Genomic DNA, 115,343 nt, shown 5'->3' with positions numbered 1-115,343 from the left:
CGTATGCCCGGTGGCGGTGATCTTGATGAGCAGATCGGTGCCGCTTCGTGAAAACTGGACGTCGCCGCGGTTCAGGCCGACGAGTTCGATACGGTCCGTTCCGCCCGTGCTGCCTTCGACGATGACATCGTTACCCGCGCTCGCGCTGATACGATAGACATCGGAGCCGCCGTAGCCGGTCAGCGTTTCATTTCCCGTTCCTGCTACGAAAGTGTCGGCGCCTTCGTTGCCGGTCAGCGCTGCGTTATCCGTGCTGCCAATGATCAAATGGGGATCGAGGTGGCTCAGAATATCCGATCGGCTCCACGTCGTGTTGTCGGCAAATCTGATTTCCTCGAGACCGGCGCCGGGTAGATTGGACAACTGATCCTGGAGGACGATGGTTTCGCCATTTGCGAGCCGAAGCACCACATCGGAATTGCCAAGGGACGAACGGCCAACGATGACGCTCGAAGGATCGATGCCGGCCCCAAGGACCAGCCGATCGGTGTCGGAAGCCCCGCCGGTATCGACGATGCGGTCGCTTCCGTCGCCTGCGTTGTATCGATACTCGTCGGCCCCACCGGCTCCCACGAGGCGATCGATGCCGGCGCCGCCGACGAGTACGTCGGCTCCGGCATCACCGGTCAGGACGTCGTTGCCGGCCGTGCCCGTCAGCGTTTCCGTCTGATCGACAATGTGGATGGTCATCGCGGAGGTAACCGACAACCCATCGTCATCGGTCACCTGCACGCTGATCTGGTGCTGCGAGCCGGCCCCGAAATCAACGTTGGCGCCGGCCTTCACCCGAATTTCGTTGCCGACAATTTCGAAGAGATCGCCGCTTCCGATCAGGCTGAAAGTGTGCGTTCCGGCATCGCCGGCATCGACCGCGGCCAATGTGGCGACGACTGTGCCGGCCGCCGCGCCTTCCGCCACCGATCCGCCGGCCACCGAAATTGCCGTCGGCGCCTGGTTGTCGAGCCGGCGGAACTCAAAATTATCCACAACCACTGCGGACAATTCTGAATTATGCAATGTAAGATTGAAACCATCGCCGAGCGAAATAACGACATCGGAGCCGACCTGGCTGGCGTTGGCCAGCACCGAGGCAAAATCGCCGAACATAGCCCGATCGAATCTGATGACATCGTGATCCGCGCCGTTTCCGGCGACGAAATCGGTGATCGTGTCCGAGCCTGAGCCCGGACCGAAAACGAACAAGTCGGCTTCAGTTCCTCCGGTCAGCACATCGTCGCCGGCGCCGCCAATCAGCATGTCGGTTCCGAGGCCTCCGTTCAAAACGTCTGAACCATCGCCGCCGTCGAGCAGGTCAGCCCCCATTCCACCGGTCAGGGTGTCGTTGCCTGTACCGCCGAGGACGGTGTCGTTGCCGGAACGGCCATCGAGAACGTCCGCACCGCCACCTCCGGTCAGAATATTGCTTCCGGCGTCGCCGGAAATCTGGTCGGCATACGCCGTGCCGGTGACGTTTTCGACCCGCGCGACATCGGCGACGTTCCGCCATGTTCCGGCGGTCAGATCGGCTTGATCCGTTGTTCTGACTTCCGCCCCATTCGTTACCAGATCGACCCACGCGGCGGCGCCGAAGCCGGACAAGTCCAGCGTATCGGTACCGACACTGCCATCTACGGTGACGGAATCGCCTGGCGCGTTGACACTGATCAGGAGCGTATCGTCGCCCCGGCCCCCATAGAGCAGGTCGTTTCCGCCGAGCCCGTCGATGCGGTCGTCACCGGCTTCGCCGTACATGTTTTGGGAGACAGAAGACCCGACAAGAATGTCGTTGCCTCCCGTGCCCGCGATAAATGGCGCGGAACTCATTGCGACGCTGAGAATCGACTCACGATCCCACTGATCGCCGTTGGCAAACTCGATGTATTCCAGACCCGTGCCGGGGCCGTCCGCAGGTTCGGTGAATTGCCCCGAGACGGTGATCGTTTCGTTCGTCGAGATGATCTTGATAATGAGGTTCCCGCCCGAGCGGCTGAGCTGGACATCGGAGCGGTCGAGATCCCTAAGCTTCAGGATATCAACGTCCGTCGGTCTGAACCGGTTCGCGGGTTCCCCGTCGATGACGTCGTTGCCATCGCCCCTCGAATACACAAACGTATCACTGCCATTTCCAGAATGAATCAAATCGTCGCCCCGCCCGGCTTCAACGGTATCGTCCCAGTGATCAAGGCTGATGACGTCACGCCCATCCGTGCCGCGAAACCATGCATTCTGCAGGATCTGCTGACGTCCCCATTGGTCGCCGTTGGCGAAGCAGATTTTTTCCAGGCCCTTATCTGGAGCGGAGAACGGCGAATCGAATTGCGACAGAACAGTCACGACCTCGCCGGTCGCGATGATTTTAATCAGCAGGTCGTCGCCTGAACGACTGAGCTCGACATCGGCAGCGTTCAAATCGGTCAGTTTCAGCGTATCGATCGCTGTCGGCCCGTATAAATTCGTTGCGCCGTCCGAGATGACGTCGTTGCCGTCGCCACTGGCGTAAATAAAAACATTGCTGCCCTTGCCCGCCTGGATGACGTCGTTGCCCTTTCCGGCATGGAACGTATCGTCTTTCTGGCCGGTCGAATTATTTTCGAGGACGTCGCGACCGTCGGAGCCTCGAATCCATGCCGCTTCGAAAATCTGCTTCCGGTCCCATTGGCCATCCGAAAAGCGGATGAATTCCAGGCCGTTGCCGGCGGCGTAGTCGTTCGGATATCGACCCGTGAAGTGGGAAACGACGGTGATGATGTCCCCGGTCGATTTGATCAGGACGAGAAGGTCGTGTCCCGAGCGCGTGAGTTGCACATCGGAGATTTCGATATCCGTGAGAACCAGAACGTCGGTCTCGTCTGCCGAGTCGTTATTGCCGGATTCATAGATGGTATCGCTGCCGTCGCCTTTCGAATAGATGTAGGTGTCGCTGCCCGACGTGCCGGAATCGTTGCCGATAAGAACGTCGTCGCCAGCACCGCCGACAAAGGTATCGTCGCCTACGGAGCCAAAGATGTAATCCTTGCCAGCCCCGCCGGAGAGATAGTCGTTGCCGGTCTTGCCGAAGATCTGATCCATGCCGCCGCCGCCATAGATCGCATCGTTGCCGTCGCCGCCATCGATGACGTCATTGTCGCCGAAGACTTCGTCATTGACGCCGTCGCCGTAGAGGATGTCGTCACCGCCGCGGCCGTTGACGACATCCTTGCCGTCGCCTGCGGCCATGATGTCGTTGGCGTCAGAGCCGTTCACCGTGTTGTTGCCGAAGCTGACGAATGGCTGCGGATTCATGCTATCGGGTCCGCCGAGGGCGCCACCGAACCCACCCCAGGCACGGGCATTCCAGATGTCGTTGAACCCGCCCGCAGGTGCATTATTGCCAACGATGTTGCCCGCGTGCCCGAACTCGTCGATGAAATACGCCCATTGGACCGAACCCGCGACGGTAAGGCTGTAAACCTGCGGCTTCCACCCCAGGAATTGGGCGCCGGAATTATAGATAATGTGCTGCCGGTCAATGGTGGTGCCGTCGGCGAACTTGATGACATCGATGCCGATGTGATTATCGCCGGCGCCGGTCAAGAGATCGGTCACGCCTGAATAGAAATTCGAAACGGTAATCTGCTCGCCGGTTGAATTGATGGTGAGGACCAGCGTGTTGCCCTGATAGGAATAGGAAACCTCGCCCGCCAATACGTCCTTCAGCCAAAGCGTATCGACATCGGCGTTGTTGGAATCGCTGATCGTCGATGAGGAATCCGAGATCTGGTCGTTGCCGTCGCCCTTCTTCCAGACGAAGGTGTCGCTGCCGTAGCCCCCCTCCAGGACATCGTCGCCCTTTCCTCCCTCGATGGTGTCGTTCAGCTCGGCGGCACCGATATTGTCGGCGCGATCGGTTCCGCGATACCAGGCGTTCTGCTGGATCTGCTGCCGGCTCCACACCTCGCCATTCGCGAACTTGATCTCGTCGATGTTGCGCGCCGTCGTGTTCCAGTCACCGGTATTCACCGGGAAGAAATTGGTGAAATCAACATACTCGCCGGTCGACTTCACCGTCAGGATCAGATGACCGCCAACCCGCGACAATTGAATGTCGCTCGCGTTGAGATCGGTGAGCACGAGCGTGTCTTGCTCGGTGAGCAAACCCGATGAATCGTTGACGATATCGTAGCCGTCGCCCTTGCCGTAAAGGATCTTGTCGTTGCCGGCGCTGATCTGGATGTAATCGTCGCCCTGACTGCCATGGACGACGTCATCGGAGGCAGAATCGTAAATGGCGTTGTTGTGGCCATCGCCACGAAAAACGCTGGCGTCCTTGATCTGGCTGCGGCTCCACTCCGTGCCGTCGGCAAACCGCAGCACCTCGATGCCGTTACCCGCGAAGAAGCCCGTGACCGCGATCGTCTTGCCGGTCTCGGTGACCCTGATGAGCAGATCGTTACCGATCCGATCGAGCGTCACATTGGCCGCATTCAGGTCGGTGAGGACGAGCTTGTCGCTGTCGGCGGGGGCTTCCCCTTGGTCCTTGATCCAGAGATTGCCGTCATGCTTGGCATAGACGTAGATGTCGCTGCCTGCGCCACCGCTGACGACGTCGCCACCGCCCCCGCCGATGAACACGTCATTAGCGGCGGTGCCGTTGAGGCCTTCGGCGTGGTTTGACCCAAGAAGGGCCGTGCCGTCGATAATGTGGGTTGCTATCTCATGGATAACTGGATCGGTGATGGGAGCGAGATGGGGCAGAACGGCGGCTGAGTAAGCTGCGCGGTCGCCATCAAATGCAATGAACACTACAGGTTCCAGACCGGCTAATGCTTTTGAAAGAAAGTCTGCGGCGGCGCCGTCGGTCAGTGGCGCCTGGAGTACAATGATATCAACAACGGCGCCAATATTGGCAGGAGTTTCGGGTGCATGTTCGGGATCATGACTGAGATCTAGAAGACCATAGGCAAAGTAAGGATTGCTCTGGGCAAGCTCTGCATTGTCAGCCCGCGCAGCTACGCTGGCGCCAACTTGCATAAGAAACAGCATTTCCAACAGACCTGATATCTGGCGGAACGAATTCTCTACGCTTCCTCCAAAAGCTGCCGTGCTTGGGTAAGTACGCAACTCTTCATTACGTTGAATCTCTCGATAGGTCTCCCCGAAGAACCTTTCTACGAAAGCAAGGTGCCTCGCATCTACATAGGGGCCTCGACTAGCAGCATCGACCGCGTCGACATCCGCCCATTGAAGCAATAACGCCCGAAACTCTGCACGCAGATCAGCTACACTCTTATTCGCCGCGTTATCCGTAAGCGCCGTCCATGCGTCCCGAAAGCTGGAGTCATTGGTCGCCTTGTACGCAATACTATCGATTAAGCCCGACCCTGGGAGCTGCGGTAATTTCTTAACAGCGTCTGTCGGCGTAAATTCAGGCGTGTGATCCGCCACCGATCGCCGGCCGTCTGTCTGGAAGTAGATGGTTTGCGCCGCACCCGTACTGCCGTCGGCCCGAGTGAACAAGGCCTCATAACCAACACCGTTGCCTTGATTTGTTCCGTTCACAGCGTCTCGATTGAGCGAAATCGATGCTACACCCGCATCGTTAAGCGTGCTCAGCTCCCCAGCGTCAGAAATTCCGTTCTGATTCAGATCCCGCCAGATCTTCAGCTTGCCAAAATCAACATCTTGAGCGTCGATCTTGCCGTCGCCGTTCGTGTCCAGCTTTTCAAGTACGGCGAACCCATCCTGCGTTGATGAGCCAAAGAGCTCGAGACCATTATCAATCGCACCATTCTCATTATCATCGATCGCCAGAATGCCATCGTCACCGGAGACCCAACCGGTCTGTTCGGCGAAGCCGTCCCCCGCGTAATCAAAATGAACTGTCGAAGAGATAAGGGCAGATAATTCAACACCGTCACCATCGAGATCGAGAACCAATGGATCCTTGTTGATATTCAAGAGTGGGCTAAGGAAGTTCGAAATGTCGTCGTAACTGGCGAGTGGATACTTTTCATCTATGCGCACTCCGGTAAAGTATGGCGTAGTCGGATCGTTCCCCACTGGAAAAGCGACAGTAAATGTAAACTGGAAAAATGCACCGTTTTGGTCGAAACCAAACCCCGTAAAGACTCCGGTCCTTCCGCCATATGTGTCGTAGTTACCAAAACTCCTTCCGAGACCAAGCGCCGCACTCCACTCTCCTGTTGTGGGATTGTAAGCGCCGCGGCCAGAATAGATGCCATACGACAACTCTCCCGCAGCGCCAACATCACTTCGAACACGCACTCCTATGTTGAGTGACCCCAACGGGATGTTAACACCACTTTGAAGCACGGCAGTCAGGCCATCTGGGAGTGCGGACATTCAAGACTCCTGAGGAGGGTTCAAATTTCACTATCGACTGATGAGGACGAGAACGAAGCCGAGCAAAGTCATGGCGATACTCAACGGATACAATTGTTGAAGTTTGATCCTAGGCGGAATGGGCGCGTTGTTGTTGTCGAGTTCATAACCAAATCTGACTTCCGAAAACTCAAACCCGAAGTTATGTCGATACTTTCCTGAGAGATGGGCCAGCAGATCATTTATCAAAAAGCAAAACTCAACCAGAATGAACGCAGGAAACATGTAAAGCACTAGCTCTGAGTTCATTTTTCGAATTATCTCGCCAAGCTCCATCTGGAGGATGGCACAGAAGACGAGCATCAGAAGCGATACGGTTGCAGCCATCGCGCAAGCAAGAAGCACTCCTAGCTTGAGGAGACTCTTCATGTCGGATTCTTCTCTACCCTGCCGCGCGTGTCAGCGCTCATGACTCATCGCTTCTTAAAATTTTGATGGACCGCAAGACATCAGTATTTGCGCAGAACTGAACCTCAAGGCTCTCACAATGAGCGCTCGAATGCTCAGGGCACGGAAGGGGATCGTCAAGAAGCAGAATGACGTCATAGTTAGAAGCCAGTGAACAATTTAGGATTCGGCGTCGGATAGATTCGACGCTCGCCTTGGCTTGATAGCGCTCTCGCTCGATGCGCCAATCCGGTTCTGATGGAAGGGGAAAAACTTGGCCGTCGATGGGGCGATTCGCCAGGATAGCGGAGCTCGAGAAGCGCAAATTCCCAATCATTAGGAACTCCAAGTGCCGTAAGAGGCTGCCCGCACGCAGACTCAACGACTACCTGTATTCGTAAGTCACACTTCCTGACGTTGCAAACAAAATCTTCATGACCAATCGAATTTGAAATAGTTTTTGTGAATTCCTCATTTGGTGCGCGATCGCACTCCGCACGCTCGATCAATCCAGAAGCCACGCCCAAAAGCCACCTTGTCGTTTCGTCCGTGCACGCGCCTTCTCACCGCAAGATTAAAGAGAGGCGAGACATAAGAAGAAAACTGCGCTCTACTGTATCCTCGACGACGGTGGCCAGAAGAGCAACCGCGGAAGGAGAGAAACTTGCGATTTCGTGATCAGGACATCGTCTTCGCCAATGGCGCCAGGGGACAGAATTTCGAAATTCCCACGGTTACCCCCCTCAACTACTTTCACGTCATCAGCCGTTCCGCCGAACTGCCTGGATTAACGATCGACGGCAAGCTGTTCCTGCCGCCGGCGGATCATCGCAAGGCCGGCGGAAAATTTCCGCTGGTCATGGTGGTGCCGGGCAGCCTCGGCGTCGCGCCGTCGCACCTTGCGCATGCCGAGACGGTGGTCGGCGACGGCTTTGCGGCTTTTGTGCTCGACAGTTTTGGCGCGCGCGATGTGACGTCCACGGTCGCCAACCAGACCCAGTTCTCTTTTGCCGCCAGCGCCTATGACGTACTGGCGGCCTGGCAGGTACTGTCTGTTCATCCCGAGATCGACGCCTCACGCATCGGCGCGCAAGGCCACAGCCGCGGCGGCTCGGCGGTGCTGACAGCGGCCACGCGCCGCTTTGCCGATGCGGTGGTCGGCGCCGGCGCAGGCTTTCGCAGCGTGCTCGCCGCCTATCCCTGGAGCGGCCACCAGTTCCTCGATCCATCCGTCGATGAAACCGAAATCCGCGTCATCATGGGCGATGCGGATGAATGGTGCTCGCCGATGCAGGTGCAGGGCCATTGCCAGGCCATCCGCCTCTCCGGCGGCAAGGCGACGATGCGGCTGATCGGCGGCGCGCAGCACAGTTTCGACCGCGGCACTGATATCGAGAATGTTCCCGACGCATCCGTCTCCCCTGCTGCACCGACGGCCTATATCGGCAATGACGGCGCCTTCATCCATCCGCTCACGGGCGTCGCCGACGGCAAGCTCGTCGATCGCGACCTGATGATTTATGCGCTCAAGGCCGGCTACGGCCGCAAGGGCGCGAAGATCGGAAGCCGCGACGGTGACGGCGAATTGTTCAAGGCTGATATGCTGGCGTTCTGGCGAAGGACGCTGGGCTGACGCGCCGATGTGTTCCCGTCATCGTACCGACTTCAGGTCCGGCTATGATCGGATCTGAAAGGAAGGCTGCATGTCCGAATTTCGCCTGACGCAAATTTCCGATACCCACCTCGCGCGCCGCCTGCAGAAACTGACCGACAATTTTCATCGCGTCAGCGAACATATCGACGCGACGCGGCCCGATCTGGTGATCAACAGCGGCGATATCTCCTTCGACGGGCCCACCAGCCGCAGCGATCTCGAATTTGCGAAAGAAATGCATGACGCACTGCCGGTGCCGTGCAGGCTTTTGCCCGGCAATCACGACATCGGCGACAACCCGACGGCGATCGGCCCCGTACCAAAGCAGCCGGCGACCGAGGAAGAGCGGCGGAAATATCTGTCCATGATTGGCGAGGATCGTTGGCGTTTCGACGCGGCCGGCTGGTGTTTTATCGGCCTGAACTCGCTGATCATGAACACCGGGATCGAGAGTGAGGCCGAGCAGTTCGGCTGGCTCGCGTCAGAACTCGGACGCATCAACGGCAGGCCGGTCGCGCTGTTCCTGCACAAGCCGCTTTATCTAAACACGCCTGATGATCCCGAGACGGAAGGAACGGCGATCCGCTACGTTCCGCAACCCCGGCGCAGGGGCCTGATCGAGATGTTTTCGGCGGTCGATCTGCGGCTGGTCGCCTCCGGCCACGTCCATCAGCGCCGCGACTTCACCTATGGCCACACCCGCCATGTCTGGGCGCCTTCCGCAGGCTTCATCATTCCCGATCGGATGCAGGAAGTGATCGGCGCCAAGGAAGTCGGGCTGGTGGAGTATCGTTTCCAGCCCGACAGTTTTGAAGTCCGGCACGTCAGGGCGCCGGGACAGACCGATGTTGATCTGGATTCGCTGATTGGCAGGAAATCCCAGAGCGGGTGACTTTTTCAAATTGTCACCCGCTCCATCGCTTTGATTTGAGCATGACCTTCCCGAAAGAGTTTCGGATCATGCTTCACGCGTCAGAGCGCATCACCACTGGCGCTCAACGAGACCATAGGAGGAGGAACCATCGCTCCACGGCGCGGTCGCAAAGGCGCCGACGCGTGGGGCTGGGTGAAACCGGTTACCGTAATAGTAGCCCGGTCCGGGCGTTGCCCTGACACCGTAGCCTCCCGTGACGTAAGCGGAGTTCGGGTAGTTAAAGCCCATCACGCCGGGTTCCTGAATGACCTGTTGAGCCATCACAGGAGTAGCCAGCATCGTGGCGGCAACCAGGCTGAGCGATAGTTTCTTGCAGTTCATCATTTGGCTTCTCCATTGGATGTCAAAACCAAACGATGCTTTCGGAGGGACGTTCCCCTATCAGTCTCAAGTGACCGTGAGGTTCACCTTACGTGTTCCCCACGATCCGGCGGCCAGCCTCAAACCTTGTCCGGCCCGACGCGGACGAGCTGCTTGCCGAAGTTGGCGCCCTTCAGCAGACCCATGAACGCGGCCGGCGCGCTGTCGAGACCTTCGGTGACGAACTCCTTGTGCTTGACCTTGCCCTCGCGCACCCACTGTGACATGTCGCGCAGGAAGTCGCCGTGACGCGCGGCGAAGTCGCTGACGATGAAGCCGCGGATGGTCAGACGCTTGGTCAAGACACTCCGCATCATCGCCGACGCCCATTTCGGCGCCACGGCCTGCGTATCGTTGTAGTGCGCGATCAGGCCGCAGACGGGAATTCGCGCAAAGGCATTGAGCAGCGGGAACACCGCTTCGAACACCGCGCCGCCGACATTCTCGAAATAGACGTCGATGCCCTTCGGACAGGCGTCCTTCAGTTTCGCCGCCAGATCCGGATCGCGATGATCGAGGCAATCGTCGAAGCCGAGCTCGTTCTTGACATAGGCGCACTTGTCCTTGCCGCCGGCGATGCCGACCGCGCGTGCGCCCTTGATGCGTGCGATCTGGCCGACTGCAGAGCCGACCGCGCCGGAGGCCGCCGCGACGACGACGGTCTCGCCGGCCTGCGGCTTGCCGATGTCGAGCAGGCCCGTATAGGCCGTCATCCCGGGCATGCCGAGCACGCCGACCGCGGTCGAGATCGGCGCGATCTTTGGATCGATCTTTGCCAGCCCCTTGCCGTCGGAGATCGCGTGCGTCTGCCAGCCGGCGCGCGACAGCACGATGTCGCCCTTGGCAAAGGCGGGATTGTTCGAGGCAATAACCTCGCTGACCGTGCCGCCCTCCATCACGCCATCGATCGGCACCGGCTGCGCGTAAGACGGACCGTCGCTCATACGGCCGCGCATATAGGGATCGAGCGACAGCCAGATGGTGCGCAGGAGGATCTCGCCGGCGCCCGGTGTCGGCACCGGGCAATCTTCAAGACGGAAGTCGGAAGGTTTCGGTTCGCCGACGGGGCGCGAGGCGAGGACGATGCGTTTGCCTTGGGACATGATGGTTCCTCCGAATGTTATTGTTCTTCGTCATTGCGAGCGTAGCGAAGCAATCCACAGCTCCGCAAGCTGTGAAATGGATTGCTTCGCGGAGCCTGTCATCGGGCGCGCATTCGCGCGACCCGTTGGCTCGCAATGACGGCTTGAATTCCGCCAGCCGGACTACAAGCCTCACACGCCGCCCGGATAATTCGGGCTTTCCCGCGTAATGGTCACGTCGTGGACGTGGCTTTCTCGCAGGCCTGCGCCGGTGATACGGACGAACTGCGCCTTCTCGTGGAATTCGGCGAGGTTGCGCGCGCCGACATAGCCCATCGCGGCGCGCAGGCCGCCGGCGAGCTGGTGCATGACGTTGCCGACCGGGCCTTTATAAGGCACCTGGCCCTCGATGCCCTCGGGTACCAGCTTGAGCGTGTCCTTGATGTCCTGCTGGAAGTAGCGGTCGGCGGAGCCGCGCGCCATCGCGCCGACCGAGCCCATGCCGCGATAGGCCTTGTAGGAACGGCCCTGCCACAAAAACACTTCGCCCGGCGTCTCGTCGGTGCCGGCGAGCAGCGAACCGACCATGGCAATGTCGGCGCCGGCGGCGAGCGCTTTCGCCAGATCGCCGGAATATTTGATGCCGCCATCGGCGATAACGGGTACGTCGGCCTTCTTCGCCGCTTCCACCGCATCCATGATCGCGGTGAGCTGCGGCACGCCGACGCCGGCGACGATGCGCGTGGTGCAGATCGAGCCCGGGCCGATGCCGACCTTGATCGAATCCGCGCCCGCATCAATCAGCGCCTGCGCGCCCTCTTTCGTGGCGATGTTGCCGGCGATCACCTGCACGGCGTTCGAAAGCCGCTTGATGCGGTTGACCGCCTCCAGCACGCGGGAGGAATGGCCGTGCGCGGTATCAACCACGATCAGATCGACGCCGGCATCGATCAGCCGCTCGGTGCGCTCGTAGCCGCCCTCGCCGACGGTGGTTGCCGCGGCCACCCGCAGGCGGCCATGCGCGTCCTTGCAGGCCAAGGGATGCGCGACCGCCTTTTCCATGTCCTTGACGGTGATGAGGCCGACGCAGCGATACTGGTCGTCGACGACAAGCAGCTTTTCGATGCGGTGCTTGTGCAGCATCCGCTTCGCCTCGTCCTGGCTGACGCCCTCGCGCACGGTGACGAGATTTTCGTGCGTCATCAGCTCCGACACTTTTTGCTTCGGGTCGGTCGCAAAGCGGACGTCGCGGTTGGTGAGAATGCCGATCAGCTTGCCGGGCGAATTCTTGCTGGCGCCGGTGACGACGGGAATGCCGGAAAAACCGTGATCCTTCATCAGCGCCAGCGCGTCCGACAGCATCGCATCCGGGCCGATGGTCAGCGGATTGACCACCATTCCGGATTCATACTTCTTGACCTGCCGGACCTGGGCGGCCTGCCCTTCGGGATCGAAATTGCGGTGGATGACGCCGACGCCGCCGGCTTGCGCCATCGCGATCGCCATGCGCGCTTCGGTTACCGTGTCCATCGCGGACGCGATGATCGGGATGTTGAGCGGGATCGCACGGGTGACGTGGGAGCGGATATCGGCCTCAGAGGGCAGGATATCCGAGAGACCGGGTTTCAGAAGCACATCGTCGAACGTGAAGGCTTCACGGATACCCTGAAGTCCCTGCGCCATTGCCAACTCCTTTCGGCGGCTCACCGCCGCGATCAGTTCTTATGGATGAACGCCGTCTCCGGCGATGCTATCGGCATCGCCGTCGAATCGAAGCCCATCGGTGGGGTTGACGGTGGTCGATAGCATGGCAGCACGCCGAATCAAAGGGTTTGCCAGCTATGCACAGGCTTTTCGGGAAAAGCCGCAATCCCAAGGGGTTAGCGACCGGCCTTAAGGCCGATATCCCGGCGGCGGGCCGTGCTGGCGGATCGCCTCCACCACCTCGCGGTGCCGGCGGTCCTCCCGCTTCATGTGGACCGCGATCAGCGCATGCGCTGACGGCACCAGCAGCAGGACATGGAAAATCAGCCCGAAAACCAGGCAAAACACGATCAGGACCAGGTTGAAGATCGCCGAAAACGGCTGCCCATTCAGGAGCAGCCCGAGCGGCGGCAACAAGGCAGCAAGCACGTAGATCATGCGGACCTCCAGCGGCTGGCGGTGCATACCAGCGTCACGCAGGATTTAGGTGGTATGCGCGGTTCTGCAATGGCTTGCCTGACGCCCGAATGATACAGGCCCCTTGCCTGCCGCCCCTTGCCTGCCTCTCCTTTTCCGGTCTGCCGATTCCGATGACCAAAGAACGCCTGATCCCGCTGATCGTCGCCACCGCCCTGTTCATGGAGAACATGGACTCGACGGTGATCGCGACCTCGCTGCCGGCGATCGCGGCCGACATCGGCACTAGCCCGCTGACGCTGAAGCTGGCCATCACCTCCTACCTGCTCTCGCTCGCCGTGTTCATTCCGGCCAGCGGCTGGACTGCCGATCGCTTCGGCGCGCGGATGGTGTTCTCGATCGCCATCGGTGTGTTCATGATCGGGTCGATCGGGTGTGCGCTGTCGCAGAACGTGACCCATTTCGTCATCGCCCGTATCCTGCAGGGCATGGGCGGCGCCATGATGACGCCGGTCGGACGGCTGGTGCTGTTGCGCTCGATCGACAAGAGCGCGCTGGTCAATGCGATGACATGGGTGACGGTGCCGGCGCTGATCGGGCCGGTGATCGGGCCGCCGCTCGGCGGCTTCATCACCACCTATTTCTCCTGGCACTGGATCTTCCTGATCAACATCCCAATCGGGCTGCTCGGCATCTTCATGGCGATGAAGTACATCGACCCGATCAAGAGCGAGGATCCCGAGCGCTTCGACCTCTACGGGCTGGTGCTGGCCGGGATCGGACTGGCCGGCATCGCCTTCGGCCTCTCGGTCGCCGGCCTCGGCCTGTTGCCCTGGCCGATCGTTGCCGGCCTCGTCGCGATCGGCACCATCTCGATGACGCTCTACGTGATGCACGCCAAGCGAACCGGCTCGCCGGTGCTGGATTTCTCGCTGCTGCGGCTTTCCACCATGCGCGCCAGCATCATCGGCGGCTTCCTGTTCCGGCTCGGCATCGGCGCACTTCCGTTCCTGCTGCCGCTGTTGATGCAGGAAGGGTTTGGGCTGTCGCCATTCCAATCGGGACTGGTGACCTTTGCCTCGGCCGTCGGCGCCATGGGTATGAAGACGCTGGCCGCGCGCATCATCCGCGCCTTCGGCTTCCGCTACATGATGACGGTCAATGCGGTCATCAGCGCGATCTTCCTCGCCGCCTGCGCCCTGTTCACGGTGACGACGCCGTTGATGCTGATCTTCATCATTCTCGTGGTCGGCGGCTTCTTCCGTTCGCTGCAATTCACTGCGATCAACACGGTCGCCTATGCCGAGGTCGAACCGGCGCAGATGAGCCGAGCCACCACGCTGGTGAGCGTCAATCAGCAGCTGGCGATTTCCGCGGGCGTCGCGGTCGGTGCGTTCTCGGTGGAATCGACCATGCTCTATCATCACGTCACCGAACTGAACGCCGACGTATTCCCGCCGGCATTCATCGTGGTCGCGATCATCTCGGCCGTGTCGGCTTATTTCTTCTGGCAGATGCCCGATGACGCCGGCCACGAAATCTCAGGCCGCAAGGCGGTCGAGATTTCCAGCCGCAAGGGCGCGGAAAAAGCAGCAACCAAGGCCGCCAGCGAAGGCACCGAGGACGCGCGGGATCAGCGGCTGGGCTGACCGCCCGCCCGGTGGGATGTATCGGTCACCTTTCATTTTCGGTACTCGTTTTCGCCGGGAAGTTTCGGTAGAATCCTCTGATAGCGCTCCGCCCGATTTTCTTCACCGGTATTTTGGTAAGAACGATGCGAGCCTTCTTTATTTTTATTGCACTTATTTTCGTCGCCTCTGGCCCGCTTGGCGGGCCCTCCTTCGCTGCCAACCAGAAAGACATCAGCGATTGCGATCAAGACGAGAGTGACGATCTCAGGATCACCGGCTGCACCCGCCTCATCAACGCGCGCGAACTATCTACCCGGTCGATTGCTTCGGCCTACAACAAGCGGGGCATTGCATGGAAGCACAAGGGCGAGTTCGACAAGGCGCTCGCGGACTACGCGCAGGCGATCCGCATTGACCCGAAGCAGCGCTATCCCTGGCACAACCGGGCGCACCTATGGCTATCCAGGGAGCAGTATGACAAGGCCATCGCCGACTTCAACCAGGCGATCAAGCTGGATCCTGCCCACGCGGCGTCCTGGCGCGGTCGCGCCGATAGCTGGGACTACAAGAAAGAGCACGACAAGGCGATCGCCGATTATACCCAGTCCATCAAGCTCGACCCCAACGAAGCCTACGGCTTCAGCGGCCGGGCCGACGCCTACTACGGCAAGAAGGATTACGATCGCGCCATCGCCGACTACAGCGAAGCCATCCGCCTCGATTCCAAAATCAAGACCTTCTACAATGCCCGCGGCAATGTTTACGAAGCCAAGGACGATCACGATCTCGCCATTGCCGATTACAACGCAGCGCTCCGCCTCGATCCCAAATATATCGATGCATTGCGCAATCGCGGCGTCGCGCTGAACAACAAGGGCGAACACGATCGGGCCATCGCCGACTATGACGTCGTCATCCGGCTCAAGCCTGACGACGCCGACAACATCAGGCTGCGCGGCGACACCTGGAACAACAAGAAAGAATATGATCGCGCCATCATGGATTTTGACGCGGCCATCAAGCTCGATCCCAAAAGTGTCGAGGCCTTCAAGGGCCGCGGCAACGCCTGGAGTAATAAGGGAGATTACGACCACGCCATCGCAGACTACGAGGTTGCCGTTCGGCTCGAACCGGAATCTGCGAGCCATTACGTCAGCCGCGGCAATGCCTTCGAGAGCAAGGCCGAACACGACAAGGCAATCGCCGACTACAGCAAGGCAATCAGCCTCGACAAGAACTCCGACACGGCGTTTCACGGCCGCGGCAGTTCCTATGGCAGCAAGTTCGAGAATGACCTTGCAATCGCCGATTTCACGGAAGCCATCCGACTCGATCCGAAATATTCGGGGTCCTACGCCGCGCGCGGCCAGGCGTGGGAGCGGAAGGGCAACTACGCACGCGCACTCGCGGATCTCGATGAATCCATCCGAATAGACCCGACCAGCGCCGACAGGTATATCGAGCGCAGCGCCATGCTGAACAACTACGGCCAGTACGATCGCGCCATTGCCGACATCGCCAAGGCGATATCGCTGGATCCCAAGAATGCCAGCGCCTACAGCACCCGCGCCAATGTCTGGGAGAACAAGGGCGACCGCGCGCGGTCCCTCGCCGATCACAACGAAGCCGTCAATCGCGATCCCAAAAGCGCGTACCCGTATGGCGCGCGCGCCAACTTCTACAGGAATAGCGGCGAATGGGACCGGGCGCTGGCCGATTACAACGAGGCGATCCGTCTCGAGCCGAATTCGCCCAGCCGATACGGGAGCCGCGGCGACCTCTGGAAGGACAAGAGCGACTACGATCGCGCGATGCTGGATTACGACAAGGCGATCGGCCTCAATCCGCGATATGCCGCCGCTTACGATGCACGCTCGCAGGTGTGGAGAATCCGCCGTCAGGTCGATCATGCGATGACGGAAATCAATGAAGCGCTTCGCCTGCAGCCGAAGAACCCGAACTTCCTGACGTCGCTTGCCGACGTTCATCACGAGAAGGGCGAAATAGATCGCGCGCTCGCCCTTTATGGCGAAGCGCTCGCGCTCGATCCGACCCTCTCTTCCAGCTATGGCGGCCGCGGTGTCATCTGGTCCGGGATCGGCGAATACGATCGCGCGATGGCCGATTACGACGAGGCCATTCGTCTCGATCCCAAGTCCACCAGGCCACTCTCCGCCCGTGGCGATCTGTGGCGCCAGAAGGGCGATCTGGTCCGCGCGCTGAAAGATATCGACCAGTCGATCATGCTCAATCCGAACGATTTGATTGGCTATCTCTACCGCGGCGATGCATTGCGCTACAAAGGCGACTTCAAGGCGGCGCTGGCCGCCTACGATAATATGCTCAAGCGCGCGCCCGACGACATTCCGGGCCTGACCAGCGTCGGCCTGACCTACGAGAAGATGGGCGACCTGACGCGCGCGAAAGAGGCATTCCAGGCCGCAGTCGCGTCGAAATCGCAGGAACGTGCCAGCATCAACAATTCGGCCCTGGAAACCGCCCGCGCCCGCCTCGCCGCGCTCGACTCCGGCGCGCTGCAGCCGGCCATTCCCGCAGCCCCTTCCAAGGCGGCGTCCGCAACCTCGATCCCGACGCCGGCCGCCGTCGTTCCGACCGTGGTACCCAGCGCGGTCGTCCAGCAAGGCCGGCGGATCGCGCTTGTGATCGGCAACTCCAACTACAAGCACGTCCCCGCCCTCGCCAACCCGAAGCGCGATGCGGAAGCTATCGCGGCCTCGCTTCGCGCCGTGGGGTTCGAGGAAGTGACGTTGGTCGGCGACTCCGACCGCCGCCGCCTGCTCGATGCGCTGAAGACATTCGCCAGCAATGCCGAAAAGGCCGACTGGGCCATGGTGTACTATGCCGGTCACGGCATGGAGGTCAGCGGCGTCAATTACCTGATCCCGGTCGAGGCAAAGATCGCGGTCGATCGCGACATTCAGTACGAGGCGGTGCTTCTGGACCAGGTCATGACGGCGGTCGAGGGCGCCAAGAAGCTGAGGCTGGTCCTGCTCGATGCCTGCCGTGACAACCCGTTTGCATCCCAGATGCAGAAGACGGCGGCGGCACAGCCGCTGGCGGCCGCCTCCGCCAAGGGAAACAGTACCGCCACCCGCACCCGATCGGTCAGCCGCGGCCTCACCGAGGTCAAGGTATCCGGCGCGACGCTGGTGGTCTATGCGGCCAAGCACGGACAGACCGCGCTCGACGGCGAAGGCGGCAACAGCCCGTTTGCGGTGGCGTTTGCGCAGCGCATCGCGACGCCGAATGTCGAGATCAACAAGCTGTTCCGCCTGGTGCGCGACGACGTGATGGAGGCGACGGCGGGGCGGCAGGAGCCCTACACCTACGGCTCGCTGCCCGGCCGGGAGGATTTTTTCTTTCTGGCGAAGTGATTGCGCGTCGGGTCTGGCTTCGCAGGGTGGGTAGAGCGCAAGCGAAAACCACCCGGGGTGGCATTGGTTAGTTTCGCTTCGCTCTACCCACCCTACGTGGCCCTACCTGGCCTTCACTCTCCGAAATCCCATCGCCAGCGTATAGCGCTCCGAATTCCCCGCCGCGTAGAACATTCCGCGCCGTAAAGAATCTGCGTGAGAGTCAGAAAGCGAACGGAAGCCTCCGCAACTGTCAGCCATATCTGGTTAGACGCGGGGCCGATCCGCGTCGGGACCCCGCTATGACGGGGAATCCTTCCGTTAATTCAGTTTCGATTGAAAGGACGAAGACGCGTGAATCAAGCTAATACGAAGGAAATGAACGCCGACCCGAAAGCAGGAACCAATGAGAAGCGCTTAGGCATGCCGTTCCTTGCGGTGCCGGGCATTTTTGATGGGCTCGCCGAGCAGAGCATGACCCGGGCAAAAGAAAACATCGAGAAGATGAAAATGACCTCGGGAGCGATCAACGACGCTCTCCGGGAAGCCTATTCCGCTAACGCAAAGGGCGCTGCGGACTACGCCGCCAAGGTCATCGAATTCTCCGGCGCCAATACTACCTCCGCCTTTGATTTTCTGACCCATCTCCTCGGGATGAAGTCGCCCTCGGAAATCCTGCAGCTCTCCGCCGCGCAAGGCAGCAAGAGCTTCGCAGCCACGGCCGCGCAGAGCCGGGAGCTTTGGGAGCTCACGCGCAAGGTCGCGAGCGAGACCGCCGATCCGATCAAGAAAAGCTTTGCCAGCGTGCTGCAGAAGGCGGCCTAATTCTTAGTCTAAACCTTTGCAGCCTGCCGGGACCGGCTGGAACAAGCGCCCCCCGTGAGAAGGGCGTGTTCCAGCCGTTGGCGAAGCAATGTGCCGTCGGCACAAAAATCCAGCAACGGAGGAGGAAAAATGGGCATGGTCATGATCAAATGCCCCAGGACCGGGCAAGCTATCCCGACAGGCATGAAAGCGGACCGGGAAAGGTTTCGATCCAGCCCGGTGTTTTTCGCGCGCACCTTTTGCTTGATCTGCCAGGCCAATCACGAATGGTTTGCCCGGGAGGCCTGGGTTCGCGAGCCGGAAGAGAAATGGCGCATGCACGAAGCCGCATTCGCTCTGCAATCGGCGTAGAGCCGTTGGAGCGCTGCAATCCGGTCAATGGCCCCGTGGCCGTTGGCCGGTCGCTCCCTGCGTCGGTGCGCGCCGCCGCACTTCGTCCGCGTCGGCAAACAGGGGAACTTCAGCCCCAAGCGGTGGCGGCTTCATCTCCTCCATCAGGATGATACGATCGATTCTGCGACGCATGAGTTGGTAGCATTCGCATGCCGTCGCTTCGAGCCGCGGCCTGCCAATCTCGATCGAGCTGCGAGCATTGGATCGGATGGCGCCCGAATCGCGAAGCTTGGAAATGACCTGCGTCACCGTCGTCCGCCGCACGCCGAGAAATTCCGCAAGCGTCTCCTGGGTCAGCGGCAGGACATCCCCGTCGGCCCGATCGCGCACTTGCAGCAACCACCTCGCCAGACGCGCCTCGACCGAGTGCAGCGCATTGCAGGCCGCGACGTGCTGGAATTGCGCCATCAGTGCCCTGTTGTTCGTTTGAACCGCGCCGTTCAGGGCTATGCTGCGGCCGAGCGCCGCAAGAAATCGTGTTGGCGAAATTTGCAGCGCGAGCCCCGCCACCCGGACCACCGCTGTCATCGGAGAACGGGAAAACTCCAGAGTCGTCAGGAGGCCTACGGCTGCCTCATTGCCGACGACGGCGGTCGCAACCGTTTGTCCGCTCGGCATATCCATGATGAAAGCGATCAAGCCGCTAAGCGGGAAATAAATCCGTTCTATTGGATCGCCCGACCGCACCAGCACGGCGTCCCGTTCAAGCTCAACCAGTCGGAAATGACGCACAAGCAAATCGAGGTCTGCTGTCGGCAACGCAGCTAACAGTCGATTACCAACCCTGGTCCTCTGCTCCATCACGGGAATACTCCTTCCCAGACGGAGGCGCGGCTTGCTGCAGAATTCCCGGTGGCGTCAGGGCTGCATGCGGATGAACAGACCACGCCTGACTAATGAAATACGCCGTATGGAAGGAAAGTTCCAGGGGATTCGCACAAGACCTAGCGCGCCCGCTTCCGTCCCGCACTACAACCTCTGGGGATACTTAAAGTAATCGCGCCGTAAAGGTTGCACTCAAAGCTGATCGCGATGCCCGCGAAATCCCATCGCCAGCACGTAACGCTCCGAGGAATCCTGACGGCTGGAGGCCGGCTTGACGTGGCGCACGCTGGAAAAATCGCGCTTCAATTGCGCGACCAGTTCGGCATCGGCGCCGCTCTGAAAGGCCTTGGCCAGAAACGTTCCGCCGGGATTGAGCACGTCGGAGGCAAACGCTGCCGCGGTTTCGATCAGTCCGACGATGCGCAACTGATCCGTCTTGCGGTGGCCGGTGGTATTGGGCGCCATGTCGGACATCACGACGTCGGCGCGACCGCCCATCATGGCGATGAGTTTTTCCGGCGCGTCCTCGGCCAGAAAGTCGAGCTGGGCGAAATTGACGCCGGGAACTTCCGGCATCTCCAGCAGATCGATCGCCACCACCTTGCCCTTGCCGTTGACCGCGCCGACGCGCTTGGCGGCGATCTGGCTCCAGCCGCCGGGGGCTGCGCCGAGATCGACCACGGCGATGCCATGCTTGAGGAAATAATACTTGTCGTCGATCTCGATCAGCTTGTAGGCCGCGCGCGAGCGATAGCCGTCCCGCTTGGCCTGCGCCACATAGGGATCGTTGAGCTGCCGCTCCAGCCAGAGTTTTGACGACAGCTTGCGCTTGCCACCGGTTTTGACCGTGACATGCAGCCGTCCGGTGGTGTCTTTTGCCATGTTGATGCTTGTCTTGAAATGTCAGCCGAGATCCGGAGCCTGGAATCAATAGCACGGAACCGGATGGGCGTTGAAGCGAGTATGATGACGTGCCTACCTCGCCATTGCGGAGAATACCACCACGATAACGAGGACGGTTTCAGCAGCGAACATTTGCTCAGCCCCGTGACGTGCGTAGCCAACCAAATTGCGGCAGTTGACGAGCCAGTCTACGGCATAACCGGGACATGCAGCGGTCTTTCCCAGCGCAATTGTGAGGGTCGCGGGAAAAGATCGGCAGGCTTGGAACGGCTCGACAGTGATTGCGTTGCTCGGGAAGGAGCTGGGGCAAGTCATCAACCTGCAATCAGCGGAGAACAAAGATGGCAAACCCACGCCAGGAGGAAAAGTCTACGCAAGGCATGGAAGACGCGGCCCGCCGCGCCGGCGAGAGGACAGCCGAGCAAACCAACCGAATCAGACAAGCTGCTGCCGAGCAGACGGCGCGCGTCGCACAAGCGGCGGCTGAGACCGGAGGGGAAGTGTCTCGGGCGAGTGTAACTCTGCTGCGGCAGAACGCCGAGACGTTTCAGAACGCTTGGCGCTTCGGTCTCGATATGGCGACCACGATCATGGGTCGGTCTACGGACCAATTCAGTCGCGCGCTCGGTTTGTCGGGAGACGGAGTGCAACAGGCAACTGAACGCTCGGCCCGCAACGCCCAAGCGATATTTTACACCAGCACTACTGCAGCCAATGTAATGGGTGGGATGTCACAAGAGTATTTCCAGTTGGTTCGGCACCAGGTCGAAATGAGCATGGACCGGATGACAGAGTTGTGGTCCTGCCGAACTCCTCAGGACGTTGCGGCCGTCCAAAGTGACCTTGTGCGTGAGACCGTCGAAACTGTTCTGGAGAGCAGCCATCGAATGGCCGACATGTCGCTCAAATTGGCCGACGATGCCGGAAAGCAGATCAATCAAAAATTGGAAGAGATCCGGCGTGCCGCCTAGCCCGGCCTCCGGTTCGACTTTGACAATCAACACGCTCTGAGCGCGCCGTCCTCGCGCATCATCTCGACCAGCATGCCCTCGCGCAGCCCCCGGTCTGCGACGCGCAGCCGCGGCAGCGGGAAGGCATCACGGATCGCGTCGAGAATGGCGCAGCCGGCGAGCACCAGATCGGCGCGCTCGACACTGATGCAATTATTGTTGGCGCGCTCCTGATAGCTCATGCCGCGCAGCCGCTGGATCACCGTGGTGACGTCCGAACCGTTCATCCAGATGCCGTCGATGCGACGGCGGTCGTAGCGCGCCAGATTGAGATGGACGCCGGCGAGCGTCGTCACGGTGCCGGAGGTGCCCAGCATGTGCATGTCGCGCAAATCGGCGCCGTGCTCGGCGGCGAACGGCGCGACATATTGCGCGACTTCGCGCACCATTTGCGCATAGGATTCCGTGGTGACATTCCTGCCGCCGAAATGCTCGGCGAGCGTGACGACGCCGAGCGGGATCGACATCCACGCCTTGATCCGCGGCGGCGCATTCTGCTCGGCGGGATCGCGCTCGATCCGGACCAGTTCGGTCGAGCCGCCGCCGATATCGAACAGGATCGCGCCCCGCCCTTTTGCGTCGAGCAGCGGCGAGCAGCCGATCACGGCAAGCGTCGCTTCGGTCTCGCGATCGATCACCTCGAGCCGGATGCCGGTTTCGCTTGCGACACGATCGCGAAAGTTGTCGGCATTGGCGGCGGCGCGGCACGCTTCGGTTGCGATCAGCCGCAGGCGGCGGGCCTTGCGGTAGCGGATCTTGTCGCTGCAGATGCTGAGCGCTGCGATGGCGCGGTCGATCGCCGCCTCGCTGATGGAACCGGTTGCGGAAACGCCCTCGCCGAGCCGGATGATCCGCGAAAACGAATCCACCACGCGAAAACCATCGCCGGCCGGACTGGCGATCAAAAGCCGGCAATTGTTGGTGCCAAGGTCGAGCGCGGCATAGATACCGTTTGCCGTGGCCGCCGCAACCGACCCTGACGGGCTTGCGCAGGCCTCAAGACCTTCGCGCAGCCGCGTATCGTCATTCATCAAAACTGTCTTTCCGCGGCCGCTTCCGGGCCGCCGAAGAAAATTACCGTTCACGGAAACTTTAGCAGCGCCAAGGGGCTGCGCAACAACCCATCACATAGGACTATGCCCAATCAGGCGTTGTCCGGGATGTTACGGTGCGTTATCTGAGCGGGAACCCGCGGAACCGGGAAAAACCAAGCATTTCAGGTGTTTTTCGATGCAAGATCACACGCCAGCCTCGTCCCTGGACAACGCTATCGCACTGCAAAAATACGGTGTGGGGCAGCCGGTGCGCCGCAAGGAAGACGACACGCTGGTACGCGGCAAGGGCAAATACACCGACGATTTCACCCTGCCCGGCCAGGCCTATTGCTGGATGGTGCGCTCCAGCCATGCCCACGGAATCATCAAGGGGATCGGAACGGCGGCTGCCAAGGCGATGCCAGGCGTGCTCGGCGTCTGGACCGGCAAGGATCTCGACGCGGCCGGTTACGCCCCCTTCACCTGCGGCCTGCCGCTGAAGAGCCGGGACGGCTCGTCGCTGTTGCAGACCAACCGTCCGGCGCTGGCGACCGACAAGGTGCGCTTTGTCGGCGACCCCGTGGCCTTTGTGGTCGCGGAAACGCTGGCGCAGGCGCGTGATGCGGCGGAGGCGGTCGAACTCGACATCAAGCCGCTGCCTGCCGTGACCGATGCGGCGGAAGCCGCCAAGCCCGGGGCGCCGCTGCTCTACGATCACATCCCTGATAACGTCGCGCTCGATTATCACTATGGCGATACGGCCAAGATCGACGCGGCGTTTGCCAGCGCTGCGCATGTGACCAAACTCGACATCGTCAACACCCGCGTCGCCGTGGTGTCGATGGAGCCGCGCGTGGCGCTTGCGGCCTTTGACAAGGCGGCCGAACGCTTCACGCTGCAGGTGCCGACGCAGGGCGTCTCCGGCAACAAGGTGACGCTGGCGAAAATCCTCAACGTGCCGAACGACAAGGTTCGCATCCTGACCGCCAATGTCGGCGGCTCCTTCGGCATGAAGAACGTCAGCTATCCCGAATATACCTGCATCCTGCACGCGGCGAAGGCCCTGGGACGTCCGGTGAAGTGGACCGACGAGCGCTCGACCAGCTTCCTCTCCGACAGCCACGGCCGCGCGCAGCTCATGCACGCCGAACTGGCGCTGGACGCCGAGGGCAAGTTTCTCGCGGTGCGCCTGCAGGGTTACGGCAATCTCGGCGCCTACATCACCGGCGTCGCACCGGGCCCGCTGTCGCTCAACACCGGCAAGAACCTCGCCAGCGTCTACCGCACGCCGCTGCTCGGCGTCGACATCAAGACGGTTTTGACCAACACCACGCTGATGGGCGCCTATCGCGGCGCCGGCCGGCCCGAGGCCAACTACTACATGGAGCGGCTGATCGACCGCGCCGCCGATGAGATGGGCATCAACCGTCTCACGCTGCGCAAGCGCAACTTCATCAAGCCGGCGCAACTGCCGTTCGCGGCGGCCTCCGGCGTCACCTATGACAGCGGCGATTTCGCGGGCGTCTTCAACAAGGCGCTGGAGATTTCCGACCACGCCAATTTTGCGAAGCGCAAGAAAGAGAGCAAGAAGAACGGCAAGCTGCGCGGCATCGCCGTCGGCTCGTATCTGGAAGTGACCGCACCGCCGAGCGGCGAACTCGGCAAGATCAGCTTCGAACCTGATGGTTCGGTGAAGCTGACGACCGGCACGCTCGATTACGGCCAGGGCCACGCCACGCCATTCGCGCAAGTGCTGTCGGCGCAGCTCGGCGTTCCCTTCGACAAGATCACGATGGAGCAGAACGACAGCGATCTCGTCCGTTTCGGCAACGGCACCGGCGGCTCGCGCTCGATCACGGCGACGGGTCAGGCGATCGTGGAGGCTTCTGCGCTCGTGGTCGCAAAAGGCAAGCAGGCCGCCGCGCATCTGATGGAGGCGTCCGAAGGCGATATCGAATTCGCACAAGGCCGCTTCACCATCGCCGGCACCGACCGCTCGATCGGCATCATGGAGCTGGCGCAGCGAATGCGCGAAGGCAGGATGCCCGAGGGCGTGCCGCTGTCGCTCGACGTCGACCATGCCACCAAGGACACGCCGTCCACCTTCCCCAATGGCTGCCATGTCGCGGAAGTGGAAATCGATCCCGAGACTGGCGTCGTGAGAATCGTGCGCTACTTCGCCGTCAATGATTTCGGCACCGTGGTCAATCCGATGATCGTCGCCGGCCAGTTGCATGGCGGCGTGGCGCAAGGCATCGGCCAGGCGCTGATGGAGGAAGTCAGCTACGATTCAAGCGGCCAGCCGATAACCGGCTCGTTCATGGACTATGCCTTGCCGCGTGCGGAAGACATCCCGCCGATGGAAGTCGGCGACCATCCCTCGCCCGCAAAATCCAATCCGCTGGGCACCAAGGGCTGCGGCGAAGCCGGCTGCGCCGGCAGTCTCGTCTGCGTCGTCAACGCCGTGGTCGACGCGCTGTCGGACTACGGCATCACCCATATCGACATGCCGCTAACGCCGGAACGTGTGTGGCGGGCGATCCAGGATGCGAAGGCGGCTTGAAGTAATTGAACGTCGCCCGCCAAACGTCATCGCCCGGCTTGACCGGGCGAATCCGCCCAGTATTCCAGAGACGTCAGCGATAGAACCGAGAGGCCGCGGCGTACTGGATGCCGGCCTGCGCGGGCATGACGAGTTGAGGATGTCGCGCCGCCCTGCCCTCTACGCCGCCGCCTGTTCACGCGGCTGGTAGATTGCGATGTGGTGGCAATGCGCCAGCGGCGTCTTGCCGTTGGCGACCACCAGCGCGTCGAGCTCGACGAAACGGTGACCCTTCTTGTCGTAATTTCCGATCACCTTCGCACGGGCCGTGATCACGTCGCCGGCCTTCGCAGCCGACAAAAGCTGCATGCGGCTGCCGACGTGAATCCAAGGGCCCAGGATGGCGTTGTCGGTCAGCGCCCGGTTCATTACCCGCTGCAGCAGGCCGGGATGACCCAATCCATCCTTTGCGTAGATCGGATCGGCTTCCCTGATGTCGGCAAGATATTCGCTCGCCGCCTCACCCGCCCAGTCGCGCGGCGTCGTGCCGAGCCACTTGCCGACTTCATAGGAAGCGCCATTGACCGGCTTGCGCTCTGCCACGGCCGCGACTTCCCTGTAATCGGTAAGCGAGAACGCCGGCGCAGACGCCGGCAATGACGCGGTACCGGTCGCGCAAAGCTCGCCGCGACTCTGAACCTGAATCGACAGCACGCCGTTGCTTTCCTCCGCCGCAACCTCGGCCATCTCGCCGTCATAGACCGGCTCAATGAAACGGGCCTCGATCAGGCCGTGCTCGAGGAACGCGCCGCCCCATTTCGCGACCGGCAGATGCATCATGTAGGCCATCACGTCGACACCCGGGACCAGCCCGCCCGAGAATCCGAACCGCTTTGCCACGGTGTCGTCATGCATCTTGTTTTCGGATTGTTTTGCGGTGTTGTAGGCTTGGACACGATACGGCTCGATGGGCATGCCGGTTTCCTCTTATTCTTGGTTGTTTTCAGCGATTTATCGTACGCAAAGAATGTACCGTGGCAAGCGTGTTCCGCCTCCTGTTTTCCTCGCATTCGGAAGTCGAATAGGCTACCACGCGCGGGCAAGAAAACGCTGCCGAGAATATGCCTGACGTGAACCCAACCCGCATCTATGTCGATGCCGACGCCTGCCCGGTGAAGGACGAGATCTATCGCGTCGCGATCCGGCACGGCCTGCCGGTCAGCGTGGTCGCGGGGAATTTCATCCGCGTGCCGCAGGATCCGCTGATCGAGCGTATCGCCGCCGGTTCCGGAATGGATGCAGCCGACGACTGGATCGCGGAGCGCGCGAAAAAAGGCGACATCGTCATTACCTCGGATGTCCCGCTTGCGAGCCGCTGCGTGAAATCGGGGGCCGAGGTGATTGCGCCGAACGGCAAGCCGTTCACCGAACAATCCATCGGCATGACGCTGGCGGTGCGCAATCTGATGACCGACCTGCGCTCATCGGGCGAAGTCACCGGCGGGCCGAAATCCTATTCCCCGCGCGACCGCTCGGCATTCCTGTCGGCGCTCGACCAGGCCATCCGCCGCATCCAGCGCCAGCGGGCGCAACAGCCCGCGCAAGACCAAGGTTGAATCGAACGATGGCGCCGCCGCTGATCCAGTTGAAAGATATCCGGCTGACGTTCGGCGGCACGCCGCTGTTGTCGGGCGTGGAACTATCGGTTTCGTCGGGCGAGCGCGTCTGTCTGATCGGACGCAACGGCTCGGGCAAATCGACGCTCTTGAAGATTGCTGCCGGCCTCGTCGAGTCCGACGGCGGCAGCCGCTTCGTGCAACCCGGCGCCACCATCCGCTATCTGCCGCAGGAGCCTGACTTCGGCGACCACAAGACGACGCTGGCCTATGTCGAGGCTGGCCTTGGCCCCGGCGACGATCATTATCAGGCGCGCTATCTCGTGGAGCAGCTCGGGCTCTCCGGCGACGAAGACCCCGCGCATGTCTCCGGCGGCGAGGCTCGCCGCGCGGCGCTGGCGCGGGTGCTGGCGCCCTCGCCCGACATATTGCTGCTGGACGAGCCGACCAACCATCTCGATCTCCCGACCATCGAATGGCTGGAAGGCGAACTGGAAAGCCGGCGTTGCGCACTGGTCCTCATCAGCCACGACCGCCGCTTCCTCTCCAATCTGTCGCGCGCGACCGCCTGGCTCGATCGCGGCCAGATCAGGCAGATCGACCGCGGCTTCTCTGCGTTCGAAGCCTGGCGCGACGAGGTGCTGGCGGAAGAAGAGCGCGACCAGCACAAGCTCGACCGCAAGATCGTTAACGAGGAACACTGGCTGCGCTATGGCGTCTCCGGTCGCCGCAAGCGCAACGTCAAGCGGCTCGGCAATCTGCATGCGCTGCGCGACCAGCGGCGCGATTATCGCGGCGCGACGGGGAATGCCAACCTCGCCGCGGCGGAAGCCGACAAATCCGGCAAGCTCGTCATCGAGGCCAAAAACATCGCCAAGGCCTATGGCGATCGCACGATCGTCGATGGCTTTTCGACCCGCGTCCAGCGCGGCGACCGCATCGGCATCGTCGGCCCGAACGGCGCCGGCAAGACCACGCTGATCGAGATGCTGACCGGCGGCAGTGCGCCGGACAGCGGCACGATCCGGCTCGGCGCCAACATCGAGATGGCGACGCTCGACCAGCACCGCGAAAGTCTCGACCCCAAATCGACGCTGGCCGAAGCGCTGACCGGCGGACGTGGCGACCATGTCATGGTCGGCGGCAAGCCAAAGCACGTCGTCAGCTACATGAAGGACTTTCTGTTCGCGCAGGAACAGATGCGCACGCCGCTGGAGGTGCTCTCCGGCGGCGAGCGCGGCCGGCTGATGCTGGCGCGTGCGCTGGCAAAGCCTTCCAATCTTCTCGTGCTGGACGAGCCGACCAACGACCTCGACCTCGAAACCCTCGACGTGCTCGAGGAAATGCTCGGCGACTACGAAGGCACCGTGATCCTGATCAGCCATGATCGCGACTTCCTCGACCGCGTCGTCACTTCCGTGATCGTGCCCGAGGGCGATGGCCGCTGGATCGAATATGCCGGCGGCTACACCGACATGCTGGCGCAGCGCGGCGAGGATTTATCGCGGGAGGCGCCGAAGGTAACCACCGCCGAAGACAAGAAGGAAGCCAGGACGGCCGCGCCTTCCACGGCATCAAAGCGCCGGCTGAACTTCAACGAGAAGCACGCGCTGGAAACCCTGCCGAAAACGATCGCGAAATTGCAGGCCGAGATTGCAAAACAGCAGAAGCTGCTTGACGATCCCGACCTCTACACCAAGGATCGCAAGAAGTTCGACGCGGCCTCCACAGCGATTGCGAAGGCGCAGGAAGAGCTCGCGGCGGCCGAGGATCGATGGTTGGAGTTGGAAGTTTTGCGTGAGGAAATAGAGCAGGCTTGAGCGTAGGATGGGTGGAGCGAAGCGATACCCATCATGAACCAACCGTTGACAAGATTGATGGGTTTCGCTGCGCTCTACCCATCCTACGATTTCGAACAGAGAGAAGAGCATGACAACGCCCCTCGCCGCCAAAATCGCCCGTGAATACGGCACGCCCTGCGCCGTGATCGACATGGACCGCGTCGAGCGCAACATCGCGCGCATCCAGGTGGCCTGCGACACGGCCGGCGTCGCCAACCGCCCCCATATCAAGACCCACAAGAGTCCGCTATTGGCGCAGATGCAGGTCGCGGCCGGCGCGAAAGGCATCACCTGCCAGAAGCTCGGCGAGGCCGAGGTGATGGCGGAAGCCGGGATCGACGACATCCTGATCAGCTACAATTTGATCGGCGACGAGAAGATGGCGCGCCTCGCTGCACTGCAGGCCAAGGCCAACATGACGGTCGCCGCCGACAATTCGACGGTGATTGCCGGCCTGCCGCAGGCCGCCGCCGCTTCCGGCCGCCCGCTCTCGGTCGTGGTCGAATGCGATACCGGGCGCAAGCGCGCCGGCGTCGAGACGCCGGGCGAAGCGATCGCCCTCGCCCGCGAGATCGCGGCCTCGAAGGGGCTGAAATTCGCGGGCTTCATGTTGTATCCGACCGAAACCGGCTGGGCCGAGGCGCAGAAGTTCTTCGACCAGGCGCTAGCCGGTGTCCGCGCGCACGGGCTCGATGCGACGATGGTTTCGACCGGCGGCTCGCCAAATTTGAAGAACCTCGGCAAGCTCAAGGGCGCGACCGAGCATCGTCCCGGCACCTATATCTACAACGACCGCATGCAGGTCGCGGCCGGCGTCGCCGAATGGGACGATTGCGCGCTGAACATCTATGCCACCGTCGTCAGCCGCGCCGGTCCGGACCGCGGCATTCTCGACGCCGGTTCCAAGACGCTGACGTCAGATACCGGCGGCGGGCTCGAAGGCCACGGGCTGATCCTGGAGCACCCGGAGGCAAAGATCGCGCGCTTCGCCGAAGAGCATGGCTTTCTCGATCTCGCCCGCAGCAATACGCGGCCGAATGTCGGCGACGTCGTGCGAATCGTTCCCAATCACGTCTGCGTCGTCGTCAACATGATGGACGAAGTGGTAATGGTGCGCGGCGACGAAATCATCGGCACGCTGCCGGTGGCGGCGCGAGGGAAATTGCGGTAAGATCGTAGGGTGGGCAAAGCGAAGCGTGCCCACCACTGCTTGCGTCGCTCTTGATGGTGGGCACGCTTCGCTTTGCCCACCCTACGCGGTTAGCCACTTCAGCGCACCCCGCCCCGCTGCTGCACCCGTCGCGAACGAACCCTGCAGCAGATAGCCACCGGTCGGCGCTTCCCAATCGAGCATCTCGCCCGCCGCAAACACGCCGGGCAAGCGTCGGATCATGAAATCGGCATCGATCTCGCTGAATGCAATCCCCCCAGCGGTTGAGATCGCGCGCGCGATCGGGGCTATGCCGGTGAGTTCGATCGGGACGGCGTTGATGAGGTTTGCGAGATCGGCCGGCGACATCGACGCCAGCGAAACGCCAGATGCCTTGGCTGCTTCCTGCAGCAAGCCGATCGCGACCGGAGAAAGATTCGCGGCCTTGCGCAGAAAGTTGGACAGGGTTTGCTTTCCCTTTGGCGCTGACACTTTCGCGATGAGGTCATCGATGTTGAGATCGGGCCGCAGCGCGATGTGCAGCGTTGCCGACCCCGACTTGTCGATTGCCTCGCGCAACTCGGCGGACAGCGCATAGATCGCACCACCCTCGATACCCGAGCGCGTTACGATGGCCTCGCCACGAACGTTGTCCGAGCCAAAGTTTAACCCGATGCCCTTGAGCGGCTGGCCTTGGAACCTGTCTCGGAATATCTCCGACCAGCTTACGGTAAAGCCGCAATTGGCCGGTCTGAGCCGGGATATCTGCACACCTCTCGCAGCGAGCGCTTCCGCCCATGCGCCATCGGAGCCCAGCCGCGGCCAGCTTGCGCCGCCAAGGGCCAGCACGGTCGCGCGCGGTTCGACGGCGACTGATCCGTCCGGTGTTTGAAAGCACAGACGGCCCCGCTCGTCCCAACCGGTCCAGCGATGACGTAGCGCCAACTTTACGCCCTGCGAGTCCAGCCGCCGCAGCCACGCCCGCAGCAAGGGGGACGCCTTGAAGGCTTTCGGAAACACCCTCCCGCTGGAGCCGACAAACGTCTCCTGCCCCAGCGCCTCGCTCCATTCGCGCAGGGCGCTCGGCGGGAATGCTTCGATGGCGGCTTTCAGATGCGGCATCGCCTCGCGGTAGCGCGCAAGGAATTGCGGCAATGGCTCGCTATGCGTGAGGTTCAGCCCGCCTCGCCCCGCCATCAGGAATTTGCGGCCGACGGAGGGCATCGCGTCATAGATGGTGACTTCGGCGTCGCCCTGCGCGAGCACTTCGGCCGCCATCAGGCCAGCGGGACCTGCGCCGATGACAGCGACGTTCTTGGGAGATGATGACATGGCGGGAGTGTAGCCGGATCGACGGTTCGTAGGGTGGGCAAAGCGAAGCGTGCCCACCAACCTTTTTTCGACTCAAGAATGGTGGGCACGGCGCAAGTGCGCCTTTGCCCACCCTACGAACACCGGCGCTACAGCTTGATCCCTGCCCGTGCAGCAGCCTGGGCTACGTACTTCTGCGTCTGCTCGAACGCGCCCTGCAACGCCTTGGCCTTGGACACATCATCAATCTCGGCAAAATGCGCGGCGATCGCATCCGGCGTCCAGTCGGACTGAGCGAGATTGACGCCTTCGGTCTCGATGATCTTGATTACCGCGAACGAACCGGCGCCGGCGCCCATGATGGTGCGGGTCGGCGCATCCTCGCTGAGCAGGAATTCCACCGCCGGCGTGATGGCCTCGGGGCGCATCAGGGCGAGCGCCTGCGGCGGCAGCAGCTCTTCCGTCATCCGCGTCGCCGCGGTCGGCGAGATCGTGTTGACGCGGATGTTGTTCTTGCGGCCTTCCTCGGCCAGCACGTTCATTAGGCCGACCATCCCGGCTTTGGCCGCGCCGTAATTGGCCTGGCCGAAATTGCCGAACAGGCCCGATGAGGAGGTGGTCAGCACAATGCGGCCGTAGTTGCGCTCGCGCATGCCATCCCACACCGCCTTGCAGCAGTAAAACGTACCGACGAGATGGACGTCGAGCACCTTTGCGAAGTCCGCGACCTCCATTTTTGCAAACGACTTATCACGCAGGATGCCTGCATTGGCGCAGAGCATGTCGACGCTGCCCCACTCTTTCGTGGCACGCTCCACCATTGCCCTGACCTGAGTGAAATTCGAGACGTCGGCGCCGTCAGCCATGGCGATGCCGCCGGCTTTGCGGATCTCCTCAACCACGGCCTCCGCGGGCGAGAGCGAGCCACCGGTGCCGTCGCGAGCGCCGCCGAAATCGTTGACCACCACCTTGGCGCCGCGGCTTGCCAGCCCCAGCGCATGCGCCCGTCCCAGACCATTGCCCGCGCCCGTGACGATAGCGACGCGTCCGTCAAACCTGATTGCCATGCGAAATTCCCTAGTTTCTTCTTCCTTCTCCCCTTGTGGGAGAAGGTGGCGCGAAGCGCCGGATGAGGGGTTCTTTCGGCTGGCGTGCTTGCGGAGAGAACCCCTCACCCGTCGCCGAACTGCGTTCGGCGCCACCCTCTCCCACAAGGGGAGAGGGTAACACCGAGCCCGCGTTTGACCGTTTTTGAGCAGCGATGGATTGCCGGGTCAAGCCCGACAATGACAGAGAAAGCCTAATTGAAATAGATCAGCCCGATCCAATCGGCCACCAGCGCAGGCTTTTCCTCGCCCTCGATCTCGACGGTGACGTTGGTGCGCGATTGCAGCTCCTTCGGCTTGCGCAGCTTGGCCTCGACAAGCGTAAAGCGGCCGCGGACGCGCGAGCCGGCGCGCACCGGCGAGAGGAAACGCAGCTTGTCAAAGCCGTAGTTGACGCCCATCGCGGTGCCTTCGATGACCGGCATCACTTCGTAGGACATGATGCTCATCAACGACATCGTGAGGAAGCCATGCGCGATGGTGTTGCCGAAGGCGGTTTCCTTTTTGGCGCGTTCCGGATTGACATGGATGAACTGATGGTCCTCGATCACGTCGGCGTAGACGTTGATCCGGCTCTGGTCGATCAGGTGCCATGACGACACCCCGATCTCCTTGCCGACCATGGCCTGATAGGCCTCAAACGAGACCGGCGGCTTCTTCCAGACTTCATTCATTGATTAGCTCTCCAGCCCGGCGGTCCGCACCTTCTGCAGCTCCGGGAATTCGTCTTCGCGGAACTCAGAACCGCGCAGCGTATCGTCTCTGACATTATCATGTTCGAGCCGGCGCAACTGCACGCGGCGGATCTTTCCGGAAATCGTCTTCGGCAGCTCCGTCACCAGTTCGATCTTCCGGATGCGCTTGAACGGCGCCAGCCTTGTGTGCAGATGCTTGAAGATCGACAGCGCAGTTTCCGGCGAACGCTCCACGCCCGACACCAGCAGCACATAGGCCTTCGGGATCGCCAGCCGGATCGGATCGGGGCTTGGCACGACGGCGGCCTCGGCCACCGATTCATGCTCGAGCAGCACGCTTTCCAGCTCGAACGGGCTGATGCGGTAGTCGGACGATTTGAAGACGTCGTCCGATCGGCCAACGAAAGTGAGATAGCCCTCCTCGTCGGCGAATACCACGTCGCCGCTGCGGTAGAGATCGCCATCCGCGCCACTCAGCTTGCCGTCCTCGCCCTGATAGCCCTGCATCAGGCCCGCCGGGCGGTCGGCGCCGAGCACCAGCGTCACTTCGCCCTCCTTCGTGATGGAGCCGTCATTGTCGGTGATCTGCACGCGGTAGCCGGGCAGCGGGCGGCCCATTGAGCCGACCTTGACCTTCTGGCCCGGCGAGTTGCCCGCGAGCGCAGTCGTTTCGGTCTGGCCATAGCCGTCGCGGATGGTGAGGCCCCACGCTGTCTTCACCTGATCGATCACCTCCGGGTTGAGCGGTTCGCCCGCCCCGCAAACCTCGCGCAGGCTGACCTTGAAGTCGGCGAGCTTCTCCTGAATGAACAACCGCCACACCGTCGGCGGCGCGCACAGCGTGGTGACGCCGCAGCGGCCGACGGTCGCAAGCAGTGCCTTGGCGTCGAAGCGCGGCTGATTAACCACGAACACGGTGGCGCCGGCATTCCATGGTGCGAAGAAGCAGCTCCAGGCATGCTTGGCCCAGCCCGGCGATGAAATATTCAGATGAACGTCGCCCGGCTGCAGCCCGAGCCAGAACATCGTCGACAGCGCGCCGACCGGATAGCTGCGCTGGCTGTGCCGCACCAGCTTCGGTTTTGCCGTGGTGCCCGAGGTGAAATAGAGCAGCATCGGATCGTCGGCGTTGGTCGATCCGTCTGGCGCGAACTCTTCCGACGTGTTTGCGGCCTGCTCGAACGGCAGCCAGCCATCGTGCTGTGACGTCGCGCCGACCACGATGCGGACCAGATTATCGCCCCCAAGCCCCGCAAACTTCGCGACCTGATCCTGCGAGGCCACCACCACCCTCGCCCTGCCGCGGTCGAGCCGGTCGCGTAGTTCGTCCGCCGTGAGAAGCGTGGTCGCGGGGATCACGACCACGCCGAGCTTCATCGCCGCCAGCATGGTCTCCCACAGTGGCACGACATTGCCGAGCAGCAGCAAGAGATGATCGCCGCGCCTCAGCCCTTGCGCGCGCAGGAAGTTTGCCACCTGATTGGAGCGGGCCGAGAGGGCCGCGAAGGAGAGCTTTGTTTCCTTGTGGCCGGCATCGACGATCCAGAGCGCGGTGCGGTCCCGACTGTCGGCATTCTCAGCAAGTTCCGCATCGAACCAGTCCAGCGCCCAATTGAAGGGAACCGGATCCGGCCAGCGAAATCCTTTTACGGCCGCCTCGTAATCGGTGCGGTGCTTGAGCAGAAAGGCGCGCGCTTCCTGGAAGGTCGTCATCAGGTCTCCGTTATTTCCCGGCGAGACTCCTAACGTGCTGGATAATCCCGGAAAAATCCACCCCACCATGGCCGGCGGCGTCGAACGCCTTGTAGATCTCCTGCGCGTGCTTGCCCAGCGGCGTCACGGCGCCGGCGGTGTTGGCAGCATCCTGCGCCAGCGTGAGATCCTTCACCATCAGCGCCGAGGCAAATCCCGGCTTGTAGCCGTTGTTCGCCGGCGAGGCCGGCACCGGGCCCGGCACCGGGCAATAGGACGTCAGCGCCCAGCACTGCCCCGAGGAGGTCGAGGCGACGTCGAACAGCGCCTGATGCGACAGGCCGAGTTTTTCCGCGAGCGCAAAGGCCTCGCCGACCCCGATCATGGAGATGCCGAGGATCATGTTGTTGCAGATCTTGGCCGCCTGACCCGCACCCGCCCCACCGCAATGCACGAGCTTCTTGCCCATGTTCTCCAGCACGGGCTTTGCCGCCGCAAAGGCCTTGTCCTCGCCGCCGCACATGAACGTCAGTGTTGCGCCCTTGGCGCCGCCGGTTCCGCCCGACACCGGCGCATCGATGGAGAGCGCGCCATGCTTGGCCGCCAGCGCATGTGCCTGCTTGGCGCTTTCGACGTCGATGGTCGAGCAATCGATGATCAGCGTGCCCTTGGCCATCGCCGGGATCACTTCATTCCAGACCGACAGCACATGCTTGCCCGCCGGCAGCATGGTGACGACGATTTCGGCGCCCTTGACGGAAGCTATCGAATTCTCGGCGATGGCCGCGCCGTCGGCTTTGGCCTGATCGCGCGAGGCCGCCACCAGATCGAACGCGGTGACCTTGTGGCCCGCCTTGACCAAATTGGCCGCCATCGGGCCGCCCATATTGCCGAGGCCAATGAATGCGATATTTGCCATCTCGAATCCTCCGCTTGGAATTTTTCTGGTTTGGTCAGCTAAATCTGAGTTCGTCGGCGCCGATCTCGGCGAAGTAGGGCGCGACCATTTCCGGCGTCACGTCCTCGATCCGCGACGGCGACCATTGTGGATTGCGGTCCTTGTCGATCACCGCGGCGCGCACACCCTCGCGGAAATCGTCGCTGGCGAAGACTTCCAGCGCTGCGCGATATTCCCGCACCAGGCATTCCTCCAGCGAACGGGCCGTACGCGCCAGCCGCAGCAGTTTCAGCGTTACCACCATGCCGCGCGGCGATTTCTCGTTCAGCGTCTTCAAGGTCGCCTGCGCGAACTCTGAACCATCGCGCTTCAACGCCGCAACGATGTCTTCCATGCGATCGTGGGAGAACAATGCATCGATCTTCGCCTGCTGCGCTGCGACCGGCCCGCCCGTCTCTCCGGTCGAGAAGCCGTCAATCAGTTTCCCGATATCCGCCGATGTTGCGCCGAGCTTCACCTTCGTTAGCGCCTCGCGCAGGGCCGGCAGCTTTGATGACGGCACCACCGCATCGGCGAACTTTGCATGGATCGCGTCCGGGCCATTCATGGTCTGCCCGGTCAATCCGAAATAGGTGCCGATCTCACCCGGCGAATGCGACAGCAGCCAGGTGCCGCCGACATCGGGAAAGAAGCCGAGGCCAACCTCGGGCATCGCCAGTTTCGTCTTGTCGGTGACGACACGATGGCTCGAATGCGCCGACAGCCCGACGCCGCCGCCCATCACGATGCCATCCATGAAGGCGACGTAGGGTTTGGGGAATTTCTTGATGCGGGCGTTGAGGATGTATTCATCGCGCCACAGGATCTTGCCGAGATCGCCCTTCACCTTGGAGCTTTCCCAGAGAGCGCGGATGTCGCCACCGGCGCACAAGCCGCGCTCGCCAGCGCCTTCCAGCACGATCACCGCAATATCGGGATCCGACTCGAACGCGTCGAGCGCCTTGTCGATGTCGTGGAACATCTCCAGCGTCACGGCATTGATCGCCTTCGGCCGGTTCAGGCGGAGGATGCCGGCTGAGCCTTCCTTGCGCGCGATCAGGTCGCCCTCTGCCACAGCCGCATCCGTCATCGCGCGCCCTCGATCAGCTTGCGCGACACGATCAGCCGCATGATTTCGTTGGTCCCTTCCAGAATCTGATGCACGCGAAGGTCACGCACGATCTTCTCGATGCCGTATTCGCTGAGGTAGCCGTAGCCGCCGTGCAATTGCAGCGCCTGGTTGGCGACTTCGAAGCCAACGTCGGTACCAAAACGTTTTGCCATGGCGCACAGCATGGTGGCGTCGGCATCCTTGCGGTCGAGCGCTGCGGCGGCACGCCAAACAAAAGTCCGCGCTGCCTCCAGTTCGGTCGCCATGTCGGCGAGGCGGAACTGCAGCGCCTGGAATTCATCGAGCCGCTTTCCGAAGGCTTTTCGCTCCTTCATGTAGGCCAGCGATTTTTCCAGCGCGCTTTGCGCGCCGCCGAGCGAACAGGCCGCGATGTTGATGCGGCCGCCGTCGAGCCCGGCCATCGCGATCTTGAAGCCGATGCCCTCGTCGCCGAGTCTGTTTTCGACCGGCACGCGGGCATTCTCAAAAATCACCGCGCGGGTCGGTTGCGCGTTCCAGCCCATCTTGCGCTCATTGGCACCGAACGAGACGCCGGGCGTGTCGGCCGGAATGACAAGCGTCGAAATGCCACCGGGGCCGTCAGCACCGGTCCGCACCATCACGACATAGAGGTCGCCGCCGCCGGCGCCGGAGATGAATTGTTTCTGGCCGTTGAGCACATAGTGGTCGCCGTCGCGCACCGCGCGGGTGCGCAGCGCCGCGGCATCCGAGCCGGAGCCCGGTTCGGTCAGGCAATAGCTCGCCAAGAGTTCCATCGTGCAGAGCTTTGGCAGCCATTTCTGGCGCTGGGCGTCGTTGCCGTAGGCATCGATCATCCACGATGCCATGTTGTGGATCGAGATGAAGGCCGACACGGTCGGACAACCGGTTGCGAGCGCCTCGAAGATCAGCGCGGCGTCGAAGCGGGTCATGGCGGAGCCGCCGACGTCGTCCCTGATATAGATGCCCCCGATGCCGAGGCTTGCGGCCTCGCGCATCACATCGACCGGAAAATGCTTCTCCTCGTCCCAGCGCAACGCATGGGGCGCGATCTTCTCCGCGGCGAATTCGCGCGCCATGTGGCGAACCGCCGCCTGGTCCTCATTGAGAGCGAACTGCATCTCCGCGCCCCGGCTATGACGCGCTCAATTCATCGTCGGGATCGAGAATTCCGCGCCCTCCTTGACGCCGGACGGCCAGCGCGAGGTGATCGTCTTGGTCTTGGTGTAGAAGCGGATCGAATCCGGGCCGTGCTGGTTGAGGTCGCCAAAGCCGGACTTCTTCCAGCCGCCGAAGGTGTAGTACGCGATCGGCACCGGGATCGGCACGTTGATGCCGACCATGCCGACATTCACCTTGGCGGCGAAGTCGCGGGCGGCGTCGCCGTCGCGGGTGAAGATCGCAACGCCGTTGCCATAATCATGGTCCGACGGCAGCGCCAGCGCTTCCTTGTAGTCGTGGGCGCGCACCACCGAGAGCACCGGGCCAAAGATCTCTTCCTTGTAGATCCGCATGTCCTTGGTGACGTTGTCGAACAGGCAGCCGCCCATGTAGAAGCCGTTCTCATAGCCCTGCATCTTGAAGCTGCGGCCGTCGACCGCGAGCGTCGCGCCTTCCTTGATGCCGATGTCGACATAGTTCCTGACGCGGTTGAGCGCCTCTTTCGTCACCAGCGGACCGTAATCGGCGGAGGGATCGATCGAGGTGCCGATCTTCAGGCTCTCGACGCGCGGGACAAGCTTTTCCATCAGCCGGTCGGCGGTGGTCTTGCCGACGGGCACGGCGACGGAGATCGCCATGCAGCGCTCCCCGGCCGAACCGTAGCCCGCGCCGATCAGCGCGTCGACGGTCTGGTCCATATCGGCGTCCGGCATCACGATGGCGTGGTTCTTGGCGCCGCCAAAGCACTGCGCGCGCTTGCCGGTAGCGGCCGCGCGCTCATAGATATATTGCGCGATCGGCGAAGAGCCGACGAAGCCGACGGCTCGGATATCGGGATCGTCGAGAATGGCGTCAACCGCTTCCTTGTCGCCGTTGACGACGTTGAGGATGCCCGGCGGCAGCCCCGCCTCGATCATCAATGCGGCCAGCATCATCGGCACGCCGGGATCGCGCTCCGAAGGCTTCAGGATGAAGGCGTTGCCGCAGGCGATCGCAGGCGCGAATTTCCACATCGGGATCATCGCCGGGAAATTGAACGGCGTGATGCCGGCGACCACACCCAGAGGCTGCCGCATCGAATAGATGTCGATGCCGGGGCCCGCGCCTTCGGTGTACTCGCCTTTCATCAGATGCGGGATGCCGCAGGCGAACTCGACGACTTCGAGGCCGCGCTGGATGTCGCCCTTGGCGTCGGGAACGGTCTTGCCGTGTTCACGCGCCAGCATGTCGGCGAGCTTGTCGTAATCGCGCTGGGCGAGTTCGAGGAATTTCATCATCACGCGCGCGCGGCGCTGCGGATTGGTGTTGGCCCACTCGACCTGGGCATCCCTGGCGTTCTCGACGGCGGCCCGAACCTCGGCCTTGGAGGCCAGCGCCACCTTGGCCTGGACGTCGCCGGTCATCGGCTCGAAAACATCAGCCGTCCGCCCGGACGTGCCCTTGACCTCTTTGCCGCCGATAAAGTGTCCGATTGAGCGCATAAATACCTCCCTGAGATCCCCGCAGGATCGCTTTGAGCTCTTTTTGACCCGCATTTCTTGGGATACAAGTCCGATATATTGCACCTTAGATGTGCGGAAATGCTGGATCAAGGCACTAAGACGATCGATTGGGATGACTTCCGTTTCGTGCTGGCGATCGTCCGCGGCGGATCGGTTTCCGCTGCCGCCAAGCAGCTATCGGTCGATCATGCCACAGTGATCCGCCGTGTCGACCGCCTGGAACGGCATCTCTCGGCAAAGCTGTTTGATCGCCGCAAGACCGGCTACCTCTTGACTGAGGCCGGCCAGCGCGTCGCCGACAGCGCGGAAGCGATGGAGTCCACCATCGTTGCCAACCAGGAGGCGGTCGGCGGCTCGCGTGCGCATCTGACCGGCACCGTGCGGATCGGCGCCCCCGACGGTTTCGGCAGCCATTTTCTGGCCTCGCGGCTGGTGAAATTCACCGAACGGTATCCCGATCTCGACCTGCAGCTCGTTGCCACCGCGCGGCTGTTCAGCCTGTCGAAGCGCGAGGCCGATATTGCGATCAGCCTGACGATGCCGAAGGAAGGCCGCATCGTCGGGCGCAAGCTGCTCGACTACAACCTCGGGCTCTATGCCGCGCCCTCCTATCTCGACCGCGCGCCGAAAATTGCGAGCCGTTGCGACCTGCCCGCGCACCGCTTCGTCGGCTACATCGAGGAACTGCTGTTCACGCCGGAACTAGACTACCTGCCGCAGGTCTCGCCAAAAATCTCCGCGAAATTCCGCAGCGCCAACCTGATCGCGCAGCTCAACGCCACCATCGCGGGTTTTGGTATCGCCGTGCTGCCGCATTTCATGGCGACGGCGCATCCCGAATTGCGGCCGGTATTGCCGGACGAGGTCAGGATTTCGCGCAGCTTCTGGATGCTGATGCACGCCGACAGCAAGGATCTGGCGCGGATCAGAGCGGTTGCCGATTACATCCACGAGACGGTGGAGCGCGAGCGCGCGCTGTTTGGAGGAAGGTGAATTTGTAGGGTGGGCAAAGGCGCGTAGCGCCGTGCCCACCATCAAACACTCCGCTCGCGATGGTGGGCACGCTACGCTTTGCCCACCCTACGAATTCCACGAATTCAATTCACCTTCGCCCGCGCCTTCTTCGCAGCCAGCTTCGCCTCGGTCCGGCTAAGCGCCGCCTCACGGCCGGCGACGAGAATTTCGTCCGACAGTTCACCGCTGCCGGCCACACGTGACATCACGAGCGTACCCATCATGGTCGCCAGCGTGCCCATGGCCTGCTTGCGCGCTGTCTTTCGCGGCAGATCCGGAATCTGATCGGCCATCACCTCGATCAACTGTTCCAGCTTGGCGCTAAAGGCCTTGCGGGTTTTGGCGCTTTCGCGGGCGATCTCGGCGCCGAGCGTGGGGACCGCACAGCCGCGGCCGGGATCGTCGCGATGCACCGTCGAGACGTAGGAATCGACGATCGTCGAGAGCCGTTTCTCCGGCGGCGTTTCAGCGGCGATCTCGCGCCAATGCTCGACCGAGCGGTCCATCGCATAGGCAAAGGCCTCGATCACCAGCGCCTCGCGGGAATCGAAATGCGCGTAGAAGCCGCCATGGGTCAGGCCCGCCTCCTTCATCAGGTCGGCGACACCGATGCCATGCGCGCCCTTTTCGCGAAGCCGCACCGAGGCCTTTTTCACGATCCGCGCGTGGGTTTCCTGCTTGTGCTCTTTCGAATAACGCATCGAGGCGTCCCATTAAATGTCTGCAGTCATATAATAGCAGTTGCCCGTGGGAAAAGCTGCATCTATTTCGCTTTTTCAACGCCGATCATCGTGAATGTGGCGGTCGCGTGCACTGCAAGATTGCCCGCGCCATCGCGAACGAAGCCTTCGGTATAGCTGGTCTGGCGGCCGAGTTTTACCACTTTGCCTTCCGCCGAGATCGTGCCCGATTGCACCGACAACGGCCGCAGATAGGTCAGCTTGAGGTCCAGCGTGACCGAGGTCTGCCCCGCCGGCTGCATGGTGGCAATGGCGCAACCCATGGCGGTATCCAGCAGCGCCGCGGCGGTCGCGCCATGCAGCAGCCCGATAGTGTTCTCCAGGCTCTCATCCGGATCCAGTTCCATCACGATCCGGCCGGGCTCGGCGATGTGCATCTCAAAACCGATCAATCGCGCCATCGGCGGCGGTGGCAGGATGCCGTCGCGGATCGCGCACATCGTCTCCAGCCCGGACATCCCGAAGGCCGCCTTTGCCACAGGCCCCGGCGCCTGCCATTCCACCACCCGGTGCCTCCGCGTATCGAAGGAAAACAGATCGACGGTCTCGGTCGTCGTCATGGCGACTCCTTTGAATGATGATCGTAATTCTATATCAACGCGCGGCGTGGCGCAACGCCCCTCGCCCGCCCTTGACAAGCCGGCGCAATGTCTTGGAAGTGACGTCAACCGCCAGAACTAGTCCGGGAAAAACAAATGGAAATGCTCACTCCCCATTGCGGCATCGACCGCGACGGCAGAGGCGTCGTTCGCCTGTCGATCTGCAACGCAGGCACCCTCAACATCCTCTCCTCCGCCGTCACCGACGGGGTTCGCGAAGGGTTTGAGAAACTTGCCGGCGACAAGGACATCCGCGCGGTGATCCTCGCCGGCCAGAGCGAGAAGAGCATGATCGGCGGCGCCGACATCAAGGAGATGGCGCGGCTCGACCAGAAATCCGCGGAAGCGTTCATCACGCGGCTGCGCGACCTGTGCGAGGCCGTGCGCAACTTTCCTGCACCCGTGATCGCGCGACTTCCAGGCTGGTGCCTCGGCGGCGGGCTGGAAGTTGCTGCCGCCTGCGATTTCCGGATTGCCGCCCACGACGCCAAATTCGGCATGCCGGAAGTGCGCGTCGGCATCCCCTCGGTGATCCACGCCGCCCTGCTGCCGCGGCTGATCGGTTGGGGCCGCGCCCGCTGGCTGGTCATGACGGCGGAGAATATCGACGCGCCCACTGCGCTCGCCTGGGGTCTGGTCGACATGGTCGCGAAGGAAGGCGGGCTCGATGCCGCGGTCGAGCATACGGTGAAGGCGCTACTCGAATGCGGTCCCGAAGCGCTGCGCGCGCAGAAGGCATTGATGCGGCAATGGGAGGAACTGCCGCTGACGGAGTCGGTCAACTTAAGCGTCGGCGTATTCGGAAAGTCCTTCCTGACCGGCGAGCCGCAGCGGCTGATGCAGGGATTTCTCGACCGCAAGAAATAGACGGAGGAAGGCATGAGACCTGCCGGCAAGGGAGCGCTGGAGTCGCTCTACTTCGACTATCCCCGCTTTGCTGCGCGGCGCGTGCCCGAGCTTGACGGTGCCACGACACGACACCCGGTAATGATCGCGGGTGCCGGCCCGATCGGCATGACCGCGGCGCTGGTGCTGGCGCGCTACGGCATCAAGAGCGTGCTGATCGATCGCAAGGACACATTTAATGACGGCAGCCGCGCGATCTGCATCGCCCGACCGAGCATGCATATTCTGGAACGGATCGGCGCAGTCGCGCCGTTTATCGAAAAGGCGCTCGGCTGGCGGTTCGGCCGCAGCTACTATCGCGGCGAGCAGATTTTCCGGCTGGAGATGCCGCAACCGCCGGGTGAAAAATACCTGCCGATGTACAATCTGCAGCAGCAGTACATCGAAAAATTCCTGCACGATGCGGTCGCGGCCAGCGACCTCATCGACATGCGCTGGCAGAGCGAGCTTTCGGCCATCGAGCGCCACGTGGACGGGGTTTCTGCCCGTATTTCGTCGCCGGAAGGAAACTACTATCTCGACGCTCTCTATCTGCTGGCGGCCGACGGCGCGCGCTCGCCGATCCGGTCGATGCTCGGACTCCGCTTAAAAGGTGACAATTACGAAGGCCGCTATGTGATCGCGGACATCCGCATGGATCATGACTTCCCGACCGAGCGGCGGGCGTTCTTTGAGCCAAGCGGCAACCCCGGCGGCACTGTGCTGATCCACAAGCAACCGGACGATATCTGGCGCGTCGACTATCAGCTTCGCGAAGGCGAGAGCGAGGAAGAAGCCCTCAAGGAGGAAAACATCCGCGCACGCGTCAGCGCGATCCTCGCCGATATCGGCCACACCAAACCGTGGGAACTGGAATGGTGGAGCGTTTACTCCGCCAACACCCTCTGCCTCGACGATTACCGGCACGACCGCGTGTTCTTCATCGGCGATGCCGCGCACATCGTACCGATTTTCGGCGTGCGCGGACTGAACAACGGCCTGGCGGATGCCGAAAACATCGGCTGGAAGCTGGCGCTCGTCCTCCACGGCGAGGCGGACGACCGGCTGCTCGACAGCTATTCGCCGGAACGGCGCGGCGCCACGCTCGACGTGTTCGCCAATGCCACCAAGAGCACGCGCTTCATGACGCCGCCGACGCGCGGCTGGCGACTGGCGCGCGAGGCCGCGCTGTCGCTCAGCTTGAAGCACGACTTTCCGCGAGGCCTCGCCAATCCGCGCCAGATGCAGCCCTACACCTATTCAGACAGCGTGCTGACACCCTATGCCGGACGCGATGCCGGATTTGCCGGCGGGCCGGTGTGCGGCAGCGTCGCGCCGAACGCAAAGCTCATCGATGCAATTCACCTGCTCGATCAGGCCGGCACCGGCGTGACGGCGATACTGTTCTGCGGGGCGCAGCCCACCGCCGAACAGGCGGCATTGCTCGAACATCTCGGCCAGGTCGACAAGCGGTTTGTTGCAATTGTGATTGGCTCAGAGAATTCCATATCCGGCGCAAAGACCATTGCGGACCAGGACGGCGAAATCGCCCGGATATTCGCCGCCGAGCCCGGCACGATCTATCTGCTGCGACCCGACCTTCACATTGCCGGGCGATGGAAAGCTGCCATCCCCTCCGAGATCCTGAAAACCGCCGAAATTTGCCTGGGAGGCGAGACGCCATGAGCGTGATGCCCTTCGAAGAGTTCGAGTCTGCCTATGAGACGCTGGCGATGGCGATCGATTCAGCCGGAGCGGAGCGTGAAGCCCTGTTCTTGACGCGGCTGGCGTTGGTACTCGGCCATGAACTCGGCGACATCGTGGCCTTCAGGAAGGCTATTCAGACAGCGCTCGAGGGCCTGGAATAGCGATGCCTCGCGCGACGGCTTGCCCTCGCGGATCGATCAATTTCTCTCATGCGAATGGGGCAGATTTTTCATGGGATGATCCGTTGCGATTTTCCGCAACGCATAATATTATAAGTATAATTCAATATCGAAGTTGGCCCCGCACGCGGATCAACCGGCAGTAGTTTCGTGTCCTGAAATGAGGGAAGTGCGACATTTAAGTCAGAGTGCCGTCACGTCAGAATGCACACTGCAAACCAGACAGACCTTCCCCCTGAAATCCTCTGAGGATCAATGATCTCGAACTGGCTGTCAGCCGCCCTCGCCCGCCGCAACATCCATTACGGCTGGGCGATGGTCGCGGTGACTTTTCTCACCGCCCTGATCTCGGCTGGCACGGTCGGCGCCCCCGGCGTTTTCATCGTCCCCCTGCAGAAAGAATTCGGCTGGACCACGGCCGAGATTTCCTCGGCGCTGTCGATCCGCTTCATCCTGTTCGGGCTGATGGCACCCTTCGCCGCAGCGCTGATGAACCGCTACGGCTTGCGCAATGTGACGCTGTTGGCGCTGCTGATCGTCGTATCAGGGCTCGTCGCGTCGCTGGCGATGACACAGGTGTGGCAGCTGATGCTGCTGTGGGGCGTGGTGATCGGACTCGGCACCGGAATGACGGCGCTGGTACTGGGAGCGACGATTGCCGCGCGCTGGTTTGCGGCGCGGCGCGGGCTCGTGGTCGGCATCCTCACCGCGAGCGTTGCGACCGGGCAGCTTGCCTTCCTGCCGCTATTGGCAATCCTCACCGATACCTACGGCTGGCGGATCGCGCTGGCGCTGGTCTGCGTGATGCTGGGCGTGGCCGCCTTCGCCGTGCTGATGGTCATGCGTGACCGGCCGAGCGACGTCGGCCTGCGGCCGTTCGGCGACGAAGGCACCGAGCCGCTGCCGACGCCACCGCCGAACAACACGCCGATCATGGCGGCGGCGCTCGGCACCCTCCGCGATGCCTCGAAGTCGGGTGTGTTCTGGATCCTGTTCGCCACCTTCTTCATCTGCGGCGCCAGCACCAACGGTCTGGTTCAGGTCCACCTGATTCCGATGTGCCTCGATTTCGGCATTCCGCAGGTGCAGGCGGCAAGCCTTCTCGCGGCGATGGGCATTTTCGATTTTGTCGGCACCATTGCGTCGGGATGGCTGTCGGATCGCTACGACAATCGGAAGCTGTTGTTCTGGTATTACGGGCTGCGAGGCCTGTCGCTGTTGTTCCTGCCCTTCTCCGATTTCACGCTCTACGGCCTGTCGCTGTTTGCGATGTTCTACGGGCTCGACTGGATCGCAACCGTGCCGCCGACCGTGCGGCTCACCGCACAGCGGTTTGGCGCCGAGCGAGCCAACCTTGTGTTCGGCTGGATTTTTGCGGGCCATCAGTTAGGTGCGGGTGTTGCAGCGTTCGGTGCAGGCCTGTCGCGGACGATGCTGCAGAGCTACCTGCCCGCCTTCTTCGTCGCCGGCGCGCTCTGTATCGTCGCCGCGCTTATTGTGCTGGCGATCTCGCGGCCGAAGCCGGTAGCGGCGGCGTGAGCACTTGTAGGGTGGGCAAAGGCGCACTTGCGCCGTGCCCACCATCTGTCCGCGATCATGATGCTGAATGGTGGGCACGCTTCGCTTTGCCCACCCTACAATCTTACGGCCGCGTCGCCATGTTTGTCGGCGGACCCACATTCCGTATCGGCTCGGCCAATCGCGCGAATTCGCACAACAGCGAGCGCGTCTTGCGGGGATCGATCACTTCCTCGACCCAGAATTTCTCGGCGGAGCGGAACGGCGAGCGGAGCTTGTTGAGACGCTCCTCGATCTCCTTCAGCTTCGCGGGCGGATCATCTGAAGCATCGATGTCGGCGCGGTAGGCCGCCTCGATGCCGCCTTCCAGCGGCAGCGAACCCCAATAGGCCGACGGCCAGGCATAGCGCATCGAATAGCGGTTGGCCGGCTGGTGCACGACGCCCGCCACGCCGAACGCGTTACGCACGATGATGGTGCACCAGGGCACGGTCGACTGGTTGACCGCAGCCATCGCACGCACCCCGTGGCGAATGGTCGCCGACTTCTCGGCCTCGAGTCCGATCATGAAGCCGGGGCAATCCATCAGGTAAACGACCGGCAGATGGAAGGTTTCGGCGAAATCGACCCAGCGCACCACCTTCTGGCACGCCTCCGCCGTCCATGACCCACCATAGTGGAAGGGATCGCTGGCGAGCAGCAGCACCGCGCACCCCTCGAGCCGGGCAAGCCCGGTGATGATCGGGCGGCCGAAATTGGCGTTGACCTCGAAGAAGGACCCCTCGTCGACCACGGCGTCGATGATCGGGCGCATCTTGTAGACCTGACGGCGATTGCGCGGCACCGCCTTCAGCAGCGCTTCCTCCGCGCGCTCCGGATCGTCCGTGCAGGGCGTGGTCGGCGGCAGGTCGTACACCGATGATGGCAGATAGGACAGAAAACGCCTGGCGCGTTCGAACGCCTCCTCCTCGGTGTCTACGGCGTCATCGACACCGCCGGCGCGGGTCTGGATCTCGGCACCGCCAAGTTCCGCTTTCGTCAGGTCCTGGCCAAGGCGTTTTACGACCGGCGGGCCGGCGACGAACATCGCGGAATTCCGGGTCATGACCGAATAATGGCTGGCGGCAAGCCGCGCCGCGCCGAGGCCCGCGACCGAACCGAGCCCGAGGGCGACCACGGGCACGCGCGCCATGTTCGCGGTCGTGAACCAGTACCAGCGCGTGCCGCCGACGCCGCCGGGCAGATTGGCAGCCCCGCGCGTTTCAATCGTCTTCACCGAGCCGCCACCGCCCGAACCTTCGATCACACGAATGATCGGCAGACGGAAATCATGCGCCATTTCCTCGGCCATCAGCGGCTTGGCCGAGATCGAGGCGTCGGCCGAGCCGCCGCGCACGGTGAAATCGTCGCCAACCACGACCACGGTGCGGCCGTCGACCTTGCCGCGGCCGAACACGCAGTTCGCCGGCGTCAGGTGCTTGAGTTCGCTGTTTTCGTCATATTCGGCGATGCCGGAAATGGCGCCGATCTCGTGGAAGGAATTCTTGTCGATCAGTCTGTCGATGCGCTCACGAACCGTGAGCCGGCCCTGGTCATGCTGGCGCTTGACCTTGTCAACGCCTCCCATCTCGCGCGCGAACGCTTCGCGCCGAGCGAGGTCGTCGAGCTCCGGCTTCCAGTTCATTCGTATCCTCCGTTTTGATGATTTTATTGTTGTTATGGCCCGGCACCGGAAGCGGCTTTCTTTCCATGCGGTTTGCGAAGATATCGCCCTCGGCGCCTTCGAGCAGGCCGCCGATCGCAACGCCGAGTTCGAGCATCTGCGGCGCCACTTCCCTATGCAGCCGCTTCTCATCAAACATCGCGGCGAGAAGCCCGATCGTCACGACGACGAAGGTTTGATATTGCGGCGACCACACCGGCACCGCGCAACCGTTGATATGCGGGCTCCAGGTGCCACAGCCCACGACGTAGCCGTGTTCGCGCAAATGGCGGCGGTTGTCCTCGATGCGCGACTTCAACAATCCCGAGTTTCCCGGGATCTCGCGCTCCATTTCGGCGATCAAGGCATCGCCGACATCTATATCGAGCGCTGCGGTGTAGGCAAAGCCGGCCGCGGTGCTCGTCATCGAGATGCGGCTGCCGGTGCCTTCGTGCAGGCCGAGCGCGTTCGCGGCACGCGCGAATTCGAGATAGACCAGATGATACCGATCGGGAATCACGAAGCCGACGGTACCCGGCAATTGATCGGCGACGTCCTGCAGCCGCAGCCGGATAAGATTGCGAAGCTGCAACCCCTTCATCATCGAGGTGCTCATCGCCACCGCGCTTGGACCGATCCGGTATTTCTGGTCGCGCGGCAGATAGACGAGCTGGCCCATCCGCGTCAGCGTGTGCGTGAGCCGCGATACCGTCGACCGCGGCAGACCACAGCGGCTGGAAATTTCCAGATTGCCTAATCTGGCTTCATGACCCTCGAAGCAGCGCAGGACGTCGAACGCCCGCGACACCACCTGGATCACGTCACCCTCGCCTGCGAGATCGCTGGCGAGCATTCCCTGCTTGCTAAGCCGTTCCGAGCGTCTTCCCATTTTTTATGGCTCCATTCCGCCCTGCGGAATAAAATTCCACTTGCAGAACAAACTACCTCAGGCAATCTGCGGCCACAACAAAAAGCCGTTCGCGAGGACACCAGTCCGTCAGACGGTTCCCGGAGAACGGAAATGCCAGACATCAAGATCGTCACCGAAGTCGCCGGTCGCGTGTGCGCGCTTCCCGTCACAACCGGCGGCGATGTCGGCGACGGCGACGAGATTGCTTTCGTCGAAGCCATGAAGATGGAAATTCCGGTGACGTCGACGGCGGCAGGAAAAATCAAGGCTATCCTGGTCAAGCTCGATGACGTCATCGCTGAAGGACAGGTCGTCGCAATCATCGAAGCTTAACAAGATCACGGCATAAGCATTCTTCGAATGCATTCCGCGACAATCTGTCCAGCCCGGCTGTTGAAGTCTGCGCACCTAACGTTGCCATCGCCAGCAGCCGATGACATGATCAACGCTAACGAGTGAACTTTCGCAAAAAGCGAAAACTATCTGAGGGGAAAATTATGATTCATCGGTTGCAGGCGCTCGCGCCAATTGCCCTTGCAGGCATCTCGCTGCTGGCCTCGCCGGCCTGGTCACAAGACGTCAAGCTGCCGCCGACCATGGTCGTCACCGCCTATGACACCGGAACGGCGGGCTTCAACATCGCCGTCGGCGTCGGCAAGATGATGAAGGACAAATACGGCACCGATGTCCGCGTGCTGCCCGCCGGCAATGACGTGGCGCGACTGGCGCCGCTGCGCGCCAAGCGCGCGGCCATGTCCGCGATGGGCTCCGGCACCTATTTCGCCCAGGAAGGCGTGTTCGAATTCGGTACCAAGGAATGGGGTCCGCAACCCCTGCAACTCGTGCTTTCCTCGGTCGACTGCAACGCCGGCACGCTCGGCGTCGCCAAGGACACCGGCGTGACCGAGATCAAGCAGCTCAAGGGCAAGCGCGTCGGCTTCGTGGTCGGTTCGCCGGCGCTGAACCAGAACGCGCTCGCGATCCTGGCATTCGGCGACCTCAAGCAAAGCGACGTCAAGGTCGTCGAGTTCTCGAGCTATGGCGCGATGTGGAAGGGCATGATCAACAACGACGTCGATGCCGCCTTCGCCACCACCATCACCGGCCCGGCGAAGGAACTAGAAACGTCGCCGCGCGGCATCATCTGGCCGCCTTTGCCCCACAGCGACAAGGCGGGCTGGGAGCGCGTGAAAAAGGTCGGCTCGTTCTTCTTCCCGCACGTCGCGACCTGCGGCGCCGGCATCACAAAGGACAAGCCGATCGAGCTCGGCAACTACCCCTACCCGATCTTCATGGCCTACGGATCGCTGCCCGCCGACGAAGTCTATTCCATCACCAAGGCGATGATCGCGGGCTACGACGCCTATAAGGATTCCGCGCCGGGCGCCGCCGGTCTTGCGGCCGACCGCCAGACCAAGAACTGGGTGGTCCCGGTGCATCCGGGCGCCGCGAGGGCGCTGAAGGAGGCCGGTCAGTGGACCGACGCACAGGAAGCCCACAACAAGGAACTGCTGAAGCGCCAGCAAGTGCTGGCCGCCGCATGGACAGATTATGGCAAGGCCAGTCCGTCATCGGATGACAAGGCGTTTCTTGACGGCTGGATGAAGGCGCGCGCTGCAGCGCTGGCAAAGGCGAATATGCCGAACGGCTTTGAATAGCACCGCCGCTATTCGCTCAAGTCGAAGGCCAACACCGTCTCGGGGGAAATGATGTCGAGCGATAGCGTAGTCGCGCCTGCAAAACGAATTGAGTTCGACGACCCGCATGCCAACATGCAGGAAGCCGAAGTCACGCGGGTGCGAACATTGCGTGGGGCCTGGCGCTGGGCGCTGGTTGTTGCCACCGCGGTAACCATCCTGCTGTGCATCAACCAGCAGTTCTCACTGCGCTTCTTCCTCGGCTACACGCAGCTCAACACCGAGTATTTCTATCTGCTGATCGCGCTGATGCTGCCGTTCACGTTCCTGATTTTTCCGGGAACCGGGAGCGCGCCGCTCGATCGAATTCCCTGGTATGACATCCTGCTTTTTGTCGCCACTTTCGCCTGCGCCATCCTCCTGATGCGCAGCGTCCGCAAGGCGGCGGAAGCCGGCTGGGAATTCGGTGGCGCGCCGATGGACGTCATCGTCGCCGGCGTCATCATGTGGGTGGTGCTGATGGAGGCGTTGCGGCGCACCGGCGGCTGGAGCCTGTTGCTGAGCGTGCTGCCGTTTACGGTTTATCCCCTGTTCGCCGATGCGAAGTGGTTGGGACCGTTCCGCGGCACGCAATCGACGCTCGAACAGGCGACCTCCTATCACGTGCTGTCGGGCGAAAGCCTGCTCGGCATTCCGATCCAGGCCTTTGCCGACACCGTGATCGGCTTCCTGGTATTCGGCACCGCGCTGATGATGACGGGCGCCGGAAAGTTTTTTATCAACCTGTCATTCTCGCTATGCGGCACCTTTCGCGGCGGCGCGGCAAAAGTCTGTATCTTCGCCTCCGGGCTGCTCGGCATGATGTCGGGTTCGATCATCTCCAACGTGCTGACCGCCGGCACCATGACCATTCCGGTCATGAAGAAGAGTGGCTTCCGCGCGTCTTATTCTGCCGCGATCGAGGCCTGCGCGTCGACCGGCGCGGTGCTGGCGCCGCCGGTAATGGGTGCGACCGCGTTCGTGATCGCGCAATTCCTCAACGTCAGCTACGCCGACGTCGCGCTCGCCGCGATCATTCCGGCGGTGCTCTATTACGCCGGACTGTTCATGCAGGTGGACTCCTATGCGGCGCGTCACAACCTGAAGGGCATTCCGCGTGCCGAACTGCCCAAGGTCTGGGATACGATCAAGGACGGCTGGTATTATGTCTTCGTCATCGCGCTCCTGATCGTGATGCTCTTGTATTTCAAGCGCGAGAGCCACGCGCCGTTCTACGCGACCGCGCTGCTTCTGGTCTTGAACCAGCTTTTCTCAAAGGACACGCGCTGGACGCTCTCGACCATCAACAAGTTCCTCGAGGTCAACGGACGCACCTTTGTCGAGCTGGTCGGCATCCTGGCTGGTTGCGGCCTGCTGATCGGCGCGTTCTCGATGACCGGCGTCGTCTCCAGCCTCGCCAACGATCTGTTGCGGATCGCCGGCGACAATGCGTTGCTGCTGCTGGTGATGTGCGCCTTCACCAGCCTCGTCCTCGGGCTCGGGCTGACCACGACGGCCTGTTACATCTTCCTCGCCATCCTGGTGGCGCCCGCGCTGGAGAAGCTCGGGCTCAACCGCATGGCTGTGCACATGTTCATCTTTTACTGGGGCATGCTGTCCTCGATCACGCCGCCGGTCGCCATCGCCTCCTTTGCCGCGGCCGGCATCGCCGGCTCGCCGGCGATGAAGACGGGATGGGAATCGATGTGGGTCGGCAGCATCATCTATTTCATCCCTTTCTTCTTCGTGCTGAACCCGGCGCTGGTGCTGCAGGGACCAAGCCCGTATCTCGAAGGACTCGGGCTGATGGCGCTGGCGGGCTTCGGCACGTTGTTCATCTGCGGCGGCATCCAGGGCTACCAGGTGTTTGTCGGCGACCTCAGGGGCGCAGGCACGCTGGAATGGCCGCTGCGCATATTGCTCGTGATCGGCGGCTTCGTGATCGCAACACCCGGCGGCGGCATCATGCCGCTCTCACAATGGCAGGTCACCTCTCTAGGATTGGCGATCCTGATCCCGACCGTGCTGGTCGCACTCGTCCTGATACGGCGCCAGACGCTGGCGCCGAACCGGTTGCGCACACCCTGATTGCGTTGCACAAGAGGAGGCGATGAAACAATCGCCTCCTCCGCTCATGGCCGGCCCCGCTGCCTGGACCAGTTCGAAACCGCCCTTGCTGCGGTTCCTGAACGCCTGCCACGCGGATTTCGCGCCCGAGACCAGCGGCGCGGTTGCCGATTACATCCCCGAACTCGGCAAGGCCGATCCTGCCCATTTTGGCATCAGCCTCGCCACCCTCGACGGCCATGTCTACGAGGTCGGCGACACACAAGTCCCTTTCACGATTCAGTCGATGTCGAAACCGTTCGTGTTCGCGCTGGCGCTGGACACGCTGGGTGCGGTACGGGTCGAAAGCGTCATTGGTGTCGAGCCGTCGGGCGATCCCTTCAACTCGATCCGCCTCAACGCTGAAAACCATCCCTTCAATCCCATGGTCAATGCCGGCGCGATCGCCTGCTCCGGCCTGATCCATGAGGCCAAAGGCGACGCCGCGTTCGAATATATCCGCCAGGCACTGGGGCGGTTTGCCGGGCGCGACCTCGACGTCGATGATGCTGTTTATGCCTCCGAAAGCACCACCGGCGACCGCAACCGTGCGATCGGCTATCTCTTGCGCACCAATGCCGTGATCCGGGACAATGTGGCTGCCGTGCTGGAGGTCTATTTCCGGCAATGCGCCATCCTGGTGACGGCGCGCGATATCGCTGTCATGGCGGCCACCCTCGCCAACCGCGGCATCAATCCCGTGACCGGCGAACAGGTGCTGAGCGCTTATGCCATCTCGCGGACGCTCTCCGTCATGACGAGCTCCGGCATGTACGATTACGCCGGGGAATGGATCTACCGGATCGGCATCCCCGCCAAGAGCGGTGTCGGCGGCGGCATCCTTGCGGCGCTACCGGCGCGGCTCGGGCTCGGCAGCTATTCGCCGAAACTCGACAAGCACGGCAACAGCGTGCGCGGCATCAAGGTCTGTGAGGCGCTGTCATCGCATTACGACCTGCATATGCTCAACCGCAGCGACGACGCCCGCAACAGCATCATTGCCGATTACGACATCGGCAACAGCCCGTCGCGACGCGTGAGGCGCGCGCAGGAACAGAATATCCTGGCCGCGCGCCACCAGGACGTTCGCGTCATCGAACTGGTGGGCACGCTGTCGTTCTCCAACGTCGATTACGTCTCGCGCCAGCTTGCGGCCAAGCCGCGGCCGCAGCTCGTCATCTTCGACCTGCGCCGCGTCACGGCCATGACCCGCGCCGGCGCCCGCCTGCTCGCCGAGGAATTCCGCGAACTCGCAGGTTACCACGTCACCGTAATCCTGTCCGGCATCAGGCGGTCGTCGCCGGACTGGAAAATGATCGCGGAATGGACGGAAGGCCTGACCAACATCCGCAACTACTACCTGCTCGATGCCGCGATCGAATGGGCGGAAGATCAGGTGGTCTATCGTTACGGCGGCGCGATCGATTTCTTCGAGGCGACCGAACTCTCCGAACAGGCGCTGCTGGCGGGGCTGACGGACGAGGAACTGACCGATCTCGTCTCGCTCGCTTCGATCCGGACCTATCAAGCGAGCGAAAAGATCATCACCGCCGGCGATCCCGCGACCTCGGTATTCTTTCTCAGGAGCGGCGTGGTGCATGTCACCCTGCCCGACGGCATCCGCCTGGCGACGCTGACGGCGGGAATGCCGTTCGGCGAAATGGCGCTATTGGAGCCGCGCCGCTCGGCAGATGTGCTGGCCGACATGGCCGCGACCGCCTACGAAATCCCGCTGCGCGATTTCGAGCGATTCCGAAAACAGCATCCGCGCGCCGGCGAGCGGATCATGCGCAACCTTGCGCAATTGCTGGCCGATCGCCTGATCCTGGCGAATGCCAAGCTGAATGTGTTGACGTCGGGCTGATCTCGGGCCACATGGTTCGATTCGTAGGGTGGGCAAAGCGCAGCGTGCCCACCATTTCGCACCGCGCTCGGTGAGAGATGGTGGGCACGTCGCTTCGCTCCTTTGCCCACCCTACGAAGAGCCGCGCAGCGGCGTCTCGAAGGATCCCTATCCCGCCTTGCCCCGTCCGTTCTTTTCAGCTGCACGCCGCAGGGCTTCGGCCAGTGCGCCGCCCTGCTCCTGCGCCTTGCGCGGCGCGGATGACGTCATCGACGCCTTGGAATATTCGCGCATCTTGCTTTCTGACAGCTTTGGGCCCTTCTCGCCGACTTCGTCATCGAGGCGCAGCGTCAGCGCGATGCGCTTGCGGGCGACTTCGACCTCCAGCACCTTGACCTTGACGATGTCGCCCGGCTTCACCACCTCGCGCGGGTCCTTGATGAAGGTTTTCGACATCGCCGAGATGTGCACCAGGCCGTCCTGGTGCACGCCGATATCGACGAAGGCGCCGAAGGCCGCGACGTTCGTCACCGTGCCTTCCAAGATCATGCCGCGCTTGAGGTCCTTGATCTCTTCGACCCCCTCCTTGAAGACGGCGGCCTTGAATGCCGGACGCGGGTCGCGGCCGGGCTTTTCCAGCTCACGCAGGATGTCGGTCACCGTGGGCAGACCAAACGTTTCGTCAACAAAGGCCTGCGGCTTCAACTGGCGCACGATCTCGGCATTGCCGATCAGCGCCTTGATGTCGCTCTTGGCTGCGGTGAGTATTCGCCGCACCACAGGATAGGATTCCGGATGCACACCGGACGAATCGAGCGGGTCTTCACCGCCGTTGATGCGCAGGAATCCTGCGCATTGCTCGAACGCTTTCGGTCCCAGCCGCGGCACTTCCTTCAGCGCCTTTCGCGATTTGAACGGCCCGTTGGCGTCGCGATGCTGCACGATGCTTTGCGCGAGCCCTGCGCCGATGCCCGACACCCGCGCCAGCAGCGGCGCGGAAGCCGTGTTGGCATCGACGCCGACGGCGTTGACGCAGTCTTCGACCACGGCATCGAGCGAGCGCGCCAATTTTGTTTCGCCGAGGTCATGCTGATACTGCCCGACACCGATCGCCTTCGGATCGATCTTGACGAGCTCGGCCAGCGGATCCTGCAGGCGCCGCGCGATCGACACCGCGCCTCGCAAAGTGACGTCGAGTTCCGGCAATTCCTCGGACGCAAAGGCCGAGGCGGAGTAGACCGACGCGCCCGCTTCGGACACCACGATCTTCGACATTTTCAGGTCCGGCAGCAGCTTGACCAGTTCGGTCGCCAGCTTGTCGGTCTCGCGGGAGGCGGTGCCGTTGCCGATCGCAATCAGGTCGACGCGGTGCGCGACCGCGAGCTTGCCCAGCGTCGCCAGCGCCGCATCCCATTGCCTTTGGGGCTCGTGCGGATAGACCGCGGTGGTCGCCACCACCTTGCCGGTGGCGTCGACGACGGCGACCTTGACGCCGGAGCGATAGCCGGGATCGAGCCCCATGGTCACGCGCGCGCCGGCCGGCGCCGCCAGCAGCAGATCGCGCAAATTCGAGGCGAACACGCGCACGCCCTCGGTCTCCGCCGCTGTCCACAGCCGCATCCGCAGGTCGATGTTGAGATGCACCTGGATCTTGGTGCGCCAGGCCCAGCGCGCGGTCTCGATCAGCCAGCGGTCGCCCGGGCGGCCCTGATCGGTAATCGCAAAGCGCTGCATGATTTTCAGTTCATACGTGCTGGGAACGCCGGCCGTCGGAACATTCGCCTCGGGCATCATCTGCAGCTCGAGGATTTCTTCCTTCTCGCCCCGAAACAGCGCGAGAATGCGGTGCGACGGTAGCTTGTGAAGGGCTCCGTTGTAGTCGAAATAGTCCTTGAACTTCTCGCCTTCGGTCTTCTTGCCCTTGCGCACGGTGGATGTCATCACCCCGTTCGACCACATTTCTTCGCGCAAGCGCCCGATCAGATCGGCATCCTCGGCAAAGCGCTCTACCAGGATCGCACGCGCGCCTTCGAGCGCCGCGGCGACGTCCGCCACCTGCTTCTCGGCATCGACGAAGGTCGCGGCCACGGCCTGCGGATCGTTCTGCGGCTGCGTCAGCAACAGTTCGGACAAAGGCTCGAGCCCGGCTTCCTTGGCGATCTCGGCCTTGGTGCGGCGCTTCGGCTTGAACGGCAGGTAGATGTCTTCCAGACGCCCCTTGCTGTCGGCCGCCATGATGGCGGCTTCCAGCGCGGCGTCGAGCTTGCCCTGCTCGCGGACCGAGTTGAGGATGGCAGTCCTGCGCTCCTCGAGTTCGCGCAAGTAAGTCAGCCGCTCTTCCAGTGTGCGCAGTTGCGCGTCGTCAAGCCCACCGGTGACTTCCTTGCGATAGCGCGCCACGAACGGCACGGTGGCGCCGCCATCGAGCAATTCGACTGTCGCCGAGATCTGCTGCTCGCGAACGCCGAGTTCTTCCGCGATCTGTCGATTGATATTTGCCACGGCCAAATCTTTCCCGAAACCAGGGCGGCAGGTGAATCGCCCCCGCCGCCGGAGGCCGCTTATGGACCATCGCAGATTATTTCATCAAGGCATCGCGGGAAACAAATTGATCTGTGGATGGCCTTAATCGAACAATTCAATATGTGCGAACAACCGGTTGCGATGACACAAGATAAAGGTGGATCGATGGCGTTGTAATGTGTAAACGGACGCTCCCTCCAGGAGCACCCATGTCCATCTGTGGCCTTGATTTCGGAACGTCGAACACGACGCTTGGCACCATCGAAGGCCGGGCGCCGGTTCTGGTGGCGCTGGAGGCGGCCCAGACCACTATACCCAGCGCGATGTTCTATGAGGTGGACGGGGGCGTTCTGATCGGCCGCAGGGCTGTGGAAGCCTATGTTGAAGGCGCACCCGGCCGGCTGATGCGCAGTCTCAAGTCGGTGCTTGGAACCTCGCTGATCGACGAAACCACCCGGCTCGGACGCGCACGGGTCAGCTTTCGCGACGTGATCGCCTATTACCTCGGTGCGGTCAAACGCCGCGCGGAACAGGCCACCGGCCATGAACTGCGCAATGTTGTCCACGGCCGGCCGGTTCACTTCGTCGACAATGCGCCGGACGCCGATCGCAAGGCGGAGGAAACGCTGCGGATAATTGCGCGGGGGATCGGCTTTGACGAGGTCACGTTTCAATTCGAACCGATCGCCGCGGCTCTGGACTATGAGCGACAGATCACATCCGAGGAAGTCGCATTGATCGCCGATATCGGCGGCGGCACGTCGGACTTTTCGATCGTGCGTCTGGGGCCCGAGCGCCACGGCAAGGCGGATCGCGCGGCCGATATTCTCGCCAATGACGGCGTGCGCATCGGCGGTACCGATTTCGACCGGCAGCTCAGCCTCGGCGTGGTCATGCCGTTGTTCGGCTTCCGCAGCGCCATGAAGCGTCCCGGGCTTGACGTGCCGTCGAGCTATTTCCACGACCTCGCGACCTGGTCGAGCATCAACCGCATGTATGAGCCACGCGTGATGGCCGATATCCGGCAGGTGCGGCAGGAGGCCAGCGAGCCGGAACTCCTCGACCGGCTGATCCGCGTGGTGCACGAACAGCGCGGCCATACGCTGGCGATGGAAGTCGAAGACGCGAAGATCGCCCTGTCCGAGAAGCGCCAGGCTGGCATCCCGCTGGAGTGGGTTACCCCTGGTCTTGGCGCTGATATCAGCCGCCCCGATCTCGTCAGCCACACAAAGCAGCTCGCCGATCGCATCGCGGCTCGAATCAACAACTGCCTTGTTCAGGCGGGATTAGCCGCCGATGATATCGACGCCGTGTTCCTGACCGGCGGCTCGGTGAAACTCGCTCACGTCCACAAGGCGATCACCAAGGCCCTGCCGTCGGCCCGGGTCGTCGAAGGTGACATCTTCGGCGCGGTCGGCAAGGGATTGACGCTGGAGGCGCTGCGACGATACGGGCCTTTGAGCTGAGAACGGCCGCAGATCAGCCCACGACTTCTCAGCCCACCACTTCTGTTACCGGTTGCAGGTCGATGGCAAACGTCTCCAGAAATTTCGACGTCATGATGTAGAAGCCGACCGAAAGCTGCAGTTCGACCAATGCGGCCGGGGTCAACTTGGCGGCGATGGCGTTGAAGGTCGAGTCAGTCGGCTTGTGGAGCTTGACGATTTCGTCGGTGAAGGCGAGCGCGGCGCGCTGCACTTCGTTGAAGCACGTCGCCACCTGCCAGTGCTCCAGCGCCTCGTTCTGCTCGTCGGTGACGCCAACGTTCTTTCCGATCCGCTTGTGGGCGACGATTTCGTAGGGCGACTCGCACAGGATTCCGGTGCGGGTGATGGCGAGCTCACGCAGAATCGGGTCCAGCTCGCCCTTGTGCCTGATGGCACCGCCGAGTCGGCAGTATTGTTCGAGATGGCTCGGCGAATGCGCCATCATGCGAAAGATGTTGGCATTGCGGTTTTTGCCCAGCAATTCGCGGGTACGTTCGTTGTGTTTGGCGGGATCGCTGTATTCGACGCGGGCCATTTCATCACCCTGGGGTTTGGGGATTTTCTGATTTGTTGACAGGGAGATCATGCACCGCAGCAGAACGCTGATCAACCGTCGAAACGCCGCGGCTCAGGTTCGGGCCCCGTGCCCAAGCCGTTCGACTCGCGCCAAAAAACTCCCTCTCTCGTGCACAAACCGGCTACGCGCGAGCCAAATTGCCGCCTCAATGCTGGTCGATTCTCAGCACTGTCGATATTCGCTGAGTGGGGACTCAAAAGAGCGAATACTCGTCGCGGGGTGTTCCGAGTAAACCAAACTGAGTTCATCAGGCCTTCACGGGCAAGGATGACTCATGCCCAAGTCTAGGGAGTTAGGCATGAAGGAAGCCACCAGGAAGGCGGCCTCGGAAGCGCTTGCGCAAACGCTAGCGGTAACGGCGATGCTCGTCATCGCTAGTGTTGTGTTCTACTGGCACTGAATGTTGACGCGTCGAAGCACTCAGATTTTTCAAGGTTCCGCGTAATCTGGGTTGCTTCGTTGCGTGAGCATTTTGCCTGAAGCTTACTTCGTTTTCTCGAAATACGGGACCAGCTTTCCCGCAAACGGCTGATAGCTCGCGGTGACGATGTCGCCGATTGCCAGATCACTGGCACCATGGGCCATCATGCGAAAGCCCTCCTCCGCATCGACCAGCACGATATTGTAGGGAACGTGCGCGCGCGTCTCCGGTGTCGCGGCGCGACATACGAGCGACGTCGCGTAGACCGTCGCGGTTCCACTGGCGCGCTTCTGTGCCGGATCAGGCGCACCACATGCGGCGCAGAAGCTGCGGTGGAAATATTGCACAGCTCCACAAGCATCACAGGACTGATAGACGATGGCCTCGGCACCCTTGGTCCAGTCGGCGATTCTATCGGTCATCGCACCCGCTCCAGAAACATGCTGACATGCGACGACAGCACGCCGCCATCGCCATGCAGCAGCGCGATCGAGGCGTCGCGGACCTGGCGGGGGCCAGCGCGCTCCGTCATTTGCAAATGCGTCTCGACCAGATGCGCCATCGCGCCGCCGACACCGCAATGGCCGTAGCTCAAGAGGCCGCCATGGGTGTTGAGCGGCATGGCGCCGTCGCGGCCAAAATGCCCTGCCCGCACCCGCGCCGCTGCCTCGCCGCGCCCGGCAAGACCGAGGTCTTCCAGCAGCATTGCGAGCGTGATGGTGAAGCTGTCATAGACGGCGGCGTAACGGACATCCGATATCGCGACACCCGACGCTGCCTTGGCCTTGGCGATCGCGATCTCGGCACCGAGCTCGCTCAATGCCGGCGCGGCCGTGACGTGCTGATGGGTATGCGCCTGCGCAGCGCCGCGCACGCGAATGCCGGCCGCACCGGTTAGCTCGCGGCTGACCACGAACGCCGCGCCGCCGTCGGACACCGGGCAGCAATCCAGGAGCTTCAGCGGCATCGCCACCGGCTTTGAGGCCATCACGTCGGCCACCGTAATCGGCTCGTGGAACTGCGCGCCAGGGTGGGTCATGGCGTGGGCGCGCATCAGCACCGCGAACTCGGCGAGGTCTTCCTGGGTCACACCATATTCGTGCATGTAGCGCGACGCGACGAGGCCGTAATAGGCGGGAATCGTCGGCCCCAAGGTCACCTCGTAATCGAGATGACCGACTTGCGCCAGCGCCTGGATCGAGGCGTCGCGGCTCTGCCCGGTGAGACGGTTTTCGCCGCCGACCACAAGCACATGCTTTGCGACGCCGGCGTCGACCAGATGATGCGCCAGCATGGTCATCGCGAGACCTGTCGCGCCGCCGACCTGCACGGCGTGCGCATAGGATGGCTGGATGCCAAAATGCTCGGCGAACACGGTGGCGAGCATGATGTGCGGAGAGACCGTCGAATAACCGCAGAGGATTCCGTCGATCTCGGATCGCTTCAGCCCGGCATCGGCAATCGCAAGCTCGGCCGCCTTGCTCATGAGATCGAGCGAGGAAGAGCCTTCGTGCTTACCGTAAGACGTCAATCCGACGCCGGTGATGAAGCTCATGATTGTCTAATTCTCAATACGACTTGGGCAGGCCCAGCACCTTCTCAGCGATAAAACTGAGAATGAGCTGCGGGCTGATAGGCGCGATGCGCGGGATCAGGGATTCCCGCAAATAGCGCTCGACATGATATTCCTTTGCGTAACCGAATCCGCCATGCGTCATCACCGCCTGCTCGCAGGCGTGGAAGCCGGCTTCGGCCGCGAGATATTTGGCGGCATTGGCGGCCGGTCCACACTGCATGCCCTGATCGTATTGCCAGCCTGCCGAAAGCACCATCAGCCACGCAGCTTCCAGCTCCATCCAGTTCTTCGCCAGCGGATGCTGAATGCCCTGGTTCATGCCGATCGGGCGGTTGAACACGATGCGGTTCTTCGCATAGGCCGCGGCGCGCGACAGCGCGATCTGGCCGAGCCCCACCGCTTCCGCCGCGATCAGGATGCGCTCGGGGTTCATGCCGTGCAGGATATATTCGAATCCGCGGCCTTCTTCGCCCAGGCGATCCTCGACCGGGATCTCGAAATTCTCGAAGAATAATTCGTTGGAATCGACGGGCTTGCGGCCCATCTTTTCAATCTCGTGCACGGTGACGCGCTTCTTGTCGAAGTCCGTGTAGAACAGGCTCAACCCGTGGGTCGGGTTCTTCACCTCCTCCAGCGGCGTCGTGCGCGCCAGCAGCAAGATCTTGTTGGCGACCTGCGCGGTGGAAATCCAGACCTTCTGGCCGTTGACGACATATTTGTCGCCCTTGCGCACCGCGCGGGTTTTCAGCTGCGTGGTGTTCAGCCCGGTGTTGGGTTCGGTCACGGCGAAACATGACTTGTCGCGACCGTCGATGATCGGCGGCAGCATGCGCGTGCATTGCTCCTTGGTACCGAACACGACCACGGGATTGAGCCCGAATACGTTCATATGCACGGCGGAAGCGCCGGACATGCCGGCGCCCGATTCCGAAATCGTCCGCATCATGATCGCGGCGTCGGTAATACCGAGCCCCGAGCCGCCATATTCCTCGGGGATGCAGATGCCGAGCCAGCCGGCATCCGCCAGCGCACGGTGGAAATGGGCGGGATAACCGCCCTCCTTGTCCTTTTTCAGCCAATAGGCATCGTCGAAACGCGAACAGATTTTTCCGACCGCATCGCGGATCGATTCCTGGTTGGCCGATAGCGCGAAATCCATATGTCCGTCCTATGTGTTTGGCACGGCCTTGGTGACGCCTTCGCGCACCAAGGCGGCAATTTCGTCCGCCGAGAACCCCGCTTCGCTGAGGATTTCCGCGCTGTGCTCGCTCAGGCGAGGCGCCAGCCGTTTGGTTTCAACCGGCGTTTCCGAAAACCGCGCCGAAGGTCGCATGTTGCGGATGCGGCCTTCGGTTGGATGATCAACGACCGGGAAGAAATCGGTCGTGACGATGTGCGGATCCTGCAACAAGCTTTCGAGGTCATGCATCGGCATGACCGGCACGTCGGCCTTTTCCAGGATAGCGGTCCACTCGGCGGTGGTTTTGGTCTCGAGGATGCGCGCCAGTTCGGCATAAACCACGTCGATATTGACGGCGCGGCCGGCGAAGGTCGCAAATTTCGGGTGAACGCGAAGGTCGTCGCGCCCGGTTGCATCGAAGAAATTCTGCCACTGCTTGTCATTGTAGACGATGACGCAGATATAGCCGTCCGAGGTCTTGTACGGCCGCCGGTCCGGCGACAGATGACGGGCATAACCGCCCTTGTCGAGCGGCGGCTCATAGGTGAGACCGCCCATGTGATCGCCCATCACGAAACCGGCCATGGTCTCGAACATCGGGATATCGACGCGCTGGCCGCGGCCGGTGCGGTTGCGATCGACCAGGCTTGCGCAGATCGCGCCCACCGCCGTGAGGCCGACGATGCGGTCGACGAGGGCATTGGGAACGTAGCGCGGCACGCCGTCGGCGGTCTGCGCCATGAGCGCCGGCAAAGCGGTGGCGCCCTGGATCAGATCGTCGTAAGCGGGCTTTGCCGCATAGGGCCCGTCCTGGCCGAAGCCGAACACGCCGGCATAAATCAGCCGCGGGTTGATTTTCGACACCACGTCGTAACCGAGATTCAGCCGCGCCATCGCCTGCGGGCGCACATTATAGACCAGCACGTCGGCGGATTTGACCAGCCGCAGCACGGCGTCGCGCCCGGCCGGCTTCTTTAGATCGAGGCAGATCGAGCGCTTGCTGCGGTTGGTGTTGAGGAATACCGGCCCCATGCCGGGATGACGGGTCGGCCCGATCTGCCGCGTCACGTCGCCATCGAGCGATTCCACCTTAATGACGTCAGCGCCGTAGTCGCCGAGCATCTGGGTGGCATAGGGCCCCATCAGCACGGTCGTCATGTCGATGACCTTGATGCCTTCCAATGGTCCCATGGCTCAGCCCCGCTCCCCGCACTACGGCCATACGGCCTCGCATTGTTGTGCGGACCAAGTAACGGCAGGCACTTACGAAGATCAAGGCGCGCCCAGCGTATGGCCGTATGCGCGCGATGGCGGTTATTTCTTCGACGGCTAATTCTTGGACCTGGCGTCGCGCTCCCGGGTCAGGCGCTCCAGCTCTTCATTCTGCTGGCTGAGGCGGTCGGCGATGCGCGCTTCGTTCCGTTCGCCGGAGGCGGCGGCCGCCTGTTCGATCAATTGCCGGATATTGTCTTCCAGAATCCTGATCCGGCTGTTCAGTTCTGCCTGGGACAAAGAACTCTCGTTACCCATAATGCGCGCTCCGGATGATTTGTAGATATGTAGGGTGGGCAAAGGCGCGATTGCGCCGTGCCCACCATCTATCGACACCGACATCCTGAATGGTGGGCACGCTGCGCTTTGCCCACCCTACGGCTTGGTCTACGGTAGCACGTTTTGTGCTACTTCGCAGGCTCCAGCACGGAAACGTAGTTCGCCACCGCCGCACCACCCATGTTGAAGATGCCCGCGAGCCTGACGTTCTTGAGCTGCATGCCCTCGGGCGCCTGGCCGACGAGTTGCATCGCGCTCATCACATGCATGGAGACGCCGGTGGCGCCGATCGGGTGGCCCTTGGCCTTGAGGCCGCCGGACGGGTTGACCGGCAGCTTGCCGTCCTTCTGGGTCCAGCCTTCCTTGATGGCGCGGGCGCCCTGCCCGCGCGGCGTCAGGCCCATCGCTTCATATTCGATCAGTTCGGCAACCGTGAAACAGTCATGAGTTTCGACAAAGGAAAGATCAGAGAGCTGCACCCCGGCCTGCGCCAGCGCGCGCTGCCAAGCGACGGTGCAACCTTCGAACTGCAGGATGTCGCGCTTGGACATCGGCAGGAAATCCTGCGCGTGCGCGGTGGCGCGGAAGTTCACCGCCTTGCCCATGGTCTTCGCGGTTTCCGAATCCGTCAGCACCAGGGCCGCCGCGCCGTCCGACACCAGTGAACAGTCGGTGCGCTTCAGGGGACCTGCGACGAACGGGTTCTTCTCGCTCTCGGCGCGGCAGAACTCGTAACCAAAGTCCTTGCGCATCTGCGCATAGGGGTTGGCGACGCCGTTCTTGTGGTTCTTGGCCGCGATCATCGCCAGCGCGTCCGACTGGTCGCCATATTTCTGGAAGTAGCTTTGCGCGATCTTGCCGAACACCCCGGCAAAGCCGCCGACAGTGTCACCGTCCTCGGGCAGATAGGAAGCCTTCAGGAGATAACGCCCGATATCGGCCGAGGGGGTTCGCGTCATCTGCTCGACGCCGACCACCAGCACGATTTTGGCCGCGCCCGCGGCGATCGCCCGGACGCCCTGGTGCACCGCCGCTGAACCGGTTGCGCAGGCGTTCTCGACGCGCGTCGTCGGCTTGAAGCGCAACTTTGGGTCGGCCTGCAGCACCAGCGAGGCCGTAAAATCCTGCGGCGAGAAGCCGGCATTGAAATGCCCGAGCACGATCTCGTCAACGTCTTCGGCTGATATGCCGGCGTCCGCCAGCGCGTCGGTCGCAACCTTCACCACGAGGCTCTCGACGGTTTCCGCGTCGAACTTGCCGAATGGCGTGTGCGCCCACCCGACGATGCTGGCTGTCATGGTCGTCTCCCTGTTTCGGTTCTGAAGCCTTTGTAGCCTATCGGGAAAAAGACTTCACGCCGGTTTCAGCGATTTTATCGCCCGCGCGCACATGGCGGTTATGCCGGCCCAGTTACCGGACCGGATGTCCGAAGCCGGGCAGAGCCAGGAACCGCCCACCGCCACGACATTCGGCTCAGCCAGCCAGGCCGCCGCGTTGGCCTCGCCGATGCCGCCGGTCGGGCACACCCGAATATTGGGAAACGGCCCCGCCAGCGCGCGCAGTGCCTTGATACCGCCGGCCTGCTCAGCGGGAAAGAATTTCACGAGATCGAAGCCGGCTGCCAGTGCCTGCATCAGCTCCGAAGCTGTCGCGATCCCCGGCGCAAACGGCAGGCCGCTCGCGGCAGCGGCTTTCAATAGTTCCGGCGTCGTCCCCGGGCTGATGCCGAATTTGGCCCCGAGCGCGCGGGCTCGCGCCAGATCGTCGGCATTCAAAATCGTGCCGATACCGACAATTGCTTCCGGCACCTCCGCGATCATGGCCTTGGCGGCGTCTGCGGCGACCGGCGTTCGCAGGGTAACCTCCAGCACGCGCACGCCGCCCGCAACCAGCGCACGCGCCAGCGGCACCGCATCCTCGAGCCGTTCGATGGTGAGCACGGGGATGACGATAGCGGACTTGAAGATGGTGGCGAGTTGTTCCTGCCTTGTGGCTGCGGTCATGGCGATGCCTTGCGAGAGGTAGCGGGAATAAGTCCGGGCGGCATCGCCGCGCGCGGGATGATCGCCCCGGGATGGCATACCACAACGCCAGCCAGACGATGCCCCGCCCGGGCGGCCTCAATCGGATCCGCGCCGACGAGGCGGGCGGCCACGTAGGCAGCCGCAAAACTGTCGCCGGCCGCCGTCGTATCGACGACGGGCTCCTCCACCGGCTTCGCCTTGATCGGATAAGGAACGCCTTCCAGGCGCACGATACTCGCCGGCTCGGAAAGCTTCAGCACCACCTCGGACCCGGGAATCCGCGCCAGCAAGGCTTCGTTGGTTACGCCCGGATAGAGCGGCAGGAGATCCTCGGTCGAAGCCAGCACAATATCGGCTGCGGCAAAGGCCTCCTGGAAAACGGCGCGTGCGACGTCGAGATCGGGCCAGCCGCGCGCCCGGAAATTGGTATCGAAAACGAAACGTGCGCCACTTTCACGCGCGCCCTTGAGCGCCTCGAACAGCCGCGCCCGGCCCTCCCCGCCATAAAGCGATAGCGTGATCGCCGAGAGATAGATCAAATCATAGCCAGCCAGCGAATTCAGAATCTCCGGCGTCTGCGGCAAATCCATCAGGCTGCGGGCGGCGGCGCTGTCGCGCCAGTGAAAGAAGCGGCGCTCGCCTTTGTCGTCGGTCTGGATCATGTAGAGGCCCGGCAACTTGCCCGGCAGCCGCACCACACGCCTGGTCCCAATCCCCTCCGCCGCCCAGCCGGCGATCATTTCGTCGCTGAGGCTGTCGTCGCCGAGCGCGGTGACATAGTCGGCGTCGACACCGAGCCGGACGAGATAGACGGCGGTGTTGAGCGTGTCGCCGCCATAGCCACGCGAAAACAGGCCGGCCTCAGTCCCTTGGGCCTGCTTCAGCTCGATCATGCATTCGCCGATGCAGGCTACCTTGCTCATGACTGCATTCGCGTGAAGAAACGTGAAGTCACGTTAGCCTGCGAACTTGCCGCCCAGTTCATCCTCGATGTGAATCCGGATGATATCGTCAAACGTCTTCTCGGCCGTGGTGAAGCCGAGCTTGAGCGCGCGGTCGGCGACGAAGTCACGCGGCCAGCCAGAGACGATGCCGATGATGGTAGGATCGGGCACGCGCTTGATGCGCGCCGTGACGTTCTTGCCGGCGACGCGATCGAGGGCTGCGATCTGTTCGCCGACGGTCACCGACATGCCGGGCATGCTTAAGTTGCGCCGCGGCCCCATCGCGTTGAGGTCCATGGTGCCGGCTTGGATCAGAAAGCCCACCGCCGATTTCGGCGAGGCGTGCCAGTGCCGCACGTCTTCGGAGACCGGCAGCACCGCCTCTTCGCCGGCGAGCGGCTCGCGGATGATGTTGGAGAAGAAGCCGGAAGCCGCCTTGTTCGGCTTGCCCGGCCGCACGCAGATCGTCGGCAGTCGGATAGAGATGCCGTCGAGTAGGCCCTTGCGCGTGTAGTCGTTGATCAGCAGTTCGCAGATCGACTTCTGCGTGCCGTAGCTCGTCAGCGGCGTATGGAAGAATTCGTCGCCGATCTTTTCCGGGAACGGCGCGCCGAACACCGCGATCGAGGACGTGAATACCAGCCGCGGCTTGTAGCCGCCGCTGGCGTGGCGGATGGCATCGATCAGATATCGCGTGCCGTCGAGGTTGATCCGGTAGCCCTTGTCGAATTCCGCTTCGGCCTCGCCGGAGACGATCGCAGCGAGATGAAAGATCACGTCCGGCCGATCGGCGATCAGCGGCGCCGCCGCGCCGGCATCGGCGAAATCGGAAGCCACGACGTTGATCGGGATCGCCGCGTTGGCGGGCTTGGCGGGCGTCACCACGTCCTGCAACGTCATGCGGGTGATGTCGTGCTTGCCGAGGCGGCCTTCACGCAGCAGCCGCTCGGTCAGTTTGCGACCGACCATACCGGCGGCGCCGAGAATCAGAATGTGCAAGACCCGTCTCCTTTTTGAACTCTTCTATAGCGTTTTCAAGCGAAGTGGGACCGGTTCGCGTGAAGAAAACGCGTCAAGAGATAATGTCCGACACAGGCCTCAAGCGCTCACTCTTTCACGGCTCCCGTCATGGCCGACACATAGTGCTCGACGAAGAAGGCGTAAAGGATGACCAGCGGCAGCGAGCCCGCCAGCGCCCCCGCCATCAGCGAGCCCCAGCGATATACGTCGCCATCGACGAATTCGTTGACGATCGCGACCGGCACCGTCTTGTTGGAGGTCGATTGCAGGAATGTGAGCGCATAGATGAACTCGTTCCAGCACAGCGTGAAGCAGAAGATGAACGCCGAAATCAGCCCGGGGATCGCCAGCGGCAGCACGATCTTGACCAGGATCTGCCAGCGGCTGGCACCATCGATCAGCGCGCATTCTTCCAGCTCGTACGGGATGGTCTTGAAATAACCCATCAGCAGCCAGGTCGAGAACGGGATCAGGATGGTCGGATAGGTCAGGATCAGCGCCATCGGCGAGTCGAACAGGCCGTACTGGAATACGACGGTCGCAAGCGGGATGAACAGGATCGACGGCGGCACCAGGTAGGACAGGAAGATCAGCCCGCCGACCCACTGCGCGCCGCGATAGCGCAGGCGGACGATGGCATAGGCCGCAAGCACGCTCGCGATGATCGACAGGATGGTGGCGCAAACCGCGACATACATCGTGTTCCAGAGCCACATCGGATAGTGGCTTTCGAACAGGAGCTTGTAAAAGTGCTTGAGGGTCGGATTCCAGGTCCAGAACGGGTTGTACTTGTCGAGGTCGAGCAGTTGCTCGTCCGGTTTGATCGCTGTCAGCCCCATCCAGTAAAACGGAAACAGCAGCACGAACACGATGATCGCCAGCGGCATATAGAGCGTCACCACGCGGCGCGGCACTGACTGCAGATAGCTCATGCCCTCGCTGTGATCGTCCCTCGCAACGGTCGGCGCCGAGCTATGCAGTACGGCCTTGAGATCAATCCGCGAGGTGGGAAGGTCAGTCATTGTTTTCACCCTGCTGCCACTTGCGGCGCTGCAGCCCGAACCAGGAAACCATGATCGCGGCGAGCAGGAACGGGATCATCGCGCTCGAGATCGCAGCGCCCTCGCCGAGCTGGCCGGCGATGATGGCGCGCTGATACGACAATGTCGCCATCAGGTGCGTTGCGTTGACCGGACCACCCCGCGTCATCGCCCAGATCAGCTGGAAGTCGGTGAAGGTAAACAGCACGGAGAACGTCATCACCACGGCGATGATCGGAGTCAGCAGCGGATAGGTGATAAAGCGGAACATCTCCCACTTCGACGCGCCATCGAGCGTCGCCGCTTCATAGAGCGAGGGTTGCACCGTCTGCAGGCCGGCGAGCAGCGTGATTGCGACAAAGGGAACGCCGCGCCAAATATTGGCGAAGATCACGCATACCCGCGCCCAGGTGACATCACCGAGGAAGTTGATGTTCTCGGTGATCACGCCCATCTGCTTCAGCGACCACGAGATGATCGAGAATTGCGAATCGAAGATCCACCAGAACGCCAGCGCAGACAGCACGGTCGGAACGATGAACGGGATCAGCACCAGCGCGCGCAGCATCGCCTTGAACGGCATGTTCTCGTTCAGCAGCAGCGCCAGATAGAGCCCGATCCCGAATTTGATCGCGCTGGCGATGAATGTGTACAGAAGCGTGTTGAATACCGACAGCCAGAAGATGCTGTCGCCCCACAACCACTCATAATTCTCGGTCCCGATGAATTCGCCGGGCCGGCCGATCTTTGCGTCGGTGAACGAGATCCAGACGCCGAGGCCCAACGGATAGGCCAGGAAGAATATCAGGAACGCCATCGCCGGCAGCATGAACCAGAAACCGAGCCAGTTGTGGTTGGTCCTGAGCTGATCCCACGCGGTGGCCTCGCGAATCTGCCGCTTGGCCGTCCGGGGTTGCATTGCGATGTCAGCCATTAGCGAAATCCCGCGATGTCATCGACGGCATTACCGTCGTCCGCATTTTCTGGTTGAAGCGAGCCGCAATCGCTCGCGGCTCGCTTCAGTGTCGTCAGCGATAGATGCGCTTCAACTGCCGTTCCGTCACCGCGATCGCGCCCTTGGCGTCCTCGCGTCCGGTGCAGTAGTTGGCGAACATGTCGACCACCAGGAAGTCGGCGATCGCAGTCGCCGCCTTCTCGCCGGGCGTACCGACTCCGGATGCCGGAAGCGCGCGCTTGCTGGCCTGGCTGAATACCTGGTTCTTCGGGTCCGCGGTCCAGACTGGCGAGTTGTCATAGGCATTCAGCGTGTGGGTGAGATAGCCCCGCGCGCCGGTCAGCCACTTGTCGTAATTTTCCTTCTCGAGCATGAACGCGACGAAGGCTTTTGCGGCGTTCGGGTACTTGGTGAACTTGAACGCCAGGATCGGAACGCAAAGCTGCAGTTCGGTCGGCTTTCCGATCGGACCGACCGGCCACAGCGCATGATATGTGTCTTCCGTGAGTTCCTTCTTGGAAGCATCGTCCTTGGCCGCGACATAGATCGAGATGCCGTTGGCGGTGCAATGCAGTTCGCCCGACAGATACGCCTTGTTGTTCGACGAATCGTTCCAGGACGCGACGCCGGGAATGAAGGTGTCGGACAGGGCCTTGCAGTATTCGAGCGCCTTGACGGTCTCGGGCGAGTTGATGACGACCTTGTTGTCCTTGTCGACGGTGTAGGCGCCGTGCCCCCAGAGGATCCAGTGCAGCCAGGCATTGGCGTCGCCCGAGGCGTGACCGAGCGGGAAACCGGCCGGCGTGTTGTTCTTCTTCAACGCCTTGCACATTTCGAGGAAGCCGGGGAAGTCCTTCGGAAAATCCTTGAAGCCGGCCTTTTCAACGGACGACTTGCGATAGGTCATGTAACCGCCGATGGTCGCGACCGGGATGCCGAGCCAGTTGTTGCCCTGCTTGCAGGTCACCGCGGCTGCGTCGGTCCACCCGCCATACTTCTTGCCGAGATAGTCGGCTACGTCGTTCATCTGCAGCACCTGCGACGGGAACAGCTGCGGCAGCGTATGCAGCCCCCAGGCGAGGTCGAGACCCGAGCCGGTGTTGGCGGCGACCGCAGCCTTCGGCTGCACGTCCTCGAAGGACTCGCTGAATACGTTCATTTCAGTGCCGGTAGCGGCCTTGAATGCCGCGACCATGGCGTTGAACGCGTCATCTTCCGCCGGCACGAAGCGCCTCCAGCGCATCACCGTGAGCTTGGCGCCCTTCTCTGCCTTCCACGGCGCCGATTGCGCCCAGGCCTTGGCAAAGTCGAACAACGCCGACCCCGTGAGCGCGCCGGTTGCCGCAAGCGCGGTGCCGCCCTGAAGCAGGGTACGGCGGGTAAAATCCTGCATAGTCCATCCTCCCGTTGATTTATAATTTTGACTTTATTTTTTAGGCGTTCAGTCGTTTCCCGGTCTGCTCGTCGAACAGATGCACGAGTGCCGGGTCTGGCTTCAGCCGGACCTTGTCGCCCGGGTTGAATTGATGACGTTCGCGGAATACGGCGACGACCTGCTCGCCGCCGAGCTTGGCGAATACTTGCGTTTCCGAGCCAGTCGGCTCGACCACGACGATCTCGGCTTCGGCGCCGTCATCGGCGATGGTGAAATGTTCGGGACGGACGCCATAAACTGCGGGCCGCCCTTCCGAATTGGCCGGTGCCGATGCCAGCGGCAGCTTGACGCCATTGGGCCCCTCAAAGCCGGCGCTACCGTTCGACTTCACCTGACCCTTGAGGAAGTTCATCGCCGGCGAGCCGATGAAGCCCGCCACGAACTGGTTGGCAGGGGTGTCGTAGAGCTCGAGCGGTGTGCCCATCTGCTCGACGATGCCATCATGCATCACGACGATCTTGTCGGCCATGGTCATGGCCTCGATCTGGTCGTGGGTGACGTAGACGGTCGTAGTCTTAAGCCGCTGGTGCAGCTCCTTGATTTCAGTGCGCATCGCGACGCGCAGCTTGGCGTCGAGGTTGGAAAGCGGCTCATCAAACAGGAACACCTGCGGATCGCGTACGATGGCGCGGCCCATCGCGACGCGTTGGCGCTGGCCGCCCGACAATTGCCGGGGATAGCGCTCGAGCAGCGGCGTCAGGGCCAGGATTTCCGCGGCGCGCTTGACGCCGTTCGAGATTTCATCGGCACTCGCGCCGCGCAGCTTGAGCGAGAAGCCCATATTGTCGGCGACCGTCATGTGCGGATAGAGCGCGTAGTTCTGGAACACCATCGCGATGTCGCGCTCTTTCGGCTGGACATTGTTGACGACGCGATCGCCGATCGAAATGGTTCCCGAGGTGATGTTTTCGAGCCCGGCAAGCATCCGCAGCAAGGTCGATTTGCCGCAGCCGGAGGGGCCGACCAGCACGACGAACTCGCCATCCTCGATCGGAATCGACACGCCGTGCAAAACTTCAAAATTGCCGAACGACTTCCGCACGTCGCGAATCTGTACCGACGACATCGAATTCTCTCCCCTCATCTTTGTTTTGTGGCGCCACGGGTGGGCGGCGGCGCTCTGCTGTCTTTTCGACTTTAATGACGGAAGCCGAATTCAACCATCATCATCATCCGCAGTTTGGCGGTTTTTAGCAATCCGATGGTAGCGCTGTCAATAATTGTTCAAACGTCTAATCTGTTGTGATATGAGCGCAAGATGGGACGAAAACAGACAAAGTCTGGCAAAATCCGCCTCACCGAGGTCGCCAAGCTCGCTGGCGTCAGCCCAATCACGGCATCGCGTTTTTTCAGGAACCCCGAAGCGCTGTCGTTAAGCAAGCGGGAACGCGTTGATAGCGCCGTGAAGGAACTGGGTTACGTCCCCAATCTCGCCGCGCGCGCACTTGCCTCGCACCGCACCGAAGTCATCGGCGTCGTGATCCCTTCCCTCACCAACAACGTATTCGCCGATGTGTTGCGCGGCATCTACGATTCTTCCGAAGGCAGCCGCTACACCATTCAGCTTGCCAATACCCGCTACAGCATCCTGCAAGAGGAAAAGGTGCTGCGTCTGTTCCGGGCGCAGAAGCCCGCGGGATTGATCGTCACCGGCATCAACCAGACCGCGGAATCGCGCACGATCCTGGAATCCATGAATTGCCCGGTCACACAGATCATGGAGATCGGCGACAGTCCTGTCGATATGATGGTTGGCTTCTCGCATTACGATGCAGCTTTTGCGGCGATTTCGCACATCCTCGAGCAAGGACGCCGTCGCATCGGATTTCTTGGCGCGCGAATGGACCCTCGCGTGCAGCGGCGGTTCGAGGGGTATCGAGATGCCATGAAGGCGGCCGCGCTGTTCGACCCCGCCCTCATCGTCACGACTTCGGTGCCGACCACCGTCACGCTCGGCGGCACGCTGTTCGCCGACCTCCTTGCGCAGACGCCCGATATCGACGCGGTCTTCTGCGTCAACGACGACCTCGCACTCGGCGTCCTGTTCGAATGCCAGCGCCGGCAGATATCGGTTCCCCGCGATCTGGCCATTGTCGGCTTCAACGACCTGGAATTCACCGCCTCCGCGGTCCCCGCCCTCAGCAGCGTGCGCACCAATCGCTACGAAATGGGCCGGCACGCTGTCACCATGGTCATAGACGCGATCGAGGGCCGTCGCCCGCAGGAGCCGGTCATCGACCTTGGCTTTCAGTTGATGGTTCGCGAAAGTTCGATGCCCTCAAGCACCTGATGATACGCCGCTCGCGACATGCGTCACGGTGCGGCAGAAAATGGTAGCGCTATCTTTTCGGCCGGATTAGGATCGAGTCCGAAGATCTGAATTGGGCGCGGCCAGCCGCGTTTGCGGCGGATGAAATTTTCAGCATGGAGCAAGTGCTGCCATGTTTTGAGCCGCCACCAGTTTGCAGTGCGGGAGGAAATCAATGAAAAAAAGCGACAACAAGGCCCCCACCAACGGCAAGGGCCGGAGGCTACGTTCCCTCGAGTGGTTCGACAACCCGCATAACCCGGGAATGACCGCGCTCTATCTCGAGCGCTATCTCAATTACGGCCTGACGCGCGCGGAATTGCAGTCTGGCAAGCCGATCATCGGCATCGCCCAGACCGGCAATGACCTCTCCCCGTGCAACCGCCACCATCTCGAACTGGCGCACCGGGTGCGCGAGGGCATCCGCGAAGCCGGCGGCATCGCGATGGAATTTCCGACGCATCCGATTCAGGAAACCGGCAAGCGGCCGACCGCGGCGCTCGACCGCAACCTCGCCTATCTCGGCCTGGTCGAAATCCTGTTCGGCTATCCGCTCGATGGCGTGGTGCTGACCACCGGCTGCGACAAGACCACGCCGGCCTGCATGATGGCGGCGGCGACGGTCAATCTACCCGCGATCGTGCTTTCCGGTGGACCGATGCTCAATGGCTGGTTCAACGGTGAGCGCACCGGCTCCGGCACCATCGTCTGGAAGCAACGCGAACGGCTTGCCGCCGGCGAGATCGACTACAACGAGTTCATCGAAATCGTGTCCTCCTCGGCCCCCTCGGTCGGCCACTGCAACACGATGGGCACCGCCTCGACCATGAACTCGCTTGCCGAAGCGCTCGGCATGTCGCTGCCGGGATGCGCGGCGATCCCCGCGCCGTACCGCGAACGCGGCCAGATCGCTTACGAAACCGGCAAGCGGATCGTCGAGATGGTTTGGGAGGATCTCAAGCCGTCCGACATCCTGACCCGCAAGGCGTTCGAGAACTGCATCGCAGTGAATTCGGCGATCGGCGGCTCAACCAACGCGCCGATCCATATCAACGCGCTGGCGCGGCATATCGGCGTCGAGCTATCGATCGACGACTGGCAGAAACATGGCCATGACATCCCGCTACTGGTGAACATGCAGCCGGCCGGCTTCTATCTCGGCGAAGAATATCATCGCGCCGGCGGCGTACCGGCGGTGGTGCGCGAATTGATGGCGCACAAGCGCATCCATGAGGACGCCGTGACGGTCAACGGCCGCACCATGGGCGAAAACTGCCGCGAGGCGGCCAAACCCGACGGCGACGTGATCTGGAGCTACGACAAGCCGCTGGTGAAGGATGCGGGCTTCCTGGTGCTGCGCGGCAACCTGTTCGATTCCGCGATCATGAAAACCAGCGTGATCTCGAAGGAATTTCGCGACCGCTACCTGATCAATCCCAAAGACCCGAATGCGTTCGAGGGACGCGCCATCGTGTTCGAGGGGCCTGAGGATTATCACGACCGCATCGACGATCCCTCGCTCAACATCGACGAGCACTGCGTGCTGTTCATCCGCGGCGCCGGGCCGATCGGCTATCCCGGCGGTGCCGAGGTCGTGAACATGCAGCCCCCGGCGGCGCTGATCAAACGCGGTATCCTGTCGCTGCCCTGTATCGGCGACGGAAGGCAGTCCGGCACCTCGGGCTCGCCGTCGATCCTCAACGCCTCGCCGGAGGCCGCCGCCGACGGCGGGCTTGCGATCCTGCGGACCGGCGACAAGGTTCGCATCGACCTCAACAAGGGCGACGCCAACATCCTGATCACGAGCGATGAATTGAAGAAGCGTCGTGCCGAACTGAAGGACAAGGGCGGCTTCCCCTACCCGGCCAACCAGACGCCCTGGCAGGAGGTCTATCGCTCGACCGTCGGCCAGCAGGCCACCGGCGCCTGCATGGAACTCGCCACGCGCTATCAAAATATAGCGGGCACGGTCGGCGTGGCGCGGGATAATCATTAGGCAACGGCCGTCATTGCGAGCGCAGCGAAGCAATCCACCGCACAGAGACTATGGATTGCTTCGTCGCTTCAGCGCAAAATTGCTTTGCAATTTTGTCGCGAGCTCCTCGCAATGATGAAGAAAAAAGGAAAAGAAAACATGTCAGATCGACTGAAGGGAAAGCGCGCTGTTGTGACCGCCGCGGCGGCGGGCATCGGGCGTGCATGCGCAATAGCATTCGCGCGTGAAGGTGCCACGGTGATCGCCACCGACATCAATGAAAGCGGCATCGCCACCCTGGGCAAGGAAGGTATCGCCGAGACCGCACGGCTCGACGTTCGCAGCACCACCGAGGTGGACACCTTCGCCAAGCGCATTGGAAAGATCGACATCCTGCTCAATGCGGCGGGCTTCGTGCACCACGGAACCATCCTGGACTGTTCGGAAGAAGACTGGGACTTCTCGTTCGACCTCAACGTCAAATCCATGCACCGGACCATCAAGGCGTTTCTGCCAGCGATGCTGGCGGGCGGAGGCGGTAGCATCGTCAACATCTCGTCTTGCGCGGCGTTGAGGCCACCGGCCAACCGTTATGTCTACAGTGCGTCCAAGGCGGCGGTTTCGCTACTCACGCGCGCGATTGCGCTCGACTTCATCACCCAGGGCATCCGCTGCAACAGCATCTGCCCCGGCACCGTGGAGACACCCTCGATGCTCGACCGCGCCGCGGCCGTTGGCCCGCAGGGCAAAGAGATGTTCGTCGCCCGCCAGAAGATGGGCCGGCTGGGCACCGCCGAGGAAATCGCGGCCATGGCGGTCTATCTTGCGAGCGACGAAGCTGCGTTCACCACCGGCGTCGACCTCGTCGTCGATGGCGGCTACATGCTCTGACGTCCACGCAATCAAAGGCTTCCAGCATGAACACGATCGATCTGAACGGCCGTTGCGCCGTCGTCACCGGTGGGGCGCAGGGATTTGGGCGAGCCATCGCCGAGCGCTTCGTCGCATCAGGTGCGAAGGTGGCGATCTGGGATCACGACCAGCCGTTTGCGGAGAAGACCGCCAAGGAAATCGGCCCAGCCGTCTCGGCTTTCAAGGTCGACGTCTCCGACCTCGCCGCCGTCGAGAAAACGCGTGACGAAACGCTGAAGACGCTCGGCAAGATCGACATTCTCGTCAACAATGCCGGCATCGCCGGCATCAACAAGACGGTATGGGAGACTGACCTCGAGGAATGGCGCAAGGTGCTGCGCATCAATCTCGACGGTCCCTTCATCTGCTGCAAGGCGGTAGTGCCGGCGATGCTGCAGCAGAAATACGGCCGCATCGTCAATATCGCCTCGATCGCCGGCAAGGAAGGCAACCCGAATGCCGCGCATTATTCGGCCTCGAAGGCCGGCCTGATCGCGCTGACCAAGTCGCTCGGCAAGGAACTCGCGCAACACGACATCCTCGTCAACGCGGTGACACCAGCGGCGGCGAAAACCGCGATCTTCGACCAGCTGACGCAGCAGCACATCGACTTCATGCTGTCGAAGATCCCGAAGGGACGCTTTGTTCTCGTCGAGGAACTCGCATCGATGGTGGCGTGGCTGGCGTCGGAGGATTGCGCCTTCTCGACCGGCGCGGTGTTCGATATTTCCGGCGGCCGGGCGACATATTAGCCGGCTGCAAATAGCTGGACCAGAAGCGATGCCGTTGAAATTTCGACCGATAAACGCCAAGTCGGCCCCTGAGCCGGCCGGCGGTTATTCCCAAGCCCTGGAAACAACGAACAACACCCGGCGGCTTTACATCAGCGGTCAGATTCCCATGGCTCGCGGCGGCGCGGTGCCGGACAGTTTTGCCGGACAAGCGAAGCTTGTATGGGCCAACGTCCTTGCACAGCTCGAAGCCGCAGACATGACGATCGGCAATCTTGTGAAGGTTACGATCTTCCTGTCCGACAGAAAATACGCGCTCGAAAACCGTCAAGCGCGACAAGAGACTTTAGGGGATCACGCCCCCGCGCTTACAGTTATCATTGCGGGCATTTTCGACGAAGCCTGGCTATTGGAAATAGAAGCCATTGCCGAGGCGTAACGGATCTCACCGGGATATCAACCGCCAGAACGGCGAAGCCGCGGAGACACAATGACCAGAGAAGGCGGATGCCTGTGTGGCGCGGTCAGGTTCAAGGCCAAGGGCGAGCCGGTCAACGTCCGCATCTGCCATTGCCGCAACTGCCAGAAAGCGATGGGCTCGCCGTTCTTTGCCCGCGCGCTGTTCGACCAGCGGGCACTTACGGTCGAGGGCGACACCGCGCGCTATCCGTCATCCGAGGCGCTCGACCGGGTGTTCTGCAAGGTTTGCGGGACGCGGCTGTTTTCCCGGCGGACCAACGGCACCGTAGTCGGCGTCGCGCTCGCCGTCTTCGACGACCGCAACGCCTTTGCACCGACCGAGCATATCTGGGTCTCGGAAAAGATGGCCTGGGTGCGGCTCGACGATAGTTTACCGCAATATCAGGAGACGGTTCCGTAGCCTGGATGGAGCGCCAGCGTAATCCGGGATTGTTTGATATGCGGATGGACCGATCCCGGATTGCGCTTCGCTCCATCCGGGCTACGATGCCGGGTAAACTGGGGCAGACCGCGTGAACATCACACTCTACGGCATTTCGGTCTGGATTCTCCCGCTCCTGATCGCGATCACTTTCCACGAGGCTGCTCACGCCTTCGTGGCATACAAGCTCGGCGACAACACCGCCTGGCAACTCGGCCGGGTCAGCTTCAATCCGTTCAAGCATATCGACCCGTTCGGGACGGTAATTCTTCCGGGCGTTCTCGTGCTGTCGCATTCGCCGTTTGTGTTCGGCTACGCCAAGCCGGTGCCGGTGAATTTCCGGAACCTTAACCATCCGCGGCTCGACATGGTCTGGGTGGCGCTGGCCGGGCCGGCTACCAATATCATTCTGGCGATCATCGTGGCGTTGGCCTTCCACGCCGTGCCCCTGGTACCGGCCGAGGCGGCCAAATGGACCTACGACAACCTCAAAAATGCTTTCCTGATCAATATCCTGTTGGCGATCTTCAACATGATGCCGATCCCGCCGCTGGACGGCGGCCGGGTCGCCGTTGGGCTGTTGCCGCAGGTGCTGGCTTACCCGCTGTCGCGGCTGGAACCCTATGGGATGCTGATCCTGCTCGGTCTTTTGATCCTGCTTCCGGTCATCGGCACGCAACTCGGCCTAAATCTTGATGTTATTTCGCCGATACTGCGAACACTGATCGGTTATGTGGGAAGCGCTCTTCTCTTCATCACCGGCAACGCATAAACTTCAGATAGAATAGCATAGGGAAGAACCGACCCAGGCCATGGCGACCAAAGCTGCCGATATGCTGATTGCACGACGCGCCGACACCCGCGCGAGGGCAGATTTTGCAACCTGGAAAATGATCGCCCAGCTCAACGGCTTTTCCGCCCTGCCCGCCGAAGCGCAGAACTTCCTTGAAGGCTACCGGCAGTTATTGGCGAGGATGACCGAGGCGGACGCATCCGAGGTCACCATCCAGCTCATGTACAAGAGCTATTATGCCGAGATGGGCGGCTCCGGAACGCCACCCGAAATTCCCTCGCGCGCGACCGAGCCGGCCGCCGACACCGGCAACGTCACCGCGTTCCGACGGCCGCCCCCACGGCCCAAGGCTGCCGCATCCGGCCCGGCGACAAAACGGCCCCTCCCGGTGGCGCTGATCTTTGCGTGCCTTGCCGTGGTGTATGTCAGCATCCGCTATTACTGGCGCTGACGCGAGCGCCTTCCCGCGCCGGTTGAATTCTGCAAACCATCACCTCACGGCCAAGCTGCGTAGGACGGGCCGCTACGCGCGTGCTCCAACCGTATCTGTCGGCGATAGTTCCCCGGTGACGCGCCGCGGTACTTGCGGAAGAAGCGATTGAAATAGGCCGGATCGCGGAAACCCAGACCGTATCCGATCTGCTCGACGGGAAGGTCGAGCTGCTGCAGCCGCATGCAGGCTTCGCGAACCAGCCGTTCGTGGATGATCGCGCGCGGGCCGCAGTTCTTCTCGCGTTGGCAATGGGCATGCAGCTTGTCGGAGGTGACGCCAAGCGCATCCGCATAGCGCGCCACCGGCCAGCCATCACGATAATGCAGCTCGACCATTTGCAGGAAATTGCCGACCAGCGCCGGACCGCCGCCACGCGCCGCCACCTCGTGACGATCATCATGCGAGGCGCTGAGCCGCCAGAGCTGCAAACACAGCAGAAGCAAATGCGAGGATATCAGCGTCGCGCCGCCAAAACCGGGCGTGCGCAGCTCCGCCACGATGGCGCGGCATGATTCAGCGATCGTGTCGAGAGTTGGTGGAAGCGCCTTTCCGGCGATCAATGCGACGCGTTCGGTGGTCCTGCGCAGATGCAGCGCCTCGGCATTGCCGGCGACGATCTTGATCAGGAAATCATCGTCTACCGACAACAGGAACCCGTGCGCGCCCGGCCCCACTTCCACCGTCGCATCGATGCTCCCCGGCAGCCAAAGCAGCGCCGGCGCTTCAAGCGCAACGCCGGTCCCGTGCCATGACGCATGGCCGCGATCCGATTGCAGCAGCAACAGATGCGCCCGGCGCCCGGACTTCTGACGGATCACCCACGATCGCGCCGCCAGCGATGCCGAAAACACCTCCGCACGCACCGCCAGCGCGATCCCGACCGGCAATCCGTTCAGCCCTGGTGATGCCGACATACCCCGTCTCCTGAGACAATCCGCCGCCTGTGAACAGGCCGAATTGCCAGAAAAGTACAATCTTTCCCCGGCTTCGTCCAATTCCAAGCATCCCGGGACCTCCCCTAACGTCAGGGCGATCATGAGCGCCAGTTCAATGGCGCCGGCAGATGCACCCCGGGGAGGACAACATGACGACATTCCTGACGCGACGCACGGCACTGCTTGTGGCCGCCACCTGCGCCGCCACGCTCGGCTTGGCCGCCGTCGCGCAAGCCCAAACCTCGATCAAGATCGGCTACGCGATTTCGCGCACCGGCCCCAACACCGGCGGCGCCGCCGTCACCACGATCCCCAACTACGAATTGTGGGTGAAGGAAGTGAATGCCGCCGGTGGCATCAAGCTCGGCGACAAGCGCGTCCCGATCGAGGTCGTGCAATATGACGACCGCTCCAACGCCGAAGAGGCCGTGCGCGCGCTGGAGCGGTTGATCAACCAGGACAAGGTCGATTTCATCCTGCCGCCATGGGGCACCGGTCTCAATCTGGCGGTCGGCCCGACGCTCAACCGCGAAGGCTATCCGCACCTGGCCGCCACCGCCGTTACCGACCGCGCGCCGGAACTCGCAAAACGCTGGCCTAACAGTTTCTGGATGCTCGGCACCAGCGCCGATGCCGCCAAGACACTGGTCGAATTGCTGAACAAACTGCGCGATGAAAAGAAGATCGGCGATACGGTAGCGATGGTCAGCATTGCCGACGGCTTCGGAATCGACCTGTCGAGCGCGGCGCGGCCGGCGCTCACCAACGCGAAATTCAAGCTCGCCTACGACAAGAGCTATCCGATCGGCACGCAGGATCTCGCGCCCATCATCAACGACGTGAAGGCGCTCAATCCGGACGTCTTCATTGCCTTCAGCTATCCGCCGGACACACTGGCGCTGACCGAGCAATCACGCATCGCCGGCTTCAATCCGAAGGTGTTCTACACCGGGGTCGGCACCGCCTTCCCGCTCTATCGCGGAAAGTTCGGCAAGAACACCGAAGGCGTGATGGGCATCGGCGGCTGGAGCGGCGACAGCCCGGCGATCAAGGACTATCTCGCCCGCCACAAGGCCTCCGCCGCCAACGGCGCCGAGCCGGACCGCTGGGCCAGCGCCGTCACCTATGCCAGCCTGCAGATGCTGCAGCAAGCGATCGAACGCGTCGGCAAGATCGACCGTGCCGCCGTCATCAAGGACCTGCAGACCGGCTCGTTCGATACCGTGATCGGCAAGGTCAAGCTCGAGAACAACATGCCGACGCGTTACTGGTGGGTCGGCCAGTGGCAGGACGGCGAGTTCTACGGCATCGCTCCGGCCGGCAATGAAGGTGCGCGTAAAGCGATCGTTCCGAAGCCGGCGTGGGTGGCGCCGTAACGTCACACTAACGCGGCCGGTCTTGTCATGACGAACGCTATCCTGACCGGCCTGATGCTGGGCGGCATGTATGCGCTCATCGCCATGGGGCTCACGCTCCAGTACGGCGTTGCGCGCATCATGAATCTCTCCTACGGCGAGTTTCTGATCGCCGCTGCCTTTGCATCGCACTGGCTGTTCACGGGCTGGGCGGTCAGTCCGTTTGTCGGACTGGCGCTGGTCGTTCCCGCGGCCTTCCTGCTGAATTTCATCGTCTACAAGCTGCTGCTCACGCCGCTGGTGCGCCGTGCGCCCAACCGCGACGCGCTCGAGGTCGACAGCATTCTCGCGACCTTCGGGCTCACCTTCGTCATTCAGGGCTCGATGCTGGCGCTGTTCGGCGGCGCCTATTACAGCTACTCGTTCCTCGCCTTCCCGGTGCAGTTTCTCGGCGAGACCGTCGCCGCCAACCGCCTCGCCGCGCTCGGCATCACCATCCTGCTTGGCCTTGTGCTCTATCTGGCGCTGACACGAACCCGCGCCGGCACGGCGGTACGCGCCGTTGCCGTCGATCCCTTTGCCGCCCAGCTTGTCGCCATCAACGTTCCACAGGCCTCTGCCCTGACCTTTGCATTGGGCGGCGCGCTGGTCGCCGCGGCCGGCGTGCTGGTCAGCACATTCCTCACCTTCAGCGCGTCATCCGGCGTGGTCTTCACCATGAAGGCGTTGATCGTCGTCGTGATGGGCGGCGTCGGCAACATGCTCGGCTGCCTGGTTGCGGGCCTAGCGCTTGGTCTCAGCGAGTCACTGGTTGCCTCCTATGTCGATCCCGGGTTGACGCTAGCGGTCAACTTCGCCCTGTTTCTCGCCGTGCTGCTGGTGAAGCCGGCCGGGCTGTTCGGCAGGGCGACACGATGAACGCGCGAGCCGCAGGCCTTGGCGTCCTCGCGCTGGCAGCCCTTGTACTGCTGGCCTTCGTGCCGCGTCTCGGCAACGCTTACTATCTCGCGCTCGCCATCAGCCTCTTGCAGTACACCGTGCTGGCTACGGCCTGGGGCATGTTCTCTGGGCCCACACGCTACGTCTCGCTGGCAACAACCGCCTTCTTTGGCATCGGTGCCTACACCGTCGCCGTGCTCGGCGAGATATTGCCCTGGCCGCTGGTGCTGCTGATCGCCGCGGCGCTCGGCGCTTTCGTGGCTGCCATTGTCGGGCTCTCGACGCTGCGGCTGAGCGGCGTGTACTTCGTCATCTTCACGTTCGGACTGACGGAGTTGATCCGCCAGCTCGTGGTCTGGTTCGAGGTCAACAAGTCGCGCGTGCTCGGCCGCTATGTCTTCGTCGACATCACCCAGGCCGATATTTACTGGCAGTTGCTGGCGCTCACCGCCGCCGTATTCCTGCTGGGCTGGCTGATCGCGCGGTCGCGGCTCGGCTTTGCGCTGCGCGTGATCGGCGAAGATGAGACCGTCGCAAAACATTGCGGGATCAATACCACCTTCGCCAAGGTCGCCCTGTTCACGATCAGCGCCACCGTCATGACGCTGGTCGGCGCAATCATGGCGCCGCGATGGACCTATATCGAACCATCGATCGCCTTCAATTCAATGATCTCGTTTCAGGTGCTGATCATGGCGTTGCTCGGCGGCGCGCACCGGCTGTGGGGACCGGTGCTCGGCGCCGTGCCGCTGACCCTGCTGTTCGAGCTCCTGAGCGCGCGCTTTCCGAATACGTTCACGATCATCCTCGGCTGCATCTTCCTGCTGATCGTTTACATGCTGCCGCGGGGCGTCGCGGGATTGTTCGAGAAGCTGTCGGCGACGGCGGGCGGCAAAGCCACCGGACGGGTGGCCGCATGAGCCGGGAAAACGGAACACCGGTACTCGAGGTCGCCGGCCTGCGGCGCGCGTTCGGCGGGCTGGTCGCGGTCAACGACCTCGGCTTTGCGGTCGCGCAAGGCGAGATCATGGGCCTGCTCGGCCCCAACGGGTCCGGCAAGACGACGGCGCTCAATTTGATGTCGGGCGTGCTGCGTCCCGATGCCGGCACCGTCCGCCTGATGGGCCGGGACATCGCCGGCCTTGCGTCGTACCGAATCGCGCGGCTTGGCCTGGCGCGGACATTTCAGCTCGTCCGCGTGCTCGACGGCATGGACTGCCGCGAGAATATCAAAGCGGGGCTGGCATTCCAGAAGCCGCATTTGCCCGCCACTGAGGCGGAGGTTCGGATCGACACGCTCCTTGATCGCGTCGGCCTTGCCGGGCACGACCGGCGGCCGGCGGCCGACCTCACCTATATCGACCGCAAGCGCCTGGAGCTCGCACGCGCCCTCGCCGCCAAGCCGCGGCTACTGCTGCTCGACGAATGGCTCGCGGGCTTAAATCCATCCGAACTCATGATAGGCATCGACCTGATCCGGTCGTTGAAGGCTGATGGCATCACCATCGTGCTGGTCGAGCACGTGATGAACGCGGTGCGCGCGCTTTGCGATCGTTGCGTCGTGATGAGCAGCGGCCGCAAGATCGCCGAGGGCGCAACCGCTGATGTTCTGAGCGATGCGGCCGTCGTGAAGGCCTATCTCGGCGGGGTGGCCGCCGATGCTTGAGGTCGCAAATCTCAGCCTGGCCTATGGCCTGCATCGCGCGCTCGACGGCGTCGCGCTCAACGTCGGGCGCGGCGAGATCGTGACGATTCTCGGCGCCAATGGCGCGGGCAAGACCTCGCTGCTGAAAGCCATCGCGGGCGTCGTGCGTACGCTTCCGGGCAAGCAGGTGAGCCTTGCCGGCCGCGATATCTCGGCGCTCCCGGCACACGAGATCGTCGAAAGCGGGCTGGCGCTGGTGCCCGAAGGCCGCGGCATCTTCGGCGACCTGACGGTGAAGGAAAATCTCCTGCTCGGCGCCAACCCGAAGCGCGCCCGCGACGGCGAAACGGCGCGGCGCGAACAGGTGCTCGGGCTGTTTCCCCGCCTGCGCGAACGCGCCGCCCAGATCGCGCGCACCATGAGCGGCGGCGAACAGCAGATGCTCGCCATCGGCCGCGCGCTGATGTCCAATCCGGATATCCTGCTGCTCGACGAACCCTCGCTCGGGCTCTCACCCGCTATGGTGCAGGAGTTGTTCGCCACGCTGCGACGGGTACGCGAGGCCGGCGTCGGATTGCTGCTCGTGGAGCAGAACGCGCAGGAGAGCCTGCGGATCGCCGACCGCGGCTATGTGCTCGAAAACGGCATCATCGTCGGGCACAGCACTGCCGATCAGTTGAAGGCCGATCCAGCCGTCCAGCGCGCCTATCTCGGCGGTGCCCCGCCGACCACCGCACCATCATCGTAACGCCACGCCAAAGGAGAAAGCCATGTACGAAATCTCGCTGCTGCTCGAGAGCAAGGATGTCCCGGCGTCGAACGGCGCAACGTTCGATCGGCTCAACCCGGTCACCGGTGACATCGCAAGCCGCGCCGCGGCAGCCCAGATCGCGGATGCGAAGCGGGCAGCCGACACAGCCGCAGCCGCCTTCCCGGCCTGGTCCGCCACCGGCCCGAATGCGCGGCGCGCGATCCTGCTGAAAGCCGCTGATCTTCTGGCATCGAAGGCACCGCAGTTCATCGAACTGATGGCCGCCGAAACCGGCGCGACCGCCGGCTGGGCCGGCTTCAACGTTCACCTCGCCGCCGGCATGCTGCGCGAGGCGGCCGCCATGACCACGCAGATTTCAGGCGAGGTCATCCCCTCGGACAAGCCGGGCTGCATCGCCATGGCCGTTCGCCAGCCTGCGGGCGTAGTGCTGAGCATGGCGCCGTGGAACGCGCCGGTCATTCTCGGCGTGCGCGCCATCGCCTTGCCGCTGGCCTGCGGCAACACGGTGGTGCTGAAGGCCTCCGAAATCTGTCCGGGCACCCATCGGCTGATCGCGGAATGCCTGCGCGACGCCGGCCTCCCACCGGGCGTCCTCAACGTCATCACCAACGCGCCGGAAGATGCCCCTGCCCTGATCGAAATGCTGATCGGCCATCCCGCCGTGCGCCGGGTCAATTTCACCGGCTCGACGCGCGTCGGCCGCATCATCGCGCAGGTCGCGGCCAAATATCTCAAGCCGGCGCTGCTCGAACTCGGCGGCAAGGCGCCGATGATCGTGCTCGACGATGCCGATATCGATGCCGCGGTGGCCGCGGCTGCGTTCGGCGCCTTCATGAACCAGGGCCAGATCTGCATGTCGACCGAGCGCCTCGTGGTCGACGAGAAGATCGCTGACGCGTTCGTGACAAAGCTGGCCGCGAAAGCCGGATCGCTGGTCGCCGGCGATCCCCGCAAGGGCAACGCGCCGCTGGGGTCCTTGATCGGCACCGATGCCGCGGCCCGCATCCAGGCCTTGATCAATGACGCCGTCAGCAAGGGCGCCAAGGTGGTCGCAGGAGGCCGCAGCGAAGGCACGCTGATGTCCGCAACGGTCATCGACGGCGTCAACTCGTCGATGCGCATCTACGGCGAGGAGTCGTTCGGGCCTGTCGTCTGCGTCGTGCGCGTCAACGGTGTGGACGAAGCCGTGCGCGTCGCCAACGACACCGAATACGGGCTATCAGCCGCCGTATTCGGCCGCGATATTGCCCGCGCATTCGAGATCGCCAAACGGATCGATTCCGGCATCTGCCATGTCAACGGTCCCACCGTTCACGACGAGGCGCAGATGCCGTTCGGCGGCGTCAAGGCTTCAGGCTATGGCCGCTTCGGCGGCAAGGCCGGCATTGCCGAATTCACGGAATTGCGCTGGATCACGATCGAGACCGGACCTCAGCATTATCCGATCTAACGGGTAATGCGAGGCGTCAGCTCTTGGTCTTGACGCGGAAGATCACCGGCAGGGTGAAAGTCAGGCCTTCGTCGGCGATGACAGGCGGTGGCATCGGCACCGGATCGGAGCGCCGCACCATCGCCAGCGCCGCTTCGTCGAAGGCCGGATCGCCCGAGCCCTTTTCGATATCGGTCGAGAGCACGTGGCCCATGCGGTTGAGCGTGAAGCGAATCTGGATCTCGGCGGATTTTTGCTGCCGTTCCTTAGGATAGCGCTTGTGCTTGTCGAGATGCGCGACCAGCTCCTTCTGCCAGGTCGCGCGTGCACGCCGCGCGCTCTCGCCGGTGCCGATTACCGGCGCGACGGAACGCTGTCCTTCCGGCATTTCCTCGGAACTTGGCGTCGCGGTGGCTTCGGCAGCAATCGACTCGGTGGACGCCTGCGTCTGCACCGCCGCGATCTTCGGATCGTCCTCTTTGGGCTTTTTCGACTCGTTCTCCGTCACCGCCCGGTCGGCCTCTTCCGGCTCCGTCGGCTTGTCCTGCGGCAGGTCGGTTTCCTTCACCTCCGCCTGCTGCTCGGCGAGTTGGGGCGACGCTGCGGAAGCATCGGTGTCCGGACCCGGCGGCAGGTCGGTCACCTCACGGCGCACGGCGGCCATTTCGAGTCCGATCTCGATCGCCGTTGCGCCGAGCGCGTCATCGGCTTCCTCGGTCTGCAAATGCGCAATCGCCAGCGCCGCACCGCCGACGTGAAGCGCGAGCGCGATCACCGCTGCGGAAATCCAGAGCCGCCGGGATGGCTTTTGCTCGTCGAGACCGGTCAAGGCTTTGCCGGCGCCGCTTGCGACGCCGCTCCATCTGGAACGCCTTCGAGCGCCACCAGCTTGAGCTTGGAATAGCCGCCGGCGCGCAGGATTTCGAGCACGTCCATCAATTCGCCATAGGGCACGGCGCGATCGGCACGCAGGAAGACGTAGCGCTCCTTGCTGGCATCCGGCATCGCATCAAGCGAGCGCACCAGGTCGACGCGCTTCACCATGTTCTCACCGATCGCAACCGAGAGATCCGGCTTGATGCTCACATAAGTGGGCTTGTCCGGCTTCTTCTGCGGCGTTGCGGTCGATGTCGGCAAATCGATCGGCAGATCGACGGTCGATAGCGGCGCCGCGACCATGAAGATGATCAGCAGGACGAGAATGACGTCGATGAAGGGCGTGACGTTGATCTCGTGCGATTCCGCAAAATCGCTGTCGTCATCAAGGTCGTTTTCTGCAATCGAAGCGCCCATCGCCTACTCCGCCGCCCCACGGCCGCGCTGCCCGCCGCTGACGTGCGTGCGGTCGAGATCGCGCGACAATAGGCGCCCTGCAGCGCCTGACGCCCGGCTAACCAGTTCCAGGTAGCCCTTGGTCACGCGCGAAAAGTGATTGTAGATGATGACGGCGGGGATCGCCGCAACCAGGCCGATCGCTGTGGCGAGCAGCGCCTCGGCGATGCCGGGCGCCACTACGGCGAGGTTCGTGGTCTGCGATTTCGAAATGCCGATGAAGCTGTTCATGATGCCCCAGACGGTGCCGAACAGTCCGACGAAGGGCGACGTTGCGCCGATGGTTGCCAATAGGCCCATGCCGAGCCGGATCCGCCGCGCCTCGGCGCGCACGATTTCGGCAAAACTGGAAGCGGCGCGCTCCTTGATGCCGGCATCGCTCGATATGCCGGCCGACAGCCGCGCCTCGCGCATCGCTGCCGCGAGGAAGGACGCCAGCACGCTGCCCTTGGCGCCCAGCGCGAACTGCGCTTCTGCCAGCGACCGCGAGTCGGCGATCTTGGCCAGAGCCGAGCGCACCTTGCGCTGAACCACGGACAGTTCAAGCATCTTGGCGATGAAGATGGTCCAAGTCACCAGCGAGGCAAAGGCAAGGCCTATCATGACCGCCTTGACCACCACGTCGGCCGACGTGAACATCGTCCACGGCGACAATTCTTTTAGTTCGGCGGCCGCGGCCTTCAAAAGCTTTCCTTCACGTTCGGCCGGCGTCGCCGCCGCATCGGAAGGCGCGGCAGGCTGAACTGACTGCGCCGCCGGGGCAACGGGCACCTGCGATACGGCAGGCGCCTGCTGGGCCACGGGTGCTGATGGTGCCGCAGGGGTCGTGCCCTGCTGGGCCGACGACGACCCCGCCAGCGACAGCATCGCCAGCGCGAAAATCATCGCAAAAGTCGTCACGCGAGAAAGAGACATGTTCTTCATACTTCGGCCCAGTAGCGGATCAGGTTGTGATAGATACCGGTCAATTTGACCGTTTCAGGGTCGTCTCGCCCAAGCCGCTCCACCAGGGCCTGGATCGAGGTATCGAGATCGAAGATCAGGCTGCGGGCGTGAACATCCCGTACCATGCTCTGCAGCCGGAAAAAAGACGCCACGCGCATACCTCGTGTGACGGGCGTTACCAAATGCAAACTAGACGCAGGATAAAGCACGAGGTCCCCGGCCGCGAGCTTGATTTCGTGGGAACCATAGAGATCCTCGACCACCAGTTCGCCCCCGTCATACTCGTCCGGCTCCGACAGAAACAGCGTCACCAACAAATCGGTCCGGATCCGCTGGCCGGTGAGACGATCTCCCCTCACCGCGTTGTCGACATGGAGGCCGAAATGGTGCCCGCCGGAGGCCACGTAGCGATCAAATAGCGGCGGAAAGATCTGCAGCGGGATCGCCGCCGAGAGGAATTTCGGACTGGCGGTCAGCGCCGACAGCACGCGATTGCCGAACGTGCGCGCGACCTCGCAACAGCGGAGACCTTCTGACCGAGTGCGCTTACCGCTGCTTCAAGGCGAAGCGACCTCGGTGCCTTTGCAAGATTCATCAAGTCCTCCTGATCAATTTTTTTTCGGCAAATCGACCAGCCTATGGTCCCTCGCGGTAGGTACCGAGCGAAAATTTTGGGGTCAACGCGATTGGGCCGATACTCCGGTTGAATCCGTTCAGATCACAGCGATTCTAATCTGTAGTTTGAAATGGTTCTAAAGCTGCTTTGGAGGCGCCGCTAAAGAGACGCAGGCAACGCCGTAAAATCAGGCATTAGTTGCATCGTCGCTTCATGACTATCACTAGGTGCTCAGCGACTTTATCGGCGAGAACTATTCATCGACCGTCGATTGCGTGACCTGCCGGACGCGATCGGTGTTGTCCATGCCGGCGATGCTCACTCTCCCCTCAGCACAGCTTTGATCTCATCGCGAAAGCCGGCGAGGAATCACAAAGGATCGGACGAACCGTTGGCGACGCGCGCGATCAGCTCCATTTTGTATTGGCGCATAACGCTGCTCGACTGCTGCTTCAAACCTTTCCGATTGTTTAGGATTCTCAAGCCTTAGTGTTTGTACAGGGCAAGCGCGCGGACATTATATCGGCAATGCTGGGAAAACTTCCTTCAAGCCATGAGCAGCCATGTCTAGGTCGCGCGCCATCCGTTGGGTTTTGCTGATCGTAGCGATCGCTGCGCTGGGCTATCTGGGCTGGCAGCGATTCCAGGGCGAGGATCATCAGGCGCAGGCTGACGCTCAGAAGCCCGCGCTTGCCCGTGCCGCCGTCCCCGTGCGGATTAGCTCGGTCGAAAAGGCCGATTTTCCGGTCTATCTGACCGGCCTCGGCACCGTGCAAGGCTTCAACACCGTCGTGGTCCGCACCCGCGTCGACGGCCAGATCAACCGGATCGCATTTCAGGAGGGCCAGTTCGTCAAGGAAGGCGACACGCTGGTCGAGATCGATCCGCGGCCATTCCAGGCCGCCCTCGATCAGGCCAAGGCCAAGAAGGCCCAGGACGAAGCCAATCTCGCCAACGCCAGCCTCGACCTGCAGCGCTTTACCAAGCTCGGCGAGTTCGCGACCCGCCAACAGACCGATACGCAGCGCTCCACCGTCGCACAGTTGACGGCACAGATTCAGGCCGACACCGCGCTGATCGAAAACGCGCAGACTCAGCTCGATTACGCCACCGTCAAGGCCCCGATATCAGGTGTCGTCGGGCTCCGGCAGGTCGATGTCGGCAATATCGTCAATGCAGCGACCCAGACCGGCATCGTGACCATCGCCCAGATCGAACCGATCGCGGTGATCTTCACCGCGCCGGAAGACCAGTTGCCGGATATCAAGGCCGCACTCACCGCCGGTTCTCCAAAGACGATCGCGCTCTCCACCGACGGCAAGCGGGTGCTTTCGACCGGCACGCTTTCGCTGATCAACAACCAGGTCGATACGTCGAGCGGCACCGTCAGGCTCAAGGCCGTGTTCGACAACAAGGATCATGCGCTGTGGCCGGGCCAATCGGTTTCGACCCGGCTGCTGATTGCGACGCTGAAGGACGCCACCGTTGTTCCCGACGACGCCGTTCAGCATGGCCCCAATGGTCTTTACGCCTACACGGTCAGCAAGGAGAACAAGGCTGAGCTCCGCAAGGTCAAGGTCACGCGCGCGATCGACGGCCGCTCCGTGGTCGACGAAGGGCTGTCGCCCGGCGAGCAGGTGATCACGGCCGGCCAGTTCAAGGTTCAGCCGGGCACGCTGGTGACGACGGCGGTCGCCAGCTCGGATCAAACGCAAGCCAAGGTGACCAGCGAATGAGCCAGGGAATCTCGGCGCCCTTCATTCGCTATCCGATCGGCACGTCGCTGATGATGGCCGGCATCCTGTTCGTCGGCCTCGTCGCCTATCCGCTGTTGCCGGTCGCACCGCTGCCGCAGGTCGACTTCCCGACCATCCAGGTCTCGGCCTCGCTGCCCGGCGGCAGCCCGGAAACCATGGCCTCGTCGGTGGCGCAGCCGCTGGAGCGCCAGCTCGCGCAGATTCCCGGCGTCGCGCAGATGACCTCGACCAGCTACCTCGGCACGGCGGCGATCACGATCCAGTTCGATCTGAACCGCCCGATCGACGCCGCGGCCAACGACGTGCAGGCCGCGATCAATGCCGCCAGCGGCCAGTTGCCAAAAAGCCTCCCCTCGCCGCCGACCTATCGCAAGGTCAACCCGGCGGACTCGCCGATCCTCTTGCTGTCGGCGACATCGGACACGCTGCCGCTGACCACGGTGAGCGACGCCGTCGATGCCCAGCTCGCGCAGCAGATCAGCCAGATCTCGGGGGTTGCCCAGGTCATCATCGGCGGCCAGCAGAAACCGGCGATCCGCATCCAGATCGACCCGGCGAAACTCGTGGCCAAGGGTCTGTCGCTGGAGGACGTGCGCAGCCAGATCGCGATCACGACCGTCGATAGCCCGAAGGGCAATATCGACGGTGAGCGCCGCGCCTACACCATTTACGCCAACGACCAGTTGCCCGATTCCAAGGATTGGAACGACGTCATCATTGCCTACCGCAACGGTGGCCCGTTGCGGATCCGGGATATCGGCCAAGCCGTCACCGGGCCCGAGGACGCCAAGCAGGCGGCCTGGGCCAACGGCAAGCGCGGCGTGTTCCTCGTGATATTCAAGCAGCCCGGCGCCAACGTCATCGAGACCGTCGACAAGATCAAGGCGACGCTGCCGCGGCTGGTGGCGGCGATTCCACCGGCGATCAAGATCGAGGTCATCAGCGACCGCACCCAGACCATCCGCGCCGCGGTGGAGGACGTGCAATTCACGCTACTACTGACCATCGCGCTGGTCGTCATGGTGATCTTCATCTTCCTGCGCAGCTTCTGGGCCACCGTGATCCCGACGATCACGGTGCCGCTGGCGCTGCTTGGCGCCTGCGCGCTGATGTGGGTGTTCGGCTATACGCTCGACAATCTCTCGCTGATGGCGCTCACCATCGCCGTCGGCTTCGTTGTCGACGACGCCATCGTGATGCTGGAGAACATCACGCGTTATATCGAGGAAGGCGAAAAACCGCTCGCCGCCGCCTTCAAGGGCGCCCGCGAGATCGGCTTCACCATCGTGTCGATCAGTATTTCGCTGGTCGCGGTGCTGATCCCGCTATTGCTGATGGGCGGCATCATCGGGCGGCTGTTTCGCGAATTCGCCGTGACGCTCGCGATGACCATCTTCGTCTCGATGATCGTATCGCTGACGTTGACGCCGATGATGGCCTCGCGCTTCCTGCGCGCGCACGGCGAAACCAGGCACGGCCGGTTCTACCAATGGAGCGAGCGCGCCTTCGATGCGATGCTGCGTGCCTATGAACGCGGCCTCGACCTCGCACTGCGCTGGAAGCTCACAACACTGATGATCTTCTTCGTCACCTTGGGATTATCAGTCTACCTGTTCGTCATCATCCCAAAAGGCTTCTTTCCGCAGCAGGATAACGGCCTGATCACCGCCACCTCGGAGGCCAGCCAGGACATTTCCTTTGCTGATATGAAGCGGCATCAGGAGGAACTCGGCAAGATCGTGCAGGCCGACCCGGATGTGGCCTCGGTCGCGATGGCGATCGGTGGCAGCGGCCGGGCCGGCAATAACGGCAGTCTCTACATCACGTTGAAACCCCGCGACGAGCGCAAGGCGACCGCGCAACAGATCATCGCCCGCCTGCGTCCCCAATTGGAAAAGGTTGAAGGCGCCCGCCTCTATATGCAGGCGGCGCAGGACGTACGGCTCGGCGGGCGGCCGACGCGAACCCAGTTCGAGTTCACACTGCAGGACGCCGACCTTGCCGAACTGAACGAATGGGCGCCGAAGATCCTGACGAAGATGCAGACGCTGCCGGAGCTTCGCGACGTCGCCACCGACCAGCAGACCAACGGCACCACGCTGGAGCTCAAGATCAACCGCGATACCGCGGCGCGCTACGGCATCCAACCGCAACTGATCGACGATACGCTCTATGACGCGTTCGGGCAGCGCCAGGTGACGCAGTATTTTACCCAGCTCAACACCTACAAGGTGGTGCTCGAGGTGCTGCCGGAGCTGCAGGGCAGCCTCGACACGCTGAACAAGATCTATGTGAAATCGCCGACGACGGGCGACCAGGTGCCGCTGTCGACCTTTGCCAGCTGGACCAGCGTGCCGGTTCGGCCGCTGTCGATCAGCCATCAGGGCCAGTTTCCGGCGATCACCATCAGCTTCAACCTCGCGCAGGGCGTGGCGCTGGGACAGGCGACCGACGCGGTGCAGAAGGCGATGGTCGAACTCGGTGCGCCGGCAACGCTCAATTCGAGCTTCCAGGGCACCGCGCAGGCGTTCCAGCAGTCGCTCGGTACCGTGCCGCTGTTGATCCTTGCAGCCCTCGTCGTGGTGTACCTGATCCTCGGCATTCTCTACGAGAGCTACATCCATCCGATCACAATCCTGTCCACGCTGCCGTCCGCCGGCGTCGGCGCGCTCGCGATCCTGATGCTGTTCGGGTTCGACTTCAGCCTGATCGCCCTGATCGGCATCGTGCTTCTGATCGGCATCGTGAAGAAGAACGGCATCATGATGGTCGACTTTGCGATCACGGCCGAACGCGACGAGCAGCTCGAGCCCGAGGCCGCGATCCGCAAGGCGGCGCTACTGCGCTTCCGGCCGATCATGATGACGACGATGGCGGCATTGCTCGGCGGCGTGCCGCTGATGCTGGGTACCGGCACCGGATCGGAAATTCGCCAGCCGCTGGGCTATGCCATGGTCGGCGGCCTGATCGTCAGCCAGGCGCTGACGCTGTTCACGACGCCGGTGGTCTATCTCTATCTCGACCGGCTCTCGAACGCGTTTGCACGATGGGGCCGTTCGTCCGATCCTGACCATGATGCGCATCTGGACGCTCACCGCTCGGTCAAGCAGGCGGCCGAATGACTTGACTTTGCACGGGAACCGACACTACCGAAGGTAGTTCATTTCGGAGCCGGTTCAGTGAAAATTTTAGTTAAATTTGCGGTCGCTGCCGCGGCAACCTTCGGTTTATGCGGCCATAGCCACGCCCAGGCGCCCAAGGCCAAAAATAACGCCCCGCCCGTGGCGCAGGCGACACCGGGCCCCACCGCCGCTGCGGCCGAGGGAGCGAATACACCAGCGCCTCCCGGCTGGGTTGCGCGGTGCAGCAGCGCAAGCCGCGGCGCACCGCTCGAATGCGCGATCGAGCAGAGCGCGGTCCTGACCAAGACCGGCCAGCTGATCGTGCTGATCAATATCCGTGTATCAGCCGAAACCCGCGCGCCGATCGCGCTGGTGCAATTGCCGCTCGGGCTCAACCTGCCGGCCGGCGCCAGAATCCAGGTCGACGACGGCAAGACGTCCGAGCTGCAGATCCAGACCTGCGAGGCGCGCGGCTGCTACGCCAACCTCCAGATTTCACCCGACGTGCTGGCCGCATTGAAATCCGGCAAGCAGTTGAAAGTGTCGTTCCAGAATCTGGCCAAGGAGACCATCACCATCCCGATGCCGCTGGCCGACTTCGCCGCGGCATATGAGAAGATCAAGTAAGGCGGGTTTCGTCGGTACGACGAGCAGCGTGACGGGGTCGCCCCACATAAGGTGTCATTCCCCGCGTAGGCGGGGAATCCAGTACGCCGCAGCCTATCGTTTCAATCATTAAAGGCTCTGGAATACTGGATCGCCCGCCCAAGTGCGCAGTTGCGAAGGCCGGCGACGACAGCTGAGGTTTGATCGGCTACTGCCTTGCCATCTCCGCCGCCCCCACCCCCTCACCGTCCAGCTTCTGGTCGTCATGCATATCGACCGTCACCCGCAGCAACTGGCCGGTAAATTCGAACGGCGCCTCATAGTGCGAGACCGGGCTGGAACGGTCGCGGCCGATGTCGAGGCCGGACCACGAGATGAAATTGTTGAAGGCAGACTGGGTCTGGATCGAGCCTGCCGGTTCGCCGTCGATCAGGAGCGTATAGGCCGTCGCGCCCGTGCGGGAGCCCTTGGCCGGCGGTTCCTTGCGCAACAGACGCTCGACTTGCACGCCGAGCCGGTGCGCGCCTGGTGGCACCTTGCGGTTCGAGGTCACGATCTCATGGCCGCCGCCGATATTGAGGTCGTGCACCAGCAAGCCGTCCTTGATGTGGAGGCTGTAGCCTGACGTCGCATCGCCGTGGGCGATTAGCACGCCCTCGGCACCTCCCTCTTCAATTTCCACATGGGCTTCGATGGTGTAGCTGCGGCTGCGCACATCGGGCGCGACGTCGGTCGGCACGTGTCCCATGCCGGCATGAAACGTGAACTTGTTGCGTGCGCCATGGAATCGCGCGGCATTTTCCGCAAAACGCGGGCCGAACCGGTCATCGAGCGGCAGCACATTGTGCTTCTCGGCTTCGCTCCACCACAGCTTGATCATCGCTTCAAGCCGCTCAGGCTCTTGCGCCGTCAAATCGTCCGTTTCCGAAAAATCCTTCGCCAGGTGAAACAACTCCCATTTGTCGTTCTCGAACGGCGTGCCCGAGGGATGGAAGGAAACCGCCTTCCAGCCGTCCTGCCAAATCCTGCGATGCCCGAACATCTCGAAATATTGCGGCGAAGATTTTGACGGCGCGGCTGGATCGGCAATCGAGCGCGCAAAGCTCTCGCCTTCGATCGGCATCTGCGCGACGCCGCCAATTTCGACCGGCGGCGCGATGCCGATCAGGTCGAGCAAGGTCGGCGTCAGGTCGCAGGCATGGACGAACTGGTGGCGCACCTCGCCTTTGCCTGCGATCTTCTTCGGCCAGGTCATGATGAAGGGATCGCGGATGCCGCCCGGCCTGAAAATCCCCCTCCTTCCGCGCTTGCCAAGGCCCGGACCGAGCGAGTAGAACGACGCACCAGCGAAAGCGGTGATTTGCAAAAATCCCGCTTCCAGCCGATTGCCTAGACATCCACCTAACCTATTGATGTCACTGAGCAATTATTGGGGAATGGTGTAACGGTAGCACAACAGACTCTGACTCTGTTTGTCTAGGTTCGAATCCTAGTTCCCCAGCCAAAGCTTCGGAACGTCACCAAGTCATTGAAATTATTGGGTTTGATTGCACCGGGTAACCGACGTACCCCAACGCCGCCCCTAACGGCTGCCCCCAACGCTTCTTAAACGTTGGCGGAAGGAGACTTGGCGCTCGAAGTTCTCTCTACTTTGCAGCCACGAGCTGACATCGCCCAGCCGCCTATCGCGTGTTTGCGTATTGGGTCACGGACTCTTTGCAGGCCGCAATCTCGGCGCAAGCGAGGACTGCGCCATCGCGAAGGTGGCTCTCGTACGACTGATCTTTGTGGGTCGCGTGAAGGTATGCCCCGAGCAGGACCGCTGCGGCCAGGATCACGATATACCGGGCACGATCCACGATGAGCCGCGCCTTTGGGTCCTTCTCGACACGATTGAGCGTCAGCCAAAATATAGCCACTGTGCTTGCCCCGAGGACGGCTATTTGGATGCTGTCCGATTGGATGTCCAAGGCGGTGAGCACGCGGTGTTCGAGCCAAAGGCAGAGCGCGACGAATCCCCAGATGGTCGCCCAATAGCTGGCGAGGTCGAAGAGCGCCTTCACGGGTTCGGTCTCTTGCGCCTTGGGGGAAATATTTTCGGTGGTAGCCATTCCTGCGTTCCTCATTAACGGACGCCGCAATTGTAGACGATAGTCATCATGGCTCAACGAAACAATGGGACTCATAGTCCGTAGACCGAAAGTCACCATGACTGCCTGCTTCCGGAGATGGAAGACGAGACAGGCATCATTGACGTGGTGGCGGTGGCCGTTCGGAAGGCCCGCAAGAATCTTGGGCTGTCCCAAGAGGATTTAGCTTTGGAGGCGGGGTTAGATCGCACATACATCAGCCAGGTTGAGCGCGGCACGCGTAACTGCACGATTGTTGTTCTGGCCCGCTTGGCTCGTGCGCTGAAGACGACGCCTGACCGGCTGCTGGTGCCCCAAAAGAGGACGCGGGGTTAGACCCTAGAGTTCGTCCGGTGTCAGGCCGGTCATTTTGAGCACCCTCCTAAAGGTTGCTGTCGAAGACGAACCTGCTGAGGTAGACAGCGGGGAAACTTCGTTAGTGGCACTTTTCGGACCTGACAGGCCCAGCAGACGATGTCCGCCCTTGGAGGCGAAGGGGACTTTCCTGTTATCCGGCTGGACTTCTGAGTTTGACCCAAAGCAGACAGCCACGGTCATCTAAGTGCCTAGGACCGCCATCGCGATCTACCCTATCAAAGAAAACTCACCCAAGTGTGAAAAAGAAAATTCACCCAAGTGTGAACCAGCTCACACGCGCAAGCAAAATTCCTCGCGAATATCCGCGTCTCCGCTGTGCCAGTCGTCGATGCAGATCGTGATGCAGGGACCAGGACAGATGACCAATCCAGCGCAAAACCAACCTCCAGAGGCGGCGACAAAGGTGGCCTTTAAGATCGAGGTCGCCGCTCCAAGTGGTGGGGGCTTAAGACCCGAGATGTCTCCCGAAAGATTTCTCAACGCAACACAGGAGACATTAAAGGGTATAGCGGACATAATTGAAGAGTCATGTGCATCGTTCGTCGATAGACTCAATACAATGCCAGCGAAGCCTAAGGAGTGTGCAATAGAGTTCGGCGTCAACGCCGGGGGAGAAGCAGGAGTCCCGTTCGTGGCCAAGGGAACTCTAGGTGCAAATTTCAAGGTTAGCCTGAAATGGACTTGGAGTTAGGGCCGTGGAATGTTTTGCTCCCGGTCAAATTCTGATATCTCCGAACTTCGATCCAAAACAGTCCAGTGGATATCTCGGAGATGCTTTAGACCACATACCGTTTGAGATATTGTATACCGTCGAAGATATATTGAGACATTATGGTTTCGGCAGCTCGATTGTCTCATTCCAGAAGAAATTTGGATATTTGCCGATGGTTCTACGCGTCCCTGAAGGCCGAGAGGAAGAGGCTTCGCGGAAGCTAAGGACGGGCACCTTTGTTAAAGCCGCATGTCCCGATCTCCTCATCAGACCGTCAGGGCCGATTGAGCTGAATAGGAGTGCAGTTGACGAAGCTATTGAGTTTGTCGGAGCCACGGCCGCCGCCGAGATATGCGGAAGCGGCTGTAGCGTTGCGGTGCTCGACAGTGGGATCGACCCTGGTATGCTTACCACCCCAGGATCTTTAGATCTTCAGCAGTATGACAGCCAAGTTCCTGCCAATCCCGGGGTGGCACCTTCCGATGGATTCGGCCACGGTAGCCTTGTGGCTTACATAATCAACCGTATAGCGCCGGCGGCAAAGATTTTTTCAGTTAAAGTGATGGACAGGACCGGTACAATCGGCACTCTCATCTCGGGGGTATATCTGGCCGAGGCTGCGGGTCCTTGCCATATTCTCAACATGAGCCTTAGCGTAAGTTGTGATGGCGAACCTTGCTCGGTTTGCGGCACTAACGTCCCGGCCAGCGTGAATGCCGAGCAACTCGCGCATTTTTTCAAGCAATTCTCCCAAGGTAACTCTGCACATAACCGCGCCTTAATCGCTGCTGCCGGAAACCATGACAGACAAGTCAAGATGCCGGCGAGCTTCCCCGAGGTGCTCGCAGTCGGCTCCTTTGATCTCGATCGCCGCCAGCCGGCGGAGGAGTCTCGGTACCACAACGTGCCGGCCAACCGTTATATCCTGGCACCAGGTGGCCGGCATTCCGGTGCAACGCTCGCGACGGCGCCCGGTCAGTCATTCAGTTCGAATGATGCTCTTTTTGGAAGTTCGTTTGCGACCGCTTTCGTAACCGGCGTGGCGGCCAGGATTATATGTGGGGCGGTCGGGCGGGGTCCTTGCGCTATGGCTGCAACGCCGAACTGGGGATCGCAGCTTGCGGAGCGTCTGTTCTCTCATCTGCGAGCCACAGCAGACAGGGCCTGGCCGGAGTTTGATCAGAAACTCCACGGGTTTGGCCTAATCAGATACGTGAGAGTTTGATGGATCGGTCGGAGTCGGGTGGGATGTGAAGGAGATACCGGGTTCGACCCTTTCCGGACATTTGACCGTTGCGTATGAAATCGAGACTCCTGATGGCCATTATCAAACTCTACCGACGCCTCTAGATTCAGTTCATTTTTATACCTCTCTAGATTCAGTTCATCTTTATGCGTCGTCAGGGGTACTGCAATCCTCTAACCGCGACTTTATAGGCTGCTGCACGGGTGCGGCGGCCACGAGACCTGCTCTGTTGCCGCTGCAGGTCGGCGCAACTCGGCCCTTCGCGATGAGCTTGGCGAAGGTCGGCAATTGGCACATTTGAGACATGCCGACGCACGGTAACGATGTATGTTTATAGAGGTAGAGCGGAAGTCGTCGGTACACCGTCAAACCGACGCGATTGACCCATAGCGGTCCTCAAGTGGCGGATCTACTGCCTCGGCTTTCACGGGCTGAGCGGGCGCGATCCGATCAGGCGGAGTCTGTCCGCTTGTGACCCAACTTGTGATCCGAAGTGACCTTCAAACCGAAGGCGCGGAGACAAGCAGTGCGATTGCCACGAAGTCCGCGACATGCTGCTCAACTTAACGCACTCAGTTCCCAGTCCGATTACCACCAGCCTAGCCGCTTCAATGGTTGACAGGTCTATGTTTGCTCAGGCGCCGGACGACCGATCGAGCCAGGTCTGCGAAACTCGCGAAGCTTTCTATCTTGTGTGCCCCGCGAGTTCTGTCCGAAAAAGTCAGCCAAACTCTTTGGAAGGATGTTGAAGGCAGCAGTAGGTAATCCAGAACTTCCTTGTTGTGTTTACCTAGCCGTGTGACGACCATCCATCCTGCTGGTGACTTCGTTCTACGCCGAACCGCCCATCGCCACGAATGATCTTCATAAAATGCTTGCCATCGGGCCAACCTAAAGCAGATATTCCCGACCCCTTTCACTCGCAGGCATTCTATAGCTGGGTCAAAAGTTGCCGTGTATCCCATCTTCTGAAATCTCTCGCGAAGAAGCTCGGCATTTCCCGCGTTCAAGGCTGACCAACGCCTGTGAATTTCCATAGCATCCCACCAACGGCTACCGGTGTATCCGATCAACCGATAGACGTTCTGAAGGCTGCCAAAGTGTTTCAGGTATGTACGGGAACAAGGGAGACTGACCGTCTTGTCGATGATAGCCATGGAGAGCTTCCCTCTCTTCATCAGAACCCGACGGAGGCGGGCTAACATCTCGTCCTCTGAGATGTCGACGCGACGCTCCTGCATGATTGTTCTCACGCGCATAAACATATCTCGACCGATGATAGGTTCGACGCAGCCCTCCGTTCTGATCCAAAGGTTTTCTGGATTCGGGTTCTTTTTGCTTCCAAGCTTCTGGCCTACGCGATTGTAAATGAGGTTTCCGATATAGACTTCGTTTCTAAGAAGGTCAGTGACGAAGGTTCGACGCCATGGCCCCCCGTGATTTGTCGGCACACCTCGCAGATTTAGTTCCCGTGCAATCCTCTTCTCGGTGGTACCCCGAACGAATTCGTCAAAAATCCACTTCACAGTCGCGATTTCATCCGGCGACCCAGGACGGATTCTCACATGCTCGGTGCTCAGATACTTGCGCTCTCCCGTCTTCAGAATGCCTTTTGGCTGAGATTGTTCGTCTACTACGACTCGCTCTAAGCCATAGGCCACTCTGCCGCCCATTTTGAATCCGAGCTTCGCGAAGCGAGACTGTCCGGCATAAACCTTCGCTGAAAGTTCTCGGCTGTATTCCGCAGCCATAACTCTCTTGATGTTTTTAATGATCTGCGAAATCAGGCTACCGTCGTTCTGAAACTGCTCCGCGCAATAGGCAACTTTGATTCCCGCTTGTTTGCAAATGAACTCGTAGTACGCGCTCTCATCAACGTCCTGAAACCGTCCCCAACGGCTGACGTCAAAGACGAGAATAGTACCGAAATCGGCATTACCAGACCGGACATCATCGACCAATCGGGCTAGGCCCATTCTATTCTTGATAGTGAGGCCGCTCTCGCCTTCATCTCGATAGGTGCGGACGATTGAGAGATTGTGTAACTGTGCGTAGGCAGCGATTACCACAGCCTGATTTTCGATAGAGTATTGCTGAAATTCTGTGGACATGCGGACGTATTGTGCCGCGCGAAGACTCCTCAGTGACTGAGGAAAACGATCCTTGTGAATAACAAGAGCGTTCGCCATGGAGGCCGCGCCGGCTGACCTCGCCGTGCTCCGCTTCGAGGTCTCAGCAGTCTAGATCACGACCCGGTCAACGCCACAGAGAATACTACTCAACATTTGGCGGTACTATCGCCTTTAAGATGTGAACTTTAGCCAGGAGTACTGACTGAATATAACCGCTTCACTTCCGCTGTTGACCCACAAGAGACATCCGCCAGCATTTGGCGAGGTGGTCCAGCACTGATCGGATGATTGTCGCGCGTGCAGCAATGCACCCGAACAAAATTAATCCACGGCTTAGGCTCTTCAAGTTTCAGGTGGGTCCACACTTCATTGAAGTCGCGCAAACCGAAGCTCAACTCCGAACAGCCCCGCTCATGGTTCTGCCGGCGCTGAGCATCTCCGTGCATTAGAAGAGCTTAGCATGTTTGTGAGATCAGTCTGGAAGAGATGCACAAAGGCGAATAGTGCATTCGTAGTAGCATGGAGGACATGACACCTCGCGTTTCTGCTGTCGTAACCTTGGTCCGGGCTACCGCGAACGACGAGCAGGCTACGACAACTATTGTGGTGCACACATTTACCGGCAACGCCCATCTTCGGCCGTTACTAGCGCGCCGATGCCATCTTCCGGCATATGCCAAGCATAAACCTCCGGATTGGAATTGGCGTCTGCCACGATGACCGCCGTGTAGCGCGGCGGCAGCTGTTCCAAACGCAAGGTACGCAGTCCCTCCCATGGCGGTGTTCCGCCGATGACACGTAGAAAACCTTCTTCATCGATCAGCCGCTGGAAGGCCCCGGTATTGGCCACAGTTATACTTATTAGATCGTTTAACGCCACGGAACAAGGCGTCTCGAATTGGTGCGTATGGCCATAAATGAACACGCGCATGGCGCGGAACTGCAATTGCCTCGCTCGAAAATGCCGACTCAGAATCTGTGCCTTGGCCAGGAACAAATGCTGGCCCAATTGGCCAAGTTCGGGGTCCGCACAGAGCGGTGTTCCCCGATCGGCAACCAGATCGCACAGGTGCAGAATGGCCTCATCAGGCACGCGAGAAATACTCTTCGCCATCGCGGCCAGTTCGGCCTTGACGGCTTCTGCGTTGCTCCCGCCCGCTTGTATCTGGTTGCTTAGTTCATCCTCGGGTGGCAATGCCTTCAGAAACAGATCAGCCCCAAGTGTACGCGCGACCTTAATACTCCACTCCCGCTTGTCGATCGCCTCTGGGCCAAGGGAGGCTCCGCGCTGTTTAGGGGACGTCTCCCAGAGGTTGAAAAAGATAAAGCGTGCAATGTCTTTCGCGGAGCCCCAAAGTCCGCGGTCGGCGGCTCGATAACGCGCGCCCGCGCTCTCTGGACTTAGGTTGTCGATGATGGGATACGTCTCTTCTTGCTCATTGAAGAGTCTCTGCACGAAGAGTTCTCCCCATGGCCGAATGACGTATTGGAGACCGCCTTCTCGCCGAACGATGCGCGGCCACTGTTCGTACCGGTTGACATCCATCCCGATCTGATGGCCGTGCTCTGCGACGATCCGCTCGTCAGGTGAGGTCCAAATGCCGCTTTCGACCAGGTTAATGCGGCCGCTCGTTACGTTCAGCACCTCTCCGAGTGGTCGCCATACGCGCTCGTAGCGCAATGTGGCGTCGTGGTTGCCCGGAACGACATGCAAGCGGTTCTCTCCCCGCTCGGCGAAAGCGCGTAAGATACTCAGGGAATCGGAATGGGCAGCCACTACCAGACGTGAAAGCGATTCCATCTCGTCCAGGGTGCAACCGAGATCCGCGCTTGTACCTTTGCAAGGAATGCTCGCGGGCGGCTGCCACAGTTCGAGGAAATCACCCACGATGACGAGATCGACTTGGTCCTGCCCGCGGCGGGACACTTCCTGCAAAAAACCGTCGAGCGCTTTTGGCCACCGGAAGTCCTCGGTCGGATCCCAACTCCCGTCCGGTCTCCGCCCCACGCCCAAATGCAGATCGCTTATGAACACCAGATAACGCGATCCCGCGGGCGGAGTCCGATAGGGGGTAATGGCGATGGCAGGCTCATCCGCAGGTGTCAGTTGACCTGTCGGCTGGCTTTGCGTCACCGCAGTAGTGCTAAAAAGCACCAATCCCACCACGAGACCCAGGCAGGCCGCGAAATCAGGGCGAGACATCATTGCTTGCGTGCTCCGGTTTTGTCGCACAGAACCAGCCCGGGATTTCCGAGCAGCATGTATTCGAGTCCGATTTCTTCGTATCGTCCCTTCCCAAAGTCGCGCGCCAGACGGCTGGCGGTCCGCTCAAGAGCGAGGTTGAACAGATCGGTTATGGTAGGCACACCCTTACTTTCCGTCAGCTCCTGCAGTGCCCCCGGAAATTCGGCGGCCAGCCGAGTACCATAGGTTGCTGGGATCGAGAAAGGCGACGCAATGAGCGCGTCAATTCCACGCGCATTAAACTGCTGCAAGAATCCGGCGTCGTAAGCGGCTGTCACCGCGCAGGCAGCGAACACTCCGACACTTCCTGCGGGATACCTACGACGGACGTTCGACACGATCACGCGATCTTGCTCTCGTTCGAACCACATATGTCCTCTACCATGATGAGCGAGAAGGAGAAATCCCTGTCCGAGTTGGCTCTTTTCCGGCGGGCCGTCGCTCCGCTGGTCGCCTAACAGGTATGACTGCAGTTCCGCAAAATCATGGAACCAGGCCCCCGGCCGATCTCGCGGCATCAAATCGGCGACATTCTCCCTGACATCTTGCAACTTGTTTGGGACCCCGAAAGTCCACTCATGGATGCAGGTGTTCTTGGTTGCGTACCGCTCTCGAGGCAGTGGCTGCACTACAGTGATAGGTTGCTTCAGGACCGCTTCCGCGCCGTCCGGCGTCGCTGCCTTCGCGCCGAGAATTCCGAGCGGGACATAAAAGCTCTGGTTCTTCCCGCCGACAAGATTATTGGAAACCGCGCGCGTTACAATAACTGGACGCGTTGCCGACTGCTCCACGAGTTCTTTGAATGCCTGCTTGGCCTTCCTTGCTTCATCCTCGGTCGAGTCCCTCCCGGCAAAGAGCACGTTGGCAAGTTCATTGGCCACCTTCGCATAGCTTCCTGGCTTTCCCTTCACCGCCATGTCACGAGCCTCTTTAATCAGCAATGGCAACCTCGATGCTTCGTTCACAAGCTTGATGATGCTTTCTTCGGTTTCCCACGCATAAACGCGTTTTCGGTCAGGCCGCGCGTCTGCGAATACAACGAAACTGTGCTCTTCGTTGATCTCGAAGATATGGAATGCAGCCGCCGCAAGGTGGCCAGTTCCAGCTGCTTCAACATCGAGCGACACTTCCAGCAGAGTTTCCAGGCCTCCGTAGATCTGCCGGTCTCCACAGGGGGGTGCCTCTTGTCCCGGGTTGGCGATCGCAACCCAGCGCACGAGATGGTCAAGCGGAACGCGTTGGGTTACGTCCAAAATGGAGAAGACGACGGCAGAACAGCCCGGCGCGTCTGCAAAAATATCAAACCGTAATGTGTCGGCCGCCACATTCTTCGAAAGGTCGGCAGGTGACCCGACACCACTCGCATAGCGGTTTGCCTCCTCGTAGTTCGGATACCGAATACGCTCTAATTTCGCCTCTAGGGCGGTGATGCCCACCTCTCGGGAAAAATGTAAACCACTGCCGCCCGCGAGCAACGGTTTGATCATCAGGGTGAGCCGCTTCCGCTTTGTCTCGTCGAGCAAGTTTTGGATCTGGGGACTGGCTCCCGAAGTCGCGACCGGAGCCGTGCGCAGTTTGGCGTATTCGAATGGCGAAAGGTCGAGGACGAACGTGTAGCGGTTGCCAACAGTCAGCGCGTCTTGCGGCAATCCGTCGTCATATTCGAACCAAGTGTTCCAATAAGCCCGATTTGGTATTTCGTTCTCTCGATATAGTGAAGAGGCAGCCAGCAATCCGCCAACTACCAACACTGCAGGTGAAGCGGCGACCGCAAACTGAGCGGACAGTACAAGTGTGCCGACGACACCGAATGCAAGCCACAAGGATCGAGGACGCCGTTCGAGAAAGCGCCGAAACTCCTCCTGCAAGACTTCCTCGTCATGACCTTCACGAAAGAAGAATCCAGACTGATGGAGATGATCTATAAACTCGCGATAAGTAATCGCAAAGCCCGAGAGCTCTCGAGATCTTTGAAATGACTGAAGGGGATGCCGAATTTGAACGCGCCACAAGAAATCCCTGTACATTTTTTTGAGTTCACGTGCATCTACTTGCGCCCTGAAGAACTCTGAATCTCGCCTGGCGCGTACGTGGTCTAAAAATTCTCTATGTATGTTCGTCAGCTCGAGTGCCGTTTGCTCGATCGATCTGTCGCCGCGAAAAAACTCTCGCTTCAGGACGATGAATAAAAGCAAGCCAAACCAGAGTATCGCCCCTGCAATCAGAATCTGAGGTATAAAACCGATATTCAGTTGCATTGCACGATCAGACGCGCTGCTCCCATTTCACGGCTGAGTTTCGCTAAGTTAGCTGTCTTTCTTCCGGTTGCTGCGTTTTGAATTTTTGCGAAGTGTAGAACTAGGCTAGAGCCAACTGACTCCTGTGGGGAACGCCAAAAAATATGTCATGAGTGTGCTTTCGTAGGCGCACTGACAGTCAGTCTAAGGGCGAAACGCACGGTTGAAAAGGGGGGGTGTGTTCAATGACGGGTAGCCATCATCCGATCTGCCCGAGACGGCCTGTTCGAAGGGACGAATCGAACAGGAGCGATCTTAAACGGTTTGCTTTCGTTGAAATTCGCTGCACTGCTTCAATAGTGACCGAAAGCTCACCCGCTTCAATGGTCCGGTCGAACGCTAGATACGCTTCCAACAACTGTGACCATCGCAGCCCAAGGTGCTCCGCCGTGGCGACGTCCGTTGCTGGTACCTTTGAGACATGGCGACCGGCCCTGACGATGTCCGTTTCCAGGGGAAGACCGGAGTAGTCGGCCAACAACCAAAATGACGCGACTGAGCCACAACGGACCTCTGTCCTCCCCTGCATGACTCGCAGGACCGCGAAAGAAGACGCGTGGTCGGTCCTAAGGTTCGTCCGGTGTCATTCCAGTCCCGCTCAACACTCCCATAGGACTACCCTCGAAGGCAGATCTCAATGATCACGAGATGGTGGCTTTTTTCCCTAACGTCCCCACTGCCCGGTTATCTTTGGGCCCTTAGAGGGGTAACGAGGGTGATGGATGGCGCAGCATCCCCTCTTCAATGGTTGCCCTTCGCGTAGGGACTCATTGGGATACAAGCGGCCACTCCCTTTTGGGTATGGGATGGGGCGGGACCTCTCTACAAGGAGGGAAGTCTTTCAGGGACCCATCCGGGTGCTCCTCTAAGAGAGGGGTGATGGTCACTCACCCTCCTAAGAGGCAACCACAAGGGACGCCCCTCAGGAGGAGCCCAGAGCTTCTAAGTTTCCTCCTCCAAGTTTCCCCCTCTTAGTTTCTCCCTCCATTAGCGGAGGCGTAAGGACCTAAGCTATTGTTATTGAGAGGAAAATTCCACTGAAACTATCGCGCAGCGTGAGGTGGACCATCTCTCAAAAACTGCCTGCATTGCGTTCGCCGCAACGTCAGCTTTAGATTCCGCGACCAGCACCGCGTCATGAAGCGGCAAGGCGGTTACCCCGGCACCAAAAAGATGGGTGATGACCTCAATCAGCATATCGCTCTCGATGCGCATCAATTGGAAGCCAAGGCCGGCGCTAAATAAATGCGCGATGGGTTGGTGCTTCGCGGCGAGCATCTCGATGGCCTCCCGAACTTTTGTACCGGCCGGGAAGTGCTGACGGGTGTCCTCTGGCCAATTCTTTAGCCGGCCATCCGAGAACAGCATCGCATTCATCAGTTTCTTCCAGCCATCTCGTCCGGTCCCGTCGCCCGCCACATCGTAGATGTCGCCCTCGGGCTGATCGGCGCCTGCACGAACGTAAGCCAAGCGGGAAAAAAGCTGTCGGTAATCAGCGCTAGCAGTGGGCTGGCCATCAATTCGGAGCCGTTCCTTGCGTTCAACACGTTCCATCGACATCCAGAAACCACCCGCGAGACGGCCGCCATGTTGCCAGTTGGCATTATTGAATATGCGCCGGAGTGAACGCCGGTAAGGCGCAACAATTTGGCCGTCTTTTCCTAGCGAGAGGCCATTCTCTGAGCCGGTGATTTCGATACTTGCATCTCGCAGGAATTTATTTATGCGCCGGATTTGTCCTGCCAATTGGTTTGTTCGGGCAGTCTCTCTGTAGGGAATAGCAGCGGCCCGGCCGTCTTCGTCCTTGCCTTCTTTCAGGATGATCAATGCTGGGTCGTCAATCTGGTGGATGCTGCGCCAATCTGGCGGTGCAAGCGGCAGGTGGTCAGCAAGACTATCCGCAGGCCCAATGAGCGACGGCATTTTCGACCTTGCGGAAATTTTGTAGCCCCGGCGGCTCTGTTCAACCAGCCCCACCGCCGTCGAGAGATCGATCGCGTCCAAGAAGTGTTGACCGTAGACCGGATTTGCGCGGGCGTTGCCCTGCCATAGAAAATCGTGTGACCGGGGAACGGCGAGTTTTGATTCGCTGCCGGTCGCCTTTAGAAGAAGTAAATTGCAAGCTAGCGCCTCAACCGCGACGTAGAACTTTTCGTTGTCGGCATCCTTCCGCGCTCGCGTCCGCCGGCCGCTCGCGAATTCATGATCCAGCAGAAGGCCGCTGATCTTTCTGATTGCAGAACGGAGGTCAGCCGTCCTCGCTCTGAATTGAGGATCGAACCACATTGGCCTGGGCTGGGATATCATCGATGGTCGCAGTGCTATCTGTAGTCTCGTGTTCAAAGTGATCGGCATAAACATCGATTATGTACGTACCGTCACCACTCGACCTGATATCTCGCGAAAGATGAAACACCGCGAAAATAGTCAGGCGGGATTCTTATCGCCTAAGGCAATGATGGATGACGGCCGTATCGCTTGATCTTGACGGCAAGCACGCCCGCAAGGTGCTTCTCAACGACCCACTCACACGGTTCTTCAAGGGCCCGGCCCATCAACCGCAGCACCGGCCCAGACGACCTAGGAAAGGCGTGGAGTTCGGTCCGTCGCTTCCGACCTTGATAGTCCTCGACCTGCCAAACCTTATGGGTGCCGCTCGCGAGCCGGTGGACAGCCTTGCAAATCTGGACCATGCGGAACTCCTTCGTACGGTGAGCCTTTTCCTCGCACAGCGCGGTCACAGCCAGGACGATTGAGACGATGCGCTCCGGCTTGACCTTAGCGACCCGCAATCGGGCCAGACCAATCTTCGCCCTCTTGGTCGCCGGCATGCCTTTCAGCCGAGTGGCAATCTCCACCGGGCCAGCTTCGTCCAGTGCCGCTTGCACAGCGGCTATGGCTGCGGCGATGAATTTGTCGGTGGCTGCCCAAAGGCGGACGTAGGCGGTAGCTGCTGAAAGATACGGCTTCAGCTCGCTGGCAGCGTAGGTGTTGATCCAGTAGCTGCCGTGCCTTGCGCGGTGCTCCACGTGCTTGCGGCAGTGATGCGGGGCCAGCCCTATTTTGGCAGCCTTCATTGTCGCACGGCCGCAGCCCGGGATGGCGCACGTGCTCGCCGCCGTGAGAGGCCCGAGGTTGATGCGGTCTCTCAACAGCTGCCTGCTTCGCAGCCGAGAAGCGGCCGCCGCGTTACCTTCAAACAAGATTAGTACTCCTCTTCGTCGTAGCACGACGACAGATGCGCTCTTCAGCGAAATATCGTGCAACGTCAGCAATCCCGGCCCTTGGCCCTATCGGGTGCGGTGCACCTCGCGTCGAAGTTCGGATCTTGCAGTTCGAACCCCGGCCGGAATGCCAACTAACGAGACGCTACGGCTCAGGCCTAAGCCTGTGCTTCCGCATCAACCGAATAGCGCGGCCCCGTAAGCCCCAAGCTTTCGCGCTGGGCCATCAACTCAGCACGCCGCCTTGCAAACACGTTGCGTTTGCCCGTCCGCAGAAGCGGCACAACGAGGTTCTCGATCATCGCAAGGTTTCTGCCACGAAACGTCAAGATGTACTGGGGCTGCACCGAGTCGCCCGAAGGCTTTCGTGGTCCGGTCGGCGAGCCCTCGTATCGAAGGGCCTGACATATGGCCACGAGCTTGTCCAAGTAGGGCGTCTTGAATTTCAGAATAAGGGTCGGACTCTTATTCTTGCTAACAACTTCCACCGAGCCAAGATTGTCAACGGTGCCTACGAACCAGTGAGTATCTTCGGTCGTCATATTCGACAACATTTCAGTCTCCTTCTATCCGTGGCCGCAATATGCGAACCATGAGCAACGACGTAGGCGCTCTCGCACACAGGCGCAACACCACCGAAAAATAAAAATTGCGTAAACACTATAAAACAAGGGGTCTGTGGGGTCTCGCCACTCCCGACAGGGTGCAAGAAGGGGATGTCACTAGATCAATGCGTAGATGCACAGGGGTGCTTTCAAAGATGAGCACCATCTCTGAGCAAGCCAGATACAATGCGAAGTCAGGGGAGCGTCAAATCGTACGTGGTGCGCGGCACACCCGCTACAGAGAGCGAAGGTAGCATCAGGGTCCACGGACAAGCGGCCACCGACCACACCAGCCCGCCCCCCTGCGAAGAGGCGAGCTGAGATGTCGGTGCCCACGAGGCCCGCCCCCGTCATCCAAGGGCTACCCCCAACATGTCAGGTCGAGGGAGGTCGGACCACCACCGGTCTCCGCAGAGGCAAGCCGCTCGACCGGTCCTGTATGTGTCAGAGGGCTATGTGTTTTGCTGTCCCATGGCAGCCAAGCGGCGCTGCAAATTGATGACCGCCTTGGCGTCCCATTGAGAACCGCGCGGCGACAACACGCCCCGTTCATTAAGAGCCACTGCGATGGCCCGGGAAGATTTAGCCCCGGATTCGATCACAGCATGCAGGCTGTTGCTGAGCCGCCTCGCTGTATCGTCGGCTCTCGCCTTCAGTGCCGATACTGCCGCTCGGTTGCCCAATTCCTTTAGGTGCTCCGCTCCGTTCGGGTTGCCCAGCCGTTTAACCGAGGGGCGCCCTCTTTGGCCAACCTTGGCGACCCGATCTCGGGCCACCGCAAGCGCCGCCCGTGTACGCTCGGCCGTCATCTCCCGTTCGTGCTCGGCTACCGCGGCGAGGATGGTGATCGTAAGCCGATTCGCATTTGGCAGATCACAAGCGATGAACTCGATGCCGGCCCTTTCGAGCCCGGTGAGGAAGTGCACATCGCGTGACAACCGATCCAGCTTTGCGATGATCAACGTCGCTCTCGCATTTCGTGCGTGATCAAAGCTCCGCAGCAATTCTGGGCGCTCATTCCGCCTGCCGCTTTCGACCTCGACGTATTCGGCTAAGAGCGCATCGGCGGCTCCCACCCGCGCAAGGTACTCTCTGACCGCCCGCCTTTGCGCCTCGATGCCGAGACCATGCAGCCCCTGGGATTCCCGCGACACGCGCAAATAAGAGATGTAGCGCACCACCTTCTGCTGTTTATCAACGCTTTTCGCCATGCGATCCCCTTGTTTGGAGAATACGCTAACGAACGTTTGGCGATTTTCCATGAGTCAAAACGACTCATCTCGTGCCGGATGACCACCAGAGAACGTGAAGGAGACAGCCGTCTCTTCATCGGAAAGCAGCTCGCTCCGTTACCTGCCCCGCCCTACGGGGGAACGGCGACGTTGCGACTGACGAGGACACCTCTCAAATTTGTGCCCCAAAAATGGTTTAGTCCCGGAAGCGGGTTGCAGGCCGGAGCAGTTCATTAAGGTGAAATCGCATCGCACCAAAGCAGCCGGAATGCCCCGCTTAGCGCTTAGCCCGACGTCATGGGCAAACGACAATGGGATGAGCACGAGGGAACGGTGTACCGTCGTGAGCGCTAAAGACCACCTTGCTGCCAACTTTGGCGCCCAACGAGCCATAGAGGCTGTCTTTGTGATAGAAGATTTTCTCACCGTCCGATGATCTAACGAAGCCGGTCGAGTATTTGACCTCGCTGATGACTCCGAACTCGCGAGGTGAAAAATGGAAGCAAAGCTCCTCGCAGGAGCCCACCACCTCTAGCGCAACCGGCCGCTGCTCTTTGTCGTAAGCAAGGCATTTCTCGACAATGCCGGTTATCGAATTTGAAAGCGGGGCGAACTGAGCTTTTCGTGTCAAGAAACTTGGCCAACTGAGAGGTTGCTTCTTCTCAACGTTTACCGGCACCATCATGCCTTCACCAAATGGGAATGAGCCTGTCATCAGGCGAAACATCAATGCTCCGAGAGACCAAATATCGGCCTCGCATCCCACATGATCGCCGGGCTTTCGAAACATCATCTCAGGCGCCATGTAAGGAAGCGCCCCCTTCACAGTTCCAGATGTCGAGCGCGTTAAGTCTCCGCTCTTCGCAATGACTTCCTCAAAAAGCTCTTCCGCAAGCGTCGCAATTCCAAAATCAGTGATTTTGATAGAAGAGAAACCTGAGCCGACAAGTATGTTGCTCGGCTTTAGGTCTCGATGCGCTACCTGAGCTTGGTGTGAAGCTGCCAGCCCCTTGGCAATACGGAGCATCAAATATGCTGCGAGGTGCGGATCGATTTGAGGAATAACGTCCAGTGTAGCTGCCTCTAGCGTGGTCCCTTCTATGTACTCCTCGATCAGATAACATGCATTGCCTTCTTCAAAGTAATCAAAAGTCTTGGCGACGTTGTAATTACTTATCCGCGCAGACAAGATGGCGCTCTGTTTGAACCGCTTGTTCGCTTGACCGGCCTGGGGTGTCTTTAGAGCAACTATTTCGCCGGTCAGCTTGTCGTTGGCCTTGTAGACATCTTGCATGCCACCCGAGGCCACATAAGAAACGATCTCGTACCGTGAAGCTAACTCAGTACCCGGCGTAATCATGCCATGACCTCTGGGTTGGAAATGTCAAAAGTCACGAAAGCTCGCGGCGCCGCGGAGCCAATAGTTATGACGCATGCGGACAACATAGTCGTGCCCACCGTAGCTCTAGCGTTGTTCACGTAAACATCGCCAGATAACGCGGTAATCTTAAACTCATAACCGTCGTATCTGATCGACAGGCTGCCTTGACTTTGAAAAGATAAATTGACCGTACGCTTGGTCGCGTTCAGTTCATAGGCTTGCGCCTGCGTGCCAACCCGGGCGCGGTGCTTGTCTCGAAGCAAATCTCGTCCCAGGAGTGCCGTCACTTCGTTCATCGAAGGCCGGCCTGTTGGCGACAGGTCGAGGCAAGCTTCTAGAGTTTTAGCGACCTCTACATTGAGCTTGGACTGAGCCGCAATGACCGAGCCGGCGGGTATGGCTTTTGGTTTCTCGTTACGCGGTTGAATTCCAAGAAGAGCCAGTGCCGTGCGAGCAAAAGCAAAGGTATCAATGGCCGCTGTGAAAGAAATTGTTTTCGTGCCGAACAGCTCGGGGGCCATGTAGCCGATCGTGCCCACTATGCTTTTAGTCTTGTCGTCTTTTCCTGTTTCTCTCGCGAGACCAAAGTCGAAGATCTTTATGATCCCATTTCCGTCGCGCCGGATGTTTTGAGGTTTGATGTCGCGATGAATTACCCCAGCGGCGTGAATCTCGGATATTCCGGTCGCGATCTGCCACAAGGTCTTTTGATATTCCTCGCCTGCGGAGAAACTCAGCTTGTCTAGGTCCGTGCCGGGTATGTGCTCCAGCACAAGGCATCGGATATCCTGGCTATTCCATTTGAACGATATAACGTCCAACAATTGAACAACGTGTTTTGAACGCAGACGTATGAGCGCCTTCTGTTCGTCTAGTAGTCGCGGCAGGTCAGAGGGCTTGAAAACACGTTTCAGCATTACCTTGCGGGACAGGTTCTTGTCCTCGCATTCATTTAGTTCGCCCATTCCTCCCCATGAAGCATTCCCCGTCGGCTCATACCGATTAGCTATCAGTCGCATCCTCGCCCTCGTCGGAAGAGATTTTGATTTCAAGCTGATCGCCTGGTGCGGCCTTTTTTGAAGTCCTGCTCTTCCGTTTCGTCGCCGTCCGCTGCTTGGTGGCAGGCGGGCGCTCCTGCTCGTTGGCCGACTGGCTCAGCGGAGCATCGGTGTTTAAAACCTTGTTCGGCACCCGTTGAAGGTGGAGCTGAGAATGTCCGCTCCAGACCGTGGGCAGCGAGCCATTTTGACGACCGAGCATATTCGAAAGGTGCGACACACTGAACGCCGCTACGGATGCGTTGTCGGGACCGCCAAGCCAGCGAGCTAATGCCAGCAGCCGGTCGGTAGCGCGAAGCGGGTCCGTCGCACAAAGCAAGAGCTGCTCAAATATCTTCTCATCGAAATAATGCGCACCGTCCGATGTGATGAAAAATGAACTTAAACCGACGGCGACTTGCTGAACATTAGGAACCAGCGATTTCCCTATGCCGATAAACTGGACAAGGCCCCTATCGGCCCCCCCGAAGGCCTCTTTCAGATTGTCATCCACCGTCACACGGCTCAACTTTGTCCACTTGGCATCGAGCGCATAAACGCGACTATCGCCGACGTTGGAGACGTACGCTGAATTGTCTGCGTCGATCAGAACGGCCGACAGCGTCGCACCACCACGCCCCTGCCAAGTTTTGTAAACCGTCTCATTCGCTACATTGGTCGCGATGTGAAGCTTTCGATGAGGCTCTAACTCGGACGCTTCGACCAATGAGGAGAAAAACGAAGCGATGCTGACGGTCGCGCATGGACCGCCGTCCTTCATCCCGCCCATGCCGTCGCTTAGTGCGAAGCAGACGAAAGGCCTCGGACCGTCGGAAACCCGCAGCACAGCTACCCGGTCTTGGTTCTCTGTTCGCACCACGCCAATGTCGCTCGCAATTATCGCTTGATCATTAAGCAGCACTTGGCGCGACCGTTGATGCACGGTCCCGGCCATCCACTCTGCTAGGAGGGCAAATTGCTCAGAAATGACAGACTCCCGCTAGAGTTGTTGCAGAGACGATCACGTCTTCCCTGCTAATTGCAATTGCTATTTGCGTCGTGCCAACCGCCTGTGGAAATTCGGGCTCGAAGCCGAAGCGCGTTGCAGAAGCATACATAATTTGAATGGAATCATATAGTTATCAGCGGAATTTAACCACACCAGATTAGCGCGCGTTTAGGATAACCGGGTGGTCGGCGAAGAAATCTCTGGTTTTCCGGGTAAATTACACGGAGGCCGGACGTCCTACCCCATAGGGAGCCAACGACCTGCTATATTTATCCGTAGAGATAGCCGACGACTTGATCTCCCGCGTGAGTTGCGAGAAGCTTTGGGCCGGTCCGGGGGGAGCGATGCGCGGCCTATTTTTCCTGCTCTTTGGGATTGTCTTTTTTGCCTACGCCGTAACGCGGCCGGCTGATCCGAAGCCAACAAATGCTTCCCTTGCGGATTTGCCAGCGGCGTACGTAGCAAGTGATTTACCGAAAGCCAAAACGCCCAGTCAGCCCCCGCAAATGGTGCGGCTATCGAGTACCGAGAGCCACTTCAGGGAGACTTCCCTTCCGAAAGCAAATGTCGCGACATTGGCACCTCAAAGGACGCAGCCGTCAAACGCTGAGGCCGGGCAAGTTGCTGTCGGCAAATCCGAAACAGCCCCATCGTCGCCCACTAAGCGAACCGCAGAAGTCTTAACCGGGGCAGCGATCGCAGCATTGATCGTGGCAGAAAGCCGTCGCGCCTATTACACCCGCGGCCGACCGTGCGCCTGCCCGGATGATCGGATGCGCAATGGCCGAAGCTGCGGGAGCCGTAGCGCATATAGCCGTCCGGGCGGAGCGACCCCGCTGTGCTATCCGGCCGATGTGACAGCAGTGATGATCAAGAACCATCGCGCCCAGGTAGCTCAACGATGATATCGATTAACCGATGGTCTGCAACGATCGGCCTACTTCTCCTGCTAGTGGGGCC

At 61.3% G+C, this 115,343-nt stretch carries 95 protein-coding genes, 1 tRNA gene and 1 pseudogene (2 of these 97 cut by a window edge); 43 read left to right on the top strand and 54 right to left on the bottom strand.

Going from position 1 to position 115,343, the window contains the following annotated elements:
* Positions 1-6,342: the 5' portion of a calcium-binding protein gene (locus IVB22_RS02505; protein WP_247515728.1), read on the bottom strand. 2,325 nt of this gene lie to the left of the window's left edge; the window shows 6,342 of its 8,667 coding nt (coding positions 1-6,342); its start codon is at positions 6,340-6,342; the stop codon falls past the left edge of the window.
* Positions 6,343-6,372: 30 nt separating this feature from the next.
* Positions 6,373-6,750, bottom strand: a complete 378-nt coding sequence (locus tag IVB22_RS02500) for a hypothetical protein (RefSeq protein WP_247515727.1) — start codon at positions 6,748-6,750, stop codon at positions 6,373-6,375.
* 682 nt (positions 6,751-7,432) lie between these two features.
* On the opposite strand from IVB22_RS02500, the gene IVB22_RS02495 reads away from it, so the two are divergent.
* Both IVB22_RS02495 and IVB22_RS02490 read left to right on the top strand, forming a co-directional pair.
* Positions 7,433-8,401, top strand: a complete 969-nt coding sequence (locus tag IVB22_RS02495) for a dienelactone hydrolase family protein (RefSeq protein ID WP_247515726.1) — start codon at positions 7,433-7,435, stop codon at positions 8,399-8,401.
* A 70-nt stretch (positions 8,402-8,471) separates the two neighbouring features.
* Positions 8,472-9,314: a metallophosphoesterase gene (locus IVB22_RS02490; RefSeq protein WP_247515725.1), complete on the top strand. Its 843-nt coding sequence runs from the start codon at positions 8,472-8,474 to the stop codon at positions 9,312-9,314.
* Between the two features lie 90 nt (positions 9,315-9,404).
* Here the strand turns inward: IVB22_RS02490 and IVB22_RS02485 are convergent, their stop codons facing one another.
* The 4 genes from IVB22_RS02485 to IVB22_RS02470 form a co-directional block, all read right to left on the bottom strand.
* The gene (locus IVB22_RS02485) at positions 9,405-9,680 is read right to left on the bottom strand and encodes a hypothetical protein (RefSeq protein ID WP_247515724.1); all 276 of its coding nucleotides are present in this window, start codon (positions 9,678-9,680) and stop codon (positions 9,405-9,407) included.
* Between the two features lie 116 nt (positions 9,681-9,796).
* Positions 9,797-10,819: an NADP-dependent oxidoreductase gene (locus tag IVB22_RS02480; RefSeq protein ID WP_247515723.1), complete on the bottom strand. Its 1,023-nt coding sequence runs from the start codon at positions 10,817-10,819 to the stop codon at positions 9,797-9,799.
* A gap of 171 nt (positions 10,820-10,990) precedes the next feature.
* Positions 10,991-12,481, bottom strand: a complete 1,491-nt coding sequence (gene guaB / locus IVB22_RS02475) for an IMP dehydrogenase (RefSeq protein ID WP_214487245.1) — start codon at positions 12,479-12,481, stop codon at positions 10,991-10,993.
* 210 nt (positions 12,482-12,691) lie between these two features.
* Complete coding sequence (locus IVB22_RS02470; protein WP_028346604.1) at positions 12,692-12,940, bottom strand: hypothetical protein; 249 nt, start codon at positions 12,938-12,940, stop codon at positions 12,692-12,694.
* A 152-nt stretch (positions 12,941-13,092) separates the two neighbouring features.
* Here IVB22_RS02470 and IVB22_RS02465 point away from each other — a divergent pair, with 152 nt between their 5' ends.
* The 4 genes from IVB22_RS02465 (at position 13,093) to IVB22_RS02450 (ending at position 19,100) form a co-directional block, all read left to right on the top strand.
* Positions 13,093-14,568, top strand: a complete 1,476-nt coding sequence (locus IVB22_RS02465) for a DHA2 family efflux MFS transporter permease subunit (RefSeq protein WP_247515722.1) — start codon at positions 13,093-13,095, stop codon at positions 14,566-14,568.
* A 125-nt stretch (positions 14,569-14,693) separates the two neighbouring features.
* Positions 14,694-17,945 carry a tetratricopeptide repeat protein gene (locus tag IVB22_RS02460; RefSeq protein WP_247515721.1) on the top strand — a complete coding sequence of 1,084 codons (3,252 nt, stop codon included), beginning with the start codon at positions 14,694-14,696 and terminating at the stop codon, positions 17,943-17,945.
* Positions 17,946-18,347: 402 nt separating this feature from the next.
* Entirely contained in the window at positions 18,348-18,749 is a 402-nt protein-coding gene (locus IVB22_RS02455; protein WP_247515720.1) for a phasin family protein, read from the top strand.
* Positions 18,750-18,839: 90 nt separating this feature from the next.
* On the top strand, positions 18,840-19,100 hold the full coding sequence (locus tag IVB22_RS02450; protein ID WP_374207438.1) for a hypothetical protein: 261 nt from the start codon (positions 18,840-18,842) through the stop codon (positions 19,098-19,100).
* Positions 19,101-19,124: 24 nt separating this feature from the next.
* Here the strand turns inward: IVB22_RS02450 and IVB22_RS02445 are convergent, their stop codons facing one another.
* Together IVB22_RS02445 and IVB22_RS02440 are read right to left on the bottom strand one after the other, a co-directional pair.
* On the bottom strand, positions 19,125-19,943 hold the full coding sequence (locus IVB22_RS02445; RefSeq protein WP_247515958.1) for a Crp/Fnr family transcriptional regulator: 819 nt from the start codon (positions 19,941-19,943) through the stop codon (positions 19,125-19,127).
* A gap of 216 nt (positions 19,944-20,159) precedes the next feature.
* On the bottom strand, positions 20,160-20,849 hold the full coding sequence (locus IVB22_RS02440) for an RlmE family RNA methyltransferase (protein ID WP_247515719.1): 690 nt from the start codon (positions 20,847-20,849) through the stop codon (positions 20,160-20,162).
* Positions 20,850-21,211: 362 nt separating this feature from the next.
* Here IVB22_RS02440 and IVB22_RS02435 point away from each other — a divergent pair, with 362 nt between their 5' ends.
* Positions 21,212-21,841 (top strand): phasin family protein, encoded by a 630-nt coding sequence (locus IVB22_RS02435; protein ID WP_247515718.1) that lies wholly within the window; start codon positions 21,212-21,214, stop codon positions 21,839-21,841.
* Between the two features lie 26 nt (positions 21,842-21,867).
* Here IVB22_RS02435 and IVB22_RS02430 read toward each other — a convergent pair whose 3' ends face one another.
* Positions 21,868-22,911 carry a Ppx/GppA phosphatase family protein gene (locus IVB22_RS02430; protein ID WP_247515717.1) on the bottom strand — a complete coding sequence of 348 codons (1,044 nt, stop codon included), beginning with the start codon at positions 22,909-22,911 and terminating at the stop codon, positions 21,868-21,870.
* Between the two features lie 199 nt (positions 22,912-23,110).
* Here IVB22_RS02430 and IVB22_RS02425 point away from each other — a divergent pair, with 199 nt between their 5' ends.
* Entirely contained in the window at positions 23,111-25,477 is a 2,367-nt protein-coding gene (locus IVB22_RS02425) for a xanthine dehydrogenase family protein molybdopterin-binding subunit (protein ID WP_247515716.1), read from the top strand.
* A gap of 159 nt (positions 25,478-25,636) precedes the next feature.
* Here IVB22_RS02425 and IVB22_RS02420 read toward each other — a convergent pair whose 3' ends face one another.
* Positions 25,637-26,431 carry a hypothetical protein gene (locus IVB22_RS02420; protein WP_247515715.1) on the bottom strand — a complete coding sequence of 265 codons (795 nt, stop codon included), beginning with the start codon at positions 26,429-26,431 and terminating at the stop codon, positions 25,637-25,639.
* Between the two features lie 155 nt (positions 26,432-26,586).
* Between IVB22_RS02420 and IVB22_RS02415 the strand changes: the two genes are divergently transcribed.
* The 3 genes from IVB22_RS02415 to IVB22_RS02405 all read left to right on the top strand — a co-directional run bounded on the left by IVB22_RS02415 (position 26,587) and on the right by IVB22_RS02405 (position 30,084).
* The gene (locus IVB22_RS02415) at positions 26,587-27,072 is read left to right on the top strand and encodes a YaiI/YqxD family protein (RefSeq protein WP_247515714.1); all 486 of its coding nucleotides are present in this window, start codon (positions 26,587-26,589) and stop codon (positions 27,070-27,072) included.
* Positions 27,073-27,080: 8 nt separating this feature from the next.
* Positions 27,081-28,892, top strand: a complete 1,812-nt coding sequence (locus IVB22_RS02410; protein WP_247515713.1) for an ABC-F family ATP-binding cassette domain-containing protein — start codon at positions 27,081-27,083, stop codon at positions 28,890-28,892.
* Positions 28,893-29,001: 109 nt separating this feature from the next.
* Positions 29,002-30,084 carry a D-TA family PLP-dependent enzyme gene (locus IVB22_RS02405; RefSeq protein ID WP_247515712.1) on the top strand — a complete coding sequence of 361 codons (1,083 nt, stop codon included), beginning with the start codon at positions 29,002-29,004 and terminating at the stop codon, positions 30,082-30,084.
* A gap of 81 nt (positions 30,085-30,165) precedes the next feature.
* On the opposite strand, the gene IVB22_RS02400 is transcribed toward IVB22_RS02405, so the two are convergent.
* From IVB22_RS02400 to IVB22_RS02365, 8 genes are all read right to left on the bottom strand, one after another.
* The gene (locus IVB22_RS02400; protein WP_247515711.1) at positions 30,166-31,395 is read right to left on the bottom strand and encodes a TIGR03862 family flavoprotein; all 1,230 of its coding nucleotides are present in this window, start codon (positions 31,393-31,395) and stop codon (positions 30,166-30,168) included.
* Between the two features lie 128 nt (positions 31,396-31,523).
* Positions 31,524-32,441 (bottom strand): SDR family NAD(P)-dependent oxidoreductase, encoded by a 918-nt coding sequence (locus tag IVB22_RS02395; RefSeq protein ID WP_247515710.1) that lies wholly within the window; start codon positions 32,439-32,441, stop codon positions 31,524-31,526.
* A gap of 233 nt (positions 32,442-32,674) precedes the next feature.
* Positions 32,675-33,154 carry a MaoC family dehydratase gene (locus tag IVB22_RS02390; protein WP_247515709.1) on the bottom strand — a complete coding sequence of 160 codons (480 nt, stop codon included), beginning with the start codon at positions 33,152-33,154 and terminating at the stop codon, positions 32,675-32,677.
* Between the two features lie 3 nt (positions 33,155-33,157).
* Positions 33,158-34,888 carry an AMP-binding protein gene (locus IVB22_RS02385; RefSeq protein ID WP_247515708.1) on the bottom strand — a complete coding sequence of 577 codons (1,731 nt, stop codon included), beginning with the start codon at positions 34,886-34,888 and terminating at the stop codon, positions 33,158-33,160.
* Positions 34,889-34,898: 10 nt separating this feature from the next.
* Positions 34,899-35,786 carry a 3-hydroxyisobutyrate dehydrogenase gene (gene mmsB, locus IVB22_RS02380; RefSeq protein WP_247515707.1) on the bottom strand — a complete coding sequence of 296 codons (888 nt, stop codon included), beginning with the start codon at positions 35,784-35,786 and terminating at the stop codon, positions 34,899-34,901.
* A 34-nt stretch (positions 35,787-35,820) separates the two neighbouring features.
* On the bottom strand, positions 35,821-36,894 hold the full coding sequence (locus tag IVB22_RS02375; RefSeq protein WP_247515706.1) for an enoyl-CoA hydratase/isomerase family protein: 1,074 nt from the start codon (positions 36,892-36,894) through the stop codon (positions 35,821-35,823).
* Positions 36,891-38,036 (bottom strand): isobutyryl-CoA dehydrogenase, encoded by a 1,146-nt coding sequence (locus tag IVB22_RS02370; protein ID WP_247515705.1) that lies wholly within the window; start codon positions 38,034-38,036, stop codon positions 36,891-36,893. The genes IVB22_RS02375 and IVB22_RS02370 overlap by 4 nt, the downstream gene beginning before the upstream one ends.
* Positions 38,037-38,060: 24 nt before the next feature.
* Complete coding sequence (locus IVB22_RS02365; protein WP_247515704.1) at positions 38,061-39,557, bottom strand: CoA-acylating methylmalonate-semialdehyde dehydrogenase; 1,497 nt, start codon at positions 39,555-39,557, stop codon at positions 38,061-38,063.
* A 99-nt stretch (positions 39,558-39,656) separates the two neighbouring features.
* Here IVB22_RS02365 and IVB22_RS02360 point away from each other — a divergent pair, with 99 nt between their 5' ends.
* Positions 39,657-40,571 carry a LysR family transcriptional regulator gene (locus tag IVB22_RS02360; protein WP_247515703.1) on the top strand — a complete coding sequence of 305 codons (915 nt, stop codon included), beginning with the start codon at positions 39,657-39,659 and terminating at the stop codon, positions 40,569-40,571.
* Positions 40,572-40,675: 104 nt separating this feature from the next.
* On the opposite strand, the gene IVB22_RS02355 is transcribed toward IVB22_RS02360, so the two are convergent.
* Together IVB22_RS02355 and IVB22_RS02350 are read right to left on the bottom strand one after the other, a co-directional pair.
* Positions 40,676-41,293 carry a TetR/AcrR family transcriptional regulator gene (locus IVB22_RS02355; RefSeq protein WP_247515702.1) on the bottom strand — a complete coding sequence of 206 codons (618 nt, stop codon included), beginning with the start codon at positions 41,291-41,293 and terminating at the stop codon, positions 40,676-40,678.
* A 62-nt stretch (positions 41,294-41,355) separates the two neighbouring features.
* Positions 41,356-41,892, bottom strand: a complete 537-nt coding sequence (locus IVB22_RS02350; RefSeq protein WP_247515701.1) for a PaaI family thioesterase — start codon at positions 41,890-41,892, stop codon at positions 41,356-41,358.
* 135 nt (positions 41,893-42,027) lie between these two features.
* Between IVB22_RS02350 and IVB22_RS02345 the strand changes: the two genes are divergently transcribed.
* The 4 genes from IVB22_RS02345 (at position 42,028) to IVB22_RS02330 (ending at position 46,241) form a co-directional block, all read left to right on the top strand.
* Positions 42,028-42,798 carry an enoyl-CoA hydratase gene (locus IVB22_RS02345; protein ID WP_247515700.1) on the top strand — a complete coding sequence of 257 codons (771 nt, stop codon included), beginning with the start codon at positions 42,028-42,030 and terminating at the stop codon, positions 42,796-42,798.
* Between the two features lie 12 nt (positions 42,799-42,810).
* On the top strand, positions 42,811-44,502 hold the full coding sequence (locus IVB22_RS02340; RefSeq protein WP_247515699.1) for an FAD-dependent monooxygenase: 1,692 nt from the start codon (positions 42,811-42,813) through the stop codon (positions 44,500-44,502).
* Positions 44,499-44,684, top strand: coding sequence for a hypothetical protein (locus IVB22_RS02335; protein WP_247515698.1), 186 nt, complete (start codon positions 44,499-44,501; stop codon positions 44,682-44,684). Before IVB22_RS02340 ends, IVB22_RS02335 begins: the two co-directional genes overlap by 4 nt.
* A 273-nt stretch (positions 44,685-44,957) precedes the next feature.
* Complete coding sequence (locus IVB22_RS02330; RefSeq protein ID WP_247515697.1) at positions 44,958-46,241, top strand: MFS transporter; 1,284 nt, start codon at positions 44,958-44,960, stop codon at positions 46,239-46,241.
* Positions 46,242-46,344: 103 nt separating this feature from the next.
* Here the strand turns inward: IVB22_RS02330 and IVB22_RS02325 are convergent, their stop codons facing one another.
* Positions 46,345-47,904 (bottom strand): acyl-CoA carboxylase subunit beta, encoded by a 1,560-nt coding sequence (locus IVB22_RS02325; protein WP_247515696.1) that lies wholly within the window; start codon positions 47,902-47,904, stop codon positions 46,345-46,347.
* On the bottom strand, positions 47,834-48,811 hold the full coding sequence (locus IVB22_RS02320; protein WP_247515695.1) for an IclR family transcriptional regulator: 978 nt from the start codon (positions 48,809-48,811) through the stop codon (positions 47,834-47,836). The genes IVB22_RS02325 and IVB22_RS02320 overlap by 71 nt, the downstream gene beginning before the upstream one ends.
* A gap of 132 nt (positions 48,812-48,943) precedes the next feature.
* On the opposite strand from IVB22_RS02320, the gene IVB22_RS02315 reads away from it, so the two are divergent.
* From IVB22_RS02315 to glsA, 4 genes are all read left to right on the top strand, one after another.
* Positions 48,944-49,165, top strand: coding sequence for an acetyl-CoA carboxylase biotin carboxyl carrier protein subunit (locus IVB22_RS02315; protein ID WP_247515694.1), 222 nt, complete (start codon positions 48,944-48,946; stop codon positions 49,163-49,165).
* Between the two features lie 164 nt (positions 49,166-49,329).
* On the top strand, positions 49,330-50,490 hold the full coding sequence (locus IVB22_RS02310) for a TAXI family TRAP transporter solute-binding subunit (protein ID WP_247515693.1): 1,161 nt from the start codon (positions 49,330-49,332) through the stop codon (positions 50,488-50,490).
* Positions 50,491-50,541: 51 nt separating this feature from the next.
* Positions 50,542-52,596 (top strand): TRAP transporter permease, encoded by a 2,055-nt coding sequence (locus IVB22_RS02305; protein ID WP_247515692.1) that lies wholly within the window; start codon positions 50,542-50,544, stop codon positions 52,594-52,596.
* A 22-nt stretch (positions 52,597-52,618) separates the two neighbouring features.
* Complete coding sequence (glsA, locus tag IVB22_RS02300; protein ID WP_247515691.1) at positions 52,619-54,478, top strand: glutaminase A; 1,860 nt, start codon at positions 52,619-52,621, stop codon at positions 54,476-54,478.
* 147 nt (positions 54,479-54,625) lie between these two features.
* Here the strand turns inward: glsA and IVB22_RS02295 are convergent, their stop codons facing one another.
* Positions 54,626-56,959: a Tex family protein gene (locus tag IVB22_RS02295; RefSeq protein WP_247515690.1), complete on the bottom strand. Its 2,334-nt coding sequence runs from the start codon at positions 56,957-56,959 to the stop codon at positions 54,626-54,628.
* 230 nt (positions 56,960-57,189) lie between these two features.
* Here IVB22_RS02295 and IVB22_RS02290 point away from each other — a divergent pair, with 230 nt between their 5' ends.
* Positions 57,190-58,446, top strand: a complete 1,257-nt coding sequence (locus IVB22_RS02290; RefSeq protein WP_247515689.1) for an Hsp70 family protein — start codon at positions 57,190-57,192, stop codon at positions 58,444-58,446.
* 28 nt (positions 58,447-58,474) lie between these two features.
* Here the strand turns inward: IVB22_RS02290 and IVB22_RS02285 are convergent, their stop codons facing one another.
* The 14 genes from IVB22_RS02285 to IVB22_RS02220 form a co-directional block, all read right to left on the bottom strand.
* Positions 58,475-59,002, bottom strand: a complete 528-nt coding sequence (locus IVB22_RS02285; RefSeq protein ID WP_247515688.1) for a carboxymuconolactone decarboxylase family protein — start codon at positions 59,000-59,002, stop codon at positions 58,475-58,477.
* Positions 59,003-59,527: 525 nt separating this feature from the next.
* On the bottom strand, positions 59,528-59,887 hold the full coding sequence (locus tag IVB22_RS02280; protein ID WP_247515687.1) for a Zn-ribbon domain-containing OB-fold protein: 360 nt from the start codon (positions 59,885-59,887) through the stop codon (positions 59,528-59,530).
* Entirely contained in the window at positions 59,884-61,020 is a 1,137-nt protein-coding gene (locus tag IVB22_RS02275) for a thiolase family protein (protein WP_247515686.1), read from the bottom strand. Before IVB22_RS02275 ends, IVB22_RS02280 begins: the two co-directional genes overlap by 4 nt.
* Before the next feature lie 13 nt (positions 61,021-61,033).
* Positions 61,034-62,200, bottom strand: a complete 1,167-nt coding sequence (locus tag IVB22_RS02270) for an acyl-CoA dehydrogenase family protein (RefSeq protein ID WP_247515685.1) — start codon at positions 62,198-62,200, stop codon at positions 61,034-61,036.
* Positions 62,201-62,209: 9 nt separating this feature from the next.
* Positions 62,210-63,412 carry a CaiB/BaiF CoA-transferase family protein gene (locus tag IVB22_RS02265; protein ID WP_247515684.1) on the bottom strand — a complete coding sequence of 401 codons (1,203 nt, stop codon included), beginning with the start codon at positions 63,410-63,412 and terminating at the stop codon, positions 62,210-62,212.
* A 138-nt stretch (positions 63,413-63,550) separates the two neighbouring features.
* Positions 63,551-63,751: a hypothetical protein gene (locus IVB22_RS02260; RefSeq protein WP_247515957.1), complete on the bottom strand. Its 201-nt coding sequence runs from the start codon at positions 63,749-63,751 to the stop codon at positions 63,551-63,553.
* Between the two features lie 149 nt (positions 63,752-63,900).
* Positions 63,901-65,070 carry an acetyl-CoA acetyltransferase gene (locus IVB22_RS02255; RefSeq protein ID WP_247515683.1) on the bottom strand — a complete coding sequence of 390 codons (1,170 nt, stop codon included), beginning with the start codon at positions 65,068-65,070 and terminating at the stop codon, positions 63,901-63,903.
* A gap of 54 nt (positions 65,071-65,124) precedes the next feature.
* Positions 65,125-65,775: a bifunctional 4-hydroxy-2-oxoglutarate aldolase/2-dehydro-3-deoxy-phosphogluconate aldolase gene (gene eda / locus IVB22_RS02250; RefSeq protein ID WP_247515682.1), complete on the bottom strand. Its 651-nt coding sequence runs from the start codon at positions 65,773-65,775 to the stop codon at positions 65,125-65,127.
* Positions 65,772-66,719: a sugar kinase gene (locus IVB22_RS02245; RefSeq protein ID WP_247515681.1), complete on the bottom strand. Its 948-nt coding sequence runs from the start codon at positions 66,717-66,719 to the stop codon at positions 65,772-65,774. Before IVB22_RS02245 ends, eda begins: the two co-directional genes overlap by 4 nt.
* Positions 66,720-66,752: 33 nt before the next feature.
* Positions 66,753-67,739, bottom strand: coding sequence for a D-erythronate dehydrogenase (denD, locus tag IVB22_RS02240; RefSeq protein WP_247515680.1), 987 nt, complete (start codon positions 67,737-67,739; stop codon positions 66,753-66,755).
* 107 nt (positions 67,740-67,846) lie between these two features.
* A complete protein-coding gene (locus IVB22_RS02235; protein ID WP_247515679.1) occupies positions 67,847-68,782 on the bottom strand; it encodes a carbohydrate ABC transporter permease in 936 nt (311 codons plus the stop codon).
* Positions 68,775-69,734: a carbohydrate ABC transporter permease gene (locus IVB22_RS02230; protein ID WP_247515678.1), complete on the bottom strand. Its 960-nt coding sequence runs from the start codon at positions 69,732-69,734 to the stop codon at positions 68,775-68,777. The genes IVB22_RS02235 and IVB22_RS02230 overlap by 8 nt, the downstream gene beginning before the upstream one ends.
* 94 nt (positions 69,735-69,828) lie before the next feature.
* Positions 69,829-71,148, bottom strand: a complete 1,320-nt coding sequence (locus IVB22_RS02225; protein ID WP_247515677.1) for an ABC transporter substrate-binding protein — start codon at positions 71,146-71,148, stop codon at positions 69,829-69,831.
* 40 nt (positions 71,149-71,188) lie between these two features.
* On the bottom strand, positions 71,189-72,256 hold the full coding sequence (locus tag IVB22_RS02220; protein WP_214487199.1) for an ABC transporter ATP-binding protein: 1,068 nt from the start codon (positions 72,254-72,256) through the stop codon (positions 71,189-71,191).
* Between the two features lie 192 nt (positions 72,257-72,448).
* Here IVB22_RS02220 and IVB22_RS02215 point away from each other — a divergent pair, with 192 nt between their 5' ends.
* The 8 genes from IVB22_RS02215 (at position 72,449) to IVB22_RS02180 (ending at position 79,261) form a co-directional block, all read left to right on the top strand.
* Positions 72,449-73,480 carry a LacI family DNA-binding transcriptional regulator gene (locus IVB22_RS02215; RefSeq protein ID WP_247515676.1) on the top strand — a complete coding sequence of 344 codons (1,032 nt, stop codon included), beginning with the start codon at positions 72,449-72,451 and terminating at the stop codon, positions 73,478-73,480.
* Between the two features lie 193 nt (positions 73,481-73,673).
* Positions 73,674-75,494, top strand: coding sequence for an IlvD/Edd family dehydratase (locus IVB22_RS02210; RefSeq protein WP_247515675.1), 1,821 nt, complete (start codon positions 73,674-73,676; stop codon positions 75,492-75,494).
* Positions 75,495-75,632: 138 nt separating this feature from the next.
* A complete protein-coding gene (locus IVB22_RS02205; protein ID WP_247515674.1) occupies positions 75,633-76,364 on the top strand; it encodes an SDR family oxidoreductase in 732 nt (243 codons plus the stop codon).
* A 26-nt stretch (positions 76,365-76,390) separates the two neighbouring features.
* A complete protein-coding gene (locus tag IVB22_RS02200; RefSeq protein ID WP_247515673.1) occupies positions 76,391-77,137 on the top strand; it encodes an SDR family NAD(P)-dependent oxidoreductase in 747 nt (248 codons plus the stop codon).
* 34 nt (positions 77,138-77,171) lie between these two features.
* Positions 77,172-77,555 (top strand): RidA family protein, encoded by a 384-nt coding sequence (locus IVB22_RS02195; protein WP_247515956.1) that lies wholly within the window; start codon positions 77,172-77,174, stop codon positions 77,553-77,555.
* 51 nt (positions 77,556-77,606) lie between these two features.
* Positions 77,607-77,996 (top strand): GFA family protein, encoded by a 390-nt coding sequence (locus tag IVB22_RS02190; RefSeq protein ID WP_247515672.1) that lies wholly within the window; start codon positions 77,607-77,609, stop codon positions 77,994-77,996.
* A 112-nt stretch (positions 77,997-78,108) separates the two neighbouring features.
* The gene (locus IVB22_RS02185; protein ID WP_247515671.1) at positions 78,109-78,789 is read left to right on the top strand and encodes a site-2 protease family protein; all 681 of its coding nucleotides are present in this window, start codon (positions 78,109-78,111) and stop codon (positions 78,787-78,789) included.
* Between the two features lie 61 nt (positions 78,790-78,850).
* On the top strand, positions 78,851-79,261 hold the full coding sequence (locus IVB22_RS02180; protein WP_247515955.1) for a hypothetical protein: 411 nt from the start codon (positions 78,851-78,853) through the stop codon (positions 79,259-79,261).
* Positions 79,262-79,305: 44 nt separating this feature from the next.
* Here IVB22_RS02180 and IVB22_RS02175 read toward each other — a convergent pair whose 3' ends face one another.
* Positions 79,306-80,217 carry a helix-turn-helix domain-containing protein gene (locus tag IVB22_RS02175; protein ID WP_247515670.1) on the bottom strand — a complete coding sequence of 304 codons (912 nt, stop codon included), beginning with the start codon at positions 80,215-80,217 and terminating at the stop codon, positions 79,306-79,308.
* A 170-nt stretch (positions 80,218-80,387) separates the two neighbouring features.
* Between IVB22_RS02175 and IVB22_RS02170 the strand changes: the two genes are divergently transcribed.
* From IVB22_RS02170 to IVB22_RS02145, 6 genes are read left to right on the top strand one after another with little or no spacing between them, the layout of a single operon-like run.
* On the top strand, positions 80,388-81,614 hold the full coding sequence (locus tag IVB22_RS02170; protein ID WP_247515669.1) for an amino acid ABC transporter substrate-binding protein: 1,227 nt from the start codon (positions 80,388-80,390) through the stop codon (positions 81,612-81,614).
* A gap of 27 nt (positions 81,615-81,641) precedes the next feature.
* Entirely contained in the window at positions 81,642-82,511 is an 870-nt protein-coding gene (locus IVB22_RS02165) for a branched-chain amino acid ABC transporter permease (RefSeq protein WP_247515668.1), read from the top strand.
* A complete protein-coding gene (locus IVB22_RS02160; RefSeq protein WP_247515667.1) occupies positions 82,508-83,452 on the top strand; it encodes a branched-chain amino acid ABC transporter permease in 945 nt (314 codons plus the stop codon). The genes IVB22_RS02165 and IVB22_RS02160 overlap by 4 nt, the downstream gene beginning before the upstream one ends.
* Positions 83,449-84,198, top strand: a complete 750-nt coding sequence (locus IVB22_RS02155) for an ABC transporter ATP-binding protein (RefSeq protein WP_247515666.1) — start codon at positions 83,449-83,451, stop codon at positions 84,196-84,198. The genes IVB22_RS02160 and IVB22_RS02155 overlap by 4 nt, the downstream gene beginning before the upstream one ends.
* A complete protein-coding gene (locus tag IVB22_RS02150; protein WP_247515665.1) occupies positions 84,191-84,925 on the top strand; it encodes an ABC transporter ATP-binding protein in 735 nt (244 codons plus the stop codon). Before IVB22_RS02155 ends, IVB22_RS02150 begins: the two co-directional genes overlap by 8 nt.
* Positions 84,926-84,947: 22 nt before the next feature.
* Entirely contained in the window at positions 84,948-86,399 is a 1,452-nt protein-coding gene (locus tag IVB22_RS02145; RefSeq protein ID WP_247515664.1) for an aldehyde dehydrogenase, read from the top strand.
* Between the two features lie 16 nt (positions 86,400-86,415).
* Here IVB22_RS02145 and IVB22_RS02140 read toward each other — a convergent pair whose 3' ends face one another.
* The 4 genes and pseudogenes from IVB22_RS02140 to IVB22_RS02125 form a co-directional block, all read right to left on the bottom strand.
* A complete protein-coding gene (locus IVB22_RS02140; protein WP_247515663.1) occupies positions 86,416-87,207 on the bottom strand; it encodes an energy transducer TonB in 792 nt (263 codons plus the stop codon).
* Positions 87,204-87,671 carry a TonB system transport protein ExbD gene (exbD, locus tag IVB22_RS02135; RefSeq protein ID WP_247515662.1) on the bottom strand — a complete coding sequence of 156 codons (468 nt, stop codon included), beginning with the start codon at positions 87,669-87,671 and terminating at the stop codon, positions 87,204-87,206. The genes IVB22_RS02140 and exbD overlap by 4 nt, the downstream gene beginning before the upstream one ends.
* Before the next feature lie 3 nt (positions 87,672-87,674).
* Complete coding sequence (exbB, locus tag IVB22_RS02130; protein ID WP_374207436.1) at positions 87,675-88,634, bottom strand: tonB-system energizer ExbB; 960 nt, start codon at positions 88,632-88,634, stop codon at positions 87,675-87,677.
* Positions 88,631-89,170, bottom strand: a pseudogene (locus IVB22_RS02125) (Fe2+-dependent dioxygenase); the annotation flags it as partial. The gene exbB and the pseudogene IVB22_RS02125, both read right to left, overlap by 4 nt.
* A 664-nt stretch (positions 89,171-89,834) precedes the next feature.
* Between IVB22_RS02125 and IVB22_RS02120 the strand changes: the two are divergent.
* The 3 genes from IVB22_RS02120 to IVB22_RS02110 are packed head-to-tail and all read left to right on the top strand — an operon-like array spanning position 89,835 to position 94,777.
* Positions 89,835-91,007: an efflux RND transporter periplasmic adaptor subunit gene (locus tag IVB22_RS02120; RefSeq protein WP_247515661.1), complete on the top strand. Its 1,173-nt coding sequence runs from the start codon at positions 89,835-89,837 to the stop codon at positions 91,005-91,007.
* The gene (locus tag IVB22_RS02115) at positions 91,004-94,150 is read left to right on the top strand and encodes a multidrug efflux RND transporter permease subunit (RefSeq protein ID WP_247515660.1); all 3,147 of its coding nucleotides are present in this window, start codon (positions 91,004-91,006) and stop codon (positions 94,148-94,150) included. Before IVB22_RS02120 ends, IVB22_RS02115 begins: the two co-directional genes overlap by 4 nt.
* A 57-nt stretch (positions 94,151-94,207) precedes the next feature.
* Positions 94,208-94,777, top strand: a complete 570-nt coding sequence (locus IVB22_RS02110) for an invasion associated locus B family protein (RefSeq protein ID WP_247515659.1) — start codon at positions 94,208-94,210, stop codon at positions 94,775-94,777.
* A 187-nt stretch (positions 94,778-94,964) separates the two neighbouring features.
* Here the strand turns inward: IVB22_RS02110 and IVB22_RS02105 are convergent, their stop codons facing one another.
* Complete coding sequence (locus IVB22_RS02105; protein WP_247515658.1) at positions 94,965-96,122, bottom strand: sulfatase/phosphatase domain-containing protein; 1,158 nt, start codon at positions 96,120-96,122, stop codon at positions 94,965-94,967.
* A gap of 64 nt (positions 96,123-96,186) precedes the next feature.
* On the opposite strand from IVB22_RS02105, the gene IVB22_RS02100 reads away from it, so the two are divergent.
* Positions 96,187-96,260: transfer RNA gene (locus tag IVB22_RS02100), tRNA-Gln, on the top strand.
* Between the two features lie 178 nt (positions 96,261-96,438).
* Here the strand turns inward: IVB22_RS02100 and IVB22_RS02095 are convergent.
* A complete protein-coding gene (locus IVB22_RS02095) occupies positions 96,439-96,867 on the bottom strand; it encodes a hypothetical protein (RefSeq protein WP_247515657.1) in 429 nt (142 codons plus the stop codon).
* A gap of 117 nt (positions 96,868-96,984) precedes the next feature.
* Here IVB22_RS02095 and IVB22_RS02090 point away from each other — a divergent pair, with 117 nt between their 5' ends.
* The 3 genes from IVB22_RS02090 to IVB22_RS02080 all read left to right on the top strand — a co-directional run bounded on the left by IVB22_RS02090 (position 96,985) and on the right by IVB22_RS02080 (position 99,200).
* Entirely contained in the window at positions 96,985-97,221 is a 237-nt protein-coding gene (locus IVB22_RS02090) for a helix-turn-helix domain-containing protein (RefSeq protein WP_247515656.1), read from the top strand.
* 400 nt (positions 97,222-97,621) lie between these two features.
* Positions 97,622-97,954: a CU044_2847 family protein gene (locus IVB22_RS02085; protein ID WP_247515655.1), complete on the top strand. Its 333-nt coding sequence runs from the start codon at positions 97,622-97,624 to the stop codon at positions 97,952-97,954.
* Between the two features lie 4 nt (positions 97,955-97,958).
* A complete protein-coding gene (locus IVB22_RS02080) occupies positions 97,959-99,200 on the top strand; it encodes a S8 family serine peptidase (RefSeq protein ID WP_247515654.1) in 1,242 nt (413 codons plus the stop codon).
* Positions 99,201-99,829: 629 nt separating this feature from the next.
* On the opposite strand, the gene IVB22_RS02075 is transcribed toward IVB22_RS02080, so the two are convergent.
* From IVB22_RS02075 to IVB22_RS02030, 10 genes are all read right to left on the bottom strand, one after another.
* Positions 99,830-101,410, bottom strand: coding sequence for a recombinase family protein (locus IVB22_RS02075; protein WP_256467368.1), 1,581 nt, complete (start codon positions 101,408-101,410; stop codon positions 99,830-99,832).
* A 559-nt stretch (positions 101,411-101,969) separates the two neighbouring features.
* Positions 101,970-103,559, bottom strand: coding sequence for a metallophosphoesterase (locus IVB22_RS02070; RefSeq protein ID WP_247515652.1), 1,590 nt, complete (start codon positions 103,557-103,559; stop codon positions 101,970-101,972).
* Positions 103,556-105,856 (bottom strand): hypothetical protein, encoded by a 2,301-nt coding sequence (locus IVB22_RS02065; RefSeq protein ID WP_247515651.1) that lies wholly within the window; start codon positions 105,854-105,856, stop codon positions 103,556-103,558. Before IVB22_RS02065 ends, IVB22_RS02070 begins: the two co-directional genes overlap by 4 nt.
* Positions 105,857-106,912: 1,056 nt before the next feature.
* Positions 106,913-108,181, bottom strand: coding sequence for a hypothetical protein (locus IVB22_RS02060; protein ID WP_247515650.1), 1,269 nt, complete (start codon positions 108,179-108,181; stop codon positions 106,913-106,915).
* A 161-nt stretch (positions 108,182-108,342) separates the two neighbouring features.
* Positions 108,343-109,098 (bottom strand): hypothetical protein, encoded by a 756-nt coding sequence (locus tag IVB22_RS02055; protein ID WP_247515649.1) that lies wholly within the window; start codon positions 109,096-109,098, stop codon positions 108,343-108,345.
* 179 nt (positions 109,099-109,277) lie between these two features.
* On the bottom strand, positions 109,278-109,673 hold the full coding sequence (locus tag IVB22_RS02050) for a hypothetical protein (protein ID WP_247515648.1): 396 nt from the start codon (positions 109,671-109,673) through the stop codon (positions 109,278-109,280).
* Between the two features lie 503 nt (positions 109,674-110,176).
* Positions 110,177-110,935 (bottom strand): recombinase family protein, encoded by a 759-nt coding sequence (locus tag IVB22_RS02045; protein WP_247515647.1) that lies wholly within the window; start codon positions 110,933-110,935, stop codon positions 110,177-110,179.
* Between the two features lie 316 nt (positions 110,936-111,251).
* Positions 111,252-112,316, bottom strand: a complete 1,065-nt coding sequence (locus IVB22_RS02040) for a serine/threonine-protein kinase (protein ID WP_247515646.1) — start codon at positions 112,314-112,316, stop codon at positions 111,252-111,254.
* Positions 112,313-113,356 carry a protein kinase gene (locus IVB22_RS02035; protein ID WP_247515645.1) on the bottom strand — a complete coding sequence of 348 codons (1,044 nt, stop codon included), beginning with the start codon at positions 113,354-113,356 and terminating at the stop codon, positions 112,313-112,315. Before IVB22_RS02035 ends, IVB22_RS02040 begins: the two co-directional genes overlap by 4 nt.
* Complete coding sequence (locus IVB22_RS02030; RefSeq protein ID WP_247515644.1) at positions 113,340-114,329, bottom strand: PP2C family serine/threonine-protein phosphatase; 990 nt, start codon at positions 114,327-114,329, stop codon at positions 113,340-113,342. Before IVB22_RS02030 ends, IVB22_RS02035 begins: the two co-directional genes overlap by 17 nt.
* 955 nt (positions 114,330-115,284) lie before the next feature.
* On the opposite strand from IVB22_RS02030, the gene IVB22_RS02025 reads away from it, so the two are divergent.
* Positions 115,285-115,343, top strand: partial view of a hypothetical protein gene (locus IVB22_RS02025; protein ID WP_247515643.1) — the 5' end (the start) only. Its footprint extends 490 nt past the window's final position; the window shows 59 of its 549 coding nt (coding positions 1-59); the start codon lies at positions 115,285-115,287; its stop codon lies off the right edge, out of view.

Source organism: Bradyrhizobium sp. 190, from assembly GCF_023073415.1.
Classification (GTDB): Bacteria; Pseudomonadota; Alphaproteobacteria; order Rhizobiales; family Xanthobacteraceae; genus Bradyrhizobium.
The sequence above is the reverse complement of the archived record's forward strand: the minus strand, read 5'-3'. Positions and strand labels throughout refer to the sequence as shown.

Bases quoted from the DNA above. Each gene is read 5' to 3' on its own strand.
- IVB22_RS02040 (WP_247515646.1), bottom strand. From the start codon at position 112,316: ATGATTACGCCGGGTACTGAGTTAGCTTCACGGTACGAGATCGTTTCT.
- IVB22_RS02155 (WP_247515666.1), top strand. From the start codon at position 83,449: ATGAGCCGGGAAAACGGAACACCGGTACTCGAGGTCGCCGGCCTGCGG.
- IVB22_RS02205 (WP_247515674.1), top strand. From the start codon at position 75,633: ATGTCAGATCGACTGAAGGGAAAGCGCGCTGTTGTGACCGCCGCGGCG.
- IVB22_RS02400 (WP_247515711.1), bottom strand. From the start codon at position 31,395: ATGTCATCATCTCCCAAGAACGTCGCTGTCATCGGCGCAGGTCCCGCT.
- IVB22_RS02115 (WP_247515660.1), top strand. From the start codon at position 91,004: ATGAGCCAGGGAATCTCGGCGCCCTTCATTCGCTATCCGATCGGCACG.
- IVB22_RS02180 (WP_247515955.1), top strand. From the start codon at position 78,851: ATGCTGATTGCACGACGCGCCGACACCCGCGCGAGGGCAGATTTTGCA.
- IVB22_RS02150 (WP_247515665.1), top strand. From the start codon at position 84,191: ATGCTTGAGGTCGCAAATCTCAGCCTGGCCTATGGCCTGCATCGCGCG.
- IVB22_RS02310 (WP_247515693.1), top strand. From the start codon at position 49,330: ATGATTCATCGGTTGCAGGCGCTCGCGCCAATTGCCCTTGCAGGCATC.
- IVB22_RS02440 (WP_247515719.1), bottom strand. From the start codon at position 20,849: ATGGCAAAAGACACCACCGGACGGCTGCATGTCACGGTCAAAACCGGT.
- IVB22_RS02255 (WP_247515683.1), bottom strand. From the start codon at position 65,070: ATGACAGCCAGCATCGTCGGGTGGGCGCACACGCCATTCGGCAAGTTC.
- IVB22_RS02320 (WP_247515695.1), bottom strand. From the start codon at position 48,811: ATGGGAAGACGCTCGGAACGGCTTAGCAAGCAGGGAATGCTCGCCAGC.
- IVB22_RS02235 (WP_247515679.1), bottom strand. From the start codon at position 68,782: ATGACTGACCTTCCCACCTCGCGGATTGATCTCAAGGCCGTACTGCAT.
- IVB22_RS02230 (WP_247515678.1), bottom strand. From the start codon at position 69,734: ATGGCTGACATCGCAATGCAACCCCGGACGGCCAAGCGGCAGATTCGC.
- IVB22_RS02245 (WP_247515681.1), bottom strand. From the start codon at position 66,719: ATGAGCAAGGTAGCCTGCATCGGCGAATGCATGATCGAGCTGAAGCAG.
- IVB22_RS02430 (WP_247515717.1), bottom strand. From the start codon at position 22,911: ATGAATGACGATACGCGGCTGCGCGAAGGTCTTGAGGCCTGCGCAAGC.
- IVB22_RS02145 (WP_247515664.1), top strand. From the start codon at position 84,948: ATGTACGAAATCTCGCTGCTGCTCGAGAGCAAGGATGTCCCGGCGTCG.
- IVB22_RS02420 (WP_247515715.1), bottom strand. From the start codon at position 26,431: ATGCCCATCGAGCCGTATCGTGTCCAAGCCTACAACACCGCAAAACAA.
- IVB22_RS02315 (WP_247515694.1), top strand. From the start codon at position 48,944: ATGCCAGACATCAAGATCGTCACCGAAGTCGCCGGTCGCGTGTGCGCG.
- IVB22_RS02070 (WP_247515652.1), bottom strand. From the start codon at position 103,559: ATGATGTCTCGCCCTGATTTCGCGGCCTGCCTGGGTCTCGTGGTGGGA.
- IVB22_RS02410 (WP_247515713.1), top strand. From the start codon at position 27,081: ATGGCGCCGCCGCTGATCCAGTTGAAAGATATCCGGCTGACGTTCGGC.
- IVB22_RS02095 (WP_247515657.1), bottom strand. From the start codon at position 96,867: ATGGCTACCACCGAAAATATTTCCCCCAAGGCGCAAGAGACCGAACCC.
- IVB22_RS02175 (WP_247515670.1), bottom strand. From the start codon at position 80,217: ATGTCGGCATCACCAGGGCTGAACGGATTGCCGGTCGGGATCGCGCTG.
- IVB22_RS02275 (WP_247515686.1), bottom strand. From the start codon at position 61,020: ATGAGCTTCATCACCGGCGTCGGATTGACGTCTTACGGTAAGCACGAA.
- IVB22_RS02345 (WP_247515700.1), top strand. From the start codon at position 42,028: ATGGAAATGCTCACTCCCCATTGCGGCATCGACCGCGACGGCAGAGGC.
- IVB22_RS02280 (WP_247515687.1), bottom strand. From the start codon at position 59,887: ATGACCGATAGAATCGCCGACTGGACCAAGGGTGCCGAGGCCATCGTC.
- IVB22_RS02330 (WP_247515697.1), top strand. From the start codon at position 44,958: ATGATCTCGAACTGGCTGTCAGCCGCCCTCGCCCGCCGCAACATCCAT.
- IVB22_RS02030 (WP_247515644.1), bottom strand. From the start codon at position 114,329: ATGGCCGGGACCGTGCATCAACGGTCGCGCCAAGTGCTGCTTAATGAT.
- IVB22_RS02045 (WP_247515647.1), bottom strand. From the start codon at position 110,935: ATGGCGAAAAGCGTTGATAAACAGCAGAAGGTGGTGCGCTACATCTCT.
- IVB22_RS02355 (WP_247515702.1), bottom strand. From the start codon at position 41,293: ATGCGTTATTCGAAAGAGCACAAGCAGGAAACCCACGCGCGGATCGTG.
- IVB22_RS02375 (WP_247515706.1), bottom strand. From the start codon at position 36,894: ATGACGGATGCGGCTGTGGCAGAGGGCGACCTGATCGCGCGCAAGGAA.
- IVB22_RS02060 (WP_247515650.1), bottom strand. From the start codon at position 108,181: ATGTGGTTCGATCCTCAATTCAGAGCGAGGACGGCTGACCTCCGTTCT.
- IVB22_RS02220 (WP_214487199.1), bottom strand. From the start codon at position 72,256: ATGTCGTCGGTACAGATTCGCGACGTGCGGAAGTCGTTCGGCAATTTT.
- IVB22_RS02200 (WP_247515673.1), top strand. From the start codon at position 76,391: ATGAACACGATCGATCTGAACGGCCGTTGCGCCGTCGTCACCGGTGGG.
- IVB22_RS02035 (WP_247515645.1), bottom strand. From the start codon at position 113,356: ATGCGACTGATAGCTAATCGGTATGAGCCGACGGGGAATGCTTCATGG.
- IVB22_RS02325 (WP_247515696.1), bottom strand. From the start codon at position 47,904: ATGAACTGGAAGCCGGAGCTCGACGACCTCGCTCGGCGCGAAGCGTTC.
- IVB22_RS02340 (WP_247515699.1), top strand. From the start codon at position 42,811: ATGAGACCTGCCGGCAAGGGAGCGCTGGAGTCGCTCTACTTCGACTAT.
- IVB22_RS02465 (WP_247515722.1), top strand. From the start codon at position 13,093: ATGACCAAAGAACGCCTGATCCCGCTGATCGTCGCCACCGCCCTGTTC.
- IVB22_RS02305 (WP_247515692.1), top strand. From the start codon at position 50,542: ATGTCGAGCGATAGCGTAGTCGCGCCTGCAAAACGAATTGAGTTCGAC.
- IVB22_RS02065 (WP_247515651.1), bottom strand. From the start codon at position 105,856: ATGCAACTGAATATCGGTTTTATACCTCAGATTCTGATTGCAGGGGCG.
- mmsB (WP_247515707.1), bottom strand. From the start codon at position 35,786: ATGGCAAATATCGCATTCATTGGCCTCGGCAATATGGGCGGCCCGATG.
- IVB22_RS02165 (WP_247515668.1), top strand. From the start codon at position 81,642: ATGACGAACGCTATCCTGACCGGCCTGATGCTGGGCGGCATGTATGCG.
- IVB22_RS02170 (WP_247515669.1), top strand. From the start codon at position 80,388: ATGACGACATTCCTGACGCGACGCACGGCACTGCTTGTGGCCGCCACC.
- IVB22_RS02425 (WP_247515716.1), top strand. From the start codon at position 23,111: ATGCAAGATCACACGCCAGCCTCGTCCCTGGACAACGCTATCGCACTG.
- IVB22_RS02485 (WP_247515724.1), bottom strand. From the start codon at position 9,680: ATGATGAACTGCAAGAAACTATCGCTCAGCCTGGTTGCCGCCACGATG.
- IVB22_RS02270 (WP_247515685.1), bottom strand. From the start codon at position 62,200: ATGGATTTCGCGCTATCGGCCAACCAGGAATCGATCCGCGATGCGGTC.
- IVB22_RS02265 (WP_247515684.1), bottom strand. From the start codon at position 63,412: ATGGGACCATTGGAAGGCATCAAGGTCATCGACATGACGACCGTGCTG.
- IVB22_RS02445 (WP_247515958.1), bottom strand. From the start codon at position 19,943: ATGGAGCAGAGGACCAGGGTTGGTAATCGACTGTTAGCTGCGTTGCCG.
- eda (WP_247515682.1), bottom strand. From the start codon at position 65,775: ATGACCGCAGCCACAAGGCAGGAACAACTCGCCACCATCTTCAAGTCC.
- guaB (WP_214487245.1), bottom strand. From the start codon at position 12,481: ATGGCGCAGGGACTTCAGGGTATCCGTGAAGCCTTCACGTTCGACGAT.
- IVB22_RS02085 (WP_247515655.1), top strand. From the start codon at position 97,622: ATGACCAATCCAGCGCAAAACCAACCTCCAGAGGCGGCGACAAAGGTG.
- IVB22_RS02480 (WP_247515723.1), bottom strand. From the start codon at position 10,819: ATGTCCCAAGGCAAACGCATCGTCCTCGCCTCGCGCCCCGTCGGCGAA.
- exbD (WP_247515662.1), bottom strand. From the start codon at position 87,671: ATGGGCGCTTCGATTGCAGAAAACGACCTTGATGACGACAGCGATTTT.
- exbB (WP_374207436.1), bottom strand. From the start codon at position 88,634: ATGAAGAACATGTCTCTTTCTCGCGTGACGACTTTTGCGATGATTTTC.
- IVB22_RS02120 (WP_247515661.1), top strand. From the start codon at position 89,835: ATGTCTAGGTCGCGCGCCATCCGTTGGGTTTTGCTGATCGTAGCGATC.
- IVB22_RS02090 (WP_247515656.1), top strand. From the start codon at position 96,985: ATGGAAGACGAGACAGGCATCATTGACGTGGTGGCGGTGGCCGTTCGG.
- IVB22_RS02360 (WP_247515703.1), top strand. From the start codon at position 39,657: ATGCTGGATCAAGGCACTAAGACGATCGATTGGGATGACTTCCGTTTC.
- IVB22_RS02350 (WP_247515701.1), bottom strand. From the start codon at position 41,892: ATGACGACGACCGAGACCGTCGATCTGTTTTCCTTCGATACGCGGAGG.
- IVB22_RS02490 (WP_247515725.1), top strand. From the start codon at position 8,472: ATGTCCGAATTTCGCCTGACGCAAATTTCCGATACCCACCTCGCGCGC.
- IVB22_RS02370 (WP_247515705.1), bottom strand. From the start codon at position 38,036: ATGCAGTTCGCTCTCAATGAGGACCAGGCGGCGGTTCGCCACATGGCG.
- IVB22_RS02460 (WP_247515721.1), top strand. From the start codon at position 14,694: ATGCGAGCCTTCTTTATTTTTATTGCACTTATTTTCGTCGCCTCTGGC.
- IVB22_RS02075 (WP_256467368.1), bottom strand. From the start codon at position 101,410: ATGGCGAACGCTCTTGTTATTCACAAGGATCGTTTTCCTCAGTCACTG.
- IVB22_RS02405 (WP_247515712.1), top strand. From the start codon at position 29,002: ATGACAACGCCCCTCGCCGCCAAAATCGCCCGTGAATACGGCACGCCC.
- IVB22_RS02215 (WP_247515676.1), top strand. From the start codon at position 72,449: ATGGGACGAAAACAGACAAAGTCTGGCAAAATCCGCCTCACCGAGGTC.
- IVB22_RS02260 (WP_247515957.1), bottom strand. From the start codon at position 63,751: ATGGGTAACGAGAGTTCTTTGTCCCAGGCAGAACTGAACAGCCGGATC.
- IVB22_RS02470 (WP_028346604.1), bottom strand. From the start codon at position 12,940: ATGATCTACGTGCTTGCTGCCTTGTTGCCGCCGCTCGGGCTGCTCCTG.
- IVB22_RS02365 (WP_247515704.1), bottom strand. From the start codon at position 39,557: ATGCGCTCAATCGGACACTTTATCGGCGGCAAAGAGGTCAAGGGCACG.
- IVB22_RS02455 (WP_247515720.1), top strand. From the start codon at position 18,348: ATGCCGTTCCTTGCGGTGCCGGGCATTTTTGATGGGCTCGCCGAGCAG.
- IVB22_RS02290 (WP_247515689.1), top strand. From the start codon at position 57,190: ATGTCCATCTGTGGCCTTGATTTCGGAACGTCGAACACGACGCTTGGC.
- IVB22_RS02285 (WP_247515688.1), bottom strand. From the start codon at position 59,002: ATGGCCCGCGTCGAATACAGCGATCCCGCCAAACACAACGAACGTACC.
- IVB22_RS02335 (WP_247515698.1), top strand. From the start codon at position 44,499: ATGAGCGTGATGCCCTTCGAAGAGTTCGAGTCTGCCTATGAGACGCTG.
- IVB22_RS02225 (WP_247515677.1), bottom strand. From the start codon at position 71,148: ATGCAGGATTTTACCCGCCGTACCCTGCTTCAGGGCGGCACCGCGCTT.
- IVB22_RS02190 (WP_247515672.1), top strand. From the start codon at position 77,607: ATGACCAGAGAAGGCGGATGCCTGTGTGGCGCGGTCAGGTTCAAGGCC.
- IVB22_RS02160 (WP_247515667.1), top strand. From the start codon at position 82,508: ATGAACGCGCGAGCCGCAGGCCTTGGCGTCCTCGCGCTGGCAGCCCTT.
- glsA (WP_247515691.1), top strand. From the start codon at position 52,619: ATGAAACAATCGCCTCCTCCGCTCATGGCCGGCCCCGCTGCCTGGACC.
- IVB22_RS02050 (WP_247515648.1), bottom strand. From the start codon at position 109,673: ATGTTGTCGAATATGACGACCGAAGATACTCACTGGTTCGTAGGCACC.
- IVB22_RS02500 (WP_247515727.1), bottom strand. From the start codon at position 6,750: ATGAAGAGTCTCCTCAAGCTAGGAGTGCTTCTTGCTTGCGCGATGGCT.
- IVB22_RS02385 (WP_247515708.1), bottom strand. From the start codon at position 34,888: ATGACGACCTTCCAGGAAGCGCGCGCCTTTCTGCTCAAGCACCGCACC.
- IVB22_RS02435 (WP_247515718.1), top strand. From the start codon at position 21,212: ATGGCAAACCCACGCCAGGAGGAAAAGTCTACGCAAGGCATGGAAGAC.
- IVB22_RS02210 (WP_247515675.1), top strand. From the start codon at position 73,674: ATGAAAAAAAGCGACAACAAGGCCCCCACCAACGGCAAGGGCCGGAGG.
- IVB22_RS02395 (WP_247515710.1), bottom strand. From the start codon at position 32,441: ATGGCAATCAGGTTTGACGGACGCGTCGCTATCGTCACGGGCGCGGGC.
- IVB22_RS02390 (WP_247515709.1), bottom strand. From the start codon at position 33,154: ATGAATGAAGTCTGGAAGAAGCCGCCGGTCTCGTTTGAGGCCTATCAG.